We start from the raw sequence: 113,814 nt of genomic DNA on the forward strand, positions 1-113,814 counted from the left end.
ATCCTGCGCGTGCGCGGCTTCACCCAGGACGACGGCCACATCTTCTGCACCGAGGAACAGATCGAAGCCGAGGTCACCGCCTTCCACCGCCAGGCGCTGAAGGTCTACGGGGATTTCGGTTTCGAAGACGTCCAGATCAAGATCGCCCTGCGCCCGGAAAAGCGCCTGGGCGACGACGCCACCTGGGACAAGGCCGAGGCTGCCCTGCGCGCTGCGTTGAGCGCGTGCGGCGTGGAATGGGACGAATTGGCGGGTGAGGGCGCCTTCTACGGCCCCAAGATCGAGTACCACCTCAAGGACGCCATCGGCCGGACCTGGCAGCTGGGCACGATGCAGGTGGATTTCATGATGCCCGCCCGCCTGGGCGCCGAGTACGTGGACGAAAACAGCCAGAAAAAGCACCCGGTCATGCTGCACCGGGCCATCGTCGGCTCGATGGAGCGGTTCATCGGGATCCTGATCGAGCACCATGCCGGCGCCTTCCCGGCCTGGCTGGCCCCGGTCCAGGCGGTGGTGGCCAACATCACCGACGCCCAGGCCGACTATGCCGATAGGGTCCAGAAAACCCTTGCGAATCAAGGCTTCCGCGTGGTTTCGGATTTGCGCAACGAGAAGATCGGCTATAAGATCCGCGAGCACACCCTGCAGCGGGTGCCCTATCTGCTGGTGATCGGCGACCGCGAGAAGGAAAATGGCGCCCTCGCCGTGCGTACGCGCTCGGGCGAGGATTTGGGCACAATGAGCATCCAGGCTTTCGCCGAGCGCCTTGGCGCTGAGCAACTGGCCTGACATCGGAACCGGCACCGGAGGGATGCCGGCCCACCCCATCACGGAGACTGCAACATCAGCACCCCTGACAACAAGCAAAACCGCAAGAACCAGGAAATCCGCGTCCCGCGGGTCCGCGTGATCGGCAGCGACGGCGAGATGATCGGCGTGCTTTCGCGCGACGAAGCGCTGGCCAAGGCCGAGGAAGAAGGCCTGGACCTGGTCGAGATCCAGCCACAGGCCGACCCGCCGGTGTGCAAGATCATGGACTTCGGCAAGTTCAAGTTCGAGGCCCAGAAAAAGGCCAACGAGGCCAAGAAGAAGACCAAGCAGGTCGAGATCAAGGAACTCAAGTTCCGCCCGGTCACCGACGAAGGCGACTACCAGATCAAGCTGCGCAACATGCGCCGTTTCCTGGAAGAGGGCGACAAGGTCAAGGTCAACATCCGCTTCCGTGGCCGCGAGATGAGCCACCAGGAGCTGGGCCGGGAGATGGCCGCACGCATCGAGAATGACCTGGGCGAGGAGATCGTCATCGAATCACGGCCGCGGCTGGAAGGCCGGCAGATGGTCATGATGATCGCGCCCAAGAAGAAGCAGTAAGCCTTCGCCGGCACCGGGAGCGGGAGCGGGTCGCTGCGCAACGTGGGGCCAGCCAGGTCCGGCTTTTTGCGTCTACCACTGCGCCGGCCGGCGTAAAGCTGCTGATTTGCAAGGGAAAGCGCAGGCGTGCATAATGCGCGGCCCGGTTGACGCCGGGGCGGCTGCAAAGCCAGAGGGAACCCGTCTTGATCCTTTTGGATCAACGACTTACAAGCCGGTTCGGGCAGGACGGAAAGCGTGGCGCAAGCCACCGCCCAGGCCAGTTATCGAAATTCCACAAGGATCTCAAGCAATGCCCAAGATCAAGACCCACCGGGCGGCGGCGAAGCGTTTTCGCAAGACCGCATCCGGCAAGTTCAAGGCTGGCCACGCCAACCGTAGCCACATCCTCACCAAGAAGGCGACCAAGCGGAAGCGTGGTCTTCGTGCGACGAACATCATTCGTGCCGAAGATTCCGGCCGTCTGAACCGCATGTTGCCTTACCTCTGAGGAGATAGACCATGGCACGAGTCAAGCGTGGCGTGACCGCACGTCGCCGTCACAAGAAGGTCCTGAGCCGTGCGAAGGGGTATTACAACGCCCGTCGCAAGGTCTTCCGCGTCGCCAAGCAGGCGGTCATCAAGGCCGGCCAGTACGCCTACATCGGCCGCAAGCAGAAGAAGCGCAACTTCCGCTCGCTGTGGATCACCCGGATCAACGCCGCCGCGCGTTTGAACGGGATGAGCTACAGCCGCTTCATGAACGGCCTGCTGAAGGCGAACATCACCCTGGACCGCAAGGTGCTGGCCGATATCGCCGTGCACGATGCCGCCAGCTTTACGGCCCTTGCCGAAAAGGCCAAGAGCGCGCTCGCGGCATAAGTGTGGATCCATCGCAGGCCTCGCCGTCGGCGGCGCCTGGCTGGAGACAACATTGCATGCATGGGGAAGGGCGCCAGTCCTTCCCCATTTTTTTGGGATTCATTCCCGTAGGAGCGCCCCCATGGGCGCGAGCTGTTGGGAGTCCTGCAGTTGCGCCAAGCGCTCGCGCCCATGCCCCAGGAAGGGGACAAAGGGCGCTCCTACAGAGGATCGGACATCGTGGGAGCCGCTTCAGCGGCGATGGGCTTTGCCGGCAAGGCCACATCGCCGCTGAAGCGGCTCCCACCCAAGACGGTTGCTCCTACGAGGAGCTCGTTACACATTCGAGGTTGACCGCCCATGAGTGAAATCGAATCCCTCACCACCCAGGCGCTTGCCGATATCGCATCGGCGCAGACGCCCGATGCGGTCGAAGCCCTGCGCGTGGCGTTGCTGGGCAAGAGCGGCCAGGTCACCGCCCAGCTCAAGACGCTGGGCACCTTGCCCGCCGACCAGCGCAAGGCGGCCGGCGAATCCATCAACCGCGCGCGCGATGTGATCTCCCAGGCACTGACGCAGCGCAAGGCCGTACTGGAAGACGCCGCCCTGGACGCGCGCCTGGCCGGCGAGGCGATCGATGTGACCTTGCCGGGCCGCAACGCCGCCCGCGGCGGCCTGCATCCGATCACCCGCACCCTGGAGCGGATCGCCGACCTGTTCGGCCGGCTGGGCTACGAGCTGGCCGATGGTCCGGAGATCGAGGACGACTGGCACAACTTCCAGGCGCTGAATTTCCCCCCGCACCACCCGGCGCGGGCGATGCACGACACCTTCTACTTCGGTGATGGCCGCCTGCTGCGCACCCACACCTCCGGCGTGCAGGTGCGCTACATGGGGCAGCACGCGCCGCCGCTGCGCATGATCGCCGCGGGCAAGGTGTATCGCTCCGACAGCGACCAGACCCATTCGCCGATGTTCCACCAGGTCGAAGGCCTGCTGGTCGACGAGCATTCCACCTTCGCCGATCTGAAGGGCACGCTGGCCGAGTTCGTGCGCGCGTTCTTCGAACGTGACTTCCAGATGCGCTTCCGTCCCAGCTACTTCCCCTTCGTCGAACCCGGCGCGGAAGTGGACATCGCCTGGCAGCAGCCCGATGGCAGCACCCGCTGGCTGGAAGTGCTCGGCTGCGGCATGGTTCATCCGAACGTGCTGCGCAGCGTGAACATCGATCCGCAGCGCTACACCGGCTTTGCCTTCGGCATGGGCGTGGAGCGCCTGGCGATGCTGCGTTATGGGGTGAGCGACCTGCGTGCGTTCTTCGAGAACGACGTCAGGTTCCTCAGGCAGTTTGCGTAGGGCGGGTCTCGACCCGCCACCCAGGCAATTCATGTAGGGCGGGTCTCGACCCGCCACCTCAAGGCATTTAGGGCGAGTCTCGACCCGCCACCCCGGTTCCCATACATGCAATGGCGGGTCAAGACCCGCCCTACGATGACCAACGATGAAATTCTCTGAAAACTGGCTGCGCAGCCACGTCCCCACCAGCGCCACGCGCGATGAACTCACGGCCACGTTGACCGCGATCGGCCTGGAGGTCGAAGAGGTCACCGCGCTGGGCGAGGGTCTGGACAAGGTGGTCGTCGCGCGCATCGTCGACTGCGCCAGACATCCGCAGGCCGACCGCCTGCAGGTCTGCCAGGTCGATGCCGGACTTGGCGAGCACCTGCAGATCGTGTGCGGCGCGCCCAATGCGCGTGCGGGGCTGGTCGCGCCGCTGGCGATGGTCGGGGCCAACGTCGGCGGGATCGCGATCAAGGCGGCCGGGCTGCGCGGCGTGGACTCCAACGGCATGCTGTGTTCGGCCAGGGAGCTGGGCGTGGACGCCGATGCGTCTGGTCTGCTGGAACTGCCAAGCGATGCACCACTGGGCACCCCGATCGCCGATTTCCTGGGCCTGCCCGATGCGAGCATCGAGATCAAGCTCACGCCCAACCGGGCCGACTGCTTCAGCGTGCGCGGCATCGCCTTCGACGTGGCCGCCGCATTCGGCAGCCAAGTGGTGCCGTTCGATGCCACGCCGATTGCCGCACGGCATGAGCGCGCGCTTGAAGTCAGGCTCGACGCCGGCGCCGATGCGCCGCGCTACTGCGGTCGCATCATCGAAGGCGTCGACGCCACTGCGCAGACACCGGCCTGGCTGGCCGAGCGCCTGCGCCGCAGCGGCGTGCGCCCGGTCTCTTTGCTGGTGGACATCACCCAGTACGTGATGCTGGAGCTGGGCCAGCCGATGCACGCCTTCGATCGCGACCTGCTCACCGGGCCGATCGGCGTGCGCAAGGGCCGCGCTGGCGAATCGCTGCAGCTGCTCGACGGCCGCACCGCGGCGCTGGACGATGGCTTCCTGGTGATCACCGACGCCGACCGTCCGGTCGCCCTGGCCGGCATCATGGGCGGGCAGGACACCAAGGTGACCGACGCCACCGGCAACGTGTTCCTGGAATCGGCGTACTTCGCGCCGTCGGCGATCATCGGCCGCGGCCGTCGCCTGGGCCTGCACACCGATGCCTCCCATCGCTACGAACGCGGCGTCGATCCGGCGCTGGCGCCGCAGGCGATCGAAGTGGCAACGCGCCTGATCGTCGAGCTGGCCGGCGGTTCGCCAGGCCCGGTCGTGCACGCTGCGCTGCACGAACATCTGCGCGCTCCGGCGCCGATCGCCCTGCGCCGCGCGCGCGTGTCCCGGGTGCTGGGCATGCAGATCGCCGATGCCGATGTCGTGCGCATCCTGCGTGCGCTGGGCATGGAGCTGACCGAAACGGCCGAAGGCTGGTCGGTGGTGGCACCCAGCCGCCGCTTCGACATCGCCATCGAGGAGGACCTGATCGAGGAACTGGCCCGCATCCACGGCTACGACCGGATTCCAGCCACGGTGCCGGGGGGAGCGACCCGCATCGCCGCCGGGACCGAGACGCGACTGGACGCGGCCACCGTGCGCCGCCAGCTGGCCGCGCGCGAGCTGCTGGAGACGATCAATTTCGCCTTCGTCGATGCGCAGCTGCTGGACAGCTGGGGCCTGAGCGAAGGCGCCGTGCCACTGGCCAACCCGCTCAGCGGCGAACTGGGCGTGATGCGCACCAGCCTGCTGCCAGGGCTGGTCGCCACACTGCAGCGCAACGCCGCGCGCCAGGCCGGGCGGATCCGCCTGTTCGAGCTGGGCAACGTGTTTGCCGCTGCTGGCGGGCAGGGCGCAGCGCCGGTGGAAACCCTGCGCGTGGCCGCCGCGGTCAGTGGTGATGCCGCGGCCGAGCAGTGGGGCGTGCCGGCCCGTCCGGTGGATTTCTACGATCTCAAGGGCGACCTGCAGAGCCTGGCGGCTGCATCCGCGGCCCAGTTGACCTTCCAGCAGTCCGCGCGCGGCTACGGCCATCCGGGCCGCTCGGCCGAGGTCTTCCGCGATGGACGGTGGATCGGCTGGATCGGCCAGCTGCATCCGCGACTGCACAGGGCGCTGGACCTGGACGGGCCGGTGCTCGGCTTCGAAATCGACTTGGATCCACTGACCCAGCGCGCGCTGCCGCAGGCGGCCGAGCTGTCGCGCTTCCCCTCGGTGCGCCGCGACCTGGCCTTCACCGTGGCCGAATCGGTGCCGTTCGCCGCGATCGAACAGAGCGTACGCGAGGCCGCCGGACCGCTGTTGCGGCAGGTGCTGCTGTTCGACCGCTACCTCGGCCCGGGGGTCGAAACGGGGCAAAAGAGCCTGGCTATAGGCTTGATTTTGCAGGACAACACGCGCACATTGAACGACCGCGATGTGGAAACGGTGGTGGCCGAAACGGTCGCTGCCCTGGCACGCGAACACGGCGCCCGCATCCGCGGTTGAGGCTCAGGGGACATCGATGGCATTGACCAAAGCGGAAATGGCCGAGCGGCTGTTCGACGAAGTCGGTCTGAACAAGCGCGAAGCCAAGGAGTTCGTCGACGCGTATTTCGACGTGCTGCGTGACGCCCTGGAACAGGGGCGCCAGGTCAAGCTGTCCGGGTTTGGCAACTTCGACCTGCGGCGCAAGAACCAGCGCCCGGGCCGCAACCCGAAGACCGGCGAGGAAATCCCGATCTCTGCCCGCACCGTGGTGACCTTCCGCCCCGGCCAGAAGCTCAAGGAACGCGTCGAAGCCTATGCCGGAGGCGACCGCAATGCTTGACCCCGGCAGCAACCGCGAACTTCCGCCGATCCCGGCCAAGCGCTACTTCACCATCGGCGAAGTCAGCGAGCTGTGCGACGTCAAGCCGCACGTGCTGCGCTACTGGGAGACCGAATTTCCCAGCCTGGAGCCGGTCAAGCGCCGCGGCAACCGCCGTTACTACCAGCGCCACGACGTGCTGATGGTCCGCCAGATCCGCGGGCTGCTCTACGAGCAGGGCTACACCATCGGTGGCGCCCGGCTACGCCTGGAAGGCGAGGGCGCCAAGCAGGAATCGGCCCTGAGCAACCAGATCGTCCGCCAAGTCCGCATGGAACTGGAAGAAGTCCTGCAGCTGCTGCGGCGCTGAAACGCACGGGCCTCAACTTCTTGCATCGCCACTGCGCTGGGCGGGAGGGAGGGAGGGGTGCGCGCCAACGGATGAATCCGGTATGATGCGCGGCCCGCTGCAAGGCGGGAGCGCTTTTGCGAAGTCGGGGCGTAGCGCAGCCTGGTAGCGCATCTGCCTGGGGGGCAGAGGGTCGTCGGTTCAAATCCGGCCGTCCCGACCAATCGCATATGACATGAAAAGCCCGGCTTGCCGGGCGTTTTTATTTTCGGTCACCAGGCGCGCAAGCGCTGCACAGCACGGGCTCATCTTCGTGCGATCGTGAATGGCCGTTGAGGTTGCTGAGTCGCGTATAACTGTTCTGTCAGGGTTAAATCGTGTTTCTCGTCACGAATTAATGTCCGGTCCCGCCCGGCTCCGGCGTTCTACAAGTGGTGCAAGGCAGCATCAAACAAGGCTTCTGCTGGAAGCCCGTCCGCGTCGTGCGTTTTTGCGGTGTCACTTGTTGTTGATATGAGCCACGGGTTTGGATCTGGGTTGTTGTCTGGAGCGCTCGGCACGGTTGTGCCATAGTCGATCCAGGGTCGCATTCACTTTTGTCGCCCCGAGGGCATCGCCCCCGGCAACGACAAGGTGGCTGGCACCATTCCAGATCCAATCGCCTGATCCGCGCGGTTCCACGGCTCGGCGCCCGCGGGCTCCCCCCAACCCAAAGGTAAAGACCACCGTTCATGGATCCCAACGCCTCGTCACCCCGAAGTCCGCTCCTCCTGTTCGCCCTGGCCTGCCTGGCCTTGCTGGCCGGCTGTAGCTCGGTCCCCGACATGGCCTCCTCGCTGCCCACGCCCGACCCGTTGGGTGAGGTGAAGGAAGCGCCCGAGTACCGGATCGGGGCAGGCGATCTGATCCAGATCCAGGTCTTCCAGATCGAGGATTTGGAGCGCCAGGTCCGCGTGGACAACGAAGGCATGATCTCGTTGCCGCTGATCGGCAACTTCAAGGCCGCCGGCCTGACCCGCTCGGAACTGGAGGCCGAGATCACCCGCGCCTACGGCGGCAAGTTCCTGCAGGATCCGCAGGTATCGGTGCTGATCGAGGAATTTACCAGCCAGCGCATCACGGTCTCTGGCGCGGTCTCCAAGCCAGGGAACTATCCGCTCGAGGGCGCCACCCAGCTCACCTTGCAGCAGGCATTGGCTGAGGCGCAAGGCGTCAGCGACCTGGCCAGTCGCCGGAACGTGGTGGTCTTCCGCACCATCGGCGGCCAGAAAATGATCGCCCGCTTCGACCTGACCCAGATCGAGACCGGTCAGTCACCCGACCCTGAAATCTACGGAGGCGACATCGTTGTGGTCTATCGCTCTGACGCACGCTTGCTCCTGAGAACGGTGTTGGAGCTGACCCCCTTCGTGATGGTCTTCAGGGCGTACCAATGAGTACGACCGAACGCCCTTCCGGGCACATCCACACCAGGCTGCCAGACGTGAGCTTGCTCGAATACTGGCAGGCGATCACCTCGCGCCGCTGGCTGATCGTCGGGGTCACGGTCCTGGTGGTCGCCATCGTGCTGGTCGGTACCCTGCTGACGACGCCCCAGTACCGGGCAACCACGACACTGCAGATCAATCGCGATGCGATGAACGTGGTCAACATCGAGAACCTGATGCCGGCCGAGTCGCCGATGGACCGCGACTTCTACGAAACCCAGTATGAGCTGCTGCGAAGTCGCTCGCTGGCGCAGGCGGTGATCCGCAAGACGCGTCTGGCCGAGCATCCGGCCTACAAGGAGCTGGCGGACAAGGCCGCCGCGCAGGCCGCGCAAGGTGCCGAAGGTGACCAGGCCACGATCCAGAAGCGCCAGCAGGAAGCGGCCGAACGTGCACTGACCGCAGTTGTGATCCAAGGGCTGGAGATCGAGCCGGTGCGCAACTCGCGCCTGGCCAAGATCCACTTCAGCTCTCCTGATCCGGCGCTGTCGGCGAGGGTGGCCAACGCCTACGCCAGTACGTTCATTTCCGACAACCTGCAGCGCCAGCTGGATGCGTCCACCTTTGCGGTGAAGTACCTGTCCGAACGTCTGGAGCAGCTGCGCGGCAAGGTCGAGGAATCCGAGCGCGCGCTGGTGGATTACTCGGGCGACCAGCAGATCGTATCGGTAGGCGAGGACGCACCGTCGCTGCCGGCGCAGAACCTGAGCGAGCTCAACGGATTGCTGGCTGCCGCCCAAAGCGCGAAGATCCAGGCCGAAGCGGCCTGGAATGAGGCGCGTGGCGGTGACGGCCTGAACCTGCCGCAGGTGGTGTCCAGCCCGCTGATCCAGAACTTGCGCGAAGCACAGTCGCAGATGGAGGCCGAGTACAACCAGAAACTGGCCACCTACAAGCCCGACTATCCGGAGATGCTGCGGTTGAAGAGCCGCATCGATGCTGGCAATGCACAGATCCGGCGCGAAGTGGGCGTCATCAGGGCGTCATTGAGGTCGCAGTACGACATGGCTGCGCAACAGGAACAGCTGACCGAGCAGCGCATCAGTTCGCTCAAGCATGACCAGCTGGACCTGGAAGAGCGAAGCATCCGCTACAACATGCTCAAGCGTGATGTGGATACCAATCGCCAACTGTATGACGCGCTGTTGCAGCGTTTCAAGGAGATCGGGGTGGCGGGCAATGTCGGCGCCAATAACGTCTCGGTCATCGACCCGGCGGAAGTGCCCGGCGCGCCTTACTCACCGCGCCTGCCGATCAATCTGGCGCTGGGCGCGGTGTTTGGAGTGTTCCTCGGCTTGGTGCTGGCTCTGATGCTGCACTTGGTTGGCTCGGTACGCCGCGCGCATCGGGTGTGAGCAGAGCGTTCACGCTTTGCACCAAGGCGTGAATCGCGACTGTGAACGTGCGTTGGTGCACAGAACAACAGGCTTTTTCGTGCGATTGTTGCATCGCAGCAGGCGCTTGTTCCAGACCGATTAGGGGACAGCGTGGTTGGATGCAGCTCAAGTTTGTATGTCACAACGGTGCCGCCGTCGACCACGGGGCCAATGCGCATGAGCGCATTGCGCAGCGGTCGGGCAGCGGACAATTTTTGGATTCTTCCGGCAAAACGATCCCCCGCGTTTTGCCAGTGATGAACCGGGACCGGAGGACACCATGCTCCTGGCTGATCTAAGTGGCGGTACGCAGACCACCTCATCGCCGCGACTGCTTTCAAAATATTCCGCTGCGGCTGACGTCGTCCTGCGCGTCTCGGATATCGTGGTGGTGGTCGCCGCGGCGATCGTGGCCTATCGCCTCAGGTTTGACACCTGGCTGCCGACGGCTGGCTATCGCGTGGTCATCGGCACCACGCTGCTCTACGCGGTGATCTGCTTCAGCGCGTTTCCCCTGTATCGCAGCTGGCGCGGACGTGGGCTGTTGCGCGAGTGCATGGTGCTGGGCCTGGCTTGGACCGGCGTGTTCGCGCTATTCGCGGTGCACGCGCTGATCGTGCAGATGGGCCAATATGTCTCACGGGCCTGGCTCGGGACGTGGTACGTCGGTGGTTTCGCCGCGCTGGTGTTATCGCGCACCCTGCTGCGCAACTGCCTGAACATGCTGCGCAGCACTGGCCTGGACGTGCAGCGCGTGGTGGTGATCGGTCTGCGCACGCCGGTGTTCAAGCTGCAGAAGTACCTCTTGCGCAACAGCTGGGTCGGGCTGCAGATCGTGGGTTATTTCCAGAGTCGCTACGACATGGTACCCAGTGCCGCGTCGAGCAGGTTGCCGTGTCTCGGGATCTCCGCGCCCGAAGAGCTGGAGCGCTACCTGCAGGAAAACACGGTCGAACAGGTGTGGATCTCCATGCCGCTTGGCGATCGTGACCGGATCAAGAGCCTGCTGCAGGTGCTGGATCGCTTCCCCATCACGGTCAAGCTGGTGCCTGATCTGTTCGATTTTGGCCTCCTCAACCAGCAGGGCGAGCAGATCGGCAATGTGCCGGTCATCAACCTGCGCCAGGGCGGCGTGGATCGTGACAACTACTTCGTGGTGGCCAAGGCCCTGCAGGACAAGCTGGTCGCGGTTGCGGCGCTGCTGGTGCTGTGGCCGCTGCTGCTGGCCATCGCCATCGGCGTGAAGCTCAGCTCGCCGGGCCCGGTGTTCTTCCGGCAGAAGCGCCATGGCCTGGGCGGGCGCGAGTTCCACATGCTCAAGTTCCGCTCGATGTATGTGCACCAGGAAGGCCAGGTCGAGGTCAAGCAGGCTACGCGCGGCGACGCGCGCATCACGCGGTTTGGCGCTTTTTTGCGCCGCACCAGCCTGGATGAGCTGCCCCAGATATTCAATGTCCTGGGCGGTAGCATGTCCATTGTCGGCCCGCGTCCGCATGCAGCTCAGCACAACAGCCATTACGAAAAGCTGATCAATCATTACATGCAGCGCCATTACGTGAAGCCGGGCATCACCGGCTGGGCGCAGGTCAATGGATTCCGTGGTGAGACCCCGGAGTTGCGGACGATGAAAAAGCGCGTGCAATACGATCTGGATTACATACGCCGCTGGTCGCTGTGGCTGGACTGCAAGATCATCGTGTTGACCGCGTTCCGCGTGCTCGGCCAGAAGACCGCGTACTGACTTATGGCCGCGGTTCCCCATGAGGCATTGGTCCAGCACGGGACGCGAGCCCAGGCCAGACACCGCCTGCGTGACGTCCTGATTGAATTGCTGTTGCTGTTCGCGATTGGCTACAACTTTCTGCTGGCGATCATCAACGCCCAGCTGTTCGCCGTGACTCCGGCCATGACCTACGCGGCAGAGCTGGTGATCTATGCGGGCTGCTTTGGCCTTGGGATCTGGACGCTGCAGCGCGAGAAGATCGCCGCGGTGCTGGTGGGCATTGGCCTGATTGCGGCGGTAATGCTGTTTCGCTACGTGGTGGAATGGCGGGTCGATGCCAAGTTCATCCGCGATGCGATCATCCCCTTTGCCTTCCTGGTGCTTGGCGCGGCCTATGGCGGCTCGCTGCCGCGGCTGTTCCTGCGCATGAGCGTGATCGTGGCGCTGGTCGCCGCGGTTGAACTCGCCGTGCCCGAGGTCTACGGAGACGTGGTCAATCCGAAAAGCTATTACGTCAACACCCGTGGCGTCGACGAGGGTGGCTTCTGGAACCAGGACAGCAACCTGTTCGTCAGCGCCACCCGTCCTGGCGAGCGCAACTTCCTGGCCGGCAGTAACCTGCCGCGTGCTTCGTCCATCTTCGTCGAGCCGGTCACTACGGGCAATTACCTGGTGTTCTTCTGCGCGATCCTGCTGGTGTTCTGGCGATCGTTCGGGCCAAAACGGATCATCTTTTCGGTTGGCTTGCTGTTGTTCCTGATCGTGGCCTCCGACGGCCGGCTTGCGGCCGGGACAAGCTTTCTGTTGCTGTTGGGCGCGCCTTTTTTAAGGAAGCTCGACCAGCGCCTGTCCTTCCTGATCATGCCCCTGGTGATCCTGGCGGCGGCTGCATTGATCTGGGTGATGGGCGTGGAAGCCTATGACGACACCACCCTGGGCCGTGTCTATCTGACGGTGGCCGCGCTGCGTGACATGACAGCCGAGGCCTGGCTGGGCCTGGATTTCGACGTGCCGTACAGGTACGCCGACAGCGGTATCGCGTACTTCATCGCCTCGCAGTCGATCATGGTGGTGGGCGCTTTCCTGCTGGCGTACTCGTTCGGGCTGGAGATGCCCACCGAGGATGGCCAGGCCTTCAAGAATTTCTTCATGCTGGCCTTTGCCACGGGTCTGCTAGTCTCCAACAGCCTGTTCTCGGTGAAGTCGGCGGCGCTCTGGTACTTCGTGCTGGGCGCGATGTGGCAATTGCCCAAGGGCGCATGGTTCTCGCATCCCTCGCTGTTGGCTGGGCGTTCTTTTGATGAGGCGGCATTGCCCGTTGGCCGCGCCACCCGCGCGGAAACAACGACGGCCGGAACTCCTTGAACCATGAGCAGCGATCTGGCTGCGCGCGATCTACGAATCGATGCAGCCAAGGCACTTGCGATCATGCTGGTCGTGATGGGGCACGCGCGCGGCATCCCGCACCTGTTCACCATCCTGGTCTACAGCTTCCACGTGCCGCTGTTCTTCGTGCTGTCCGGCTGGGTGTCGCGCGCGCATGGCACCGCGCGCGGCCTGGGCGAGACGGCGCTTCGACTGGCGCGCACGCTGCTGCTGCCGTACGTGGTGTTCTATCTGCTGGGCTATGGGTACTGGCTGGTGACCCGCCACGTTGGCGAAAAGGCTGCGCGTTGGGGCGCACTGCCCTGGTGGGATCCGTTGAAGGGGTTGGTCAGCGGCATAGGACCGGATCTGTACGTCAATCCGGTGCTGTGGTTCCTGCCGGTGCTGTTCGTCACCACCTTGGCGGCCATCATGCTCCGGCGCGTGCCGGCCGGCTTGCTGGTCCTGCTGTCGATGCCGGTGGCTGCACTGTGGATTCTGGTGTTCCCTCCGCTTGGCGTACGCCTGCCATTCGGCCTGGACGTGATGCCGATCGCGCTGGCGTTCTACGCACTGGGCGCCTGGATGGCCTCGCGGAGCCTGCTCCCGAAGGAGGCCTGGCTCAACGTCATTTTCACGCTGGTGCTGGTCGTGCCGTGGATGGTGCTGGCATTGCGCAACGGGCGGGTGGATGTCAATGCGCTGGAGTTCGGCCAGTCGGTGGGGCTGTTCTTCGTCAACGCCATCCTGGGGACCTTGCTGACGTTGTTCGTCGCCAGGCTGGTGGCGCAGGCTTCGGTCCTGCAGTGGATCGGGCGCAATACGCTGTTGATCCTGTGCACGCATATCCTGGTGTTCTTCGTGCTTTCCGGTGTGGCGTCGCTGGCGGGGCTGTATTCGGAACAGAACAAGCCCGGCCCGGGATGGGCGCTGCTGGTCTCCCTGGTGGCCATGGGCCTGGCCTTGCCGATGCGTTGGGTGTTCGTGCGCATCGCGCCCTGGGCCATCGGCCTGTCACGTGCAGGTGGCCGATAAGCCGGCTGGCGATGTCCTGCAACAAGGTGTCTGTATGAAAGTGGTCCACGTGGTGCGTCAGTTCCATCCTTCGGTCGGCGGCATGGAGGAGGTCGTGCTGAACGTGGCGCGCCATCATCAAGCCAGCAGCACCGACGAGGTGGAAGTGGTGACGCTGGACCGGGTCTTCTCCCAGCCCGAACTGCGGCTGGCGCCTTCAGCACAGCACGGCGGGCTGCCGGTCAGGCGCCTGCCCTGGCACGGTTCGTCGCGTTATCCATTGACGCCGGGCGTGCTGAAGGCCATCAACGGTGCCGACGTGGTACATGTGCATGGCATCGACTTCTTCTACGACTACCTGGCCATGACCGCTGCGGTGCATCGCAAGCCGATGATCGTGTCCACGCACGGCGGGTTCTTCCACACCGCTTATGCATCCAGGCTCAAGCGGCTGTGGTTCAACACGCTCACCCGCACCTCCGCGCTGGCCTACAAACGCGTGGTGGCCACCAGCGAAAACGATGGCGATCTGTTTTCCCGGGTGGTCTCGGCGCAGCGCCTGCGGGTGATAGAGAACGGCGTGGATGTCACCAAGTTTGCCGGGCGCGGCAGTGCGGCCAATGGCCGGACGTTGATCTATTTCGGGCGCTGGTCGGTCAACAAGGGGTTGCTGGAAACCCTGGACCTGTTCGCCGCCCTGCGCCGCCGCGACTTGCGGTGGTCGCTGATCGTCGCCGGGCGCGAGTACGATCTCACCCGCCAAGACCTGACGCGCGAGATCGCCACGCGTGGACTGCAGGGCCAGGTCGAGATCGTGGTTTCGCCTACGCAGTCTGAACTGGCCACTCTGCTGGGCAAGGCGCAGTATTTCGTGTGTCTGTCTCGGCACGAGGGCTTCGGCATCGCGCCGGTCGAGGCGATGAGCGCCGGCCTGCTGCCGGTGTTGAGCAACATCCCGCCCTTCGCGCGGCTGCATCAGGAGTCCGGACTGGGCGTGGTGGTCGAGGCGGCCCATGCCGAGGCGGCCGCCGACGCCGCCCAGGCACAGGCCGCGGTATCCGACGAGGTCTATGCCGCTCGCCGGGCTGCCGCGATGGCCTATGTGGAGCGCTATGACTGGAAGCACGTGGTGGGCCGCTACGTGGATGAATATCACGCTGCGCTGGTGCGCCCGTGCTGACCGTGCTGCAACAAGTCGATCGGCCCACGCCCACGACCAATCCCTATCTGGTGCAGTTGTTCCGCGCGCTGGAGCCGATGGTGCACCTTCGTTACTGGTCGCTGCGCAATGCCCTGTTGACCCGCTATGACGTGGTGCACCTGCACTGGCCCGAATACATGATGCGGCACCCGAGCGCGTTGGGGCGGCTGCTGCGTCAGTGCGCGGTGGCCTTGCTGTTGCTGCGCTGGCAGGTGCTGCGCACGCCGGTGGTCAGGACCATGCACAACCTGGAGCCACATGAAGGCGGCGGCCGGTTCGAGACGCTGCTGCTGCGGTGGATGGATCGGCTGACCACGCGCTGGATCCGCATCAACGCCACCACCGAACTGCGCGCACCGGGCACCGACACCGCGCTGCATGGCCACTATCGCCACTGGTACGCCGGCTTCGCCAAGCCCGTGCAAGTGCCCGGGCGCCTGTTGCATTTCGGCCTGATCCGCCCGTACAAGGGCGTCGAAGTCCTGATCAAGGCGATGGCCGAGGTGCGTGAACCCGGCTGCACCTTGCGCATCGCCGGCAACCCGGCCGATGCGCAGATGCGTACGCTGGTCGAGCAGGCGTGCGCGGCCGATCCGCGCATCAGTGCGCTGCTTCAGTACGTGCAGGATCCCACCCTGGCGGCCGAGATTTCCGAAGCCGAACTGATCGTGCTGCCGTACCGGGAAATGCACAACTCCGGCACACTGTTGCTGAGCCTGTCGCTGTCGCGCCCGGTGCTGGTGCCGCGCACGCCCAACAACGTGGCCCTCGCCGATGAGGTTGGCCCGGGCTGGGTCTTCATGTACGAAGGCCAGTTGACCGCGCAGGTGGTTGAAGAGGGCCTGCGCCGCGCGCGCGCCGCGCACCGCCAGGCCGATCCGGACCTGTCGCTGCGCGACTGGGACCGGGTTGGCGAACAGCACTACCGCAGCTATATGGCAGCCATCGATCAGCGGCGCGGGCGAGGCCGTGGCCAAGGTCAGGAAGATCGCGCCGCGCCCGTTGGCAGGGACCGGTGAGGCCGTGTCCGTGACCACGCCACCCGGTTCGACCTCCGGGTTGGGTTCGCGTGCTGCAACCGGTGCTGCCAAGACCATGGCCGGGCAGGGCGTGCGCATGGTGGTGCAGTTCGGCGGCATCATCCTGCTGGCACGGCTGCTCAGCCCGGAAGATTACGGCCTGATGGCCATGGTCACCGCGCTGGTGGGAATCTGCGAGATCCTGCGCGATTTTGGCCTGTCCTCGGCCGCGATCCAGGCCAGGACGCTCTCGCGTGAGCAGCGCGACAACCTGTTCTGGATCAACAGCGGTATCGGCCTGGCGCTGGGCCTGTGCGTGTTCGCGGGTGCCGGGCTGATTGCCGATTTCTACCAGGAGCCGCGCCTGCGGGCGGTCGCGCAGGTGATGTCGGTCACCTTCCTGCTCAGTGGCATGAACACCCAGTACCGGGCAACCCTGAGCCGCGGGCTGCAGTTTGGCCGGCTGGCGATGAGCGATGTCGGCGGCCAGACGCTGGGGTTGATTTGCGGCGTGCTTGCAGCGCTGGGTGGCCTGGGCTATTGGTCGCTGGTGATCCAGCAGGTGGTGGGTTCCAGCGTGGGCCTGGTGATCTCGGCCATGGCGTCACGCTGGCTGCCCGGGCGCCCGCGTCGTGGCGTGCCGATGCGCAATTTCCTGATGTTCGGCGGCAACCTGATGGCCGCGCAGATGCTGGGCTATGTCAGCCAGAACATCGGTCAGGTGGTGATCGGTTATCGCACCGGCGCCGAGGCGCTGGGTCTGTACAACCGCGCCTTCCAGCTGCTGATGATGCCGTTGAACCAGATCAACGCGCCGGCCACCACCGTGGCCCTGCCGGTGCTGTCCAAGCTGCAGGACGAACCGCCACGCTATGCCGCCTTCCTGCTGCGCGGGCAGACGGTGATGGTGCATATCGTGACGGCGATCTTCGCCTTTGCCTGCGCGCAGGCGCATCCGCTGATCGTGCTGTTCCTGGGGGAAAAGTGGCAGCCTGCGGTGCCCATCTTCCAGATCCTGAGCGTGGGTGGCATCTTCCAGGTGGTCGCTTACGCCTCGTACTGGGTGTTCCTGTCACAAGGCCTGGCGCGCGCCCAGCTGACCTACTCGGTGGTGGCGCGCGTGCTGATCATTGCCTGCATCTTCGGCGGCTCGCAGTGGGGTGCCCTGGGCGTGGCCGCAGGCTACGCATCAGGCCTGGCGCTGATCTGGCCGCTGTCGACGGTATGGGTTTCGCGTGTCGGCAAGGCGCCGGGCGCGGCGATGTTCAACAACGGCCTGCGCGCCATTCTCGGCTATGGCGTGTGTGCGCTGGTGTCCTGGGCGGCAGCGCGCCAGTGGGCACACACGCCGGTCATGGAGCTGGTCATCGGCGCGCCCGCCATCCTGCTGGCCTTCGGCGTGGTGTGCCTGTTGTGGCCGGCTTTTCGCCGTGACGTGCAGACCATCATGCACAGCAGGGAATTGTTGCGTCGGCGCGGTTGATGCGAGTGGATGATGTTGCTGAACAGCGGCATGCATCGATTCACGCGCAGATTCATATCAGTGCGCGCGGTCACGCTCTGGATACCGGGAAAACAGCATCCTGCCAAGGCGATTCCTGCCTTCATCGAAGGGGGGCATCGTTGGCGCCATCCCCCCGCGTTTTCTGGCTCCACGCTCATGCGATCGATCATGCAATCGATTCTGTCCTGGGTCACCCAACGCACGCGTGGTGATGGTCATATCCGCGTGCGCTTTGCCATGTCCGCCCCCACGACCTGCTCCTGACGAGGACACGCTTTATGTCGGTTTCTGAATCCCCCGCAGTTACCGAAATGCCGGTTGCACCACCGGGCGCGGCTTCGCGCCCGTTCCCACGCAGCAAGTTGCGCTACCTGGTGCTGTCGGCCCACGACTACCGCACGCCGCGCCGGGCCAATATCCACTTCATCACCGATGAGTTGGTCAAGCGCGGCACCACGCGGTTCTTCTCGCTGCGCTACAGTCGCCTGTCGCGATGGAAGCAAGACATGCGCCTGCCGCTGGACGGCACGGCCAACACCGTGGTCAAGCACAAGGGCGTGGAGTGCTACCTGTGGCGCACGCTGGTCCATCCGTTCAACACCCGCCGCCGCTGGTTGCGGCCGGTGGAGAACGCGATGTTCCGCATGTATGCCAAGCATCCGCCCGAGCTGCTGAAACGCTGGATCCGCGAGTCCGACGTGATCGTGGTGGAAAGCGGCGCGGCGGTGGCCTTCATCCGCCTGGCCAAGCGTCTGAATCCCGATGCTCGGCTGGTGTACCGGGCATCGGACGGGCTGAGCACGATCGAGGTGGCCGAGTTCATCGCGCGCGAGTTCGACGATGTCTGCGGCTGCCTGGATGCCATTGCGCTGGTCTCGCCGGTGATGGCCGATGAGATCAACAGTAGGCACAACGTCTACCACGTCGGCCACGGTGTCGATCCGGGCCTGCAGGACATGGGTGATCCGTCGCCTTATCCGGGCACCGGCATCCACGCGGTCTCGGTGGGGTCGATGCTGTTCGATCCGGAGTTCATCGTGCTGGCCAGCCGGGCCTTCCCGGAGGTGACCTTTCATGTGATCGGCTCGGGCCGCGGCGCGATGCCCGGCTATGGCGAGAACGTCAAGGTCTACGGCGAAATGAAGCATGCCGACGTGATCGGCTACATCAAGCACGCGCGCTTCGGCATCGCGCCGTACTCGTCCGAGCAGGTGCCGGCCTACCTGGCCGACAGTTCGATGAAGCTGCTGCAGTACGACTTCTTCGGCCTGCCGGCGGTGTGCCCGCATGCGGTGGTCGGCAGCTACGCCTCGCGCTTTGGCTATACGCCCGGTGACGCCGAATCGATCCGCGTGGCCATCCAGAGGGCGCTGGATGCACCGCATGTGCGCTCTCGACAGTGCCTGGACTGGCCGCAGACCACCGATCGCCTGCTGGAGCCGGAACGCTATCCGGAAACGCATCTGGAACGGTAACGGCAACTGTCATCGCCGCCTTGTCGGGAAACTTCCGTTTTTTTTCATTTTCTACGTACGCCTTGGGTAGGCCAGGACGCGAGGAGCTGTCAGTTATGCCGTTGATCGAAGGTATCGTGGAGCGCCAGGAACGCAAGTCGCTGTTCTGGTGGAAGCCAAAGGATGGTTCAGTCAACGTGGGTGACCACCTGTCCAAGGTGCTGGTGTCCTCGATTCTGGCGCTGCAGGACACCAACCTGTTGCGCAAACGGCCCGGGACGCCGCGCCTGCTGTGCATCGGTTCGGTCCTGCATTTCGCCACCGGTGGCGAAGTGGTGTGGGGCACGGGCATCAACGGAAAGATCCCTGCGAGCGCGCACCGGTTCACGGCCCTGGACGTGCGCGCGGTGCGCGGACCCAGGACGCGCGAGGTCCTGGGCAGCATGGGCATTCCTGCACCGCCGGTGTACGGCGACCCGGCGCTGCTGATGCCACGGCTGTTCAATGCCGATCTGCTGCGCAGCGGCGCACCCAGGAAGCCCTACGTGGTGGTGCCACACTTCAACGAGCCGCCGGACAAGTACCGCGGCTACGAAGATCGTTTGGTATCGCCGCGGATCGAGCCGGCCGCTTTCGTCAGTCAGCTGCTGGAGGCCGAGTACGTGGTCAGCAGCTCGCTGCACGGCGTGATCCTGGCCGAGGCCTATGGCATTCCCGCGGTGTACCTGGACTGGGGCAACGGCGAAGATCGTTTCAAGTACGACGACTACTATGCCGGCACCGGGCGGATGCAGTGGCGCTCGGGAAATTCGGTGGAAGAATGTCTGGACATTGGCGGCAATGGCCGTTTCGACCTGGCGTCGATCCAGCGCGGCTTGATGGATACTTTCCCTTACGACCTGTGGTGAGCTGATGCTTGTTTTCTCCGGACATTCCCAGGACATCACCCTGCAGGGCGATCCGATCTGGCTGGGGGGTTACCCAATCGCCAGCACCGAGCTTGCGCCCTTCACCGATGCACTGCTCAAGACGGTCGCGCTGCGCGAGCGGCGCAACGTGTTCTTCGCCAATACCAATTTCGTGGTCCAGTGCCGGCCATTGCGCCAGGCGCTGCAGGATCCATCGGTGACCATCGTCAACGACGGCATCGGCCTGGACCTGGCGGCGATGCTGATCCATCGCAAGCGGTTCGCGGCCAACCTCAACGGCACCGACCTCATCCCCAGCCTGTGCGAGCGCAGCGTGCGCCCGCTGCGGTTCTTCCTGCTGGGCGCCAAGCCCGGTGTGGCGGCCGCGGCGGCGGCAAAGCTGGAAGGCAGCTACGGCCAGGACGTGGTTGGCATCTGCGACGGTTATGGCCAGATGCGCAGTGAAGGGGACGACCTGGTGCGCAGCATCAATCGCGCGCAGCCCGACGTGCTGCTGGTGGCGCTGGGCAATCCGGTGCAGGAACGCTGGATCCTGGAACACAGCGCCCAGCTGCAGGTGCCACTGGCCTTTGGTGTCGGTGCGCTGTTTGATTTCCTGTCCGGCAATGCCCGTCGCGCGCCGGCATGGGTCCAGCACATGCACATGGAATGGGCGTTCCGCCTGCTGCACGAGCCGCGCCGGTTGCTCAAGCGCTATTCGGTGGACCTGCTGACGTTCTTCGGCGTGTGCCTGCGCAATCGGCAGCAGGGCGCTGCGCCGCAACGCGCCGGCTAGCCCGCGCCGCAGCCGTGCGTCGCACAGGCTGCGCAATGCCGGCGGCCACCACCCAGTGCCCGGCCCCGGCGATACGCATGGTTCGCCAACGAATCGACGACACCATGGAGCCGCCCGATAGCGCGCTGCCGTATGGCCAGATGTGGCGCTCGAGGCCTGGCAGGGCTGCCGCGTTTTTCACGCCCGCATCCTGCGACCGGGTAATTCAGCGTTTGCAGTGGATTGGTACGATGCCGCCATGACGGAGTTCGCCGATCAGCTCATTGACTCGCTCGCCCTGGCCCCGCACCCGGAAGGCGGCCATTACCGCCGCATCCATGCATCGGATGTGGTCGTGCAGCATCGCGGCGCCTGGCGCCCGGCAATGACGGCCATCCAGTTTCTGTTGCGCTACGGCGAATGCAGCCGCTGGCATCGGGTGGACGCCGATGAAGCCTGGCATTGGCAAGACGGCGGTGCGCTGCGCTTGCAGACCTACGATCCGGCCACGGGTGAACTGGCCCTGGTCACGCTGGGCGAAGCGGCGCACCAGCCGGGCATGATGCTGCACGTGGTGCGCGCCGAGCTGTGGCAGCGCGCCTGGACCGACGCGCCGTTTGCGCTGGTGGCGTGCACAGTGGCGCCGGGATTCGTGTGGGAAGGCTTCGCCCTGCTCGGTGCCGCGCCGCAGGTGGCCGGGCAGCTGGCTGCGCTGGGCGCGGGCGAGGCAGGATGAACGCCCGGACGCGGGGCTGTTTGGGTGGTGCAGCCGGACCGCCGAGCCCGGGCGCTTGGAATCTGCAGGGCAAAAAAACCATGCGTGCATGGATTGTGGCGATGGCATGGAGCCTGGTCTGCCTGGCAGGGCCCGCCCTGGCCCAGCAGCAGGCCCCCGGCACGCCGCCGCCGATCACCGAGCTGGCGCCGATGACGGTCTCGGGCACCCAGCCCGGGCCCGGGCTTTGGAAGGTCAGCCGCGATGGTCACGTGCTGTGGGTGCTGGGCACGCTCTCGCCGCTGCCCAGGAAGATGGAGTGGCACTCGCAGGAGGTGGAGCAGGCCATCGCCGGCTCGCAGGAACTGCTGTTGCCGCCGACGCTGTCGGTGGATACCGGGCGCGGCCTGTTCCGCAACCTGTTCCTGATCCCGGCGCTGCTGAAGGCGCGCAGGAATCCCGACGGCAAGACGCTGCAGGAGCTGGTGCCGGCCGATGCGTACGCGCGCTGGACCGTGCTCAAGGCGCGCTACATCGGCGGCGACCGCAGCGTGGAGCAATGGCGCCCGATCTTTGCCGCGCTCGAGCTCTACACCGCGGCGATCAAGCGTTCCGGGCTGACCCTGGACAACCCGGTGCGCGAGCGGGTCGAAAAGCTGGCCAAGCGCGCCAGGCTCACCATCACCCCGGCCACCAGCACCGTGCGGCTTGAGGATCCCAAGGCGGCGATCAAGGAATTCCAGCGCACCAGCCTGGAGGACCAGACCTGCTTTGTGCGCACGCTGGAGGTGATCGAGCGCGAGATCGGCACCATGCGCGAACAGGCCAACGCCTGGTCGGTGGGCGACGTGGAGCTGCTGCGCCACAGCCCGCAGACCAGCCAGTACGCGGCCTGCCAGGCCGCGCTCAGCGAAAGCACCCTGGCGCGCAACTTGGGCATGGGCAACCTGCGCCAGCAGTCGCTGGACCTGTGGCTGGACAAGGCCGAGGCCGCGCTGGCCAGCAACGCCAGCAGCTTTGGCCTGCTGCCCATCGGTCTGGTCCTGGGGCCCGGCAACCTGATGGAGGCGCTCAGGGCGCGCGGCTACACCGTCCAGGCACCGGGCGAGGATTGAATCGCCGGCAGGCGCAGGCCTGCGCCTGACTTGATGGCGCTCAGCCCGCGGCGGTCAGCGGGACGTGGCCGACCTGCAGTTGCGGCCAGCGCGCCAGCACCGCGGCGCGGATGCCAGGCGCATCCAGGCCGGCTTCGGCCAGCAGTTGTTCGCGGCTGGCGTGATGCTGGAAGGCATCGGGCAGGCCCAGGTGCAGGATCGGCACGGCCAGGCCTTCGGCGCTGAGCAGTTCGGCCACGCCCGCGCCGGCGCCGCCGGCCACCACGTTGTCTTCCAGGGTCACAAGTCCAGCGTGGCTGCGGGCCAGTTCCAGCACCAGCTCGCGGTCCAGCGGCTTGACGAAGCGCATGTTGACCACGGTCAGGCCCAGCTCGCAGGCGACCTGCTCGGCCGCCGGCACGATCGCACCGAATGCCAGCAGTGCGACCTGCTTGCCACGCTGGCGCAGCTGCGCCCTGCCGATCGGCAGCGCCTCCAGCGACGGATCGATCGCCACCCCGGGGCCGGTGCCGCGCGGGTAGCGCACTGCGGCCGGGCCGCGGTGGCCAAAGCCGGTGGAGAGCATCTGCCGGCATTCGTTTTCGTCGGCAGGGGCCATCACCAGCATGTTGGGCACGCAACGCAGGAAGCTCAGATCCAGGTTGCCTGCGTGGGTGGCGCCGTCGGGCCCGACCACCCCGCCGCGATCGATCGCGAACAGCACGTCCAGGTCCTGGATCGCCACATCGTGCACCAGCTGGTCGTAGGCGCGCTGCAGGAAGGTCGAATAGATCGCCACCACCGGCTTGGCACCCTCGCAGGCCATGCCGGCGGCCAGGGTCACCGCATGCTGCTCGGCGATCGCCACATCGAAGTAGCGCCTGGGGAATTCCCTGGAAAAGCGCACCAGGCCCGAGCCTTCGCGCATGGCCGGGGTGATGCCCATCAGCAGCGGATCGGCCGCGGCCATGTCGCACAGCCAGTCGCTGAAGACCTCGGTGTAGGTGGGTTTTCTGGTTGCCGTGACAGCCTTGACGGGCAGGCCCTTGAGCGGATCGAACGGCCCCACCGCGTGATAGCCGATCTGGTCGCCTTCGGCCAGCTGGTAGCCCTTGCCCTTGGTGGTGATCACGTGCAGCAGCTGCGGGCCCTTCAGGCCCTTGAGGGTCTTGAGCGCGCCGACCAGGGCCGGCACGTCGTGGCCGTCGATCGGGCCGGTGTAGTGGAAGCCCATCTGCTCGAACAGCGTGGACGGCACGAACATGCCCTTCCAGTGTTCTTCCCAGCGACGCATGAAGCGTGCCGGCGGCTTGCGCTTGTCACCCAGCAGCTTCTTGCCGCCTTCGCGCAGCGCGTTGAGGGTCCGGGAGGAGCTCATCCGGCCCAGCATCTGGGTCAATGCGCCGACGTTCTCGGAGATCGACATCTGGTTGTCGTTGAGCACCACCAGCAGGTCCGGCTCGTCTTCCATGCCACCGGCGTGGTTGAGCGCCTCGAAGGCCATGCCGGCGGTCATCGCGCCGTCGCCGATCACCGCCACCGTGCGCCGCCCGTTGCCCAGCTGCGCGTTGGCAATGGCCATGCCCAGCGCGGCCGAGATCGAGGTGGACGAATGGCCCACCCCGAAGGTGTCGTATTCGGATTCCTCGCGCTTGGGGAACGGCGCCACGCCGCCGGCCTGCTTGACCGTGTGGATCGCATCGCGGCGGCCGGTGAGGATCTTGTGCGGATAGGTCTGGTGACCCACGTCCCAGACCAGGCGGTCATTGGGCGTGTCGTAAAGGTAGTGCAGGGCGACGGTGAGCTCGATCACCCCCAGGCCGGCGGCGAAATGCCCGCCGCTGCGGCCGACCGATTCGATCAGGTAGGCGCGCAGTTCGTCGGCGATGGCGGTCAGCTCGGCCTCTTCGAAACGGCGCAGGTCGGCCGGGTTTTCGATCCTTGAAAGACGGGGATAGCGGGAGGAGTCGATCATCGTGGCGGTCGGCAATGCAGTTGCGCATTTTCCTCCCGTGGACAAGGAGGGGCAAGCAAGGGGATTCAGTCTGGGATCACCCAAGGTCGGGGTGATGTGAAACCCGCCGGGTCAGGTAGGGCGGGTCTTGACCCGCCATGGAGCACCGTGGGGTGTGGATGGCCGGTCGAAACTCGCGATGGGGCATGGTGGTGGGTGGCGGGTGGCGGGTCGAGACCCGCCCTACGCTTTGAACGGGGCTTACGCCGACAGCCGCGAGCGCTTGGGCAGGTGGGTCTTCAGGAAGGCCATCTGGTCGGCCAGGATGTTGCGGTTGGACAGGATCAGGTGCTCGATCCAGCTCGGCCGGTAGGGCACGGCCAGCAGCGGCATGTGCGCCTGTTGCGGGGTGCGGTTGGCCTTGCGCGAGTTGCAGTGGAAACAGGCGCTGACCACGTTTTCCCAGGTGTCGCGCCCGCCCTTGGACACCGGCAGCACGTGGTCACGGGTCAGCAGCTGGCGCGAGAACTGCTGGCCGCAGTACAGGCACAGGTGGTCATCGCGGGCGAACAGCGCCTGGTTGGTCAGCGACGGCGTCGGTGACAGCCCGGCCGCGCGCGCATGTCCGCGCGAGGCCACGATCGGATGCAGCTCGATGAAACTCTGCTGGCCGGTCAGGCGGTTAGTGCCGCCGCGCACGGTCAGGCAGGGATCACCCAGGGTCCAGGCGACCGCATCGCGCGCATACAGGCAGGTCGCGTCCTGCCAGTTGATCCAGTCCAGCACGCGGCCATGCGCGTCCAGCGACAAAAAGCGCACGCTGCCAGGACGAATCAGAGGCGAAATTGAACTGACGACAGAATCGGGGAGCAACTGTGCGTCCGGAGTGGCACTGTCGAACAGTGCCGGGTTTCCGGAGTCATCCGAATGAAGCTGAGCAGGGTCTGCTTCCATCGGGGGAACAGGGTATACCTGATGGGTGACCAATTGTGTACTGGGTTGCACGGTCTCGGCAAAGGCTCGAAGTTCAAGGCTTCTGCTGCCGCGGCCGGTGCGCCTGTGACCAGCGACGGCGACGCAACTGCGCAGGACCGGCCGGCACAGTAGCCAGCCCTGCGCGTGCCTCATGCGTCGAAGCGGTCGGCGTCCATGGCCATCAGCGGTTCGGCGCCGGAGCGGATCGCCGCGGCATGGGCCAGCGTGCGCGGCAGGATCCGGGCGAAGTAGAACCGGGCCGTTTCCAGCTTGGCCTGCTTGAACGCCGCCTCGTGACCGGAGGCCTGCGCGGCGACCACGCTGCGTGCCCACCAATAGGCCAGTACCACGTAGCCGGAATAGAACAGGTAATCGGTGCTGGCCGCGCCCAGTTCCTCCGGATTGCTCGCCGCCTGTTGCAGCACGGTCTTGGTCAGCTCGCTCCATTCTGCGGCTTTTTCGCGCAGCGGGGCGATGAATTCGGCCGCCGTGGCATCGCCTTGATGGGCGCTGGCGAACTGCTCGATCAGGCCCAGGAACAGCTTCAGCCCGGCCGCACCGCTGGCCGCGGTCTTGCGGCCGATCAGGTCCAGCGATTGGATGCCGGTGGTGCCTTCGTAAAGGGTGGTGATGCGCGCGTCGCGGGCCAGCTGCTCCATGCCGTGCTCGTGGATGTAGCCGTGGCCACCGAAGCACTGCAGCGCGTTGTAGGTGTTCTCGATGCTCCATTCGGTCTGACAGGCCTTGGAAATCGGGGTGAGGAAGCTCACCAGGGTGTCGGCCTGCTCGCGCTCGGCAGCGTCATCGGCGTGGTGGGCGATATCGATCAGGGTGCCGGCGTGCAGGGCCAGCAGGCGCGCGCCTTCGGTCAAAGACTTGATCGACAGCAGCATGCGCCGCACGTCGGGGTGGACGATGATCGGATCGGCCGGCTTGTCGGGGAACTTGGCGCCGGACAGGGAACGGGACTGCAGGCGCTCGCGTGCATAGACCAGCGCGTTCTGGTAGGCGCGCTCGGACAGGCCGATGCCCTGCAGGCCCACGCCCAGGCGCGCGGTGTTCATCATCGTGAACATGGCCTGCAGGCCCTTGTGCGGCTGGCCGACCAGGTAACCCTGGGCGCCGTCGAAGTTCATCACGCAGGTGACCGAGCCCTTGATGCCCATCTTGTGTTCGATCGAGCCGCAGCGCAGGGCGTTGCGCGCACCGACGCTGCCATCGCGGGCGACCTGGAACTTGGGCACGACGAACAGCGAGATGCCCTTGGGTCCCGGCGGTGCGTCGGGCAGCTTGGCCAGCACCAGGTGGACGATGTTGTCGACCAGGTCGTGCTCGCCGGCGGTGATGAAGATCTTGGTACCGGTGATGGTGTAGGTGTCCTCGCCGACCGGCTCGGCGCGGGTCCGCAGCAGGCCCAGGTCGGTGCCGCAATGCGGCTCGGTCAGGCACATGGTGCCGGTCCAGCGGCCTTCCACCAGCGGCTTGAGGAACACCTCCTGCTGCCACGGCTGGCCGTGGAACTTCAGTGCCTCGATCGCCCCGTGCGAGAGCAGCGGGAAGTTGCCCCAGGCCAGGTTGGCGGCATTGACCATCTCGCCCAGCGGCACGCCGACGGTGTGCGGCAGGCCCTGGCCGCCGAACTCGGTCGGCGCGGTCAGCCCGGTCCAGCCGCCTTCGGCGAACTGGGCGTAGGCCTGCTTGAAGCCGGGCGGGGTGGTGACCTCACCGGTGGCGGTGTCCAGCGTGCAGCCGATCTCGTCGCCAACCCGGTTGAGCGGGGCCAGGACGGTGGTGGTGAAGCGGCCAGCCTCCTCCAGGACCGCATCGACCAGGTCCGGCGTGGCATCGGCGAAGCCCAGGCGGGCAAACAGGGGTGCGACGTTCAGCACGTCGTTCAGGGCGAAGCGGAGGTCTTTCAAAGGGGCGCGGTAGCTGCTCATGCGGATGCTCTTGTCACCTTGCAGGCCGCCTGCCGGCCCGCCGAACGGGCGAGGATACTACGGCGTATGGAAACGATGAGGACACCGCCGTGGCGCCCGGGTCCGATGCGCGCATCCTAGGAGCCTGTCGGACTTTGGCCGGCCGGGCTGCAAATCCGGCTGTGCGGTCCATATTTCCGTCGCTTCTTGCCCCATAGAACCACTATGGGGCGGCGAATCGCCGAAAATCTGTCCTCGCGCAGCCGAATTTTCGCCTCGACCGCCAAAGCCCGACAGACTCCTAGGCAGATGGAAAAAGGCCCGGCCGCCGCTGCGCTCAGCCTCTCAGCGCAGGACCCCGGTCAGCCCCGGCGCTGGACTCAGGGTGCTGTGCATGTCGATCTCGAAGCTGCGTTGCGCGCCCTCCACCGGCGTCACCGTGACCTTGCCCTTGAGGGCGTAGCCGAGCATGCCGCTGCCCGCCAGGGCATTGGCCACGGCCATGCGCGCGGTTGGCGTGGGCGTCAGGTCAAGCGTTACCACATCGGCAGCGCCGGGACCGATCGAGAAGCCCGGCCTGCCGGCCAGGGTGCCGGCAGGCTGCCCTTCGACCGTGACCTGCAGGTCGACCGCGTCGTACACCATCGACACGGTGCTGTAGTTCTGCAGGCGCAGCTCCACCTTCCAGCGGCCGTCGCTGGCCACGCTGATCTGCTGCAGGCTCACGGCAGGTTCGGACACCCGCTTGATGTTGCCGTGGCTGCAGGCGACCAGCAGCACGGTGCACGACAGGAGCAACAGCAACAGGCGAGGCGGCATGGCTTGAAGTCCAGCAAGGCCCAAGGACGGGCGAGGATACAACGGCCGGCCAGGCCTTCAGCGCAGTGGCGCGGTCACCACCAGGCCAGAGAGCTCGTAGCCCATCTGGGTGGCGCGCAGCTTGAGGCCTTCGAACAACGCCCGATCCATGGATGGCTCGCGCGCCAGGATCCAGAAATAGTCGCGGCCCGGTTCGCCCACCACCGCCCAGGTGTAATCCGGGTCCAGGTCGATCACCCAGTAGTCGGCCCACACCAGCGGCAGCCACGCCAGCCAGCGCGGGGCGAAGCGCACCTCCAGCTGCCCCGGGTGGCCCTTGACCGGCCGCGCCTCGCCGTCGGCCACGATCGCTTGGCCGTCCTTGTCAATGCAGGCGTTGCGCACGCCCAGGTGGCCGTCCCGGCGCAGTGTGTAGCTGGCGGTGATGTCGCGCGCGCAGTCTTTCTGGAAACGATTGGGCAGGCGCGCGATTTCGTGCCATTGCCCGGCGTAGCGCGACACGTCCAGCGCCGGTACCGAGCTCACCGGCTGGGCGGCCAAGGACGGGGTGCAAGGGGCAACCAGCAGCAGGACCAGCAGGCCAACGGGCAGGCGCATCGATGAATCCGGCGTTTCCGAACCAGCGACCAGCTTAATGGAAATGGACTGCGAGCCGGCCAGGGCTTGGCCAGTCGATCCATGCATGAGGCGTTTTTTTGCCTGGGGCTGGGCGCCCTGGTCAACGGTTTGAGCTTTGGCAGGTTCTTCTGTTTGTCGCCGTGATGAAAAAAGCCCTGCATCTCTGCAAGGCCTTGGTTCATAACGCTTTAGATCGCCACCAGGATGGTGGCCGGGGAGGGAATCGAACCCCCGACACAGGGATTTTCAATCCCTTGCTCTACCGACTGAGCTACCCGGCCGTTGCCGCACTTGCGGCCGAGCCGAAGCGAGGGCGGCATGATACGGACGCAGACCCAATCCGGCAAGCCTAAGTCCTGACTGAATGCTCGCTTGGGCGCGCCGGGCGATCGCCTCCCTTCAGGGGCATGATCGGCCTGCCGGGGTGGTCTCGGCTTTCATAAGGAAGTGCCATGCCAATCACACGTCAACCTCATGTCTTGGCCATTGTTGCTGCCTTGGCGGTTGCCGGATGTGCAAGCAATGCACCGCGACTGACCAACCAGCAGGATCAGGCGCTGTACCGCGCCCATGCGGGCGAGCCAGTCAAGAGCTTTCGTTACTTTGGCTGGATCCGCCAGTGGGAAACCGTCGGTGACTCCGGGGTTGCCGTCTGGACCAAGCCGGATACGGCATTCCTGCTTGATGTCTCTCAAGGATGCCTGGATCTGGAATGGTCGCCTTCGCTGTCAATGACCACCGAGCGCGACCGCGTGCAGGTGGGTTTCAACGACGTCCTGGTTCAGCGCACGGGAGACAAGGCGGTCAAGCGATGCCGTATCCAGGCCATCAGGCCGCTGGATGTCAAGGGTCTGCGCAACGCGCAGAAGCAGCTCGCCGATCTGGGGTGAATCCCGTGCGGATCACCGTGCAAGCGGCGCTGCATCGCCGACTTCCCCGCGGTGGCGCCTTGCCCGAGGCCACGCCCATGCAGCGCAAGGCCCGCCTCTGCTTCGCTGCCGCCGCGACCTTGCTGGCCCTGCTCGCGGGTGGTTGCGCAACCACCGGGCTGAGCGATGCCCAGGAACTGGCCCTGTACCGGTCTCACGCTGGCGAGCCGGTCAAGAGTTTCACGCTGTTCGGTCAGCTCAGCGGCTGGGTGCCGCTGGGCGACACTGCGCTGGCGGTGTGGACCAGGCCGAGCGAGGCGTTCCTGCTGGAGCTGCCGGGCCGCTGCCTGGACCTTGACGTGGCACCGGCCATCACCTTGACCAGCCAGGGCAGCCGGGTCTATGCCAAGTTCGACCAGGTCCTGGTGCTGGGCGGGCCGCCCAGCCGCTTCCGCATGCCCTGTCGGATCGACACGATCCGGCCATTGGACGTCAAGGCGCTGCGCCAGGCGCAGAAGCAGCTGCGCGAGGCCAGGTCCACCGAGCGCGCGGCACAGCCGGCGCCGGACATGGAAAACTGAAGGCGCGTCCTCACGAGCGCTTGCCTCACACGCGCGTTTGATGGCTTGCCCGGCGCCCAGATGCACAGGAGTCTTCGCCATGCCTGGTTCGATCCCATTGACCTTTGCCGCCGCGGTCTGTGCGGCGGCGCTGGCCAGCTGTGCCACCACCGGCCTGAGCGATCAGCAGCGCCTGGCGCTGTATCGCGAGCACGCCGGCCAGCCGCAGCGCGATTTCCGCTATTCGCGCCAGCTCACCGGCTGGACGGCGCTGGGTGATGAGGCGCTGGCGGTGTGGACCAAGCCCAATGAGGCTTACCTGCTCGAATTTGGCGGTGGCGGCTGCAACGGGCTGGACAGCGCCTCCACGATCCTGATCACCAACCTGCTGGGCCAGGTGTCGGCCGGGCTGGACCGGGTGAAGATCCTCGACCGGCCGCCCGGGTTCAACCTCACCTGCCGGATCGAGACGATCCGCCCGCTCGACACCAAGGCGATCCGTGCGTCCGAGAAGGCCTTGCGCCAAGCGCGCACGGCCGAGCGCGACGCGGTGCCCCCCGGTAGCTGAAATCAGCGCTGCTCGGACGGAGCGACGTAGCCAGCCGGCTTGTCGGCGCCTTCGCCAAACAGGAACTTGCGCAGTTCGCTTTCCAGGAAAGCGCGGTCCTTGGGCGTGCGCGGGGACAGGCGGTTTTCGTTGATCAGCATGGTCTGGTGCGCCAGCCAGGCGGTCCAGCCGGCCTTGCCGACATGCTGGAAGATCTGCTGTCCCAGCTCGCCCGGGTAGGGCACGTAGTCCAGGCCTTGGGCTTCTTTTTTCTCGTACTGGCAGAACACGGTGCGGGGCATGTCAGGCATCCAGGAGTTTGCGGATCGGCGCAGGCAGGCCCAGGGTCGCCAGCTCGCCGGGTGCGACCCAGCGCAGGTCGGTATTGTCGCCTACCGCCGCGCGCGGCGTCAGGCGCCGCCAGCGCAGCGGCTGCATGTGCAGGCGGTAATGGGTGAAGGTGTGCGGGATCTGCGCCAGCGCGTCGGCCTGGTCGAAATCACCTGTGAGGTGTGCCTCGAACCAGAGCCGTGCTGCGGACCTGTCATCGGCCTGTGGCAATGACCACAGTCCCGACCAGATGCCCACCGGCGGGCGCCGCTGCAGCAGTACCCGGCCCTGCCCGTCGAAGGCCATCAGCATCACCGCGCCGCGTTCGGGCAGTGGCTTGCCGGGCTTGGGTGTGGGCAGCGTCTCGGTGAGGCCTTGGCCGAAGGCCACGCAGCTGCCCGACAGCGGGCACAGCAGGCAAGTCGGATTGGCGCGCGTGCACAGGGTGGCGCCAAAATCCATCTGCGCCTGGGTGTAGTCGGCCAGGCGCCCGTCGGGCACGTGCCGCAGGTGGTCGATCGCCCGTGTCCACAGCTGCCTTTCGATGGCCGGCAGGCCGGGCCAGCCGGGGATGCCGTGCACGCGCGACAGCACGCGCTTGACGTTGCCATCCATGATTGCCACGCGCGCATTCCAGGCCTGCGAGAGGATCGCCCCGGCGGTGCTGCGGCCGATCCCGGGCAGTGCGTGCAGCGCATCGAAGTCACGCGGCAGCTCGCCGTGGTGCAGTTCGACGCAGCGCCTGGCGGCGGCATGCAGGTGGCGGGCACGGGCGTAGTAGCCCAGCCCGGCCCACTGCGCCATCACCTCGTCCAAACTGGCCGCGGCCAGATCCGGCAGGGTCGGGAAGGCCTGCACGAAGCGCTCGAAGTAGCCAATGACCACCCGCACCTGGGTCTGCTGCAGCATGATTTCCGACAGCCACACCCGGTAGGGCGTGCGCGGATGCTGCCAGGGCAGGTCGTGGCGGCCATGCTGGTCGAACCAGGTCAGCAGGTTGGTGGCGAAGGTGTCGATGGGCTGGCGGGCTCGTGCTGGCTTTATTGCGTCTGCGCGCGGGAGAAGCCGGCGCGAAGTGCTGGAAGAGGGTTCGGGCGAAGCTGCGCGCAGCTGTGGTATTGCGATGTACTGCACCCTCACCCCAACCCCTCTCCCAGCGGGAGAGGGGCTCAAGCATCAAGCGCTGCCCAGCGGGAGAGGGGCTCAAGCATCAGGCGCTGCCCAGCGCCTCCGGCAGCAGTGCATCGACGAAGGCTTCGGCGTCGAACACGCGCAGGTCTTCCGGGCGTTCGCCGATGCCGGCGTAGCGGATCGGGATGCCGAACTCGCGGGCCAGCGCGAACACCACGCCGCCCTTGGCGGTGCCGTCCAGCTTGGTCACCACCAGGCCGGTCACCCCGACTGCGGCATGGAACTGGCGCAGCTGCGAGAGCGCGTTCTGGCCGGTAGTGCCGTCGATCACCATCAGCACTTCGTGCGGAGCGGCAGGATCGAGCTTGCCCAGCACCCGGCGGATCTTGCCCAGCTCGTTCATCAGCCCGGTCTGGGTATGCAGGCGCCCGGCGGTGTCGGCGATCAGGACCTGGGTGCCGCGCGCCTTGCCGGCCTGCAGCGCATCGAAGGCGACCGAGGCCGCGTCGGCGTTCTGTCCCTGGGCGACCACGGTCACCCCGTTGCGCTCGCCCCAGGCCTGCAGCTGGGCCACTGCCGCGGCGCGGAAGGTGTCGCCGGCGGCCAGCATCAGGCTGTAGCCCTCGTCCTTGAAGCGCTTGGCCAGCTTGCCGATGGTGGTGGTCTTGCCGACCCCGTTGACGCCCACGGTCAGGACCACGAACGGCTTGGCCTGCGGGTCGATCACCAGCGGCACCGCGACCGGCCTGAGGATCGCGATCAGCTCGGCGCGCAGCGCGGCCAGCAGCGCGTTGGCATCGGCGAATTCGCGCGCCTTCATGCGCTTGCGCAAGGCCTCGACCAGGGCGGTGGTGGCGCCCACGCCGACATCGGCGGTGATCAGCGCGGTCTCGATTTCATCCAGCAGGTCCTCGTCAAGCTTGGGGTTGCGCGAGAACAGGCCACCAAAGCTGCGTGCGAACACGCTGCCGCGCAGGCGTTCGCGCCAGCCGGCCTTGCCTGCCGGCGCGGCCGGGCGCTCGGCGGTGCCCAGGCTGCCGCTGGCGATCGGCTCGGCGGTCGGGGTTGGCGCAGGGGCAGGGGCGGGGGTGGGCGCGACCGGCTGCGGGAGCACCTCCGGCGCGAGGGCCACGGTCGGTGGCACAACCGGTTCGGCCGGGGCCGGCGCGGGCGCGACTGGAGCGGGCGCCGGCTCGGCCGCCACCGGTGAGACTGGCAGCGGCGCGGGTTCTGCGCGCAGTGGCGAAGGCGCCGGCACCACGAACTCCGGCTGGCCACCATCGGCCGGCGCGAAGGTCTGGGTGTCCGGCGTCCGCGGCGGCGTTGCCGGCGCCTGCTCGGGCGCGCCGTGTCTGGCCTGTTCGATCGCGGCGGCCGCATCGACCTGCTTCGGCGCGGCCGGCCGGGGTTCGGGGAAGGCCGCAGCCAGCTCCTCCACGCTGTAGCGCCGGGTGTTGCCGTCCTGACCGGACGGCGCGTCCCCGGGCTTCTTGCGGCGGAAGAAACTGACCATGTGCAACCTTGGAATGGGGGGGAATCGGGGCCGAAATGCTAACACCGGGGTTGGAAACGGCCGGCGCCCGGCATGCACGCCAACCTGCAACAACGATAGGCGACCCGATCCTGCTCGCCTCGCCTCCAGCGCCCGCCCCACGCCGGGACTGCTGTCCCGGCGGGAGCGCTTTCAAGCGTCAGCGCGCCAGGTCCAGCAGCAGCTTGTTGAGCCGGCGCACGTAGCCGGCCGGATCCTTGAGGCTGTCGCCGGCGGCCAGGGCGGCCTGGTCGAACAGCACCCGCGACAGGTCGCCGAAGCGGTCCTCGTCGGTTTCCGCATCCAGCCGCTCGATCAGCGGATGGGTCGGGTTGAACTCGAACACCGGCTTGGCCTCGGGCACCTTCTGGCCGCTGGCTTCCAGCAGTTGGCGCATCTGCAGGCCCATGTCGCCTTCGCCGATGGCCAGGATCGCCGGCGAATCGGTCAGGCGGTGCGAGATGCGCACTTCGGACACATCCTCCCCGAGCGCCTGCTTCAGGCGGTTGATGAGATTTTCCTTGTCCTTGGCCGCAGCTTCCTGCGCCTTTTTGTCCTCCTCGCTTTCCAGCGCGCCCAGGTCCAGGTCGCCACGGGCGACATCGACGAAGGCCTTGCCGTCGAACTCGGTCAGGTACTGCATCAGCCATTCGTCGATGCGGTCGGTCAGCAGCAGCACCTCGATGCCCTTCTTGCGGAACACCTCCAGGTGCGGGCTGTCCTTGACCTGGGCGTAGCTCTCGCCGGTCAGGTAGTAAATCTTGTCCTGGCCTTGGACCATGCGCGCCACGTAATCGGCCAGGGCCACCTCCTGCGCATCGGTACCGGATTTGGTGGAGGCAAAGCGCAGCAGGCCGGCGATCTTCTCGCGGTTGGCGTAGTCCTCCGAGGGGCCTTCCTTGAGCACCTGGCCGAATTCCTTCCAGAACGTGGCGTACTGATCAGGCTTGTCCTTGGCCAGCTTCTCCAGCATGTCCAGGGCGCGCTTGGTCAGCGCCGACTTCATCGAATCGATCACCGGGCCCTTCTGCAGGATCTCGCGCGAGACGTTGAGCGGCAGGTCCGATGAATCGACCACGCCCTTGATGAAGCGCAGGTACAGCGGCAGGAACTGGTCGGCCTGGTCCATGATGTAGACCCGCTGCACGTACAGCTTCAGGCCCTTGGCCGCGTCGCGGTGGTACAGGTCGAACGGCGCGTGCGCCGGCACGTACAGCAGCGAGGTGTATTCCAGCTTGCCTTCGACCTTGTTGTGGCTCCAGGCCAGCGGGTCGCTGAAGTCATGCGAGATGTGCTTGTAGAACTCGCGGTATTCCTCGTCCTGGATCTCGCTCTTGGGCCGGGTCCACAGCGCGCTGGCGCGGTTGACCGTTTCCCACTCCGGTTCGGCGGGCTTGTCGGCATCGGCGCCGGTGGCTTGCTGCCTGGGCAGTTCCACCGGCAGGGCGATGTGGTCGGAGTACTTCTTGACGATGCCGCGCAGGCGCCAGGGGTCGGCGAAGCCGGCTTCGTCCTCCTTCAGGTGCAGCACGATGGTGGTGCCGCGCTGCGGCTTGTCGATGGTGGCCACCTCGAAGTCGCCTTGGCCCGCCGAAGACCAGTGCACGCCTTCGCTGGCCGGCAGGCCGGCGCGGCGGCTGTAGACATCGACCCGGTCGGCGACGATGAAGGCGCTGTAGAAGCCCACCCCGAACTGGCCGATCAGGTTGGCGTCCTTCTTCTGGTCGCCGGACAGGTGGGCAAGGAAATCGGCGGTGCCGGACTTGGCGATCGTACCCAGGTGGGCGATGGCTTCCTCGCGGCTCATGCCGATGCCGTTGTCGTCGATGGTGATGGTCCGGGCCTGGGCATCGCAGGAAATGCGCACGCGCAGGTCGCTGCCGTCGCCCTCGAGCAGGCCGGGATTGGTCAGCGCCTCGAAGCGCAGCTTGTCGGCGGCGTCGGCGGCGTTGGACACCAGCTCGCGCAGGAAGATCTCCTTGTTGGAGTACAGCGAATGGATCATCAGCTGCAGCAGCTGTTTGACCTCGGTCTGGAAGCCCAATGTTTCCTTGTGGGTTTCGGTGGCAGTGGTCATGAGGGGCTCGTGCTCCGTGGGTTGGCCGGGCCGCAGGGCGGCCGATGGCTCTTCGGGGTGTGGGTGGAAGCGCAATTTTCAAGGGCAGCGCCGTGCCCGGCCGCGTTTGCAACAGCCGCCGGGCCCGCTCACGGCGCAGGCTGCAGGGCGCCCGGATCGTTATCATCGGCGGCCCGATCCAGCCTGCGCCGCGATGCCCCGTCCGCCGTCAAAGCCAGCCGCGCAACCGCCCCGCGCCATGGACATCGGCCAGGTCCGCATCGTCGGCGGCCGCTGGCGCAACACCCGTCTGGCCGTGCCCAACCTGCCGGGCCTGCGCCCCAGCAGCGATCGGGTGCGCGAGACGCTGTTCAACTGGCTGACCGGGCAGCTGGCCGGCGCCCGGGTCCTGGACCTGTTCGCAGGCACCGGTGCGCTGGGGCTGGAGGCGCTCTCGCGCGGCGCCGGCAGCGCGGTGCTGGTCGAGCGCGACCCCGGCCTGGCCGGCCAGCTGGACCAGGTGGTGGCAAGACTGAAGGCCGCCGACCAGGCCAGGATCGTCAACGCCGACGCCCTGGCCTGGCTGGAGCAACAGAGCGCTGCGGCCTTCGACATCGCCTTCGTCGATCCGCCCTTTGCCGCCGGCCTGTGGGACACGGTGCTGGCCCGGCTGCCCCGGCTGCTGGCCCCCGGCGCCTGGCTCTACATCGAGTCCCCGCACGAGCAGGCACCGGCGCTGCCGCCGGGCTATCTGCTCCATCGCCAGGGCAGCACCCGACAGGTGCGCTACACCTTGGCCCGCGCGCCCGGCTGACTGGCCGCTGCTACACTGAACGGCGAACTTTCCGACGGTACATCCCTCAATGAGCGTTTCGCCCATCCGGACCGCGGTCTATCCGGGCACCTTCGACCCGATCACCAACGGCCACATCGACCTGATCGACCGTGCCGCGCCGCTGTTCGAGCGCATCGTGATCGGGGTGGCCGCCAGTCAGAAGAAGGGCCCGGCGCTGGGGCTTGAAAAACGCGTGGCCCTGGCCCGCGAGGCAGTGGCCCATCACCGGCACGTGGAAGTCACCGGGTTTGACAGTCTGCTGGCCGATTTCGTGCACAAGGTCGGCGGCGGGGTGCTGCTGCGCGGACTGCGCGCGGTGTCCGATTTCGAATACGAATTCCAGATGGCCAGCATGAACCGGCACCTGATTCCCGACGTGGAAACGCTGTTCATGACCCCGGCCGAGCAGTTCGGCTTCATCTCCTCGACCCTGGTGCGCGAGGTCGCGCGCCTGGGCGGCGATGTGTCCAGCTTCGTGCCGGCCTCGGTGGCCCGGGCGCTGTCCGAGGCGCGCGAAAACGCCGACTGAGCGACCCGCGTTTCCTGCCAGAACATCCCTGAAAGATCCCAACCGGAGGCTGTACCCATGAAGTCCACCAACCGCCTGATGCTGGCCGCCTGCCTGGGCATGTCGGTCGTGTCCCTGGCCGCGTGCAAAAAGGAAGAGGCGCCCGCGCAGCAGGCCGAAGCCGCGCCGATGACCGCCCCGACCGGCACCGAAGACGCGGCCTGGAAGCCTTACCTGCAGGACGTGGTCGGCCGCAACATGGGCACCATCAGCAACTCGCCGATCATGTACTACCTGCCGGCCGAGACCGACAGTGATTTCCAGGGCAAGTACGACCGCCTGGCCGAGCAGGTCGGCAATGCCGTCCAGCGCGGGGTGACCGCCGGCAACATGGTGGCCTTTGGCTCGCCGGCCAGCGCCAAAATGGCTGATCTGATCGTGGCCTCCTTCGCCAAGGCCGAACCCGGCTCGTTCAACGGCGCACGCGTATTGTTCGTTGGCGCCGCGGTCGACAACGACCGGGTCAAGGCCGCCGTGGCCCCAAGCGGCGCCGAATACGTCTTCATCGAAGCCAAGTGACGAAGTGGCGCGTGGCCGCACCGCGGCCACGCCTTTGCCACTTCGTCACCCCCGCGCAGGCGGGGGTCCAGCGGTTGCCAGTAGCGTGGCCGCACCGCGGCCACGCCTTTGCCACTTCGTCATCCCCGCGCAGGCGGGGGTCCAGCGGTTGCCAGTAGCGTGGCCGCACCGCGGCCACGCCTTTGCCACTCCCGGAGGAGGCATGCCTCCTCCGCCCCCGCGAAAGCGGGGGTCCAGCGCTTTTGCCTTCCCGCAGCAGGCAGCCTGCTCCGCTCCCGGCGGAAGGGGGTCCAGTGGGAGCCGCCATGGCGGCGATCAGCCGTTCCCGGCCATCCATCGCCGCCATGGCCACTGCTGCGGCCAAGGGCTTGGGCCTTGCCCCCATCACCCCCACCAAGACGGTAGCCCCGGCGCAACGAGTGCCCGCATGTCCCTCAAGATCAATTCCCTGTGCGTGAACTGCGACGTGTGCGAACCGGCCTGTCCCAACCAGGCCATTTCGATGGGCCAGGACATCTATGTCATCGATCCGGCGCGTTGCACCGAATGCGTCGGCCACCATGACGAACCACAATGCGTGGTGGTCTGCCCGGTCGAGTGCATCGACCCGGACCCGGCGTATCCTGAGACCTGGGAGGACCTGCTGGCCAAATTCCAGCGCCTGCGGGACGGTTGACGCCGTCCGGCCCTTATCTTGGAGCGTGCGTGAAACTTTCGAGACTGATTGCCGTCGCCCTGACGGTTTTGCTTGCGGTCGCTGCCAGTGCGCAGCAGGCCTCCACCGCGGCCCCGGCCGCGCATCCGCCTGGCACGGCCATCGCCTCCGGGCACAGGCTGGCCACCGAGGCCGGCCTGGAGATCATCGCCCAGGGCGGCAACGCCTTCGATGCGGCGGTGGCGGTGTCTTCCACCCTGGGCGTGGTCGAGCCGATCAGTTCGGGCCTGGGCGGCGGCGGGTTCTTTTTGTTGCACCAGGCCAGCACCGGCAGGGACGTGATGATCGATGCGCGCGAAACCGCGCCCGAGTCGGCCTCGCCGGACAAGTTCCTGGACAAGGCCGGCAAGCTGGACCCGTCCAGGTCGATCAACGGCCCGTGGTCGGCCGGGATTCCCGGCCTGCCGGCGGCACTGGTGGAATTGGCGGGCAAGTACGGCAGGCTGCCGCTCAAGCAGTCGCTGGCCCCGGCCATCCGCATCGCCAGCGAGGGCTTCCCGGTCTACGAGCGCATGGCCAAGGGCTATGCCCTGCGCCGCGAGGAGATGGAGAAGTATCCCGGTACGCGTGAGGTCTACCTGCGCAACGGCAGGCCGATCCAGACCGGGGATATCTTCAGGCAGCCCGAGCTGGCGCACACCCTGACCCTGCTGGCCGAACACGGCCGCGACGGCTTCTACAAGGGCGAAACCGCCCGGAAGCTGCTGGCCGGCGTCAAGCAGTCCGGCGGCAAGTGGACCGCCGCCGAGCTGGCCAGCTACCAGGTCAAGGAACGTGCGCCGATCCAGTTCGACTACAAGGGCTGGAAGATCACCACCGCGCCGCCGCCGTCCTCCGGTGGCATTGCACTGGCCGAGATGCTGCAGATCCTGGAAGGCTACGACCTGAAGGGCATGGACCCGGTGCAGCGCACGCACCTGACGGTCGAAGCCATGCGCCGCGCCTATCGCGACCGTACCTTTTTCCTGGGCGATCCGGACTTCACCACCATTCCGCAGAAGGTGCTGGTGAGCAAGGATTACGCGCTGGGCCTGCGTTCGACCATCAATCCTGAAAAGGCCACGCCCAGCGACCTGCTCTCGGGCAATCCGACGCCGCTGGAAGACGAGGAGACCACGCATTTTTCGATCATCGACGCCGAGGGCAACCGCGTGGGCGCCACCCAGACGGTCAACCTGCTGTATGGCTCGGGGCTGATCCCCAAGGGCACCGGGGTCCTGCTCAACGACGAGATGGACGACTTCGCCCTGAAACCTGGCACGCCCAATGCCTTTGGGGTGATGGGCTACGAGGCCAATGCGCCCAAGCCCGGCAAGCGCCCGCTGAGCTCGATGACCCCGACCTTCATGGAAAATGCCGACAAGTCCGCGGTGCTCGGCACGCCCGGTGGCAGCCGCATCATCACCATGGTCCTGCTGGGCATCCTGGGCTATGACGACGGCCTGACCGCGCAGCAGGTGGCCGCGCTGCCGCGCTACCACCACCAATGGCTGCCGGACCTGATCGAGGCCGAAAGCGGCACCTTCGATCAGGCCACGGTCAGGGGCCTGGAAGCGATGGGGCACAAGCTCAAGCTGCCCGGCGACACTGCCGCCGGCGGGCGCGGTTCCAGCCACGTGTGGGGCAATCTGCAGACCGTGGAGTGGGACAGGAAGACCAACACCCTCAGCGGCGGCAGCGACCCGCGCAACCCGGTCGGCGCGGCCCTGGTGCGGCCGGGCACGCCGTAGGGCGCAGGCGCACGCATCATCCGGGCCAGCGGCGCCTGCGCGCATCGGGCAGGCGCCACATTTTCGGGAGCGATCGCATGAAACTGTGGTCCATCATCGGCAATTCGCAAAAGCTCGACGGCGGGGCGATGTTCGGCAATGCGCCGCGCGCGCTGTGGGCCAGGTGGGCGCCGCCGGACGAGCACAACCGCATCGACCTGGCCTGCCGCGCCCTGCTGGCCACACCGATCAACGGCAAGACGGTACTGTTCGAGACCGGCATCGGCGCGTTCTTCGAACCGAACCTGCGCCAGCGCTACGGCGTGGTCGAACCCGAACACGTGCTGCTGCAGTCGCTGGCGCAAGCCGGCTTCTCGCACCAGGACATCGAGGTGGTGGTGCTGAGCCACCTGCACTTCGACCATGCCGGCGGGCTGCTGGCGCCGTGGGCGCAGGGCCAGGGGCCGCGGCTGCTGTTTCCCAATGCGACCTTCCTGGTCGGTGCGCGACATTGGCAGCGGGCCAGGGCGCCACACCCGCGCGACCGGGCCAGCTTCATCCCCGAACTGCCCGGTCTGCTGGAAGCCAGCGGCCGGCTGGAGCTGGTCGAGGGCGCCCATGCCCGGGCGCTGGGCCAGGCGGTGCGGTTTTCCTACAGCGATGGCCACACCCCGGGCCTGATGCTGGCCGAGATCGTCGGTGCCGACACCGACAACGATGGGATGGCGCACGGCGGGGTGGCGTTCTGCGCCGACCTGATTCCGGGGCGCTTCTGGGTGCACGTGCCGATCACGATGGGCTACGACCGCAACCCCGAACTGCTGATCGATGAGAAGCGCGCGTTCCTGGAGGATGCGCTGGCACGCGATGTGCGGCTGTTCTTCACCCACGACACCGACTGCGCCCTGGCCCAGGTCACGCGCGATGAAAAGGGGCGCTTCGGCACCGCGCAGGAAGTGGCCGAGCTGCGCGCGCAGCCGCTGGCGCAGTAACAAGCCCGTGGGAGCCGCTACAGCGGCGATGGGGTTTCACTGCGAAGTTCCATCGCCGCTGTAGCGGCTCCCACGCGGCCTTCAGCCCAGCCGCGTGCCGAAGATCCGATCGCCGGCATCGCCCAGTCCGGGCAGGATGTAGCCCTTCTCGTTGAGGCGCTCGTCGATGGCCGCGGTGTAGACCACCACGTCCGGGTGCGCTGCTTCCAGTGCCTTCAGGCCCTCCGGCGCTGCGACCAGAAAGATGCCCTTGATCCGCCGCGCGCCGGCCCGCTTGAGCATGTCGATGGTGGCGATCAGGGTGCCGCCGGTGGCCAGCATCGGGTCCAGGATCAGTGCATCGCGCTCCTCCAGGCGGCCGGTCAGGCGTTCGAAGTAGGGCACCGGCTGCAGGGTTTGCTCGTCGCGCTGCAGGCCGACCACGCTGACCCGCGCGGCCGGGATCAGCGCCAGCACGCCGGGCAGCATGCCCAAGCCCGCGCGCAGGATCGGCACCAGGGTGATCTTGGCGCCGGCGATCTTCTGGACCTGCACATCGCCGGCCCAGCCCTGCACGATCCCGGCCTCGGTGTGCAGGTCGGCGGTGGCCTCGTAGGCCAGCAGCGTGCCCAGCTCGGTGACCAGTTCGCGGAAGCCCTTGGTGCTCAGGCTCGCATCGCGCAGCAGGCCGAGCTTGTGGCGGACCAGGGGGTGGCGGACTTGGACGTGCTTCATGCAGGGTTACCAGGGCTCGACCCGGCAAGTCTGCACCAAAGTCCCGTGCCTTGCTAAGGCTGGCCCCGCGCCGCCGCGCCGTTGCGTGCCATGCGGCCACCCGTGCATGTCCGCCTGCACGGCAGCGCGGCCCGGCTTGCGAAAACGCCGACGCTCGGTCGGCCTCTTCGTGCCGCAGGCAGGACGCGATCAGAACGCCCAGCGCATGACCACCTGGTACCGTGGCCCGGCCTCTTCGGTTTCCAGTTCGTATTCGTCGTAATCGCGCTCTTGCTGGTCGGCCTGGTTGTCGAACTTGTGGATGAACTCGTCCTTCGAGGCATCCAGCAGGTTGGCGGCGCTCAAGCGGATCGAGAAGCTGTCGCCGAAACGTTTTTCGGCGAACAGTTCCAGGTCTTCGCCGTAGCTGGTGGTCACTTCCTCGGCCAGGATGCGGCTGTAGGCGTCGCCCTGCTTGCGGTAGGTCACGCCGAAGCTGGCGGCCAGATCCGGCAGGTCATGGATGAAGCCGATGTTGTAGACCGACTTGGCCTGGTTGTTGAAGCGGCGCTCGCCCAGGAAGTCGTCGACCTTGCTGTCCAGGTACGAGTAATTCAGGAACACGCCGGTGTTCGGCAGACCCAACGCGGTCAGCGGGGTGGAAAGGTCGAATTCGACGCCATAGACCTTGCCGTCGCCGACGTTGGCCGAGGTGAACACCCAGCTTTCCGGGTCGAATGGATTGGCAGCGATGGCGTCTTCCTCGCTGACCCCGTTTTCCTCCACGTAGTCCTCGATGTCATCGGCGTAGCCGTCCAGCGCGTCCTCGCTCGGCTCGCCGGTGTTGACCAGTTCGATCAGATCCTTCACATCGCGGTAGAAGAAGTTGATGCCGATGACACCGTGCTTGCCGAGGCGATGCTCGAAGCCCAGATCGATGCCGACGGCGGTCTCTGGCTCGAGCAGCGGATTGCCGAGGTAGTCGTTGTCGCCGTACTCGCCGTCCAGCAGGGCCGGAATCAGCTCGTTGAAGTTCGGGCGCTTGACGCTCCTGGCCAGGGACAGGCTGACCCGGTCGGTGTCGGTCAGATCCCACTTCAGGTGCAGCGACGGCAGCAGTTCGTTGTAGTCCTTGCTGGCAGCGCCTTGCGCTTCGCCGTCCTCGCTGTAGGTGATGTCCGACTGGGTGGTTTCATAGCGCAGGCCCGCTTCCCACGAGAAGCGCTGGCCCCTGCCCGAGAACATGATGTACGGGTCCAGGCGATCTTCCTCGATCACGCTGGCGAGGCGGCCATCCAGTTCGTAGACCACCGAGTCGCCTTCCTCCTCGGCTTCCCACGCATAGTTGGTGTAGGCGATGTCGCGCTCCTTGGTGCGGTAGTCCACGCCCAATTCCAGTTCGGTGGCGGCGCCGATCGCGCGCCTGTGCGCAACCTTGAGGCTGGTTTCGGTATCCCTGGCATCGACCGACTGGGCCTCGGCTTCGGAGGCGTCCCATTGGCCATTGACGTATTCGTGCTTTTCCTCGATCACCGAGCTGTCGTCTTCGAAGCGGGCATGGTCGAGGTCAAATTCGGTCGTGCCGCCGGCCATGTCGAACTTGTAACCGGCGCCGATGCCCCAGTTTTTCTGGTTGATGGGATTCAGGCCAGGCACGTCGGATTCGATCACGTCTTGGTCGTCGTATTCCACCTCGTGCGAAACCTCGGTCACGTCGCGATCGGTCTTGACGTAGAAGCCGTTGATGTTGACGCGTCCGGTTTGCCCGACATCGGCGGTATAGGAAATGTTGCCCGAGTAGTCGCGGCCATCCTTGACTTCGGTCTGGTCTTCCCAGCTGACCCGCTCTTCCATCGACGGGTCGTTGAAACGGTCGGAACGCTTGATCTTGGCGTTGTAGCGGTCCTGCACATTGACGCCGGCAAGGATGCGCCCACCCAGGGCCTGGCCGCTGGTCACGGCGCCGAAGGTGGGGTTGATTTCGTCGTCGTAGTAGCGGTTCGCGCCCAGGCGGACGTAGCTGCCTTCGAACAGGTAGGCATCGCGCAGGACGATGTTGATCGCGCCGGCGACGGCGTCGCCGCTGCGGTTGGCGCTGTTGCTGCGCAGGATTTCGATGTGGTCGACCATTTCTGCCGGGATGCGGTCTACCCAGAACGAGCGGTCGTCGCCGGCGCCCGGTACTTTCTTGCCGTTGATCAGGACCTGGGTGTAGCCCGGATCCAGGCCGCGCATCCGCACCCCGTCGTATTCCATGATGTCCGAAATGAACACCGCGCTGGGCAGGCGCTTGACCATGTCGCCGACGGTGTTCGGTTCGAAACGCTGGAAGTATTCCAGGTCGTAGCTCAGCACCGGTTCGATGTCATCGGTGCGGTTGCGGTAGGCGATTTCGCCCTGCACGACGAGCGTGTCGAGCTGTTTCGCCTGGGCCTGGGTCGATCCGTCCGGCATGGTGGTCTGCGACCAGGCGGCGCTGGCGGGAAACAGTGCGGCGCAAGCGAGCGCACGCCTGAGGCCGATGGCCAGTGCGTGATGTTTCATGTGTGAGCCCCGTCGAAAAAAAGTTAAGCGGGCTTTTTTCTACGTGGGGGACATGGCGGAAACATGACGATGTCGGCAGCAATGGCGAGCCCGGCAATGGCAACCAAACCGTCATGCGTCGTGCATAGATTGGCCGGTTTCACTCAGGCAGGACGGGAATGCTCCACGTGACCAACCGCAGGGTTCCTTTTGCCGCACTGCTGCTGCTCGCAGCCTGTTCGACCACGGCGCCCTCGGCGGCGCCCGTCATGCAGGCCGGGCACGGCAAGGAAGGCGACGAGCAGGGCAAGGCGGCCCTGCTTTTCAGCCAGCACCGGGCCGACATTCCGCACGTGGTGGTGAAGGAAGCCTGGGTCAGCGTGGCGGCGCCCGAAGACAACGTCGATTCGCCGGCCAGCTGGCTGCAGGATGGCAGGCTGATGGTCGCGGCCACGGCCAAGTCCACCGACCAGCTGATCATCTACGATGGCGATACCGGCCAGCGCCTGCGCACCGTCGGCAGTTCCGGCACGCGACCGGGGCAGCTGAACCGTCCCAACGGCATCGCCACGGTGGACGACCAATATGTCTTCGTGGTCGAACGCGATAACCATCGCGTGCAGATGCTCGCCTTGCCGGACTTCAAGCCACTGCTGGCCTTTGGCGACGCCGAACTCCTTCAGCCCTATGGGCTGTGGGTACGCAGGCATGGCCAAGGCTACCAGGTGATCGTCAGCGACAACTACACCCTGGGCGAAAACGCCAACGGTGAGGAGATCATTCCGCCGCTGGCCGAGCTGGACCGGCGCTTGCATCGCTACCAGGTACGCCGGGAGGGCGGCCGGTGGACGGCCGGCGCGGACGGCCACTTCGGCGATACCAGCGAAGCCGGCGCGATCCGGGTGGCCGAATCGGTGTTTGGCGACGCGGCCAACAACCGCCTCCTGATCGCCGAGGAGCACATCCCGACAGGCACTCGCCTGCGCGAATACACGCTGGACGGCAGGTACGCAGGCCGCGATGTCGGTGCGGCCAACTACAAGGCCCAGGCCGAGGGCATCGCGCTGATGCGTTGCCGGGACGGCAGCGGCTGGTGGCTGGCCAGCGATCAGTTCGACGACCGCACGGTGTTCCACCTGTTCGACCGAAGGACCCTGGAACACGCCGGCTCCTTCGTCGGCAACGTCACCGGCCTGACCGACGGCGTCTGGCTGGACGAGCGCGGCGATGCACGTTTTCCGCAGGGCGTGTTCTACGCCTCGCACCTGGACGTGGCCGTGTCCGCGTTTGACTGGCGCGACATTGCGGCCGCGCTGAAACTGCCGGCATGCGAGCGCTGAACATGAAAGCCCTGGCGATGAACAAGTCGCCTGCCGTTTTCGCCATTGCACTGGTCACCGCTGGCAACATGCTTGGTAGAGTTGCCCCGAAGGGAGAAGGTGCAGAGATCACGCCGCCTGCGCCTCCTGCTTACGCGGGCCCTCGCGCAGGGCCCGGCCGACCAGGTCGATCATCAGGTCCAGCTCGGCCTGGTCCAGGTTGAAGTGCGGGGTGAAGCGCAGCGAGTTGGCGCCGCCGTGGATCACGTTGAGCCCGTGCTGGCGCAGCCATTGCTCGGTCGAACCTGCGCCATAGCACTTGAACTGCGGTGCCAGTTCGCATGAAAACAACAGGCCGGTGCCCTGTACGTTGGTGATCAGTCCGCCCAGTTCGGCCTTGAGCTGTTCCAGCCTGGCCACCGCCTGCGCGCCGCGGCTGCGGATGTTGGCACGCACCTGCGGGGTCAGCATGGCCAGGCTTGCGCAGGCCACCTCCAGCGCCCGCGGGTTGCTGGTCATGGTGTTGCCGTAGAGGCCCTTGCGGTACAGCCCGGCGGCGTGTTCGGTCAGGGCCAGCACCGACAGCGGGTACTGGGCGGCGTTGAGTGCCTTGGAGTAGGTCTCCATGTCCGGCGCGTCCAGGTCTTCGAAACCCGGGTAGTCCACCACCGAGAGCACCCCGTGGGCACGCAGGCCGGCCTGGATGGAATCGACCAGCAGCAGGCTGCCGTGCTCGCCGGTCAGTTCGCGCGCGAGCGCATAGAAGGCGGCGGGCAGGGCCCGGCCCGGGTCGCCTTCGCCCATCACCGGCTCCAGCAACACCGCCTCGATGAACCAGCCGTGGGCTTGCGCATCGGCAAACACCTTGCGCAGCGCGGCCTGGTCGTACGGGGCCACCGCGATGACCGAGGTCTCGTTGCGATAGCTGGCCAGGTGCTGCTGGTAGGCCTTGCGCGAGGAATCCGAATACAGCCCCGGCCGGTCGGTGCGGCCGTGGAAACTGCCCTTGACCACCACGCGCTTGATCGTGCGGCCGGCATGGCGCGCGCCGGGGTCGGTCATCAGCTTGCTGTTGACATCGGCGATGCGCGTGGCCAGGCCGACCGCCTCCGAGCCCGAATTCAGGCACATGAACTTGGCGAACGGGCAGCCGCCACGGGTATGCCCGATCTCGGCGCGCAGGGCGCGTTCCAGGCGCAGCTGCGACAGGCTGGGGGTCATGATGTTGGCCATCGCCTGCGGCCGCGCCATCGCCTCCAGCACCGGCTGCGGGGTGTGGCCGAAACCGATCATCCCGTAACCGCCGGCATCGAACAGCACCGCGCCCTTGAGGCTGACCACCCACGGACCGCACGCGGCCAGGGCCACATACGGGTTGACTGCATCGTCGGGGTAGAAATTGACATAGCCGGCCTGCACCGCGGCCACCTGGTCGGCTTCGTCCAGGTCCAGGAGTTCGTCAAACTCATCTTCCAGCGCGGCAAATTGCGCGGCGGCCGCGTCGATGGCCCGGCCCAGGTCCGGATGGCCGGCGGCCAGTCGCTCCAGGGTCGCCTGGTCCAGGCCGGGGGTCTGGACGGCGCCGGCACGGCTGCGCAGCGGGGCGAGCGGGGCGGTCACGGACATGGTGGTCTCCTCAGGAAACGGCAGGCAGGGCGGGCGGCTGCGACGACCGCCGCGGACGGGGCAGTCGCAGCGGCGCCAGGCTCGCCCCCATTATCGGGAAAGCAGCTCGTCGTTCGGCAGGGCCGATCCGCGCAAATGGGTGGTAGATTTCGGCGCAATGACGAGCGGATTGGTGGAAATGAAGGTTTCGGCGGCCGACCAGTTGTTGCTCTGCGTGCTGCGCGAGAACGCACGCGCCTCGGTGGCCGAGATCGCCCGGCGCCTGGCCCTGTCGCGCACCACGGTGCAGAGCCGGATCGAACGCCTGGAGCGCCAGGGCGTGATCAGCGGCTACACCGTGCGCCTGGCCGACGAGGTCGAGCACGGCCACATCCGTGCCCACATCATGATCACCGTGCGCCCCAAGCAGATGCCGGCGGTGACCCGGGCCCTGCGCGCCATGCCGCAGGTGCGGGTGCTGCATTCGGTCAGCGGCCCCTACGACCTGATCGCCCTGGGGACCACGCCGACCGTGGGCGAAATGGACGTGCTGACCGACCAGATCGGCCAGATCGAAGGGGTGGAGCGGACCACTTCCTCGATCGTGCTGTCGACCAAGTTCGAGCGCTGAGGATTTGGACCGCCATCTTGTCCTCGTCCGCAAGCGCCATGGGCGAGGCGGCGATGGTGGGCGCGCTCAGGAAGGGAGCTGCTCGCGCAACTGGTCGAGCAGGCGCCGGCGATCGGGAATACCGGGAGCGCGTTGAACCAATCCGCAGAGCGCCAGCACGTCCTGGCGCCGGCCGAGGTGGTCGCTGCGCCGGCGCAGCGAGCGCAGGTCCTTGCCGGTGATGGCCGGGTCCTTGGCCAGGTTGGGGGCCAGCGAGCGGAGGGCTTCCTGCTGCATGCGCAGCCGACGCAGGCGGCGGCGGAACCGGTGCAGGTTCTCGGCCGAAGGTTCCTTGCGTGCGCGCCGTTCGGCACGGGCCAGGCGTGCCAGGCTCCGCTCCAGGCCAGCACGCAGATCCTTGTTGCGCAGCCGGCGCCATTCCACAGCGTCCAGCGCTGCCATCTGGCGGCTGACGATGGCGCGGCGACGACCGAATCCCGGGTCGCGTGCCAGCAGTCGGGCGGCCAGCCGGTCCCGCCTTTGCACCAGGTAGGAGATCATCGGTTGCCATCGGTCGGTGTTGTCCCCTGCGGCGAAGGCATGGGCGAGTTCGACTGCAACGTGGGCATCGCGCAATGCGGACAGGCCATCGCCGAGTTTGCGCAGGGCGCGATCAATGGCCACCACTTGCTCGAACCGGCCATCCACCAGCGCCAGCAGTGCCCGCAGCCGACGGATGGCCTTGCGTGCCAGGTGGACGCCGCGGTGCAGATCCGGTTGTCCGGACAAGCCGCGTTGAATGGCGCGGCCCTGGCGTTGTGCCAGCGCACGCGCCTTGGCGCCCACCTTCGGGGTATCGCGAGAATCCATGGGTGCCGTTCCTGTCCTGTTTTTCGCCAACAGAATTGATCAATAACAACAAAACTTGGGCTCGTCGGCGAAATCCGTGGTGATCTTCAGTGGATTGTCGGGGGTTGTGTGGTGAAGAAGGCACGGAGCTTTCGGCAAGTGGCGTCGACGCTGCGCTGGTCTTGCCCCGGTGGCTGGCCGATGGAGCAGGGGGGCGCGTCTTCGTCGTCGCTCTCATCGAGCGAAGGGAGCGAGGACGCACCGACCAGCGCCTCGGGATCGACGTGCGACGCACCGCCGATCGCGCCCCGGATACCCGGGCTGCGGCTGGCGCTGGCGTGGCGACGATCAGCTGCCGGTGCGCCTACAATACCCGGCTCGCTTTCACGCCCCGCTGCCTTGAAAAAATCCGATTTCCGCTACGACCTGCCGCCCGAGCTGATTGCCCAGGCGCCCTTGCCCGAGCGTTCGGCCAGCCGCCTGCTGGTGGTGCCGCCGGGCCAGGCGGCGTTGCTCGACCTGTACATGCGCGAGCTGCCCAGCCAGCTGCGCGCCGGCGACCTGCTGGTGTTCAACGATACCCGGGTGATCCCGGCGCGGCTGTTCGGCCAGAAGGACACCGGCGGGCGGGTCGAGATCCTGATCGAGCGGCTGCTGCCGGACAACCGGGCACAGGCGCAGATCGGCGCCAGCAAGTCGCCCAAACCCGGCGGCCACATCGCCCTGGATGCCGGCGGCAGCTGCGAGGTGCTCAGCCGCGAAGGCGAGTTCTACCAGCTGCGCTTCGATGTGGAAGATGCGCTGGACAGCTGGCTGCTCAAGGCTGGGCGCATGCCGCTGCCGCCGTACATCACCCGTGAGCCTGGCCAGGACGACGACGAGCGCTACCAGACCGTGTTCGCGCGCGAGCCCGGGGCGGTGGCTGCGCCGACTGCCGGGCTGCACTTCGACCAGCCGCTGCTGGACACGCTGAAGGCGCAGGGCGTGCAGTTTGGCCACGTGACCCTGCACGTGGGCGCCGGCACCTTCCAGGCGATGCGCGTGGAGGACGTGCGCGAACACCGAATGCACAGCGAGTGGCTCAACGTCGGGGCGAAACTGGTGCAGCAGATCCGCCGCATCCGCGCCGCCGGCGGCCGAGTGATCGCGGTGGGCACCACGGTCGTGCGTGCGCTCGAAAGCGCGATGCGCGATGGTGAGCTGCAGCCTTTCGCCGGCGAGACCTGCATCTTCATTTTCCCTGGCTACCGCATCGCCAGCGTCGATGCGCTGATCACCAATTTCCACCTGCCTGAAAGCACGCTGCTGATGCTGGTGTCGGCCTTTGCCGGCAGGCAGCGCATCCTGGAGGCCTACGCGCATGCGGTGGCGCAGCGCTACCGGTTCTTTTCCTATGGCGATGCGATGCTGCTGTTCCCGCAGGCCGATCCCCGGCGCTGCGCATGAGCCGCATGACCTTTGCCCTGGCCCGGGCCGATGGCCGCGCCCGCCGCGGCCAGTTGCACTTTCCGCGCGGCACGATCCAGACCCCGGCGTTCATGCCGGTGGGCACCTATGGATCGGTCAAGGGGATCCTGCCCGAACACATCGCCGAACTCGGCGCCGAGATCATCCTGGGTAACACCTTTCATCTGTATTTGCGCCCGGGCCTGGAGGTGATCCGGGCGCACGGCGGCCTGCATGGCTTCGCCCGCTGGAACAAGCCGATCCTGACCGATTCGGGGGGTTTCCAGGTGTTCTCGCTGGCCCATCGCCGCAAGATCACCGAGGCCGGGGTGACCTTTGCCTCGCCCACCGATGGTGCCAGGGTGTTCCTGGGGCCGGAGGAAAGCATGCAGATCCAGAAGACCCTGGATTCGGACATCGTGATGATCTTCGACGAGTGCCCGCCGGTGAACGTCGATGGCCAGCCGGTGGACAAGGACGTGGTGCACAAATCCATGGCGCTGTCGCTGCGCTGGGCGCAGCGCTCGCGCGATGCGCACGACGGCCTGGGCAACGACGCGGCGCTGTTCGGCATCGTCCAGGGCGGCGTGCATCCGGACCTGCGCACGCAGTCGTCCGACGGCCTGCAGGCGATCGGCTTCGACGGCTACGCCATCGGCGGGCTGGCGGTGGGCGAGACCGAGGCCCAGCGCAACGCGATGCTCGAACACCTGGATCCGCAGCTGCCGGCCGACCGGCCGCGCTACCTGATGGGCGTGGGCCGCCCGGAGGACCTGGTCGAAGGCGTGGCCCGCGGGGTGGACATGTTCGACTGCGTCATGCCCACCCGCAACGCGCGCAATGGCCACTTCTTCACCTCCACCGGCACCGTGCGCATCCGCAACGCCAGATACGAAAAGGACCTGGACCCGATCGAGCCGGGCTGCGGCTGCCATGCCTGCCGCAACGGCTTCACCCGCAGCTATCTGCGTCACCTGGATCGCTGCAACGAGATGCTGGCGCCGATGTTGGGCACCCTGCACAACCTCTGGTACTACCAGCAGCTGATGGCCGGCATGCGCGCGGCGATCGAGCAGGGCAGGTTCCAGGCCTTCCGAGCCGAGTTCTACGAGGCCCGCGGGATGCCCGTCCCGGCGTGACTGGATTGTCATCGGGGACGTGGGCGTGGCGCCGACGGCGCAACGTTCGGCCCCCTCTCACCCGCTTGCAGGGGAGAGGGCCGGGGTGAGGAGGAAGGCCGCAGGAAACATGCTGACGATGCCTATCGACGTTCCGGGGCCGGCGACGGTGCGTTGGGCCGCGAACGAAAACACCCCCTCATCTGCCCTGCGGGCATCTTCTCCCCGAACGCGGGGAGAAGGGGCAATACTGCATCCACATCGGCACATGGGCTGCAGGCCTGCTCGAAAGACACGACAAAGAGACAGCGCTTGCGAAGAGGAGCAAAGCCGACATGGCCATGGGACATACAAGCGTCCCCGGCGCTGCCTGCGGAACCTTTGCCGCCGGCCGGGGTCGCAAGGTGACGCAGGATCCGGAGAGACGCGCGTTTTACCTGCGGCGCGACCCCGGACCACGCCCGTGCGAGCGCGTGGCATAATCCCCGGCTGCTTTCGGCCCACCAATGGACCCACGATAGATGAACGTGCTCGATTTGCTGATTCCCGCCGCCCAGGCCCAGGCTGCCGGCGCCGCACCCGCCCAGGGTGGCGGGTTGTCCATGCTGATCTTCCCGGTCGTGTTGATCGCGGTGATGTACTTCGTGATGATCCGCCCGCAGATGAAGCGCCAGAAGGAGCACAAGTCGCTCCTGGACAAGCTTTCCCGCGGCGACGAGATCATCACCTCCGGCGGCATCGCCGGCACCGTGGCCGAGATCGGCGACAACTTCGTCACCGTCGAGATCGCCGACGGGGTCAAGGTTCGCGTGCAGAAGGCCGCCGTGGGCAACGTGCTGCCCAAGGGCACGCTGAAGTCCGCGGTCTAAGCGTTTGGCTGTATCCGACGGACCGCCTGCCGCGGTCCGTCTGCGTTTCATGCCGTGCCACATGGCCATCGGGCCAGGCGGCGTTTTCGGTTTCATCACGTAGAGCGCGCCTGGGGATGCAGGTGCGCGGGTGCTGAGCAATGCTTGAGTTTCCCCGCTGGAAGTATGTCCTGATCGTGCTGGTGCTGGTGTTCAGCACGGTCTACGCGCTGCCCAACATCTATCCGCAGGATCCTTCGGTCCAGATCACCGCCAGCCGCGGCGCGGCCATCGATGAGGCGCTGCGGCAGAAGGTCGCCGCGGCGCTGGCGACCGTGCAGATCACGCCCAAGCAGCTGGAGACCCGCGACGGCGACCTGCTGGTGCGCCTGGCGTCGCCCGAGGCGCAGGCCAAGGCCAACGACGTGCTGCGCCAGTCGCTGGGCGATGACTACACCGTGGCGCTGAACCTGGCGCCCACCGTGCCGCGCTGGCTCTCCAGCCTGGGCGCCAAGCCCATGGTGCGTGGCCTGGACCTGCAGGGCGGCGTGCACTTCACCTTGCAGGTGGACCAGAAGGCGGCGCTGGACAAGCGCGTGGAGGCCTATGTCGAGGACGCCCGGGTGACACTGCGTGACGCCAGGATCCGCGTCGATTCGGTCACCCGCGGCCCTGACAACACCATCGTGGTCAACGTGGCCCAGGGCCAGGACGTGGCTGCGGCGCGCAAGGCGCTGGCCACCACGCTCAGCGCCAGCAGCAGTGCCAGCGGGGCGCTGGTGGGTGCCTCGCCACTGAGCTACCAGGTGCAGGGCAACCGCATCACCATCGGTCTGCCGGAAAGCGAGCTGGCCCGCATCTCCGGCGACGCCATCGCCCAGAACATCGCCACCCTGCGCAACCGGGTCAACGCGCTGGGCGTGGCCGAACCGGTGATCCAGCAACAGGGCAGCGACCGGATCGTGGTCGAACTGCCCGGCGTGCAGGACACCGCGGCGGCCAAGCGCCTGATCGGCGCCACCGCCACGATCGAGTTCCGCGCGGTGGTCGATGGTGATGCGCTCGAGGCCCAGCGCACCGGCAACATTCCGCCGGAAGCCAAGCTCTACCCGTTGCGCGATGCGCCCGGTGTCCCGGTGCTGCTGAACAAGCGCGTGCTGGCCTCGGGCGAGCAGATGGTCAATGCCGTGGCCACGGTGGACCAGAACGGCCAGCCCGCGGTGGACATCACCCTGAACAACGTGGCCGGCCAGCGCATGTTCGATTTCACCAGCGCCAATGTCGGCAAGAAGATGGCGGTGGTCTACATCGAGCGCATTCCGGAAGTGAAGGTGGTTGACGGCAAGGAAGTGCGCAGCGTGCGGGTGAGCGAGCAGGCGCTGGCGCCGTCCACCATCCAGGGCGTCTTCAGCAAGAACTTCCAGACCACCGGCCTGAGCAAGGACGAAGCCGACAACCTGGCCAAGCTGCTGCGCGCCGGTTCGCTGGCCGCGCCCATGAGCTTTGTCGAGGAGTACGTGATCGGCCCCAGCCTGGGCGCGGAGAACGTCGAGCGCGGCATCAAGGCGGTGGTGTATTCGTTCCTGTTCACCCTGGTGTTCTTCACCATCTACTACCGCGTGTTCGGCGCGATCACCTCGCTGGCGCTGCTGTTCAACCTGCTGATCGTGGTGGCGGTGATGTCGCTGTTCGGCGCGACCATGACCCTGCCCGGTTTCGCCGGCCTGGCGCTGTCGGTGGGCCTGTCGGTGGATGCCAACGTGCTGATCAACGAGCGCATCCGCGAGGAACTGCGCAACGGCATGCCGCCCAAGTCAGCGATCAACGCCGGCTACGACAAGGCCGGCGGCACGATCCTGGACGCCAACCTCACTGGCCTGATCGTGGGCATCGCGCTGTTCGCCTTCGGCACCGGACCGCTGCGCGGCTTCGCCCTGACCATGATCATCGGCATCTTCGCCTCGATGTTCACCGCGATCACCGTTTCGCGTGCGCTGGCGGTGCTGATCTACGGCCGCCGCAAGAAGCTCACTTCCGTTGCCATTTGATGCCAGGCCCTCGCAAGAGCCCGCACATTGATGCGAGTCCCTCGCAGAAGCCCGCACATCCATGTGCGGACTTTTAAAAAGGAAGAACATTCCATGAAACTGTTCCCGCTGCATCTCATCCCGAACGACACCAGGATCGACTTCATGCGCCACCGCCGCCCGGTGCTGGCGGTGATGCTGGTGCTGCTGGTGGCCTCGTTGGCGATCATCGGCCTGAAGGGCTTCGACTATGCGCTGGAATTCACCGGCGGCACCGTGGTGCGCGCGCACTTCGAAAAGCCGGTCGACGTGGACCAGCTGCGCACGCGCCTGGACCAGGCCGGCTTTCAGAACGCCCAGGTGCAGAACGTCGGCAGCGCCAACGAGGTGATGGTGCGGCTGCAGCCGCATGGCGAGCACAACAACGACGAGAACGCCGGCCGCACCGTGGCCGAGGCCGTGCGCAAGGTGGTGACCAGCGATGCCAACCCCGCCACCGTGCAGCCGGGCGAATTCGTCGGCCCGCAGGTCGGCAGGGACCTGGCCATGAACGGCGTGTACGCGACGATCTTCATGCTGGTGGGCTTTTTGATCTACATCGCGGTCCGCTTCGAATGGAAGTTCGCGGTGGTGGCCTCGCTGACCGCGTTCTTCGACCTGATCCTCACCGTGGCCTACATGTCGCTGCTGGGCCGCGAGTTCGACCTGACCGTGCTGGCCGGGCTGCTGTCGGTGATGGGCTTTGCGATCAACGACATCATCGTGGTGTTCGACCGGGTGCGCGAGAACTTCCGGTCCCTGCGCGTGGAGCCGCTGGAAGTGCTCAACCGTTCGATCAACCAGACCCTGTCGCGCACCATCATCACCGCGGTGATGTTCTTCCTCTCGGCGCTGGCGCTGTACCTGTTCGGCGGCCGCTCGATGGAAGGCCTGGCCGAGACCCACATGGTCGGTGCAGTGATCGTGGTGGTTTCCTCGGTGATCGTGGCCGTGCCGATGCTGAGCATCGGCCCATTCAAGGTGACCAAGCAGGACCTGTTGCCCAAGGCCAGGGACATCGAGGCGCTGGCGCGTCGTCCCTGAGCCCGCCGAGCCTTTCGTCGGAGCCGCTTCGACGGCGATGGGGCTCTACCAGCAAAATCCCCATCGCCGCTGACGCCTGACCCGTGCCATTTGGTCAGTGCTGGCGCTGGACCGCGTAGCGGGCCAGCCCGCGCAGGGCGGCGATGGCCTCGTTTTCGGGCAATCCTTCCAGCGTGGCTTCGGCGGCACGCGCGTACTCGGCTGCGCGCTGCTGGCTGTAGGCGATGCTGCCGGCGGCATGGATCGCGGCCAGCACCTCCGGCATCGCATCACCATCGCCATCCTGGACGATCTGGCGCAGGCGTGCGGCGGTGGCCGGATCGGAATGGGCGATGGCATGGATCAGCGGCAGGGTCGCCTTGCCCTCGGCCAGGTCGTCGCCCAGGTTCTTGCCCAGCTCGGTCGCGTCGGCGGTGTAGTCCAGCACGTCGTCGGCAATCTGGAAGGCATGACCCAGCTGCAGGCCATAGTCGTACAGGCACTGCCGGGTGGCCGGATCGGCGCCCGAAGCCAGCGCGCCCAGCTCGGTGCCGGCGGCGAACAACACCGCGGTCTTGCGCTCGATCACGCGCAGGTAGGCCGCTTCGTCGGTATCGGGGTTGTGCACGTGCAGCAGCTGCAGGACCTCGCCTTCGGCGATGCGGTTGGTGGTATCGGCCAGGATGCGCATGACCGCCATGCGCTCCAGTTCGACCATCAGCTGGAAGCTGCGCGAATACAGGAAGTCGCCGACCAGCACGCTGGGGGCGTTGCCCCACAGCGCGTTGGCGGTGCTGCGGCCGCGGCGCAGGTCCGACTGGTCCACCACGTCGTCGTGGAGCAGGGTCGAGGTGTGGATGAACTCGATGATCGCCGCCAGCTGGTGGTGTTCGGCCGTCGCATCGACCCCGCAGGCGCGTCCGGCCAGGGCCACCAGCATCGGCCGCAGGCGCTTGCCGCCGGCGGAGATGATGTGGTCGGCGATCTGGTTGATCAGGACCACCTCCGAGGCCAGGCGGCGACGGATCAGGGCATCGATGGCCGCCATGTCCGGGGCGGCCAGGGACTGGATCTGGGCCAGCGCCAGGGCGGGGCGGGGAAGCTGGACGGCGGACATGCGCTCTGGGCTGTTCCAAGGAGAATTGCGATTATAGGTTCAGCCAGCGCCGGGCGTTGGGGAATTCTCCTACCCGTGGGCGGGTCGTTGCCCGATGGCGCGGACCGGGGCGGCTATAATCGAATGTCAATGCCCGCAATCGGCGGGCCAAGCTAGAGCGGATACTCATATGGCACGCGGCATCAACAAGGTCATCCTGGTCGGCAATCTGGGCAATGACCCGGACACCAAGTACACGCAGGGCGGCATGGCCGTGACCCGCATCAGCCTGGCCACCACCAGCGTGCGCAAGGACAAGGAAGGCAACAACCAGGAGCGCACCGAATGGCACCGGGTGGTGTTCTTCGGCAAGCTCGGCGAGATCGCCGGCGAGTACCTGCGCAAGGGCTCGCAGGTCTATGTCGAAGGCGAACTGCGCTACGACAAGTACACCGGCCAGGACGGGGTGGAGAAGTTCAGCACCGACATCGTCGCCAACGAGATGCAGATGCTTGGCGGCCGCGGTGAGGGCGGTGGTGGCATGGGCGGCGGCGAGCGGCCGCAACGTTCGGCTGCGCCGCGCCAGGAATACGGCGGCGCGGGCGGTCAGCGCGGTGGCGCAGACGGCAACTACGGTGGCGGCCAGCAACAGGGCCCGCGCGGCCAGGCCCCGGCCACGCAGCCGGCCCCAAGCGACGACTTCGCCGACGACGACATTCCGTTCTGATCGGACCGGCTGGCGGTTGCACTGACCAGAGCCCCGCACGCGCGGGGCTTTGTTGTTTTCGCAGCGGCAAGGCCCTGCTTGGCGGTGCGGCCGCAGTGCCCGCGCCACTTTGCCGGCCGGGCCAGTTCAGGTAGCGTTGCCGGCTTGCGTCTTTCCCAAGGTCCTTGTCATGCAGCAGCCCGTTGCCCAACCGCGGCAGCTCACTTTTCGCGCGATCGTGCTGGCCGTCTTCCTGGCGGTGGTGCTGGCCGCGGCCAACGCGTACCTGGGGCTGTTTGCCGGGCTGACCATCGCCACCGCGATTCCGGCGGCGGTGGTCTCGATGGGCGTGCTGCGCCTGCTGGGCGGCGGCACGATCCTGGAGAACAACATCGTCCAGACCGGCGCCTCGGCCGGCTCGTCGATCGCCGCCGGGGTGATCTTCACCATCCCGGCGCTGGTGATCATGGGCTACTGGCCGGACTTCAAGTACTGGTGGGTGCTGGGCATCGCCGGCATGGGCGGCCTGCTGGGCGTGCTGTTCTCGGTGCCGCTACGGCGCTCGATGATCGTCGAGGAGCCGCTGCCCTTTCCCGAAGGCAAGGCCGCGGCCGAAGTGCTCAAGGCCGGTGACCGTGCCGGTGAAGGCGCGCCCGGCCCGGGCCTGAGAATCCTGGCCGCCGCCGGCGCGATCGGCGCCCTGGTCAAGCTGGCTGCGGCCAGTGGCCTGCGTGTGATCCCCGACACCTGGACCCAGGCGGCCTATCTGGGCAGTTCCAGGATCACCGCCTTCATCGGCACCAACCTGTCGCCGGCGCTGCTGGGCGTGGGCTACATCGTGGGCCTGAACGTGGGCATCGTGGTGCTGTCCGGCTCGGTCCTGTCCTGGCACATCGCCATCCCGCTGTACCAGGCGTTGTTCATGCACACCGATCCGGCGCTGGCCGCCTCGATTGCCGGTGCGCCCCCGGCCGATGCCGCCTTCGCCATCTGGGGCGCCAAGCTGCGTTACCTGGGCGTGGGCGCGATGCTGATCGGTGGCATCTGGACGCTGTTTTCGCTGCGCAAGTCTTTGCTGGGCGGGATCAAGTCCGGCCTGGCCGCCGCACGCAGGAACACCGCCGGGGTGGCGGTGGCCGAGACCGAGCGCGACCTGCCGATGAAGTGGATGCTGGTGGCGCTGGTGCTGTGCACGCTGCCGTTGCTGGGCCTGTATCAGGCCATCGTCGGCCAGTGGCATGTCTCGATCCCGATGACCATCATCATGATCGTGGCCGGCTTCCTGTTCGTCTCGGTGTCCGGTTATCTGGCCGGGTTGATCGGTTCGTCCAACAACCCGGTGTCGGGCATCACCATCTCCACCATCCTGTTCGCCTCGGTGGTGCTGGTGCTGCTGCTGGGCAAGAGCGGCCTGACCCCGGTCGGCAGTGGCGGGGCGCCGCTGGGCGCGGTGGCGGCGATCATGATCGGCGCGGTGGTGTGCTGCGCAGCGGCGGTGGGCGGGGACAACCTGCAGGACCTCAAGGCCGGTTATCTGGTCGGGGCCACGCCATGGAAGCAGCAGCTGATGCTGGGGATCGGCGCGTTCTCGTGCGCACTGATCATGGCCCCGGTGCTGAACCTGCTGGCCCAGGCCTACGGCATCGGCGCGCCGACGCCCGCGCATCCCCAGTCGCTGGCCGCACCGCAGGCCAACCTGATGGCCTCGGTGGCGCGTGGGTTGTTCGGCGGCCAGCTGCCGTGGAGCTTCATTGCGCTGGGCGCAGTGGTCGGTGCGCTGGTGATCGCCCTGGACCAATGGCTCAAGCGCACTGGCAGGCGCTTTCGCGTCCCGGTGCTGGCCGCGGCCATCGGCATCTATCTGCCACTGGAACTGATGGTGCCGATCTTCCTGGGCGGCCTGCTGGCGCATCTGGTCGAACGCTTCCACAGGATCGGTGCCGATGACGAGGACGGCCGCGACCGCGTGCATCGCCCGGGCGTGCTGTTTGCCGCCGGTCTGATCACCGGCGAGGCGCTGATGGGCATTGCCATCGCCGTGCCGATCGTGGTCTCGGCCCGGGCCGACGTGCTGGCCCTGCCCGAGGCCCTGCAGCTCAACCAGTGGGTCGGCCTGGCGATCCTGGCGCTGGTCGGCTGGCTGCTGTACCGGGTCGGCAGGAAGGCCGAGCAGGTCGCCTGAGCAGCCGCATGCGTGTCAAGGAAAGGCGGCCACTGGCCGCCTTTCTTCTTGCCCGGTGGGAGCGGCCATGGCGGCGAAAGGGCCTTGCCGCCGATGCCCCTTCGCCGCCATGGCGGCTCACGGTTGCCTGGATGACAGCTCGGCCAGGCCATGACCGCATTCCTTTGCGCCGGCTGACGTGCCCGGCCTACCATCGAGCACTTTTTTACCTTTTTCGGAGTTCGAGCCAATGAAGTTTCGCCCCGTCTGGTTGGCCCTGTCCCTGATCGCCGTGCTGCCGGCCGCCGCTGCCGAGCGCGGCTTCGATGTGCGCGACCTGGTCAAGCTGGATCGGTATTCCTCGCCCACGCTCTCGCCGGACGGCGCGCGCCTGGTGTTCGCCAGGCGCGTGATGAACGCCGAGCTGACCAAGGCCAGCACCGCGCTGTACCTGCGCGATCTGCGCACCGGCGATCTGGCCGCGCCCAGGCAGATCACGCCCGAGGGCTGGAATGTCAGCGCGCCGGCGTTCTCGCCCGACGGCCAGACCGTGTATTTCCTGTCGGACACATCCGGCAGCCAGCAGCTCCATGCGGTGCCGGCCACCGGCGGGCAGCCGCGCCAGCTGACCGATTTTGCCGTGGGCGTGGATGGCTTCAGGCTTTCACCGTCGGGCGATCGCATCGTCTTCAGCGTCGGCGTGTTCCAGGACTGCGGCTCGGATCTGGCCTGCACCAGGCAAAGACTCGACGCCGCTGAAAACGCCAAGGCCACCGGCAAGGTCTTTGACAGTCTGTTCGTGCGCCACTGGGATACCTGGAACGACGGCCGTCGCAACACCTTGTTCGTCGCGCCGCTGCCGGCGGCCGGCGCCGGGCCGGTGGTCGGTGCCTCGGCCATCAGCGCGACCATCGCCGGTGACGCGCCGTCCAAGCCGTTTGGCGGCATGGAGGACATCGCCTGGTCGCCGGACGGCAAGTCGGTGGTGGCCAGCATCCGCGTGGCCGGCAACAGGGAGCCGTGGTCGACCAACTTCGACCTGTACATGCTCGATGCCGCCGGCCGTGCCGCGCCGAAGAACCTGACCGCGGCCAACCCCGCCTGGGATGCCGGCCCGGTCTTCAGTGCCGACGGCAAGACCCTGTACTACCGTGCGATGAAGCGCCCGGGCTTCGAGGCCGACCGTTTCGGCCTGATGGCGATGGACCTGGCCAGCGGCAAGCTCAGCGAAATCGCTGTCGACTGGGACCGCTCGGCCGGCGAGATCGTGCTCGCCGATGACGGCAAGGCGATCTACACCACGGCCGACGACATGGGCGAACACCCGCTGTTCCGCATCGAGGTGGCCAGCGGCAAGGTCGACAAGCTGGTGGGCCAGGGCAGCATCGGCTCGCCGACCCTGGCCGGCCCGACCCTGGCCTTCACCCGCAACTCGCTCAACAGCGGCGATCAGGTGTTCGTGGCGCAGGCCGATGGCCAGCGGCCGCGTGCGATCACGCCCAGCGCACAGCAGATGCTGCCGGAGGTGAAGTTCGGCGATTACCAGCAGTTTTCCTTCAAGGGCTGGAACCAGGAAACCGTGCACGGCTATGTGGTCAAGCCGTACGACTACCAGGAAGGCAAGCAGTACCCGGTGGCATTCCTGATCCACGGCGGGCCGCAGGGCAGCTTCGGCAACGGCTGGAGCTACCGCTGGAACCCGCAGACCTATGCCGGCCAGGGCTACGCGGTGGTGATGATCGACTTCCACGGCTCCACCGGCTACGGCCAGGCCTTTACCGATGCGATCAGCCAGCACTGGGGCGACCGCCCGCTGGAAGACCTGCAGAAGGGCTGGGCCGCCGCGCAGCAGAAATACGCCTTCCTCAACGGCGACAAGGCCTGCGCGCTCGGCGCCAGCTACGGCGGCTACATGGTGTACTGGGCCGCCGGCAACTGGTTCAAGTCCGATGGAAGCGCGCCGTGGAAGTGCCTGGTCGACCACGACGGCGTGTTCGACAACCGGATGATGGCCTACAGCACCGAGGAGCTGTGGTTTTCCGAGTGGGAAAACGGCGGCACCCCGTGGGCCAATCCGGAGAAGTTCGAGCGGTTCAATCCGGTCAACCACGTCAAGGACTGGAAGACGCCGATCCTGGTGATCCACGGCCAGCAGGACTTCCGCATCCCGGTCGAGCAGGGCCTGGCCGCGTTCACCGCCGCCCAGGGCCTGGGGCTTGAGTCGAAGTTCCTGTACTTTCCCGACGAGAACCACTGGGTGCTCAAGCCGCAGAACTCGATCCAGTGGCACGACACGGTCAACGCCTGGCTCAGGCAGCACATCGGCGACTGAGTAGGCACGTCGGTGGGTCATGCCTGTCGCAGGGCGCCTTCGGGCGCCCTGTTTGTCTGAGGGTCACGCTGAGGCCTCTGATGAGCGGGAAATGTGCGTTCCGATGCGCGATCGGCTCCTATGGCCGCATGCCGCGCCGCCCGATGCGGGACTTGGGCTGGCCCACGACGGGCCTCGCCGCCAGCGCGCTTCAGGCCATCGTCGGGCGCGGTGCCTGCCGTTGCTGTTGTTCCTGATCCTGCTGCGTGGCGAGCACCTGCGATTGCGCGCGCAGTTGCTGGGCGCTCTGGTCTGCAGGTACCTGTGCGGCCTGGTTGGCATCGACATGGCTGCGCCGGTGTGCGGGATCGTCCAGTCGCCCCTGCACCGCGAACACGCCGCCGCGCGCATCGGGCACCAGGTGATCGATGCGTGACATGCCATCGGCACCGGCCTGAGCCGCCACTCGCGCCGCCGCGTTGAGGAATCGCACATCGTCCTGCAGGCCCAGGCGCTCGCGCTGTTCGCCGAGACTGCCGACCGCATCGCGCAGCAGCGTGTTGGCGGTGTCATCGGCAGCTCGCGCGCTGGCCGGATGGGCCGGTGCTGCCTCCCGGGCGCGCAGCTGCTGCAGGCTCTGCGACTGCATCACCGCCTCGATGCCATGCAGGTCGAGTCGATGCCCCAGCATCTTGCCGGGCACCAGGCGTTCCAGCACCGACAGCGGATCGGGATCGGGCAGCTCGATCTGATGCCCCGCCGCATCGGGCATCGCGTACCTGATCGGGAAACTGTCTTCCTGCAGATGGGTCAGAATCTCGTTGTCAACGTGGTAGCCGCGGATCAGGCCTTCCTTGGCGTAGTCCTTGGCGGCCTGTGCGTCGAGGCCGTGACGCTCAAGCGTGTGATCATGTACCCCTGCAGCGTTGTAGGTGACTGCAGGTACGTCATTGATCATGGAGGCAGCGGCCGCCAAGCCTCCGCCCAATGAGTGGCCGGTCATCACCAGGTTTTTCCCGAACACCTGCTTGGCCTGGTCAGCCAAGGCGATGGCAGATTCGTACTGCGGATCTTCGAGCCCAAGGCCTTGCCGAACGTTGGGGTTCCAGTCCCTTCCTTCATCGGTGCCACAAAACGCCAGTGCCACATGGCCGTTCGCATCTTGATAGAACGCTGCATCGAAGCCGCTTTTCTCATCATGTAAAAGTGCAGGATCGATGCCCGCATTGCGAACAGTGGCATCGTCCATGCGTCGCCAGGTACCAGAAAGCGTGCTTATGGCGGGCGATGCACTGGCTTTGCGGTCGTTGGCCACCGCGTAGAGATCACTCAACAGGCTCGGAAGCTGAAGGTCTTCGGCGTGCGGGGACCTGCCTCTCATTGCGTCGGAGAAGGGGAACGAATTTCCGGTCGCTGTCGCCGCTGTGTCGGCAGGCATGTCGTTGGAGATATTCATTGCGCTGTCCTTGCAAGGCGGGGGATTTTTCAGCCCGCCTCTTCGACAGGGATGCCATGATCAGCCAGCCAGGCTTTGACAGCGGCGCGCGCGCGCTTCCCATCTGCGTTGAGCAGCTTGTCAGGGGTGGTGAAGAAGTAAGGCTGGAATGTCGCGTGCTGGGCATTCCTTAGCCTCGGATCTACGCCCAGCTCAAGCAACTTCAGCACAAGGTCGCCGCCGGACGTTTGCGCGGCGACGTGCAATAGCGAGTTGTTCATGCTGTCGACCCGTTTCAGGTCCGCGCCCGCTTGAACCAGCAGATTGAATTGTTCGATGCGTTTGCTTTCCACCGCGCGAAAAATGGGTGTTCGCCCTCCGCGCGGGCTGACGACATCAATCGGGGCGTTCTTGTCGACCAGGACTTTCAGGTACTTCGGATCGTTCACCATCGCTGCCATGTGAACGACGGTCTCTTGGTCAATGCCAAACTCGGTCGGGTCCGCACCTGCATCCAGCAGCGCGGCCAGCGCCTCGGTGCTGCGGCTGTAGATGGCCCATTCCAGCAGGGTGACGTTCTTGTCGCCGTGGCCGGAAAGGTCAGTGGTGGGAGCAAGCGCGAGGATTTTTGCGCGGTCGCCGTCGGCGATGGCGCGAGCCATCTTTTCCAGCGACGGGTCGGGGAAGATCGCTTTTATATCAGTGGACTTCATCGCGGGTTGCTCCTGGGCGCCGGCGTCGTGGGTGCTGCAGCCGGCCAGGAAAAGGGTGACGGCAACGGCGATGGCGGCGGGGGCGTGCTGCATGGGGAGAGGGATTCCGGTAAGGGCGGCGTTGGTCTGGGACGTCGATAGGCGAGGGCAGTGCGCAGGCCGGCTTCGCCCGCACCATCGTATCGTGCTCGCGCGACTGTTGAGCCTTCAGCGCCAATGCTGTCTTCGATGCAGGTTGGGGCAGGCACATCGGGGCCCGGTGTCGGTGTAGATGCCGGCGCTGAAACCGCGCTTGTCGCTGTGCAGTTGCGGCTCGATACCGGCGCAGCGGACCTGGTCGGCAAAGCAAGACGCTGCGGCGTCGCTGGCAGGGGCGGTCTGAAACAGACGTGCGGCGCCGCTGATCAGCGAATCGAACTGCAGGCTCATGTTCTACCCGATGGCCATCGCACGGGCCGAGCGTAGTGGCTGACGGCGAAGCGGGCGACCCTGGTCATGTCCATCCGGATGTATCGAGGCCTGTTCCAGGACCTGTGTCGCAGATCAGCCCGACCGGAAACTGGAAAGGGCCAAGCGCCGGCCTAGCGCTCGACCTGCCCGGTCTTGGCTTGAGCTGCCCTGGAGAATTCTTCGAATGCTTCCAGTGCGTGCGCGGCATACATCAATGACGGACCGCCGCCCATGTAGACGGCGACGCCGAGCATTTCGCGCACCTCTTCTTCGGTGGCCCCCACGCGTACCAGCGCCTTGCCATGGAAGCCCAGGCAGTCTTCGCAGCGGACCGCAACGCCGATGGCCATCGCGATCAGCTCCTTGGTCTTCTCGTCGAGCACGCCGGGCGCCATCGCACTGCGGGCCAACGCCCCGAAGCCTTGCATCACCCCGGGTAACCCGTTGCGAAGCGATATCAGATGCTGGTTGGTGTTGGCGGTTAGGTCCTGATAGCGGTTGCTGGACATAAATCCTCCTCTTGGCCAAGGGTTGTATGGAGCATGGTCGTCACCACGCCATGTTGGGCCAGCAGAATGGCTGCAAGCAGATCTTCCGTTCACCAGTGAAAGTCAGCAGCGATTTCAGGAACCCGATCAAGAGTCGACTTTCCTTTTCGTCCGTGCCGGCGCGCAACAGATGCCGTAAAGCGCCTGGATCACCTGGAGCGCCGGCCCCGGCGCCAGCGAATAATAGACGGTCTACCCCTCGCGCCGCGTGTCGGCCAGGCCTTGGCCTTGGCTGACGGGGACGCGGGCAACTCTGGTCATGTCCATCCGGATGTATGGAGGCCTGTTCCAGGACTTGCGTCCCAGATCAGCCCGACCGGAAACTGGAAAGGGCCAAGCGCCGGCCTGGCCCTGCTGCGCAGGTCAACCAACTTTGGTCAGCAGCAGCGGAACCCGTTCCCACCGCCGAAGCGCGCCTGCTGGCGTTCGCGGAAGAAGGTCTTGTAGTCCATCGGCGTGCGGTCCGGGTGCTTGTCCAGCACGTGGCGCACGTAGTTGTCGTAGTCGGGAATGCCGCAGCACAGCCGCGCGGTCTGGACCAGGCGCCGCCACAGGCGGCGGTGCGCCTGGTACTGCCCGACCGGAACCAGTTCGGTGCCCATTACACGTCCACCATCTGGTGCGGCTCGAGCTTCACGTACGCCGTTTCCTTGTCGCTGCGTTGCGGATTGCGGCGTGCAGCCAGGATCGTCTTGACCGAATAGACCAGGACCGCGGCCACCACGAACAGGAACAGCACCGTCAGGCCGGTATTGACGTAGGCATTGACCACGATCTGGTGCATCTGGTCCATGGTCGTGGCCGGGGCGGTGACGGTGCCCTCGGCGATGGCCTGCTGGAACTTGCGCGCCTGGGCCAGGAAGCCCTGGCCCGGACTGGGGTCGAAGACCTTGATCAGGCCGGCGCTGGTCGTGCACAGCAGCAGCCATACCGCCGGCACGATGGTCACCCACGCGTAGCGGTCGCGCTTGAGCTTGAACAGCACCACCGTGGCCAGCATCAGCGCGATCCCGGCCAGCATCTGGTTGGAGATGCCGAACAGCGGCCACAGGGTCTTGATCCCGCCGAACGGATCGGTCACGCCGGTGTACAGCAGGTAGCCCCACAACGCCACGCAACCGGCGGTGGCGATGACGTTGGCCACCCACGATTCGGTCCGCTTCATCGCCGGGATGAAGTTGCCCAGCAGGTCCTGCAGCATGAACCGGCCCGCGCGCGTGCCGGCATCGACCGCAGTCAGGATGAACAGCGCTTCGAACAGGATCGCGAAGTGGTACCAGAAGCCCATGGAGTTCTCACTGGGCAGCACCTGGTGCAGGATCTGGGCGATGCCCACGGCCAGGGTCGGGGCGCCGCCGGCGCGGTTGAGGATGGTGGTCTCGCCGATGTCCGTGGCGGTGGCGGTGAGGACCTCGGGACTGATGGCAAAGCCCCATTCGCTGACCTTGGCGGCCACGGCCACCACCTCGGTGCCGACCGCGGCCGGCGGGGCGTTCATGGCGAAATACACGCCCGGCTCGATGATCGAGGCCGCCACCAGCGCCATGACCGCCACGAAGGATTCCATCAGCATGGCGCCGTAGCCGATGTAGGGCATGTGGCGCTCGTTGGCCAGCAGCTTGGGCGTGGTGCCCGAGCTGATCAGCGCGTGGAAACCGGAGACCGCGCCACAGGCGATGGTGATGAACAGAAACGGGAACAGGCCGCCGGTCCATACCGGCCCCAGGCCGTTGTGCGCGTACTCGGTCAGCGCCGGCATCTTCAGGTCGGGCCTGACCAGCAGGATGCCGATGGCCAGCGCGACGATGGTGCCGATCTTGAGGAACGTGGACAGATAGTCGCGCGGGGCCAGCAGCAGCCACACCGGCAGCACCGAGGCGATGAAGCCGTAGCCCACCATCATCCAGGTGATCGACTCCTTGGTGAAGGTGAACGCCGGGCCCCAGGTCGGGTCCACCGCCACCTTGCCGCCCAGCCAGATCGCCCCGAGCAGCAGGATCAGCCCCACCACCGAGATTTCACCGATCTTGCCGGGGCGGATGTAGCGCATGTACACGCCCATGCCGATTGCGATCGGCATCGTCGCCACCACGGTGAACATGCCCCACGGACTTTCGGCCAGGGCGTTGACCACCACCATCGCCAGCACCGCCAGGATGATGATCATGATCAGGAAGGCGCCGAACAGCGCGATGGTGCCGGGCACCTGGCCCATCTCCTCGCGCACCAGGTCGCCGAGCGAGCGCGCGTCGCGCCGGGTGGAGATGAACAGGATCATGAAATCCTGCACCGCCCCGGCCAGCACGACACCAAAGACCAGCCACAGCAGGCCGGGCAGGTAGCCCATCTGCGCGGCCAGCACCGGGCCGACCAACGGACCTGCGCCGGCGATGGCGGCGAAGTGGTGGCCGAACAGCACGTGCTTGTTGGTCGGCACGAAATCCAGACCGTCGTTGCGCAGCACCGCCGGGGTGGCCCGGGTCGGATCCAGGCGCATCACCTTGTCGGCGATGAACAGCGCGTAGTAGCGGTAGGCCACCAGGTAGATCGAGACCGCGGCGACCACGATCCAGATGGCGTTGACCGTCTCGCCGCGCCGCAGCGCCACCGTGCCCAGGCAGAACGCGCCAAGCAGCGCAAGCAACGCCCAGGCAACTTTGGAAAACCATTTCATGGTCAAGATTCCCGCTGGAAGTGATGGCAAGGGTTCATGAAGCCAGGTTGGGGGTCAATTGAAAAGCACGATTGGCGCCTCGTACTTTGGTCTAGGAGTCTGTCGGGCTTTCGATGGGCGGACCGAAGATTGGTCAAAAAATCGCCAAAACCGTCCGCGTACGTGCATAAAGCGAGTTTGCAGGACGCGAAGTCTCTAGAATTCACGTACGTGGCCCATTTTTTGGAAAGCCCGACAGGCTCCTAGGGCACAGGGCCGGGGATCCGGTCCTGGCCCTGGCCGCGGTCACAGCCAGCGTGCGCGCTTGAACAGCGCGTACAGCCCCGTGCAGACCACCGCGACCGCGCCCATCAGCCCGACATAGCCGAAGCGGGCGTGAAGCTCGGGCATGTGCTCGAAATTCATGCCGTACCAGCTGGTCATCAGGGTCGGCGCAGCAAGCAGCGCGGCCCAGGCGCCCAGGCGCTTGACCGTTTCGCCTTGGCCCAGGGTCACCAGCGACAGGTTGACACTCAGCGCGGTGCCCAGCATCTCGCGCAGGGTGTCGATGCCGTCGTTGACCCGTAGCGCATGGTCGTGGACATCGCGCATGTACAGCCGGATTTCCTCTGGCACCAACGGGCTCTGGGTGCGCACCAGGTGGTTGAGCACGTCCTGCAGCGGGCCCACCGCCACGCGCATCAGGGTGAGTTCGCGCTTGAGGTCATACAGGCGCCGCACCACTGCGCCCTTGTAGGTCTCGGAAAAGATGTCGCGCTCCAGCGCGAACAGTGCGTTGCGCGCGCCCTCGATGATCGGCAGGTAGTTGTCGACGATGAAGTCCAGCACGGTGTACAGGCAATAAGTCGGGCCCATCGCCAGCAGCTCCGGCTCGCGCTCGATGCGCAGTCGCGCCGGGGTGTAGGACAGCGATGCGCCATGGCGCACGGTGATGAGATAGCGCTGACCGAGGAAGGCCTGGGTCTCGCCGTAGCGGATCTTCTCGTCGATCACCTGCACGGTATGCATGGCCAGGAACATCGACTGGCCATAGGCTTCCAGCTTCGGCCGCTGGTGCGCCTTGCTGGCGTCCTCGATGGCCAGGTCGTGCAGGCCGAATTCCTCCTGCAGCTTCAGCAGCACCTCGCGAGGCGGCTGGTACAGGCCGACCCAGACAAAGGAGCCGTCATCGGCGGCCAGCACGTCGCTGATCTCATCCAGGGTCAGGTCGTGGCGCTTGCCGGCGCGGTCGTAGGAGGCGCAGGTGATCACGCTGGCGGGATTGCCGGGCGAGGAGGGCGGTTGGGGGATCGGAGCGGCGTCGATGTCCGCGGGCAGCAGGCTCATGGCAGACATCGTGCGCCAGCGGCGGTGGATGCCACAAGCGCCGGTGCCCGCCCGTGGTGTTGGCCACCTGCATGGCTGGCTGGCCAGGCAGTTGCTGGTGCGCTTGCCGATGACCTGAGCAATACCTCGCCAAAACCAAAAAACCCGCCAGCGCTGGCGGGTTTTTTTGGGGGCGCTTCTAGTAGTGGGAGCCACCATGGCGGCGAGGGGGTTCCCTGATGAAGCTATCGCCGCCATGGCGGCTCCCACCACAAATCAGGGAAGGTCAGGCGTTGTACCTGGCGAAGAACGCCTTGACGTCCGGGTAGACCTGTTCGCGCCAACGACGGCCGCTGAAGATGCCGTAGTGGCCGGCCCCCTTGACCGTGAGGTGCTGGTGGCTGGCCTCCGGGATGCCGGTGCACAACGCATGCGCCGCCTCGGTCTGGCCCAGCCCGGCGATGTCGTCCAGCTCGCCTTCGATGGTCATCAGCGCCGTGTCGGTGATCGCGGCCGGATCGACCCGTTGGCCGTCGATCTCCCACTGCCCGCGCGGCAGCAGGAATTCCTGGAACACGATCCGGATGGTGTCCAGGTAGAACTCGGCCGGCATGTCCAATACGGCGTTGTATTCGTCGTAGAAGCGGCGATGCGCAGCGGCGTCCTCCAGGTCGCCCTTGACCAGGTCGGTGTAGAAATCCCAGTGCGACATGAAGTGCCGGTTGGGATTCATCGCGATGAATCCGGCATGCTGCAGGAAGCCCGGATAGACCGCGCGGCCGTGGCCGGGATAGTTGGACGGCACGCTGTGGATGACGTTGTTCTCGAACCACGACAGCGGGTTGCGGGTGGCCAGGTCATTGACCTGGGTCGGGCTGACCCGCGCATCGATCGGCCCGCCCATCATCACCAGCGAGCGCGGCGTGGGCTCGCCGGCCGCAGCCATCAGCGACACCGCCGCCAGCACCGGCACGGTCGGCTGGCACACGCTCATCACGTGCAGCTGCTCGGCGCCGATATGGCGGATGAACTCCTGGATGTAGCCGACGTAGTCCTCCAGCCCGAAGCCGCCCGCCTCGGTGGGCACCAGGCGCGCGTCGACCCAGTCGGTCACGTACACCTTGTGGTCGCGCAGCAGCGTGCGCACGGTGTCGCGCAGCAGGGTGGCGTGGTGGCCGGACAGTGGTGCGACCACCAGCACGGTCGGCTGTGCCTTGAGCTTGTCGATGTAGACCGGGTCGTCGGTGTAGCGCTTGAAGCGCAGCAGCCGGCAGAACGGCTTGGCCATGACCTCCAGCTCGATCACCGGCACGGTGCGGCCTTCGGTCTCGACCTCGGGGATGTCCCAGGCAGGCTTCTCGTAGCCCTTGCCCAGGCGGTGCATCAGCTCGTGGTAGGCCGAGATGCGCTGCGCGCCGGGCAGGTTGGACAGCCAGCTGCTGGGGTCGGAGAACGCCCGCGAACTGGCCCCGGCCAGATGCACCCACGGGGCCATCCACTGGCGGCCAAATTCATGCCACTGGTAAAGCATCATATGTAAAAGCCGTTACAAATCCGGCGGTTGCCGCGGTGCAGCATAGCCGAATGTGGCCAGGCCAACGTGAACCGGCGACCGTCCGGTGCGGCCCATCAGGCCGAGGTTTCCAGGGCGGCGGCCTCGCTGGCCAGCTCCGGGCCCAGCCAGCAGTGCGATCCGGCCGGGCGCAGGCCCACCCTGCCCAGCTGGCGCCGGTACCAGGCCGCCGGACGCGCCACGAAGCCGTCGTGGTCGCCCTCGAACGCGTCCTGCGCGGTGAAGGTCTCCAGGAAGGCGACCCCGCCGCACAGTTGCGCCAGGCCGGGCAGGCCACGCTTGAGTTCGGCATCGGGCAGGTAATGCAGGACATCGGCACAGACCAGCAGGTCCACCGGCGGGCACGGCCGCAGCCACTGGAAATCGCCGAACGCGGCAAGGTGCAGGTTGCGGCGCCGGCCATGACGCTGCACCGCATAGTGGCTGCTGTCAAACCCCAGGTAGCGCAGCTTCGGCCGCAGTTTCAGCAGCGGGCCACGCCAGGCACCCTCGCCGCAGCCGATGTCCAGCACCGTGCGCAGCGGCCGCTCCAGCCAGTATTCGGCGCAGGCCACGGCCAGGGCCACCTTGCGCGCCAGACGCGCCGGGCCGCCGATGTCGCCGTGGCGGTACCAGCGCTGGAAATATGCCTGGTCGTACTGTTTGTCCAAGGGGGGCCGCCGCTGCGAGGAAATGGGCGACAATCATCGCCCCACCCCCGCCGCGCGCGCCACGGAGTCGATGCATGCAGGCCTACTTGCTGGTCAAGACCTTCCACCTGCTGTTCGTGATCGGCTGGATGGCCGCGGCGTTCTACCTGCCGCGGATCCTGGTCAACATCGCCGAAAGCGCCGGCCAGGCCGAGGTGCAGGCGCGGCTGCAGCTGATGGGACGGCGCCTGTACGGTTTTGGTCACGGCATGTTCGGGCTGGCGCTGATCCTGGGAGTGGTGCTGTGGCTGGGGTATCGGGTGCTTCCCGACTTTCCGACCATGGTCGGCGGGCCGGCCGGCTGGCTGCACGCCAAGATCGCGCTGGTGCTGCTGCTGCTGGCGCACTACATCGTGGCCGGACGCTGGCTCAAGGGCGTGGCCAGCGGCAGGACCGTGCCTTCGGCCAGGGCCCTGCGCTGGTTCAACGAGGTGCCGGTGCTGCTGCTGGTGGTGATCGTGTACCTGGTGCTGGCCAAGCCGTTCTGAGGATGGGTTCCGGGCCAGCAGGGTCCGGTTGAAGTGGAACGGGAAAAGCCCTGGTGAAAAGCCGGGGCCACGGTGACGGGCCGGGCCGGCTGCACGGCCGGCCCGGTGCTTGGAGGGTCATGGAGCCGACCTGCGGCAACTCCGTTCCGACATGCCGCTGCCTTCGCATGGCCTGCGTGGCCCCGGGCACGATCGGCGCGGGGCCACGGCGCGGATGTTCCGGCGCGGCTTCCGACGGGTTTCCCACAGGAACTTGGCCATCCTTCCGGTGCCGTTGGACCCGACCCCGTTGGCCATGCCCGAGCGCAACCTCTCTCCCGCTGTCTTTGCCAGGCGCCGACCGCCGTGGGCCGCTGCAGCGCCGGCGGCTCGGTCAAGTTGCCGTGCCCGGCGTGATCAAGCGGCCACCGTGCCGCCAGGCGCTGGCCGGGGCACCGGGCTCGCAGACCCCCGCGCAGGTCGTGGAGGCTGGTGGAGGGTTGGGGCATGGCGGTGACCTGGCAGCTGCCGCCCCGGGTCGTAGGCGTTGCCACCAACCTGTTGCTGACCTGCGCCCTGGGCGCACTGCTGGCGTTCTCCTTTTTGGGTTCACGTGGCATCTGGGATCCGGACGAAGGGCGCTACAGCAACGTGGCGCTGACCATGCTCGATACCGGCGACTGGCTCACGCCCAGGCGCAACAGCACCATCGGCCACTGGACCAAGCCACCCGGCACCTACTGGATGGTGGCCGGCAGCGTGGCCCTGTTCGGCGAAACCCCCTGGGCCGCCCGGCTGCCCATTGCGCTGTCCTACCTGGCCTGCATGTTGCTGGCCGGCCTGTGCGCGGATCGGCTGTTCCCGGGCAGCGGGCCAGTGGCAGCCATCGCCTACGCCACGATGAGCACCCCGTCCGTGGCCGGACAGTTGATCACGACCGACTTTCCCCTGGCGGCCAGCCAGGCGCTGGCGATGTATGCCTGGCTCGGGCGCAGGGCGGGCGACGCGCTGTATCGGCATCGATGGCTGCTGCTGATGTGGGCGGCCTTCGGCATCGGCTTCATGATCAAGGGGCCTCCGGCGCTGCTGCCGCTGCTGGCGGTGGGGCTGGCGGGCATGCTCTGCCCGGCGCCCGGCCTGCGCTGGCGGTGGCATCTGTCCGGCATCGTGGTGTTCCTGGCGATCGCGCTGCCGTGGTACCTGATGGTGGCGGCGCGCAATCCCGGGCTGCTCGGGTATTTCCTCGGCGCCGAGGTCATTGACCGCGTCGCCACCGACCGCTTCGGCCGCAGCGGGCAATGGTATGGCTGGCTGCAGGTCTATGTGCCGGTCCTGACCCTGGGCACCTTGCCGTGGACCGGCGACCTGTGGCGCTGGCTGCGCCAGCTGCCGGGCCACCTGCGCAGCTGGCGTGCGCGGCGCCAAGGCAGCGTGGACCAACAGCTGCTGCTGGCGCTGTGGATCCTGGTGCCGCTGCTGGTGTTCTGCCTGGCCAGGTCGCGCATGCCGCTGTATCTGCTGCCGCTCTTCGTCCCGCTGGCCGTTGCCGTGGCCGGCCAGCGGCTTCAGGCGGGCAGGCGGTTCAACTGGAAATGGCTCGGCGCATGGATCGTGCTGCTGCTGGCGGCGCGTGCCGGCGGTGCGCTATGGCCCACCCACAAGGACGCCTCCACCTGGGCCGAGGCGATCAGGGCCCGGGTCCACGGCCCGATCCATGAAGTGGTGTTCGTCGAAGACATGGCCCGCTATGGACTTCACCTGCACCTGGGGACCGAAATCAGGAAGGTGTCGGTCATGCCTGTCCCCGCTGCGCGCTTCAATCCCACCTACGACGGCGCGCTGCAGGCCGAACTGAAGCAGGCCGAACGCGACCCGGGCCTGGTGTTCGTCGTCAAGCAGGCGCGATACCCAGAGGTCGAGCGGGTGATCCACGCCTACGGCTATGCGGTCCACCCGTGGGGCTCGCCGTTCCAGGGCCGGGTGCTGTTCGGCGTGGAACCTGCCGCGGATGCGGCCCGGTGACGGTCAGGTAAAGCGGGGGCGCGGCGGCAGCGTGGCCGCCGCGGTGCAGGGCGCAGCGCGCCCGGCCGGGGCGTCCATGTCTTGCCCTGGACGCGGCTATTTCGCCTCGAATGCCTTGGCCGGCGGCAGTTCCACCGGCACGCCCGCTGCATCGCACGTGCCTGCCGCGCACAGGCGCTGGCGCAGCTTCGGGGTGGCCTGCACGATCAGGTGGTAGAGCGTGTTCTGTTCGAGCGTGCCGTGGAAGGCCGCGCTGCCCGGGCCGGTGGCCCAGATGCCGACGTCATCGCCGCCATGGGTCTCGGCCTTGAGCGGGATCATGCTTTCCTGCAGGTAATCCGGTGCTTGGGTATCGACGTGGGTCAGGTCGGGGCGGCCGGTCGAGGGGTGCACGTTGGCCGGTTGGTGCGGATGGTGTTTGGATCCCTGCGGCTGGGCGTTGCTGGCCCCGGGGTAGCCGGGGCCGTTGGCATAGCTGAGCGTGGTGTAGGGCAGGCCGAGCTGGTCGCGGGCGTACTGGGTGCGGTCGCCCTCTTCGCCGCCCAGGCCGCGGACCTTGCCCAGGATCGGGTTGCCGCGCACCGGATAGCCGACGAAGTTCAGCGAATGGGAATGGTCGGCAGTGACGATGATCAGCGTCTCCGGCGGCGCGGCCTGCATGGCGGCGCGCACCGCATCGGACAGGGCCACGGTCTCGTCCAGCGCGCGGAAGGCGTTGCCGTTGTGGTGGGCGTGGTCGATGCGGCCGGCTTCAACCATCAGGGCAAAGCCCTGCGGCGTGCGCGCCAGCGCCTGGATCGCGGTGGTGGTCATCTCGGCCAGGCTGGGTTCGCCGCCGGGCGTGCGGTCGCGGTCATGGTCGAACTGCATGTGGTCCGGCTCGAACAGGCCCAGCAGCGCCGGTGCATCCTTGGCTGCCCGCAGTTGGCCGGTGTTCCAGACGTAGGCGCCGCCGGGGTGGGCCTGTTTCCACTCGGCCACCAGGTCGCGGCCGTCCAGGCGCAGGCCGACCTTGTCGGCGTATTCGGGGTCGCGCGCGGTGGCCGGCTGGAACTGGCCGCGCCCACCGCCCAGGGCCACCAGCGGACCGCGGCCAAAGCGCGCGTCGGTCAGCAGCTGCTGGGCGATGTCGGTGCAGCCGGCGGCCCTGGCTTTGGGCGGCAGGTCGGCGTCGCTTTCCCAGTTGCGCTCCGGGGAATGGGCGTAGGTGGCTGCGGGTGTGGCATGGGTCAGGCGCGTGGTGGTCACGATGCCGGTGGCCATGCCGGCGCTGTCGGCCAGCTGCAGCCAGCTCAACAGGCCCTTGTCCAGGCTGTCGGCACAGTCATTGCGGGTGCCGGCGCTGACGCCGATGGCGCCCATGTGCGACTTCACGCCGGTCATGATGGCGGTCATGGTCCCGGCCGAATCGGGCGTCTGCGAATCGGTGTTGTAGGTCTTGCTCAGCGCGGTGGCGGGGAAGCCCTCCCAGCTCAGGGCATTCTCCTCGCCCGGGCCGCCCTTGCGCTGGCCTTCCAGGATGCGCGCGGCGGCCACGGTGGTCAGGCTCATGCCATCGCCCAGGAACAGGATCACGTTGCGCGCCCGGCCGGTCATTGCGCCGTTGCCGGCCGCGCTGGCCGCACCGCTGCGATACCACCATTGCGGGGTTTCGCCTTGCGGATGGGTCACCCCGGGCACCTGCATCGGCGGTGCGGCCATGGCGGTGGCGGTGGACGAGGGCGGGGTCGCGCAGCCGGCCAGGACGGTCGCGGTCAGGACGGCGGCGATGCGGGTGGCGTGGCGCATGCGGGAGCGGCTTCTGTAGGGATCGGCCCTCGATTATGCGCAGCCTCCGCGGCACTGCTGTGACGCCTGCCCACGCTGTCGTGGACGCCAGTGCTGTCGGCGCTGTCCCGCCACTGGTCCGCCGGGTTCCAGCGCGGGCGTCGTCACCGCCCGGTGCCTGGGCTAAGGTGCGCCCCGAGACCAAAATGACGGCAAGGGTGTGGCAATGAAACTGATCCAGGCGTGGCTGAAGATCCCGTTCTGGCAACGCGTGGTGGCCGGTTTCGTGTTGGGTGCGCTGGCTGGCTGGGCGCTGGGGCCGCGTGCGGAAACCTGGTTCGGCCCGCTGGGCGAGCTGTACGTCACCCTGATCAAGATGATCGCCATCCCGCTGGTGTTCTTCGCGGTGATCAATGCGATCTCGGCGCTGAGCGGGCAGAAATCGATCGCCGCCCTGGGCGCACGCACCTTCGGCTGGTTCGTCATCACCGCCAGTCTGGCGGTGGGCGTGGGCCTGCTGGTCGGCACGATCCTGCAGCCGGGCAGTGGCGCGCCGAGCATCGCCATCGATCCGGCCTGGAAGCCACGCGATGTGCCCAGCCCGGTCAGGGTATTGCTGGACGTGGTGCCCGCCAACCCCTTTTTTGCCCTGGCCGGGATCGGGACCCGCACCAACGCCGCCGGTGAGACCGTGCTGGCCGCCGGCCGCGGCTCGATCCTGCCGGTGATCTTCTTCGCCGCGCTGCTGGGGTTTGCGATGGTCAAGCTGGGTGATCGGGTGAGCGAAGCGCGCAGGCTGACCGCGCAGCTGAGCGAGATCATGATCCAGGTGACCCGCTTCGTGCTGGAGGTCACTCCGATCGGCACCTTCGGCCTGATCGCCGCGCTGGTGGGGGCCTACGGGTTCGAGAAACTGTTGCCGCTGGGCAACTTCGTGCTGGCGCTTTACCTTGCCTGCGCGCTGCACATCGTCTTCGTCTACGGCGGCCTGCTGGTGGCCCACGGATTGAATCCGCTGAAGTTCTTCCGCGGTGCCGCGCCCGGCATGCAGGTGGCCTTCGTCAGCTCATCCAGCTTCGCGGCCATGCCGGTGGCGCTGCGTTCGATCACCCACAACCTGGGCGTCAACAGGGACTATGCGTCCTTTGCCGTGCCGCTGGGCGCCAGCATCAAGATGGATGGCTGCGGGGCGATCTACCCGGCGCTGTGCGCGGTGTTCATTTCGCAGTACACCGGCGTGCCGCTGACCGGCAACCAGTACCTCATCGTGCTGATCGCCTCGGTGCTGGGCAGCTTCGGCACCGCCGGGGTGCCGGGCACGGCGGTGGTGATGGCCACGGTGGTGCTGAGCGCCGCCGGCCTGCCGCTGGAGACCATCGGCTACCTCTACGCGATCGACCGCATCCTGGACATGATGCGCACCCTGACCAACGTCACCGGGCAGATGCTGGTGCCGGTGCTGGTCGCACGCGAGACCGGCCTGCTGGACAGGCAGACCTACGATGCGGCGCCGACCAACGTCGGGATCGAGTCGCCCACGCGCGGCTGAAACCCGGCAATGTGCAGGAAATGGCGCTGTCGCCGCGCGCGCCTTGTCCGTTTTCACCGCCAGCTGCGCATCGCGCGCAAAGTACGATGACCCGGCCAGGCAGTCGGTGATCGTGGTCGGCGACGGCAAGGCGGTGGGCGAGCAGCTCAAGGAGTTCGCGACCTTCAAGCTGCAAAGGTAGACCGCGTTGACAAGGCACTGAAGGGCCTCGGCCGTGCGCAGGGATCAGTGTTCCTGCACGGGGGGTGCTTTTTAGACTTCCAGCCGCGGGGTGGCCAGGCGCGTGGCCACCAAGGCCAGCGGGATGGGCAGCAGCAGGCTGGCCACCGTCACCCAGGCGGGGAAGGGAACCAGCGCCGCCAGCCCGATCGCCGCCAGCATCACCACTGCACCGACGGTGACCGCCGCACCGCCACGGTGGCTGCGTGCGATGAACGCCGCGCACAGGCCGCCCAGCAGGCCCGCCAGCGCGTAGCCGCCGATCACCCAGGCCAGGGCCTGGCGTGGCGCGGCCAGCGCATAGGCAGCCAGACTGGAAAAGGTGTAGAAGTCCGGGCCGGCCGGCAGCCGATACACACGCTGGTAGCCGTGATAGGCGCCGACCATGACCGCCGCGGCGACCAGGCTGCCAAGCACGACGGCGATGAGCGTGCGCATGAGACATGCATTCCATTGGGGGAGGGCAGAGGATCGCGCGAAACTCGGCGTTGCCGCAACCGGGCTATGCTGCGCCCAGTCACGGCCAGGCCGCACGCTCCGGCGGTGGCCACTGCCCCCAGGCACGACCCAGGAGTCCGCATGCGCGGCGAACAGCGTGAACTGACGTTTCGATTCCTTGCCGAGCCCAAGGACGTCAACTACGGCGGCAAGGTGCACGGCGGGGTGGTGATGCGCTGGATCGACCAGGTCGGCTATGCGGCGGCGGTCGGCTGGAGTGGCCACTACAGCGTGACCGTGGCGGTGGGCGGCATCCGCTTCGTCGCGCCGATCCGGATCGGTGATGTGGTGACCATCACCGCCAAGCTGGTGCACACCGGCACCAGCAGCATGCACTTTGCCGTCGACGTGCGCGCCCGCGGCCTGGGCCTGGAGGATGGCAGCTCCGCCAGCCGGCTGTGCACGCACTGCGTGATCGTGTTCGTGGCCATGGACCAGGCAGAAGGCCGACCGACTGCGGTGCCGGCCTGGACCCCGGTCAACGACCAGGACCATCGCCTGGCCGAATACGCGACCAAGGTGATGGAGCTGAGCAAGGGCATCGAGCAGACCGTGGCGGCCTTCCACGCCGACGCGCCTTGATGGCCCGGCCGCAGACCCCTGCAGGCATGAAAAAAGCCAGCGCATGCGCCGGCTTTTTTCATGATCCAAGTAAGGCGCCGCGTTACATCGTCACGCGACGGGCCTGCATGAAGCGGCCGCCCCAGTAGCCGGAGGTCAAGGTGTCCACGCGGACATCCTTGCCGGTGCTGGGCGAGTGCAGGAAGCGGCCTTCGCCGACGTAGATGCCGACATGGTTGACCCGGCCACGCACGCCGAAGAACACCAGGTCGCCCTGGCGCAGTTCGTCGCGGTTGCTGATGAGCTGGCCCTCGCCGCTGGCCGCCATGTCGCGCGACACGCGCGGCAGGTCCACGCCCAGCGCGGTACGGAACACGTAGCCGACCAGGCCGCTGCAGTCCAGGCCACTGTCCGGATCAGTTCCGCCCCAGCGGTACGGGGTGCCCAGCAGGGTCAGGGCCCGCTGCAGCACGCTCTGGACCTTGCCGACCTCGGTTTCGTTGGCGGCGGCCGCGCCGGTCAGGTCGTAGTTGCTCAGCAGGCGGCTCAGGTCGCCGGCCAGCATCGCCGAACGGTCCATCACCGGCACCGTGTCGGTGGCGGCCAGGCGCGGCAGCAGGGCGGTCAGGGTGGCGGCGGCGGCCTGGGTGGCCTTGTCGCGCAGGCTGCTGCCGGTGCTGGCCACGGCCGGCACCGCGGCGCCGGGCACCAGGGCCGAAGCGGGAAGGGTCACTGCCAGGGGTGTGGCGGCGAGGGACTGGCCTGCCGGTACGGCGGCCGGGCCGGCGGGGGTGATGGTGGTCGGAACGCCGGTGGCGACCGTGGTCGGGACCGGGCTGGTCACCGTGGCGACATCGCCGGAGAGGGTATGGATGGCCTGCGGCTGGGAGCCAGGGGCAGCATCCTGAGCGATCGCCAATGGCGAGGCCGACGTGCCCAGCAGGGCCAGGATCAGAAGGTGGAGCGAACCGCGACGGGGTCGGCGGGTGGTGAGCGGTGTGCCTGACGGCAGGTCATCGTTCGTCACGGGCAGATGAAGGTTTCGTGGCGGAGACAGGAGTGTGCCGTTAGATCCAAGTGAAAATGTTCAAAGTTCGTTAGGTTTCCGGGGTGTGACCTGATACTTCCATCACATTTTCAGCCATCACCTCTACTCAACAACGCGCCGGGCGCCGGTGTAGTGATCCCGCCAGTAGGGGCCGTCCAGATCATCCAGGCGCACGGTGCCACCGCTGCTGGGGGCGTGGACGAAGCGCCCCTGACCCAGGTAGATGCCAACATGGCTGACATTGCCGCGGCTGCCGAAAAACACCAGGTCGGCCGGCGCCAGACGGTCCTGGTCGATCTTCGGGCCCTGGACCTTGGCCAGTTCGCCCGAGCTGCGCGGCAGGCGCAGGTCGAGCATGTCGCGATAGACATAGCTGACCAGGCCGCTGCAGTCGAAGCCCGAATCGGGCGTGTTGCCGCCGTAGCGGTAGGGCGTGCCGACCAGGCCCAGCGCCCGCATCAGCACGCCGTTGACCGCGGCCGGGTCGGCGACCTGGACCGTCGGCCAGGCCTTGTCCGAGGGTGGCGCAGCGGGCCTGCGGACCAGCGCGCGCTCGCTGCCGCAACCGGCCAGCAGGCTGGCACCCAATGCCAGCCAGGCGGCGGCATGGGCGACTGGCAAGCGCTTGGGCGAGCCGGGATAATGGGCGGTCTTCATGGCGGCCCATGTTGACCGCATGCCCTGCGGCAGACAAGCCGCGCACCCGCCGCCCGCCGCGGCCCATCCAAGAGTGTTCAATGAAAATCGCCAAAGACAGCGTCGTGCGTTTCCACTACACCGTTTCCGAAATCGGCGCCGAGCCGCTGGAGAGTTCCGAAGGCCGCGAGCCGCTGGCGATCCTGGTCGGCCACGGCAACATCATCCCGGGCCTGGAGAAGGCGATGATGGACAGGGAAGCCGGCGAGCAGTTCGGCGTGGACGTCGAGGCGGCCCAGGCCTATGGCGACAAGCGCGACGGCCTGACCCAGCGCGTGCCCAAGAAGCACTTCGGGGCGCAGAAGCTGGCCCCGGGTCAGCAGGTCGTCCTGCAGACCAACTTCGGCCCGCGCGCGGTGACCGTGCAGAAGGTGGGCATGAGCGTGGTCGATGTGGATCTCAACCATCCGATGGCCGGCAAGGACCTGCATTTCGAGGTGGAAGTGGTCCAGGTGCGGCAAGCTACGCCCGAAGAGCTCGAGCATGGCCATGTCCATGGCGACGGTGGCCACGATCACTGATCGGCGTCCAACGCGATCGATCTGGCGGCTCGCTGGCGCGGGCCGTCTTCGTCTGCGCCGGTCGCGATGAGGGCGGACACGCGCGCGGGGCAGCCGGCCGCGCCGCTGCCGCCGATGGCACGCGTGGCGGCGCTGGACGTGCTGCGCGGGCTGGCCCTGCTGGGGATCTTGCTGATGAACCTGGAAGGCTTTGCCGGCCCGCCGGCGCAGATGGGCACCGGGATCGACCCGGCCTGGCGGGGCCTGGACCGCTGGGCCGATGCAGCAATCTACGTGCTGGTTCAGGGCAAGTTCGTCGCGCTGTTCTCTTTGCTGTTCGGCGCGGGCTTTGCGGCGATGGCTGCGCGCGCCGAGGGTGAAGGCTGGCCGCTGAGCCAGGTCTGGTTACGGCGCTGCATCGGACTGCTGCTGATCGGGTTGGCGCACGCGCTGCTGCTGTGGTCCGGCGACATCCTGGTGACCTACGCGCTGTGCGGACTGGTGCTGCTGGCCTTTCGCGAAGTGCTGGGCGGACTGCTGGCGTGGGTCGGGGCAGGGGTGTTCCTGATCCCGGCCGGTGTGTCGTTGCTGGCCGGACTGGCCGAACCGGCGCTGGCCGGCTCGGCGCAGTGGCAGCACGCACTGCAGGCACAGGCCGCGCACGTGGCCGAAGTGACCCGTGCGCAGGTGCTGGCCTACGGGCACGGCGACTTCGCGATGGCCACCGCCCAGCGCCTGCGCGACCTGGGCCAGAGCCTGAGCGTGTTGCCCATCACCGGTGCGCAGGTACTGGGGCTGTTCCTGATCGGACCGTGGCTGGGCCAGGTGCTGGCCCGGCCGCAGGCGCATGCGCGCGCGCTGGCGTGGATGCGCCAGGGCGCCTTGCCGCTCGGGCTTGGCATGACCCTGGTGTCGGTGTGGCTGGCGCCGTGGATCGCGCCCGGCCGTGCCGATCTGCGCGCCGGCCTGGCGGCGGCCCTGATGCTGGCGGCCAGCCTGCCGCTGTGCCTGGGTTATATCGGCTGGACCCTGCGCTGGCTGGCACATCCGGCCTCGGCGCGGCTGGCTGGTCTGCTGGCCGCGGCCGGGCGCCTGGCATTGAGCAACTACCTGCTGCAGTCGCTGGTGTGTGTGGGGGTGTTCTATGGCTATGGAATGGGGGCCTTCGGACTGGGGCGCGCCTGGCAGGTGGCGTTGGGCTTCGGCTTGTTTGCGCTGCAGCTGCTGGTGAGCCGCTGGTGGCTGGCACGTGCAGCGATGGGGCCGGCCGAATGGCTGCTGCGCGCCGCCGCCTATGCGCGTGCGCCGGGGCGCCGCGCCAGCTGACCTCCCGCGCGCCAGGCGCGGTCGGTCGGCGCGATCCTCACTTCCTTCGATCGCCCTGCACGGCATGCTGGAGCGACAACGGCGGGCCTCGGTTCGCTGCGGGTTTTCATTCGATGGAGTGGTGTAGATGCCTCAGCGCGACAACAGCCAGTACGACCTGATCGTCATCGGGGCTGGGTCGGGCGGCCTGGCCGGCGCCTTCCGTGCAGCCGAATATGGCGCCAGCGTCGCGATCCTGGACCCGGGTGAACTGGGCGGCACCTGCGTCAACGTCGGCTGCGTGCCGAAGAAGGCGATGTGGCTGGCGGCCGAGCTGGGCCGGCACGTCGAGATGGCCGCCGACCTGGGCTTCAGGGTGCATGGCGGGCCGCTGGACTGGCAGGAGTTCGTCGTCCACCGCCAGCGCTACATCGCCGGTATCCACGACAGCTACCGCAAGCGCCTGGCGAAGGCCGACATCATGCGCATCCCCTCGCGCGGCACCCTGGTGCCGGGCGGGGTGCGCTGCGAGGACGGCCTGGACCTGAAGGCCAGGCACGTGCTGCTTGCCACCGGTGGCCATCCGCTGCGACCGCAGATCCCGGGCGCGGAACTGGCGATCGATTCGGACGGCTTCTTCAACCTGTGTTCGGCGCCGCCGCGGGTGGCCATCATCGGCGGCGGCTACATTGCCGTGGAGCTGGCCGGTGTGTTGCAGGCGCTGGGCAGCCAGGTCGAACTGTTCGTGCGCGGGCCATGCCTGCTGCAGTCCTTCGACCGCGACCTGACCCTGCAGCTGGCCGAGAACCTGCGCCAGGGCGGCATTGGCCTGTTCTTCGACACCGAGGTCACTGCGCTGGAAAAAGCCGGCCAACAGACCTGCGTGGTCACCGATACCGGGCCGGTGCCGGGTGGCTATGACTGCGTGATCTTCGCCACCGGGCGCGCGCCCAACACGCGCGAGCTCGGGCTGGAGGCGGTTGGCGTGGCCACCGACACCCACGGCTCGGTGCAGGTGGACTGCTGGCAGGACACCACTGTCCAAGGCGTCCACGCGATCGGCGACGTCACCGACGTCGGCGTGGCGCTGACGCCGGTGGCCATTGCCGCGGCCCGCCGGCTGATGGATCGCCTCTTCGGCCACAAGCCGCAGGCCCGGCTCGACTACGCCAACATCCCCAGCGTGGTGTTCTCGCATCCGCCGATGGGCAGCGTCGGAATGACCGAAAAACAGGCCCGCGCCGAGCATGGCGATGACACGGTGCGGGTGTTCGCCACGACCTTCAGGCCGATGCTCCACGCGCTGGCCGACACGCCCCAGCACAGCCTGTTCAAGCTGGTCTGCGTCGGTGATGAAAAGCGCGTGGTCGGCGTGCACCTGATGGGCGAGAACGCCGACGAGATCCTGCAGGGGTTTGCGCTGGCGGTGAAGCTGGGCGCCACCCTGGACGACCTGCACGACACCGTGGCGATCCATCCCACCAGCGCCGAGGAATTGGTGCTGCTGCGCTGAAGCCAGGTGGCAGACCCTGCGGCAATCGGGAAGGGCCGTATCGCAGCGGCCCTCAGTCTGCGGACCAAGCAGATGTGGGAGCCGCTTCAGCGGCGAAAGGGCTCTCCCGGGAAAGCTCCATCGCCGCTGAAGCGGCTCCCATCGGAGCGGTGTTGATCCCTCGTGGCGACAGGCCATGGAGTCTGGCAGCAACCAGGGGTACGCACTGCAGCGCCCCGTTCCCGTTGTGCGTGCTGCAAATCCCGGAAGGTCAGTGCCCGGCCGCGGCCCCGGTGCCGGCCTTGGCCGCGAACGGCGGCCGGGCAAACCACACGAACACGATCACGCCCAGGAAGATCCAGCCCAGCAGGTAGAAGATCTCGTTGAAGCCGATCTGCAAGGCCTGCTGGCCGATCATCTGATTGAGCATCACTGCCCCGGCCTGGGGATCGCCGTGGCCGAGCTGGTACACGGTCTGCTGCATGGCCGGGTCGTAGGCGCTGATATGTTCGGTCAGCTCGGCGTGGTGGATGGTGGTGCGCCGGTTCCAGGCCCAGGTGGTCAGCGAGGCGGCGAAACTGCCGCCCAGGGTGCGCACGAAGGTGGCCAGGCCCGACCCTGCGGAGATCTCGTGCGGCTCCAGATCCGAGAGCAGGATGGTCAGCACCGGCATGAAGAACAGCGCCACGCCCAGGCCCTGGATCAGCTGGATTTCGGCCACCCGGCCGAAGTTCACCTCCAGGTTGAAGCCCGAACGCAGGAAGCTGGTCGCGGCCATCACCACGAACGCCACGCTGGCCAGCACGCGCAGGTCGAAGCGGTGGGCGTACTTGCCCACGAACGGGGTCAGGATCACCGGCAGCAGGCCGATCGGCGCGGTGGCAAGGCCAGCCCAGATCGGCGTGTAGCCCATGTTGCGCTGCAGCCACAGCGGGACCAGCAGGCTGATCGAAAAGAATGCCGAATAGGCCATCACCAGCGCCAGCGTGCCGGCGGCGAAGTTGCGGTGGCGGAACAGGCGCAGGTTGACGATCGGGTCCTTCTCGGTCAGTTCCCAGATCACGAACACGCTCAGCGCGATCGCCGCCACGATGGCCAGGATCACGATCCTGTGCGAGTTGAACCAGTCCTCGTCGTTGCCCAGGTCGAGCATGATCTGCAGCGCGCCCACGCCCAGCACCAGCGTGGCCAGGCCGATGTAGTCCATCTTCGGCGTTTCCAGCTTTTCCGGACGTCCCTTCATCTGCCGCCCGACCACGATGCTGGCGAAGATGCCGATGGGAATGTTGATGAAGAAGATCCATTCCCAGCTGTAGTTGTCGGTGATCCAGCCGCCCAGGATCGGCCCGGCGATCGGCGCCACCACCGTGACCATCGCCAGCAGGGCGATGGCCTGCCCGCGTTTCTGCGGTGGATAGATCGAGATCAGCAGCGCCTGGGTCACCGGGTACATCGGCCCGGCGACGAAGCCCTGCAGCGCCCGGGCCACCACCAGCAGGCCCATCGAGTTGGCGATGCCGCACAGGAACGAGGCGATCACGAAGGCCAGCGTGGCCCAGGTGAACAGCCTGACCTCGCCGAAGCGGCGGGTCAGGTAACCGGTCAGCGGCAGGGCGATGGCGTTGCTCACCGCAAAGGAGGTGATGACCCAGGTGGCCTGGTTGGCGCTGGCGCCCAGGTTGCCGGAGATGGTGGGCAGCGAGACGTTGGCGATGGTGGTGTCCAGCACCTGCATGAAGGATGCAAGCGCCAGGCCGACCGTGCACAGGGCCATGTTCGGCGGCCGGAACGGCGCGGCCGCCGGCTGTGGAGCGGCCCTGGGGCCGCCGGCGTCGTCGGCAATGGTGGACATCTGCGGCGTCCTCAGTGGCTCTGGGACGATGCGGGCAGGTTCTGCGCGATGATCGAGGCGATCAGCCGGTCGGCATCGGCCAGCTGCTGCGCGTAGGCCGCGGTGGTCATCAACGGCCTGGCATCGGCGCGGTCCTGGCGCGCCGGGGCCAGCACCGGGCCGCTCTGGTCCTTGAGGTTGACATTGACGTCCATGCTCAGGCCGATGCGCAGCGGATGCTCGCGCAGCTGCCCGGGGTCCAGGGTGATCTTCACCGGCAGACGCTGGACGATCTTGATCCAGTTGCCGCTGGCGTTCTGCGCCGGCAGCAGCGAGAACGCACTGCCGGTGCCCATGCCCAGGCTGTCCACCGTCCCTGCGTAGGTGACCTCATCGCCGTACAGATCGGCATGCACCTGTACCGGCTGGCCGATGCGCATCTTGCCCAGCTGGGTTTCCTTGAAGTTGGCTTCCACCCAGAGCTGGTCGATCGGCACGATGGTCATCAGCGTGGTGCCCGGCTGGACCTGCTGGCCCAGCTGCACGCTGCGCTGGGCCACATAGCCGGAGACCGGTGCCACGATCGCCACACGCTGCAGGTTCAGGTAGGCCTGGCGCAGCTGCGAGGCCGCAGCCTGCACCTGCGGGGCCTTGCCCACGGTGGTGGCATCGACCAGCGCGCGGCTGCGCTGCAGGCCGCCGCGCGCAGCGCCCAGGGCCGCCTCGGCCGAGGCCAGGACATCGCGGGCATGGGCCAGTTCCTCGCGCGAGACCGCACCGCTGGCCACCAGGCCTTGGCGGCGCTTGACGTCGGCCCGGGCCTGATCGACCGCGACCTGGCGCGCGCGCAGGTCCGACTCGCCGGACTGGACATCGCTGAACAGGCCGCGCACCTGGCGCACGGTCGCGCCCAGGTTGGCCACGGCCTGGTCGTAGCTGACCTGGGCATCATTGGGATCCAGGTGCACCAGCGCCTGGCCGGCCTCGACCTTCATGCCGTCGTCGGCATCGATGCTGACCACCGTGCCCATGGTCTGCGGCACGATCGAAACGATGTTGCCGTCCACATAGGCGTCGTCGGTGGACTGGTGCCAGCGGCCGTACAGCAGCGCGTAGGCCAGCCAGCCCAGGCCGGCCACGAGCACCACGGCCACCAGGATCAGCAGCGCGCGCCTGCGGTGGTTCTTCTGCGGTGGCGTGGCGGCCGCTGCGGGAGGTGGGGTCTGCGTGTTCATGGGCTGGTTTCGGCGGTGAGGTTGGAAGAAGGGACGGTCAGCGGCAGGCCGCCGCCGAGGGCCTGGTCGAGGTCGACCACGGCGGCGTAGCGCTGCGCATGCAGGCCAGCCAGCTGCTGTTCAAGCTGCAGCAGCGGGCGCTGCGCGGCCAGGACCTCCAGCTGGGTGCCAAGGCCGGCGTCGTAGCGGCTGCTGGCCAGGACAAAGGCCTTCTGCGCCGCGTCGCGGGCCTGGTCGATGGAGGCGATCTGCGTGTCCAGCGAACGGGCGGTCTGCACCGCATCGGCGACTTCGCGCATGGCCCCGACCAGGGACTGGTTGTAGTCGGCCACGGCCAGGTCGTACTGCGCCTGGGCGCTGTCCAGGTTGGCGCGCAGGCGGCCGCCGTCGAAGATCGGCAGACTGATCGCCGGCCCACCGAAGACCAGGGCCGAGTCGTTCTCGAACAGGTCCGACAGATGGGCCGAGGCCAGGCCGGCGATCACGCTGAGATTGACGCTGGGCTTGAACGCGGCCTGGCGCGCGTCGATCCCGCGGTTGGCCGCTTCCACCCGCCAGCGCGCGGCCACCACATCGGCGCGGTGGCCGAGCAGTTCGCTGGGCAGCACGCCGGGCACGGCCGGGGCCGGCGCCTGCAGCAGGCGCGGCTGGGTGATCGACTGGCCGCGGTCCGGGCCCTTGCCCAGCAGTGCGGCCAGGGCGTTGTGCAGCAGGGTGATCTGGTGCCCGGCGGCCTGTTCCTGCTGGCGCGCGGCGGCGATCGTGCTTTCGGCCTGGCGCAGCTGCAGGTCGTTGTCCAGGCCAGCGTCCACGCGCTGCTGGCTGAGCTCGCGCAGTTGGATGGAGCGGTCCATCTCGCGCCGGGCCACGTCCAATGCTTCATGGGCCTGTGAAAGCGAAATGTAGGTGCGGGCGATGTTGGCCGACAGGGCCAGGCGTGCGGCCTGCGCATCGACCTCGCTCGCCCGGGTCTGGCCGACGGCCGCTTCCCAGGCGGCGCGCTGGCCGCCCCACAGGTCCGGGGCCCAGCTGAAGTCGAGCCTGAGCACGTTGCTCCACCTCAGATCGCCGCCGAGATCTTCCCCGGCCAGGCCCTCGGGCAGCTGCACGCCGCTGTGCTGGGCCGAAGCATCCAGGGTGGGCCTGCGCTGGGCATCGGCCAGTCCGGCCTGGGCCCGGGCCTGGCGCAGGCGTGCGTCGGCAGCGGCCAGCGACGGGCTGCCGGCCAGGCCTTCGTTGATCAGGCTGTCCAGCTGCGGGTCGCCCAGCGTCTTCCACCAGTCCTGCTGCGGGAAGGCGGCGGCGCTGAAGGCGTCCTTGCCCAGGCTCTGGCGGGCGCTGAGGGTGTCGGCATCGAGCGCCTGGCCGGTGGCGGTCAGGCCATGGCTGCTCGCGCAGCCGACCAGGGCCAGGGCCCAGGCCAGCGACACGGTGAGCCTGCCGGGCAGGCGCGTGGAAACAGGCGTGGACATGGTCAATCGGTCTCGGAGGTGAGGTTGTCGCGGGCCAGCTGGAGCAGGCGCATGAGTTCGCTGGCTTCGGTTTCGGACATGCCGGCGGTGGCCCGCTGGAGGATGCGCTGGCCGCACAGGTGGATGTCCTGCCAGATGCCATGGCCGGCATCGGTCAGGTGGATGTGCAGGGCCCGGCGGTCGCCCGGATCAGCCTGGCGCACGACCAGGCCGCGTGCTTCCAGCCGGTCCAGCAGGCGGGTCATCGCGCCGGGGTGGACCTCGGCGGCACGGGCCAGGTCGGTGACGCTGGCCATGCCGCCGGCCAACCTCTTGAGGGTGATGAACTGGCTGAAGGTCAGATCGTGGCCGGTGGCGGCCAGCTCCTTCTCCAGGGCTTGCCAGACGGCTTCACGCACCTGGCGAATGAGCAGGCCAAGCGAGGCACCGCTGGCAGGCGCGGCGAGGGACGCGGGGGGTTTCATGGCGCGGCATGATCTGCGCCCACGAAATAACTGTCAATGCAATTATTGTCTCGGCAGCAGAATGACGCGTCGCATCATTCTGCTGACAGAACGGTCAGCTACAGGGTGCGATGCAGGATCAGTTCCAGCACCGCCTTGCTGCCGAAGAACGCCAACAGCAGCAGCGCCATCGCCACCAGGGTCCAGCGCACCGCCTTGGGCCCGCGCCAGCCACGCCGCCAGCGGCCCAGCAGCAGCCCGCCGAACACCAGCCACGACAGCACGCTCAGCACGGTCTTGTGGATCAGGTGCTGGGCGAACAGGTTCTCCACGAACAGCGTCCCGGTCAGCAGGGTCGCGGTCAGCAGCGTGAAGCCGACCCCGATCGTGCGGAACAGCAGGGTCTCCAGTTCGGTCATCGGCGGCATCGCGCGCAGCCAGCTGTGGAATTCGCGCCGGCGCAGGGCCCGTTCCTGGACCCACAGCATGATCGCCAGCAGCGCCGCCACGGCCAGGGCGGCATAGGCCAGCAGCGCCAGCCAGGCATGCAGCTGCAGGCGCCAGTCCAGGTGCGGTGAAGGCCGGTGCCCATAGCCGTGGTAGACCGCCAGCAGCAGCGCGGCCAGCGGAAAGGCGACCACGCCCACCGTGGCCATGCGCCCGCGCGCGCCCACCACCGCGGTCATTGCCGCCATCCCCAGGCTGACCAGCGACAGGGCCGAGAAGAAGTGCATGTCCGGCCCGCCCGGCGTGCGCCAGGCGATCCACAGGTGATAGCCGGCGTGCAGGACCAGCGCCGCCAGCGCCGGCCAGCGCCAGCTACGCGACGGGCCCGCGGCCTCGTGGCCGAGCGCGCGCACCAGTAGCACGGTCGCCAGCAGGTAGAAGACGATGGCAGCAAGGATGAAACCCATGCAAACAGTGTCGCACGCAGCCGCGCGCGGCGAGGATCATTGCCGATTGCCCATGCCGATGCGGCCCGGGCAAAACGCGCCGGATATACTGCGCGCCTGCCTTCGCCCCCCCGGTTCCTGCCATGTTCGAATCCCTGACCCAGCGCCTGTCCGGCACCATCGAGCGCCTGCGCGGCCGCGGCCGCCTGACCGAGGAAAACATCCGCGAGGCCACCCGCGAGGTGCGCATCGCGCTGCTGGAAGCCGACGTGGCCCTGCCGGTGGTCCAGGCCCTGGTCGAGCGCATCAAGGTGCGCGCGGTCGGCCAGGAAGTGCTCAAGTCGCTGACGCCGGGCCAGGCCCTGATCAAGATCGTGCGCGACGAGCTGGCCACGGTCATGGGCTCGGCCGCCTCCGACCTGAACCTCAACGTGCCGGCGCCGGCGGTGATCCTGATGGCCGGCCTGCAGGGCGCGGGCAAGACCACCACGGTGGCCAAGCTGGCCAAGCACCTGAAGGAAAAGCGCAGGAAGAAGGTGATGGTGGTGTCCGCCGACGTCTACCGCCCCGCTGCGATCGAGCAGCTCAGGACGCTGGCCCAGCAGGTCGACGTGCTGTTCTTCCCGTCCAGCGCCGAGCAGAAGCCGGTGGACATCGTCCGTGCCGCCATCGAGGACGCGCGCAGGTCCTATGCCGACGTGCTGATCGTCGATACCGCCGGCCGGCTGGCCATCGACGAAGCGATGATGGACGAGATCAAGGCGCTGCACGCAGCAGCCAGGCCGGTCGAAACCCTGTTCGTGGTCGACTCGATGACCGGCCAGGACGCGGCCACCACCGCCAAGGCCTTTTCCGAAGCGCTGCCGCTGACCGGCGTGGTCCTGACCAAGACCGACGGCGATGCCCGTGGCGGCGCGGCGCTGTCGGTGCGCTACATCACCGGCAAGCCGATCAAGTTCATCGGCGTGGGCGAAAAGCCCGACGGCCTGGACGTGTTCCACCCCGAGCGCGTGGCCAGCCGCATCCTGGACATGGGCGATGTGCTGTCGCTGGTGGAGCAGGTCGAAAGCCAGGTCGACAAGGACAAGGCCCAGAAGCTGGCCGAGAAGGTCGCCAAGGGCAAGAAGTTCGACCTCAACGACATGCGCGACCAGCTCGAGCAGATGCAGAACATGGGCGGCATCGGCGCGCTGATGGACAAGCTGCCCGGCCTGGGCCAGGTGCCCGAGCATCTGAAGCAGCAGGTTGCCGGCAACAAGGAAGTGCCACGCATGATCGCCATCATCGGTTCGATGACCAAGAAGGAGCGACGCAATCCGGCCCTGCTCAACGGCTCGCGCCGCGCCCGGATCGCCAAGGGCTCGGGCACCCAGCCTTCGGACGTGAACAAGCTGATGAAGCAGTTCACCCAGATGGAAAAGATGATGAGCAAGCTCGGCCGTGGCGGCATGAAAGGCATGATGCGCGGCATGAAGGGCATGATGGGGGCCATGGGCGGCCGCGGCGGCATGCCGCCGTTGCGTTGATGCGCTGATGGCATCGGCCGCGCGCCAGCGATCGCAGGCTTTCTGTGCGCGCTTGGGCGCACGGCTTCCGATCCTGCTGGCGCCAATGGCCGGCGCCTGTCCGGTGGCGTTGTCGGCTGCGGTGGCCAGCGCCGGCGGCATGGGCGCGATGGGTGCGGTGCTGTCCACCCCGCAGGACATCGGCGCCTGGATGGAGGATTTCCGGACCCGGTCGGATGGGCCCGCGCAGGTCAACCTGTGGCTGCCGGATCGGCCGCCGCAGCGCCACGCGCGGGCCGAGGCCGCGACGCGTGCCTTCCTGGCGCAGTGGGGGCCGGTGGTGTCCGAGCAGGCCGGCGATGCAGTGCCGGCCGATTTCCAGGAACAGTTCGACGCCACCCTGGCGGCGCGCCCGCAGGTGCTGTCCACCATCATGGGCGTGCTGCAGCCGGCCCAGGTGCAGGCGCTCAAGCGCGCCGGCATCGCCTGGTTTGCCTGTGCGACCACGCTGAAGGAGGCGCGCGCCGCGCAGGACGCTGGCGCCGATGCGGTCGTGGCCCAGGGATTCGAAGCAGGCGGGCATCGCGGTGCGTTCGATGCGGCGGCGGCCGAACGGCAGCTGGTTGGTCTGTTCGCGCTGGTGCCGCGCCTGGCCGATGCCCTGTCGGTGCCGGTGATCGCCGCTGGCGGCATCGCCGATGGGCGCGGCATCGCCGCGGCGCTGCTTCTGGGTGCCAGCGCGGTGCAGGTCGGCACTGGGTTCCTGCGCACGCCGGAAGCGGCCATCGCGCCGGCTTGGGCGCAGGCGCTGGCCGAGGCAGAACCGCAGGACACCTGGCTGACCCGGGCGTTTTCCGGACGCCTGGGGCGGGCGCTGGCCACGCCTTACGTACGCGCCGCTGCCGCGCCGGATGCGCCGGCACCGGCGCCCTATCCAGTGCAGCGTGCGCTGACCGCCGGCATGCGCAGGCAAGCCGTGCAGCAGGGTCGGATCGATGCGATGCAGGCCTGGGCCGGCCAGTCGGCGTGGATGGCGCAGGCCACGCCGGCGGCAACGCTGCTGAAGGACTGGTGGATCCAGGCCGAGGCGCTGCTGTGAGCACGCCGGCACTGTATTGCGGCAGCCGGCTGGCCGGCACCGACGAGCTGCGCGCGCTGGCGAGCGTCAACTATGGCCACTTCACCGTCATGCGCGTGCGCAACGGCGCGGTCCAGGGGCTGGATCTGCACCTGGCGCGGCTGCGGCAAGGCCATGCGGCGTTGTTCGATGCCGACTTCGACCAGGCACAGCTGCGCCATGACCTGCGCACGGTGCTGGCCGGGCAGGGCGAGGCGTCGGTGCGGATCACCGGCTTTGCGCGGGACTTCAACTACCGCGATCCCTTGCAGGCGGTGCAGCCGGCGTGGTTCATCTCGGTGGCCGCCGCGGCGCCGGTGGCCGGCGGGGCGCCGCTGTCGCTCAAGTGCTTTGCGTTCGTGCGCCCGCTACCGCAGGTCAAGCACCTGGCGACCCTGCCGCTGTTCCACTACCGGCGCCAGGCTCGCCTGGCCGGACATGACGATGCGCTCTTCATCGCAGGGCCCGGTAGCGATGCCCGGGTCGTCGAAGGCTCGCTGTGGAACATCGGCTTCTGGGACGGCACCGGTGTGCTGTGGCCGCAGGGGCCGGCCCTGCGCGGCACCTGCGAGGCCCTGCTGCAGCGCGGCCTGGACCAGCTCGGCGTGCCGCAGCGCCTGGCCGCGGTGAGCGTGGCCCAGGCCACGACCCTGGCCGCCTTTACCGCCAACGCCAGCGGGTGTGCCGGCGTGAGATCGATCGAAGGGGTGACGCTGCCTGCCGCGCCCGAGCTGCAGGACCTGCTGGCGCGCGCGCTGGCGACCCAGGCCTGGGACCTGATCTAAGGCGGGGCTGGCGTGAGGTTGGGCGGCTGAACCGCGCAAGTTTGCGTGTCGCGCGCAGCCGGCTATAATTGTCGGCTTACCGCGCCATTTCGGCGACTGGGCAACACCCGAGAAAGCACCATGGTCAAGATCCGCCTTAGCCGCGGCGGCGCCAAGAAGCGCCCCTTCTATCACATCATCGTCAGCGACGTGCGTGCTGCACGCGATGGCCGCAACATCGAGCGCGTGGGCTACTACAACCCGGTCGCCCAGGGCGCCGAGCCGCGCGTGGTGCTGGACATCGCCCGGGTCGACCATTGGCTCGGCCAGGGCGCCCAGCTGACCGACAAGGTCCGCAACCTGTACAAGGAAGCGGCCAGGCTCAACCCGCAGGCTTCGGCCTGATCGCGCCTCGGGCGCGGCTGCCAGCCGCGGCCGAAAGATCCCCATGACCGGGAACACGACGCGCCACATTCTGCTGGGCAGGGTGGTTGGCGCGTTTGGCGTGCGTGGCCAGGTCAAGATCGAATCCTGGACCGAGCCGCGCGAGGCCATCTTCCGCTACCAGCCCTGGACCCTGCGCGACGCCGCCGGCAACGCGCGTGAGCTGAGCGGTGCGCGCGGCAGGAACTCCGGCAAGCACCTGGTCGCCGATTTGCCCGGCGTGGAGGATCGCGATGCGGTCGATGCGCTGGTGGGCCTGGAAATCTCGGTGCCGCGCAGCGCGCTGCCGCCGCCCAGGCCCGACGAGTATTACTGGGTCGACTTGGAAGGCCTGCGTGTGATCAACGCCGACGGCCGCGATTTCGGCATCGTCTCGCACCTGTTTTCCACCGGCGCCAACGACGTGCTGGTGGCCAAGGGCGACAAGGAGCGGCTGATTCCGTTCGTGCAGCCCGAGTTCGTGACCGGGGTGGATTTCCAGGCCGGTGTCGTCGGCGTGGACTGGGATCCGGAGTTTTAGCGGCCAGGACCCGGGACGGCTTGCGGGACTGGGAAGAGCCGGGCTCCAGTCGGGGCATGCTTGCCTGCATGGAAAGGCGGAGGGCAGCTTCGGCTTTTCGGCCCGGAAAATAATGGACGCTTTTTCTCAAGAAGGACTTGACAGGATATCGAGGCCAAAGATCCTGCCTCCGAGTCCCGAGTCCCGAGTCCCGAGTCCCGAGTCCCGAGTCCCGAGTCCCGAGTCCCGAGTCCCGAGTCCCGAGTCCCGAGTCCCGAGCTTCCATGCGCATCGACGTCATCAGCCTGTTCCCTGAATTCATCGACCAGAGCACCGGCTTTGGCGTGGTCGGGCGCGCGCGCGAACGCGCCCTGCTGCAGCTGCAGGGCTGGAATCCGCGCGACTACGCCAGCGGCAACTATCGCCGCGTGGATGATCGTCCGTTCGGCGGCGGGCCGGGCATGGTGATGCTGATCGAGCCGCTGCGCGCCTGCCTGGAGGCCGCGCGCCAGGCCGATCCGACTCCTGCGCCGGTCCTCTACCTGAGCCCGCAGGGCCGCCCGCTGACCCAGGCGCGGGTGCGCGAACTGGCCCTGCTGCCGCGGATGATCCTGCTGTGCGGGCGCTATGAAGGCGTGGACGAGCGCTTGCTGGCGCACCAGGTCGACGAGGAGATCTCGATCGGCGACTACGTGCTGTCCGGCGGCGAACTGGCTGCCGCGGTCCTGATCGATGCGGTCACCCGGCTGCAGGAGGGCGTGCTCAACGACGCCGAATCGGCCGCCCAGGACAGCTTCGAGGGCGAGGGCGGGCTGCTGGACTGCCCGCATTTCACCCACCCGGCCAGCCACGCCTGGGGCGAGGTGCCCGAGGTGCTGCGTTCGGGCAACCACGCCGCCATCGCCCGCTGGCGGCGGCAGCAGTCGCTGGGCCGGACCTGGCTGCGGCGCCCGGAGCTGCTGGACGAGTCGGCCCTGTCACCGGCCGATCGCAAGCTGCTGGAGGCGTTCCGGCAGGAATGGGCGGCAGATGGATCGCCCGCCAAACCCTAGGAGCCTGTCGGACTTTGGCCGGCCGGGCTGCAAATCCGGCTGTGCGGTCCATATTTCCGTCGCTTCTTGCCCCATAGAACCACGATGGGGCGGCGAATCGCCGAAAATCTGTTCTCGCGCAGCCGAATTTTCGCCTCGACCGCCAAAGCCCGACAGACTCCTAGCCACGGCGGCCAATTTGTCTATAATGCGCAGTTCTCACGGCCAGCTCGGCTTGCGGGGAACCCCATAACAACAATCGTGCGGCGCAATCCTGCGAACGCATCAGTGCCTGCTGTCGAAACCCGACACGCCCACCTCAACAGATAACCGGTGCCACCATGAGCAAGTTGAACAAGTCCATCGTCGCGGAGTTCGAAGCCGCCCAGATCACCCGCGAGCTGCCGCAGTTCAGCCAGGGTGACACCATCGTGGTCAACGTGAAGGTGAAGGAAGGCAACCGCGAGCGCGTGCAGGCCTACGAAGGCGTGGTCATCGGCAAGAAGAACGCCGGCCTGAACTCGGCCTTCACCGTGCGCAAGATCTCGCACGGCTACGGCGTCGAGCGCGTGTTCCAGACCCACAGCGCGACCATCGACTCGGTCGAGGTCAAGCGCCGCGGCAAGGTCCGCGCCGGCAAGCTGTACTACCTGCGTGGCCTGCAGGGCAAGGCCGCACGCATCAAGGAAGACCTGGCTGCCGCGGCTCAGGCCAAGGTGGCCCGCCAGGCCGCTGCTTCGGCCAGCGCAGGCAAGTAAACCTGGCCACATGCGCCGCTGCGGCGGCGCTGCGCTATGCTCGAAACCCGGCGAAAGCCGGGTTTCCTGTTTTTGCTGGATCGCACAGGCGCATGCCTGCATGCAGGACGATTCCGCTCAAGGCTTGAGGTGATGGCGATGCAGCCCAATGCATTGAAGTTGCTGTGCGGCATGGCGATGCTGGCCCTGGCCGGCTGCGCCAGCACGATCGGCCAGGATGGCTCGACCGTTTCACTGGTCTGCCAGCAGCAGGCGCGCGAGGCGGCCAACCAGCCGCCGTTCCCAAAGTCGTTGCGAGACGGCAAGCATGGTCAGGAGTTTCAACAAGGCATCCGCGACGCGCAGATGTCGCGATCCTGCCAGCAGGAAGTCGATTCGCATGTCGAAGTCACCTTCAAACCCACGCACGGCAGTTGAACAGGCGCATCCGATCGTGGCATTGATGGCCTTCGGATATTCAGGAATTCATCCATGAAACTGCTGGCTTCGTCCTCCTCGGCCGCAACATTGGCCAGGTCGAGCGCCGGCACGATGGTCCGTGACCCCTGCCAGCCCAACGATTTGCCGGAATGGTCCAGCGGCAAGCGGGACACCATCAAACCCGACTTCTTCAGGAAAACATGACTGAACCGCTTGTCGCACGAACCGTCCGCCTGGATGTCTGGCTGTGGGCGGCGCGCTTCTACAAGACCCGTGTGCTGGCCAAGGATGCGGTGGCGCTGGGCAAGGTGGAGATCGGCGGCCAGCGGGCCAAGCCGGCGCGTGCGGTGCGAGTGGGCGATGTGTTGCAGGTCCAGCGCGGCGATGAACGCTTTGAGGTGACCGTGCTGGGCCTGTCCGATGTGCGCGGGCCGGCACCGGTGGCGCAGGCGCTCTACGGCGAAAGCCAGGCTTCGCAGCAGCGCCGCGCCGAGGTCCGCGCCACACGCGCTGCCGAGCGCAGCGGCTACCGCGCGCCACAGACCAAGCCGGACAAGCGCGCGCGGCGCCTGATCCAGGCGCTGGGCGACATCGACGCGTTCTGATCCGGCCTCTGGCGGCCGACGCTGCAGGGACTGGCCGGCTGCTCAGCCCGGCGCGGCAGGATCGGCCACCGGCAAGGAACAACGAAAACGTCCAGCGGTCCAGCAGGACCAGCGTCAGCATCGACGTGGTGACTGGCAGGTGCCGCCGGCTCCGCATGGTCGTGGGTCGAAGCCAGGAGCTGTTCTGCATTCGCGCCGGGCACCCCACCCCCCGCGCCGCTGGGGTTTTGCCCCCTCTCCCCCGCCTGCGGGGGAGAGGGCCGGGGTGAGGGGGATCGGGGTGATGGCCGTGCTGACGACGACACATCGCGTGCCGGAGCCGGCTGCGGTTTGCTGAGTTTCAAGCAACAAGCCCCCCCACCCAACCCTCTCCCCCGCCAGCGGGGGAGAGGGGCTTATGTGCCGCGTCGCTGGCCGGAGCCCAGGCTAGCAGCCTGTCGGGCTTTGGTGGTCGAGGCGAGAATTCGGCTGTGCGAGGTCAGATTTTCGACGGTTCGCCGGCCCATAGTGGTGCTATGGGCCAAGAAGCGGCGGAAAGATGGACCGCACAGGCGGATTCGCAGCCCGGCCGACCAAAGTCCGACAGGCTGCTAGGGGATTGACGAGGTGACAGAGAGACAGTGCAGGTGGGGGAAAGGGAGCCGAGCACCATGTCGTGAAGACCGCTGCGCCTATGCGCCGGTGGCCAGCGTGGGATCGCCGGCGCGGCGCCAATGACGCAGGCCGAGTATGGCCAGCCCGACGAAGCCCAGGTACAGCGCCGCGGTCACGTCCAGCGACTTGTACAGGTACAGCCCGGTGTAGATCACGTCCACCACGATCCACAGCCACCACGCCGCCACGTGGCGGCGTGCCTGCCACCACTGCGCCACCAGGCTGAAGGCAGTCAGTGCCGCGTCCAGCCAGGGCAGGGCGGCATCGGTGAAGGTGTGCATCACCATGCCCAGCGCCACGGCCAGGACCACGCCGCAGGCCAGGTCGCGCAGCATCGCGCGCCCCGCCAGCGGCGCAACCTGGACCAGGCCATCGCCATCCAGGTGCGCCTTCCAGCGCCACCAGCCGTAGCCGATGAAGCCGGCGAAGGCGCCCTGCAGCAGCGCATCCGAATACAGCCTGGCCTGGATGAACACCCCGGCATACAGCGCCACCGAGACCAGCCCGAGCGGCCAGCCCAGCAGGTGCCGGCGCGCGGCCAGCCAGACCGCGGCCACGCTCACCGCCGCGGCGATCCATTCCAGGGTCTGGGCGTTCACAGCGCGTAGCTCACCGACAGGCGCGCCATGCGCGGCGCGCCGGGGAACAGGTAATAGTCGCCGCCGCTGCTGCCGGTGTCGCGCCAGTAGCGGTGGTCGAACACGTTGTCCACCGACAGGCGCCAGGTCAGCGCATGGCCGCGCAGTTCGCTGCGCAGGCGCACGCCGGCGTCGAACACGCTGTAGGCCGGCGCGCGCACCGCGCCGTCGGCGGTGGCCACGTTCGGCGCGGCATAGCGCCAGCCGCCGCTGAGCGTCCAGGCCGGCGCGAACGGCAGCTGGTAGTCGGCATACACGCTGGCGCGCGCCTTGGGCACGTTGACCAGCTGGTGGCCTTGGTAGGCCGGCGTGCCGGCATCCTCGGCGCGCGCGCGCAGCACACTGGCGGTGGCGGTGACGCGCAGGTGCTCGGTGATGCGGCCGTTGGCGCTCAGTTCCAGGCCGGTATGCACCTGGTTGCCCTGCTGGACGAAGCTGTAGCCGGCGGCGCTGTCGTCGGGCCGTGCGTACTGGAACGGCTGGCTGATGCGGAACAACGCCGCGCCCAGGTCCAGGGTGTCGGTCGCGGAGAACTTGACCCCCAGCTCGAGCTGGCGCGAGACCATCGGCGGCAGGAAGCTGCCGGCATTGGAGGTCCAGTAAGGCGCTTGCTGGCCCAGCGACAGGCCCTTGCTGTAGCTCAGGTATGCGTTGAGCTGCGCGGTGGCCTGCCACAGCAGCGCGGTCTGCGGCAGGAACTTGCTCAGGCGCGTGTGCCGCTCGCGCACGCCTTCGCTGTCGTTGGCGTCTTCATCCAGGCGCACGTAGCGCCCCCCGGCCAGCCACTGCCAGCCGTTGCCCAGGCCGATGCGGTCCAGCGCGAAGACCGCGCGCTGCCTGTCGTCCAGGCGGCGCGCGGAGGGACCGGGCTGGTTGGGCGAGGGCGCGAACACCGGTACCTGCGGATCATCGATGTTGGCCGTGCCCACGTAGTCGTACACGTCCTGGCGCCGGTCCACCGTGCGCTGGAAACCGTCCACGCCAAAGGTCAGCTGATGGCTGAGCGCGCCGGTGTGGAAGCTGCCCTGCAGCTGCGCGCGCAGTTGATCGTTGACCCGGGTGTCGTCGGGGCTGCGGTAGTCGTAGATGTCGTAGTCGCCGTTGGGCGCGAAGAAGTTGCCCGGCACGCTGCCATCGGCGCACTGTGCGGCATAGAAACACCCGTAGGCGAAGGCCACGTTGTCATCGATCACGCTGCGGCTGTGGCCCAGCGCCACGCTGCCCTGCCAGGCATCGTTGAACCGGTAGCGATAGCGCGCGGTAAAGTTGCTCGAGGCGATGCCCACCGGCTGCTGCCAGGGCTGGTAGCCGAGCATCCGGGTGCGGCTGGGATGGTCGGGCAGGGCCTGGCCGCCCAGCAGCTGATAGCCGGAGACCGAGCGTTGCGCGCTGGTCTGGTAGTTGCCGTCCAGTTCGAGCCTGGCCTTGTCGCCGATCAACCAGTCGGCCGCCAGCGCATAGAAATTGCGCCGGCCATCGGCGTGCTCGACGTGGGAATGGGTGTCTTCCCAGGCCGCATTGAAGCGCAGGCCAAAGCGCGGGGTGATCCAGCGGCCCAGGTCCACCGCGGTGTAGCGCGAGCCATGCGAGTCGGTGCCAACGGTCAGCTCCTGCACCCGCGCCGGGCGCTTGGCCACGTAGTTGATGATGCCGCCAGGGGCCATGATGCCCGCGGTCAGGCCGGCTTCGCCCTTGAGGATCTCCACCTGCTGGATGTGCTCCAGGGCCAGGCGCTGCTCGCCGGCGATGGTCAGGTCGTTGAAGCGATAGCCGGTGGCTAGATCCAGCGCAAAGCCGCGGATGGCCACGTTCTGGTAATAGCCCACCGCCGCGTAGCTGTCGCCGAGCGAGGCGTCGCTGTAGACCAGCTCGCTCAACGTGCGCGGTTGGCGGTTGTCGAGCAACCCACGGCCCAGCACGTTGATCGAGGCGGGGATGTCCTTCCAGCTGCCGGGACCGAAGCTGCTCAGCTGCGGGGCGGGGGTGGTCTGTTGCTGGCCCTGCACCCGCACCGGTGCCAGCTCGGTGGCGGAAGTGTCGGTTGCCTGCGCATCGTCGGCCTGCTGGGCCTGGAGCGGCAGCGCGGTGCAAAGCAGGGAGGAAAGCAGCAGGGTGGAGCGAGAGCGGTTCATCGATTCGTCACCAGGGAGTGGCTCAGGGACGAAGCGACGGCCGCACGTGCGCACGCCTGCCACAGGCGGTGCTTGCGTGCTGCTCAAAGCTCCCTACGCCGGTACGAACCGGATCAGGTTCCAAGGGACTCTCTCAGCCTGGCAACGCCAGGCACCCCCGCTTCAGGGGTCATTTGACAACAAACCGCGGGCAATTGCACACCCGGCGTGTTCAGGCCGCCGCGCCGATCGCCTGCAGCAGGGCCTGGCCCGGCGCGGTGTGGAACCAGCGTGCATGCCCCAGCAGGAAGGTGTCGTAGGCCACCTGGGCATTGCCGGGCGAATGGGTCACGGCGTGGAAATACTCGACTTCGGACAGCGCGAACTCCACGTGCACCAGCGGCAACAGGTCGGCCAGCAGTTGCAGACGCGGTGGCTCCAGCGCCAGCACGCTGCGATAGCCCTCGATGAGTGCCAGGGCGGTGTCCAGGTGGAGCGCGTCCATGCCGCGTTCTGGCGTCAGCCAGGCGATCGCGTTGCGTTCGATCGCCGTGGCCAGGTCGAACAGCGCGCTGGTCGGCGAGGCCAGGCCGAAGTCGAGCACGCTGCTCACGCGCATGGCCGCGCCATCGTGTTGCCACAGCAGGTTGGAGACGTGCCAGTCGTTGTGCGCCCACAGGCGCGGCTCGGCGCGCAGGCGCGCGGCAAGACCGGCGTGCCAGGGCAATAGCGCATGGCGCAAGTCGGCCTGCCACTGGCGATGCTGCAGGTACGCCGCCAGGCCCGGGCGCTGGCCCAGCTGTGCGTGCAGCGCGGCAATCGGATCGTCGGCGCGCAGCAGGTCGTCGCGGGCGACCAGCAGGTGGGTGCTGCGCTGGGGCGCGCGGTAGTCGGCAGCGGCCCGGTGCAGGCGTGCCAGCATCGCCCCGGCTTCATGGGCCTGCCCAGGATCGGTCAGCGGCGTCCACGAGGCGCTCTGGCGATACAGGTCTTGGCCGATGCCGACACTGTGGACCTCATAGGTCCAATCGCCGATGGCCACCGCCGTGTGCGTGTCCCGGTCGGCAAACACCTGCACCACCGGCACGCCGTGCGCGGCCAGGTGCGCGATGAAGCGATGTTCCTCTTCCAGCTGGGCCGGGGTGCGCACGCGGGCATGGTGGCGCTTGATGAAGACCTGCCGCTGCGGCGTGCGCACCAGCGCCGCGGCCGACAGCGGGCGCGGGCTGTGCCACAGCACCGCTGCGTCGCCATGCAGGCCCGGATAGCGCCACAGCAGCTGGGCAATTTCCTGCGCGCGCAGCGGTGGCCAGTCCGGCGGCACCTCCTCGGCGCCGACGCCATGCACGCGATGGGTGGGAGCGGTCATGGCAAAACGCGCGGCGACATGGCCGGTATTGTGCGACAACGGCGCCAGAAGGCGCCGTTGTCGTGTTGCCGATGCCGTGGCGCGAAGGGCGCGCGCGGTGCGATCACTTCAGGTCGAAACGATCCAGCTCCATCACCTTGGTCCAGGCCGCGACGAAGTCCTGCACGAACTTGTCCTTCGCATCGCTGGCGGCATAGACCTCGGCCAGCGCACGCAGGACCGCGTTGGAGCCGAACACCAGGTCCACGCGCGTCGCGGTCCACCTGACCGCCCCGGTCTTGCGGTCACGCCCCTCGAAGGTGGTCGGCGAGGCCGGCTTCCAGTCGATGCCCATGTCCAGCAGGTTGACGAAGAAGTCGTTGCTCAGCGTGCCCGGCCTGTCGGTGAACACCCCATGGCCGGCGCCGTCCACGTTGGCGCCCAGCACGCGCAGGCCGCCGACCAGCACGGTCAGTTCCGGCGCGGTCAGGGTAAGCAGCTGCGCCTTGTCGATCAGCAGCGCCTCTGCCGGCACGCCGGGCTGGCCCTTGACGTAGTTGCGCAAGCCATCGGCCAGCGGTTCGAGCATGCCCACCGACTCGACATCGGTCTGTTCCTGGGTGGCGTCGCCGCGGCCAGGCGTGAACGGCACGGTGATGGCCTGGCCGGCGGCCCTGGCCGCCTGCTCCACCCCGACTGCGCCGCCCAGCACGATCAGATCCGCCAGCGACACCGGCTTGCCGAAGTCCTGGCCGATCTGTTGCAGCTTGCCCAGCACCTGGGCCAGTTGTGCCGGCTGGTTGACCTGCCAGTCCTTCATCGGCGAAAGCGCGATGCGTGCGCCGTTGGCACCGCCACGCTTGTCCGAGCCGCGGAAGGTCGACGCCGACGCCCAGGCCGTGCTGACCAGCTGCGCAACGCTCAGCCCGCAGGCGGCGATCCTGCCCTTGAGCGCGTCGATGTCGGCCGCCTCCAGCCGGGTCTGCGAGGCCGGGATCGGGTCCTGCCAGAGCAGGTCCTCGGCCGGTACTTCCGGCCCCAGGTAACGGGCCTTCGGGCCCAGGTCGCGGTGGGTCAGCTTGAACCAGGCGCGGGCGAAGGCATCGGCAAACTGGTCGGGGTTTTCCAGGAAGCGGCGCGAGATCTTCTCGTAGGCCGGGTCGAAACGCAGCGCCAGGTCGGTAGTGAGCATGGTCGGCAGGATTTTCCTGGACCCATCGTGTGCGTGCGGGATGATTGCCCCGGCATCGCGGGCCACCCACTGGTGCGCACCAGCCGGGCTTTTTGACAGCTCCCACTCGAAGCCGAACAGGTGCTCGAAGAAGTCATTGCTCCACCGGGTCGGGGTCTTGGTCCAGGTCACTTCCAGGCCGCTGGTGATGGTATCGGCGCCCTTGCCGGTGCCGAACCTGTTGGCCCAGCCCAGGCCCTGCTGTTCCAGATCGGCCGCTTCAGGCTCGGCGCCGACATTGTCGGCCGGGCCTGCCCCATGGGTCTTGCCGAAGCTGTGGCCACCGGCGATCAGCGCCACGGTCTCCTCGTCGTCCATGGCCATGCGCGCGAAGGTCTCGCGGATATCCAGGGCGGCCTTGAGCGGATCGGGATCGCCATCCGGGCCTTCCGGGTTGACATAGATCAGCCCCATCTGCACGGCGGCCAGCGGGTTTTCCAGCTTGCGCGAATGGGTGTGGCCGGCATCGTCGTCGGCCACCAGGACCGCCTCGTCGCCCGGCTTCTGCACCCCTTCCGAGCCGTGCGCATAGCGCACATCGCCGCCCAGCCAGGTGGTTTCGGCACCCCAGTACACGTCCTGGTCCGGCTCCCAGGTGTCCTGGCGGCCACCGGCAAAGCCGAAGGTCTTCAGGCCCATCGACTCCAGCGCGACGGTCCCGGTGAGGACCAGCAGGTCGGCCCAGGAAATGGCCTGGCCATACTTCTGCTTGATCGGCCACAACAGGCGCCGCGCCTTGTCCAGGTTGACGTTGTCCGGCCAGCTGTTGAGCGGGGCGAAACGCTGCTGGCCACGGCCGGCGCCGCCGCGGCCATCGGCGGTGCGATAGGTGCCGGCGCTGTGCCAGGCCATGCGCACGAACAGCGGGCCGTAATGGCCGAAGTCGGCCGGCCACCAGTCCTGCGAGTCGGTCATCAGCGCGTGCAGGTCGGCCTTCAGCGCGGCGTAGTCCAGCTTGTTGAAGGCTTGGGCATAGTCGAACGTGTCGCCCAGTGGGTCGGACCTGTTGGAATGCTGGGCAAGCAGGTCCACGCGCAGGCGCTTGGGCCACCATTGCGCGTTGGTCGTGCCGCTGCCGGCGGCGTGGTTGAACGGGCACTTGGCTTGGGTTGTCATCGTGGCTGTCTCGTGATGGGCGTGGCGGAGGGGCGGGTGCGGGTGAGCGGCCACCATAGGCAGGCACGATGGAAAATTAAAATCGATAGTTGTGGCCGTTTCGATAGTGAGGCGCTATTGCAAATCCAGCGCGGTGGCCGGCGCTCAGAGCAGCGCCTTGAGCCGATACAGCGCCTCCAGCGCCTGCTTGGGCGTGAGTTCGTCCGGGTCCAGTGCGGCCAGGGCCTCCTGCGCCGCGGACGGGGCCGCGGCGAACAGGCCGAACTGCTGCGGGGCGTCCAGCGCCCGCGGCGCCATCTTCGAGGCCTGGGTGTGGCGGCCGCGCTGTTCCAGCTCGGCCAGGCGGCGCCGGGCCTGGGCCAGCGTGCTGCGCGGCAGGCCGGCCAGCGCCGCCACCTGCAGGCCGAAGCTGCGGTTGGCCGCCCCGTCCTTGACCGCATGCATGAACACCAGCGTGTGGCCATGTTCGACCGCATCCAGGTGCACGTTGGCGATGCCGCTGGGACCGCCTTCGAAGCTCTCGCTGGCCAGCGCGGTCAGCTCGAAATAATGCGTGGCAAACAGCGTGTAGCAGCGATTGACCGAGGCCAGGTGGCGGGCGACCGCATCGGCCAGCGCCAGGCCGTCGTAGGTCGAGGTGCCGCGGCCGATCTCGTCCATCAGCACCAGCGACTGGTGGGTGGCGTGGTGCAGGATGTAGCTGGTCTCGGCCATTTCCACCATGAAGGTGGACTGGCCGCGGGCCAAATCGTCGCCGGCGCCGATGCGGGTCAGGATGCGGTCGATCGGCCCGATCTGCGCGCGTGCGGCCGGCACGAAGCTGCCGATCGCGCTGAGCAGCACGATCAGCGCGTTCTGGCGCATGTAGGTGGACTTGCCGCCCATGTTGGGGCCGGTGATGACCAGCATGCGCCGCGCCTGGAGCGTGTCGCTGCCGTCCAGGCGCAGGTCGTTGGGTTCGAACGGCTCGCTGCGCACCGCCTCGACCACCGGATGGCGGCCGCGTTCGATCACCAGGCACGGCGCGTCGGTCAGCTGCGGGCGGTTCCAGTCCAGGGTTTGGGCGCGCTCGGCAAAGGTGCACAGCACGTCCAGTTCGCTCAGGGCCAGGGCGCAGCGCTTGAGTGGTTCGATCACTTCGTTGAGCGCGTCCAGCAGCCGTTCGTACAGCACGCGCTCGCGCGACAGGGCGCGTTCGCGCGCGGACAGCACCTTGTCCTCGAAGGATTTCAGTTCCTCGGTGATGTAGCGCTCGGCATTGGCCAGGGTCTGGCGGCGGCTGTAGTGCACCGGCGCCCGGTCGGCCTGGCCCTTGCTGATCTCGATGTAATAGCCGTGGACGCGGTTGTAGCCGACCTTCAGGGTGGCGATGCCGCTGGCGGCGCGCTCGCGCGTTTCCAGCTCGATCAGGAACTGGTCGGCGTTGCTGGACAGCTGGCGCAGTTGGTCCAGCTCGACATCAAAGCCATCGGCCAGCACGCCACCATCGGTGAGCTTGAGCGGTGGCTGCTCGGCCACCGCGGCGACCAGCAGCTGCGCGGCGGCATCGTGTTCGCCCATCGAGGCGGCCAGCGCCTGCAGTCTTGGCGAATCCAGCGGGCCAAGCAATTGGCGCAGGCGCGGCAGCTGCGCCAGGCTGTTGCGCAGGGTGGAGATGTCGCGCGGGCGCGCCGAGCGCAGGGCCACGCGGGTGAGGATGCGTTCGACATCGCCGAAGGCGCGCAGCGCCTGGCGCAGCGCCTGGCCGGTACTTGTTGCGGGGTCGGCATCGGTGCCGTGCTCGATCAGGGTCTGGACCGCATGCTGGCGCTGGTTCAACACCGCGTGGTCGCGCAGCGGACGGTGCAGCCAGCGCCGCAGCAGCCGTCCGCCCATCGGGGTGATCGTGCTGTCCAGGATGCCCAGCAGGGTGTGGCGGGTGTCGCCGTCCACGCGCGTGTCCAGCTCCAGGTGGCGCCGGGTGGCCGCGTTCATCGCGATCGCCTCGCTGGATGACTCCAGCGCGATCGCGGTCAGGTGCGGCAACTGGGACTTCTGGGTTTCCTCGACATAGCCCAGCAGCGCGCCGGCGGCGGCAATGGCCAGCGGCTTGTCTTCGATGCCGAAGCCGGTCAGGTCATGCAGCCCGAAGAACTGCAGCAGCTGGCGCCGGCCGCTGTCGGCATCGAACAGCCACGGCGCGCGCCGGCGGGCGCCGCTGCGGGCGGCCAGAAACGCCGGCCAGCCTTCCTCATCGGGCACCAGCAGCTCGGCCGGTTCCAGGCGTGCGATTTCGGCTTCCAGCGCGTCTTCGGATTCGACCTGGTTGACCAGAAAACGTCCGCCGGCCAGGTCGGCCCAGGCCAGGCCGTAGCCGCGCTTGTCACGCGAGAGCGCCATCAGCAGCGTGTCGCGGCGTTCGTTGAGCAGCGCCTCGTCGGTGACCGTGCCCGGGGTGACGATGCGCACCACCTTGCGCTCGACCAGGCCCTTGGCCAGGGCCGGGTCGCCGATCTGCTCGCAGATCGCCACCGATTCGCCCAGCGCCACCAGCCGCGCCAGATAGCCTTCGTAGGCATGCACCGGCACACCGGCCATCGGGATCGGCGCGCCACCGGAGCTGCCGCGCTGGGTCAGGGTGATGTCCAGCAGCCGCGCCGCCTTGCGCGCATCGTCGTAGAACAGCTCGTAGAAATCGCCCATGCGGAAGAACAGCAGCAGGTCCGGGTACTCGGACTTGGCTGCGAAGAACTGCTTCATGAGCGGGGTGTGTTCCAACACAGTCTTGCTGGCTGGCGCATCGTCTTTTTTTGTCATTGACTTCAGAACGTATCGCTTCTTTGTGCGGACAACCACTTGACCCGTCCCGCGCGCCCCAACGCCGTTTGGCTTGAGTCATGCCGCCATGGGCAGCGCGGCCGGTTGCCGATGGTGGGCTGCTTCGGATTGCGCCTGCGGGGTGTGCCCGATCGGCCCCGTTCCTTGCGGCGCACCTGTTTCTTGGAAGTGGGCACGGGTGCGCATCGACGAACGCAGTCATGGCTTCAACCGGCAGCCCCGCTCGGACTGGACAGGATACGCCGATGCCTTGGCAGGATAGCGTTGGCCTGAACCGCCTGGGCTTTCGTGGAGGCCGGTTGAGAAGGTCCTGTTGTGGCAGTGGACCGCGCCGCTGGCTTAGCATCGGCGCGTCGACTGCGAGAAGGAGATTTGCATGTTGGGCCTGACTTCCCGTTCCAAGGATCCGTGGCCGTTGAAGTTCACGCGGCATAACTTCGAAGCGGCGTGCCACAACACGCAGCGTTGCAGCGTGGTCTATGACCGGGACCAGTTCACGCGCCGCTACGAGTTTGAAGCCTCTGGTCCTCCGCCCGCTGGGGATTGGAAGCAGCGGTGGACGGCGGGGACGGGCGTCGACAAGTGTTTCCCTCCGCCTGCGCAGGTGGACTGGATCTCGCTGGACGGCACCGAACACCATGCCCGGATCGACATCGGCGCCATGTTCAAGGACCGGCTGGTGCGGCACAACGTGCCCAGGGAGGACATTCCGGAGGGCTGGCTTGCGGCCAATGCAATCGATCCGGTCTCCATTCACGTCCTGATGGAGATCAATGACCGCACGATCACGGTCTATACCCGGGCGCATGTGGCCACCAAGTCGCTGCGCGTTCCGGGCAACGACTACAGCAATTATCGCAACGACCTGATCGAAGTCTGGACTCATACCTACTGACTCGGACAAGGAGCGTCGACATGAGCGACAAGGACCAACTGCGCATCATTCCGATGGACGATGACGTCACCTCGTTCCCTGCCGACGAAGCGCGGCTGCAAAGCTTCCGGGACGCCAGCGAGCAGCTGTCGCGTTTCGAGGTGCCGCGCCTGGCCGATGCGAGCAATGCCCATGAGAAGCTCTTTTATGCCTTCTTCGACGGGACCGGCAACGACGCGGACAAGGATCCCCTGCACGCGACCAATGTTGCACGGTTACGCGATCAGATCATCGATCTGAATAAAACCGATGCTCGGGTCGATTTTCACTATGTCGCAGGCGTCGGCACCCAGGACCAGGCACTTCCTCGGACGCTGGATGGCGCGCTGGGCCACACCTACGAAGCCCGCATGGAGGAGATGTACAAGCATTTTACCGAGCAGGCAAAAGCTTGGCGGGACGCAGATCCAGACGTCAAAATCAGCGTCTGCGCGGTCGGCTACAGCCGAGGCGCCACCCAGTGCGCGATCTTCACCAACCTGCTGGACCAGCGCGGCATCGTCGATCTGGATAGTCGCGTGACAGATGCGGATGGACGCATCTCCTACACTCGCCACATCGCGCCCCCCGGACAGACGCCGCAGTCGGTGGCCCTGTTCGATCCGGTCTCCACCGGCGTGCAGGAGCTGGCCGATCGCAGACTGGCGCCGTCAGTGGTGTCCGGTTTCCAGATCACCGCGCTGGACGAACAGCGGGTGAAGTTCATCTCCGACCGCGTCATGCCGTTGGGGCTGTCCGAGGACGGACGTTTCCTCAACGTGGCGGTGGCGGGCGCGCACTCGGACATTGGTGGAAGCTACCTGCGTGATGGGTTGTCCAATCGCAGCCTCAACCTGACGGTCGATTTTCTCAACGCGCAGCGGCCAGGCGCGCCCATGTTCGAGAAGGTGCATGAGCCGGACGATCCGCGCCTGAACCGGGTGCACAACTCACACGAGGGCATGCCGATCTACCAGCTGGACCGCAAGGTCAGCCGGTCCATGCCCGAAGGCGTCAATACACGCCTGGCCCCTGAGCTGCCCGTGGCGGCCGGCCAGGTCGCCATGCCGGAGTCCTTGCCGCATGGTCCCAAGCCGCTTGCGCGGGAGCTCGCGCGTGAGGCGATGACCCAGGTGCGCATCGGTCCGGTGCCAGACCGGCCTGGCGAGCGCGCCGTCGCCAACCTGGAACGCATCGCCGCAGCCGAGGCTGCAGGCATCGGGCCGCTGACCGGCGAGCAGAAGCTGGCCAACCTGGCCCGCGGGGTTGCCGACGGGGCTGGCGTCGCGTTGGGTGTGGGCGCGACAGCCTACGACGGCGTGCAGACAGCGCGCCGCGTCTCGGAGCTGATGGAGCAGGGCAATCACACGGCCGCCCAGTCCGAGATCAACCATGCGTGGGCCAGAAACGCAGGCGGCTGGGTGGGCGGAGCTGCGGCGACCTATGCCATGGGTGCATCCGGCTTCGTGCCTGCAGCCATCGTCGCCGGCGATGCATTGTTGATGAGCAAGGCCTTCGAACATGGTTCGGATCTGGTGGACAACCACAAGGTCTTCCGCCAGACCGACAAGGCCGGGGTGGACTGGCAGTTCACGGGGCGGGAATGGACACGCGAGGGCCAGCTCGACCACGGCAACGGTGACGATGCTGCCATCGACTCCTCTTTCGGCGCCAGCTACGAAAAGTCGCGCGAACTCAATGCCCATGCCAACGCGGCGGCCGTCGAACTGGCCCTGGGCAAGGTGCCGGCACCGCAAGACCCCTTCAGCGTGCCGGCCAGTGACGGCGAGCGCAGGCTGGACAATCCCGATTGGCGCTACGACGCCCGCTCCGATCAATGGTCGCGCTCGGTCAAGGTGGCATTGACGGGGGTCAATGACACGGGCGTCTACCAAACCCAGATCGCACTGCCCGAACGCAAGGTCGAACTGGACAGGCAAGCGCTGGGAATCATCCAGCACAACATCGCAAACAGCCGGGAAGCCATCGCCCAGTCATATCTGGAAAACGCCGCCGCGCAGCGGACACAGGATTTCATCGGCGTGCCTGCTGCGGTGGAAGCAGCCCGCGCCAAGCCCGATACGGTGACCGGTTCGGACAATCGCCTCTATCGCCGCGAGCAAGCCGAACAGACCGTGCAATGGGTCCGCAAGGACACTGGCGAAGCGGCAGAAGGCAACCGGGCATTGGAGCTGGAATTGACCTGGCAGGTGCGCCAGCCTGTTTTGGAGCAGGCGCAGCAGACCTTGGCCCAGTTGCAGGCCCGGCCCGCACCGACACCGGCGCAGGTGGAGCAGAACGAACTGCTGCACCGCTATCGGGTCGCAGGGACCGAGCTGAACCCTGACTTCCAGCAGGCCATCGAACTGGCCAGCCAGCGCACGCGCCAGGCGCACGGCATCACCGGTCAAGGATCGGTAAAGCTGTTGCGCAACGAGACCGGACAGTTCGCTGCCGACAGCCCGATCGCCCACTACCCGCGGGGCACCGACGGCGTGGACCGCCTGGTGGCGACCACCACCACGCAAGAGATCCGGCAGGCGCTGGCCGAGGTCCGCCAGCAGCACGTCGAAGCGGCAACGGCCACCTTGGCCACGGTCTCGGTGGTTGCACCCAGCACGGGTCATGGACAGTCCACTCGGCCGCCCGCGTTGACACGGGGCGAAGCGACGCCGGCGGACACGCCTACGCCATCGGCCAGCGTGCCCGGCCCGGCAATGTCCGATACCGCCGGCCAGCCCGCCCCTGCGCTGCCGCAGCAGCGCCAGCCCCAACCCGCACCACCACATTCGCAGGAGCAGGCGACACCGGCGCCGATGCCGGCACGCCCGGCCAGCTTTACCGATCCTGGCCATGCAGGCCATGCCACCTACCAGCGCATCCTGCGCGAAGTGCATTCCATGGAAGCCGGCCAGGGCATCGCCCCGGGCCCGCACAGCGAGAAGATCGCCGCTGCCCTGCTCAATGAAAGCGTGGCCAAGGGCTTGCACATCAGCCAGGTCAGGATGGGGGCCGATGGCACTGTGCGCGGCATCCAGCAGCTCAGCGCATTCGACACGCCACGCGAGGTCAGCATCGTCCCCAGGCAGGCGCAGGGGCTTTCGATGCAGGAATACGCCGACAGGCTGGAGGCCACGCTTTCATCGCACCTGGCCAGCAAGGCGCCTGCAGCCGCGCGTGAACCTGCACAGGCGCACGCCCTTTGGGCCATGTCGAAGGCCGACCAGGTCATGTTCGCCCATCTGCGGCGAGGCACGCCGGGCCACATTGGCGACGATCAGGTGGCCCAGTCCATGCTGGCTGCCAAGCAGAGCGGCATCGACGACGCCAGCAAGATCGCGGGCATGACCATGGCCGGTGATCGGCTGTGGATCATTGGCACCGGTGAAGGCCAACGCGTGGCGATCGATGTCGGTCAGCAGGCACCGCCGGTGCAGGACACCCTGCAGCAGCTGCAGGTGGTCAACCAGCAGCGCGAGCAGCAGCTGGCCATGGACCAGCAGCCAAGCCAGCAAGCTCCCGGGCGCGGCGCGCCAGTGATGGGTTGAGGGTTTTCAGCTGCGGCTTCGGGCAGCCGGGCTCATCGGTGCCGAACCGCGTCACTTGCCTGGCCGCGCGCCGGATGCTCGCTTGCCTTCTGGTCAACCACGATGCCGGCCAGGGAACAAGCAAGCAGTCCGCCGATGCACGGCGCGATCCTCCGGTGCCGCTATTGCACCGGATCCAGGCGCGCAAATCGCGCCGCACCCGTGCTGGGCTTGTCCGGTGAGGGCGGTGGTGGCTTGGGTGTTGACCGGCCTTCGGCACAGAGGTCGGCACAGAAAATCGTATACATCGCCGCCAGCAGCTGCTGCACGCGCGGGTCGGCGATCCGGTAGAAGATCGAACGCGACTGGCGCCGGGTGCTGACCAGCTTGTGCTGGCGCAGGTCGGCCAGTTGCTGGGACAGGGCCGGCTGACGGATGCCCACGGCCTGTTCGAGTTCGCCCACCGAAGCTTCTCCTTGCGACAGCTGGCAAAGCAGCAGCAGCCGCGAGGGGGTGGCCATCAGTCGCAGCAGTTCGGACACTTCCGGTGCCTTGGCCTTCATTTCCTCCAGCTCGGCGGCGCTGATGGCCCTCATGCCTGGCACCAGAGGTAGTACCAGGCCTCGCCTTGGCCAGGCTGGAGCGCCAGGGCGGTGCCGGAATCAACCGCGGCGGACTGCAATCGCCTGCCGCCCGGCTGCCAGCCCTCGGGGGTCCCGGTGTCGGTCTGGTCCACCGCCTGCAGCGCGGCGACCAGGCGCAGCAGTTCCTCGACCGAGCGGCCCACGTTCATCGGGTACCAGCTGATCGCGCGGATCACCCCCTGCGGGTCGATGACGTAGGTCGCCCGCACCGTGGCGCTGTCGCCAGCCTCGGCGCCGACCATGCCATAGCCGCGCGCAATGGCCATCGACGGGTCTTCGATCAGGGGGAAATTCACCGTCACCCCGAAGCGGTCGCGGATGTCACGGATCCAGGCCAGGTGGGAGAACAGCCCGTCCACCGACAGGGCAAGCAGGTCGCAGCCGATCGCTTCGAAGCGTGGCTGGGCCGCGGAAAAGGCCATGAACTCGCTGGTGCACACCGGGGTGAAGTCGGCCGGGTGCGAGAAAAACACCAGCCAGCGGCCGCGGTAGTCCGCAAGCGACACCTCGCCAAGGGTGGTGCGCGCGTGGAAACCCGGCGCCACATCGTGCAGGCGAAGCGGAGTGGACGCATTGGCGAAAGGTTCGGTTCGAGACATGCGGGAGCCGGTGTGGGAAAGGCGCGCAAACAAGTCTAAAGCGCCGCCTGTCGACACGCGCGCTTCCAGGGGCGTCCAATAGTTGCATACTTTATGAGTATGTATAACTATAGCGCCACTCTGATCTTCATCGGTGTACATGCGCATGACTGGCGACACTCGGGATTCCGCACTCCTGCTTGCCCAATCCACCGTCGATGACGCCCTGCACGGACGCTCGCCGCGTCCGCAGGTGACGACTTTCTTCGACGAGGCCACCTTCACCGCCAGCCATGTGGTGAAGGATCCGGACAGCGCTGCCTGCGCGATCATCGACAGCGTGCTGGACTTCGACATGGCCAGCGGGCGGACCTCGCATGCCTCGGCGATGCAACTGGTCGAGTTCGTGCGCGACCAGGGACTGAAGGTGCAATGGCTGCTGGAGACCCACGCCCACGCCGACCATCTCTCCGCCGCACCGCTGCTGCAGGAACACCTGGGCGGGCGACTGGCGATCGGCTCCCACATCACCGTGGTGCAGGAAGTCTTCGGCAAGATCTTCAACGCCGGCACCGGCTTTGCGCGCGACGGCAGCCAGTTCGATCACCTGATCGCCGAGGGCGAGCGCTTCAGCATCGGTGGCCTGCAGGCCACGGCCCTGCACGTGCCCGGCCACACCCCGGCGTGCATGGCCTACGTCATCGGCGATGCGGTGTTTCCGGGCGACACTCTGTTCATGCCCGACTACGGCACTGCCCGCTGCGATTTCCCTGGCGGCAGCGCGCGCACGCTGTACCGCTCGATCCAGCGCCTGCTGGCCCTGCCGGGGCAGGCGCGGGTGTTCCTGTGCCATGACTACAAGGCGCCCGGACGCGACCAGTACGCCTGGGAGACCAGCATCGAGGCCGAGCGCAGCGGCAATGTCCACGTGCACCAGGGGGTGGACGAGGACAGCTTTGTGCAGATGCGCGAGCAGCGAGACGCCACCCTGTCCATGCCGCGCCTGATCCTGCCTTCGGTGCAGGTGAACATGCGCGGCGGACGCCTTCCCGAGCCGGAGGACAACGGCGTGCGTTACCTCAAGCTGCCGCTGGACCTGCTGTGAGTACGGTACAGACGATCGCCTGGTACTGGCCGGTGGCCGGTGGCGCCCTGATCGGGCTGGCCGCCGGCGGCTACCTGATCCTGCTGGGCCGTATCGCCGGCATCTCCGGCCTGGTCGCCGCGGCCACCGGGCTGGCGCGCAACACCGCGCGCGGGCTGGCGGCGTGGTTCCTCATCGGGCTGCTCGGCGGCAGCGCCATTGCGATGCGGCTGCGCGGGATGCCGGACCTGCAGGTGACCGGCACCTGGCCGGTGCTGGTCATCGGCGGCCTGCTGGTCGGCTACGGCACCCGGCTGGGCTCGGGTTGCACCAGCGGACACGGCATCTGCGGAATCGCCCGGCTCTCGCCGCGCTCGCTGGTGGCCACCGGCGTGTTCATGGCCTGCGGGGTGGTCACGGTCTGGGTGGTGCGGCACCTGATCGGAGGTGCGCCATGAAGGCCCTGGCCGCTTTGGCCTGCGGGTTGCTGTTCGGCGCCGGCCTGATCATCTCGGACATGGCCAACCCGGCGCGGGTGCTGGCTTTCCTGGACATCTTCGGCGCGTGGGATCCGTCGCTGGCATTGGTGATGGCCGCCGGTCTGGTGCCTTCGACCCTGGCCTACCGCTGGCACCTGCGTCGCCAGGCGCCGGTGCTGGAGGACCGCGCCCAGGTGCCCAGCGGCGGACGCATCGACGCCCCGCTGGTCATCGGCGCGGCGCTGTTCGGCATCGGCTGGGGCCTGGTTGGCCTGTGCCCGGGCCCGGCCGTGGCCGCGCTGGTGACCGGGCGCTGGCCCTTCGTCGTGTTCGTCCTGGCCATGCTCGGTGGCATGGCCCTGTTTCGCCTTTTCCACGCGCGTCGCTGACGCAAAGGAACACCCTGCCATGACACCTCGCATGCTCGATGAGCGCCTCTCGGTGCTGCCGCAAATCCAGCCTGAGGATCTGCCCACCCTGGCCGCGATGGGCTTCCGCTCGATCATCAGCAATCGGCCCGATGGCGAAGCACCCGACCAGCCCGCCACTGCGGAGATTGCCAGCGCCGCCAGGGCGGCCGGCCTGCAGTTCGAACACGTGCCGGTGGTCGGCGGCGCCATCTCAGATGCGGACATCGCCCGTTTCGGCACGCTGCTGGACACCTTGCCCGGCCCGGTGCTCGGGTTCTGCAAGACCGGCACGCGCGCGGCCACCCTGTGGGCGTTGTCGCAGGCGCGACAGCAGCCGGT

102 protein-coding genes, 2 tRNA genes, 2 pseudogenes and 1 riboswitch (2 of these 107 running past the window's edge) are annotated in these 113,814 nt (G+C 67.3%); of the genes and pseudogenes, 66 read left to right on the forward strand and 40 right to left on the reverse strand.

Going from position 1 to position 113,814, the window contains the following annotated elements:
- The 23 genes from thrS to DSC_RS05175 form a co-directional block, all read left to right on the forward strand.
- On the forward strand, positions 1-789 hold the 3' portion of the coding sequence (thrS, locus tag DSC_RS05070; RefSeq protein WP_014160064.1) for a threonine--tRNA ligase. It extends 1,116 nt beyond the left edge of the window; only the last 789 of its 1,905 coding nucleotides appear in the window; its start codon lies off the left edge, out of view; it ends in the stop codon at positions 787-789.
- A gap of 54 nt (positions 790-843) precedes the next feature.
- Complete coding sequence (gene infC / locus DSC_RS05075; protein ID WP_083833476.1) at positions 844-1,371, forward strand: translation initiation factor IF-3; 528 nt, start codon at positions 844-846, stop codon at positions 1,369-1,371.
- Between the two features lie 292 nt (positions 1,372-1,663).
- The gene (gene rpmI / locus DSC_RS05080; protein WP_014160066.1) at positions 1,664-1,861 is read left to right on the forward strand and encodes a 50S ribosomal protein L35; all 198 of its coding nucleotides are present in this window, start codon (positions 1,664-1,666) and stop codon (positions 1,859-1,861) included.
- Between the two features lie 11 nt (positions 1,862-1,872).
- Entirely contained in the window at positions 1,873-2,232 is a 360-nt protein-coding gene (rplT, locus tag DSC_RS05085) for a 50S ribosomal protein L20 (protein WP_014160067.1), read from the forward strand.
- A 339-nt stretch (positions 2,233-2,571) separates the two neighbouring features.
- Positions 2,572-3,567, forward strand: coding sequence for a phenylalanine--tRNA ligase subunit alpha (pheS, locus tag DSC_RS05090; RefSeq protein WP_014160068.1), 996 nt, complete (start codon positions 2,572-2,574; stop codon positions 3,565-3,567).
- A gap of 145 nt (positions 3,568-3,712) precedes the next feature.
- Entirely contained in the window at positions 3,713-6,091 is a 2,379-nt protein-coding gene (gene pheT, locus DSC_RS05095; RefSeq protein ID WP_014160069.1) for a phenylalanine--tRNA ligase subunit beta, read from the forward strand.
- Between the two features lie 16 nt (positions 6,092-6,107).
- A complete protein-coding gene (locus DSC_RS05100) occupies positions 6,108-6,413 on the forward strand; it encodes an integration host factor subunit alpha (RefSeq protein ID WP_014160070.1) in 306 nt (101 codons plus the stop codon).
- Positions 6,406-6,762, forward strand: coding sequence for a MerR family transcriptional regulator (locus DSC_RS05105; RefSeq protein ID WP_014160071.1), 357 nt, complete (start codon positions 6,406-6,408; stop codon positions 6,760-6,762). The genes DSC_RS05100 and DSC_RS05105 overlap by 8 nt, the downstream gene beginning before the upstream one ends.
- 125 nt (positions 6,763-6,887) lie before the next feature.
- Positions 6,888-6,964, forward strand: a tRNA-Pro gene (locus DSC_RS05110).
- 508 nt (positions 6,965-7,472) lie between these two features.
- Complete coding sequence (locus DSC_RS05115) at positions 7,473-8,177, forward strand: polysaccharide biosynthesis/export family protein (RefSeq protein ID WP_014160072.1); 705 nt, start codon at positions 7,473-7,475, stop codon at positions 8,175-8,177.
- Positions 8,174-9,583: a GumC family protein gene (locus tag DSC_RS05120; RefSeq protein ID WP_043290418.1), complete on the forward strand. Its 1,410-nt coding sequence runs from the start codon at positions 8,174-8,176 to the stop codon at positions 9,581-9,583. Before DSC_RS05115 ends, DSC_RS05120 begins: the two co-directional genes overlap by 4 nt.
- 301 nt (positions 9,584-9,884) lie before the next feature.
- Positions 9,885-11,345 carry an undecaprenyl-phosphate glucose phosphotransferase gene (locus tag DSC_RS05125; protein ID WP_043290419.1) on the forward strand — a complete coding sequence of 487 codons (1,461 nt, stop codon included), beginning with the start codon at positions 9,885-9,887 and terminating at the stop codon, positions 11,343-11,345.
- A gap of 93 nt (positions 11,346-11,438) precedes the next feature.
- Positions 11,439-12,692 (forward strand): polysaccharide biosynthesis protein GumE, encoded by a 1,254-nt coding sequence (locus DSC_RS16520; protein ID WP_425476602.1) that lies wholly within the window; start codon positions 11,439-11,441, stop codon positions 12,690-12,692.
- A gap of 3 nt (positions 12,693-12,695) precedes the next feature.
- Positions 12,696-13,727, forward strand: a complete 1,032-nt coding sequence (locus DSC_RS16525; RefSeq protein ID WP_014160076.1) for an acyltransferase family protein — start codon at positions 12,696-12,698, stop codon at positions 13,725-13,727.
- Positions 13,728-13,761: 34 nt separating this feature from the next.
- On the forward strand, positions 13,762-14,886 hold the full coding sequence (locus tag DSC_RS05140) for a glycosyltransferase family 4 protein (RefSeq protein ID WP_014160077.1): 1,125 nt from the start codon (positions 13,762-13,764) through the stop codon (positions 14,884-14,886).
- On the forward strand, positions 14,856-15,926 hold the full coding sequence (locus DSC_RS05145) for a glycosyltransferase (protein ID WP_043290420.1): 1,071 nt from the start codon (positions 14,856-14,858) through the stop codon (positions 15,924-15,926). The genes DSC_RS05140 and DSC_RS05145 overlap by 31 nt, the downstream gene beginning before the upstream one ends.
- 4 nt (positions 15,927-15,930) lie before the next feature.
- Complete coding sequence (locus DSC_RS05150) at positions 15,931-17,409, forward strand: lipopolysaccharide biosynthesis protein (protein WP_043290985.1); 1,479 nt, start codon at positions 15,931-15,933, stop codon at positions 17,407-17,409.
- A gap of 12 nt (positions 17,410-17,421) precedes the next feature.
- A complete protein-coding gene (locus DSC_RS16530; protein WP_147475051.1) occupies positions 17,422-17,694 on the forward strand; it encodes a hypothetical protein in 273 nt (90 codons plus the stop codon).
- A 47-nt stretch (positions 17,695-17,741) separates the two neighbouring features.
- Complete coding sequence (locus tag DSC_RS05155) at positions 17,742-18,905, forward strand: GumK N-terminal domain-containing glycosyltransferase (RefSeq protein ID WP_014160080.1); 1,164 nt, start codon at positions 17,742-17,744, stop codon at positions 18,903-18,905.
- 95 nt (positions 18,906-19,000) lie between these two features.
- Positions 19,001-19,792, forward strand: coding sequence for a polysaccharide pyruvyl transferase family protein (locus DSC_RS05160; protein WP_014160081.1), 792 nt, complete (start codon positions 19,001-19,003; stop codon positions 19,790-19,792).
- A gap of 4 nt (positions 19,793-19,796) precedes the next feature.
- Entirely contained in the window at positions 19,797-20,588 is a 792-nt protein-coding gene (locus DSC_RS05165; protein WP_014160082.1) for a WecB/TagA/CpsF family glycosyltransferase, read from the forward strand.
- A gap of 238 nt (positions 20,589-20,826) precedes the next feature.
- Positions 20,827-21,303 (forward strand): cupin domain-containing protein, encoded by a 477-nt coding sequence (locus tag DSC_RS05170; RefSeq protein WP_043290986.1) that lies wholly within the window; start codon positions 20,827-20,829, stop codon positions 21,301-21,303.
- Between the two features lie 101 nt (positions 21,304-21,404).
- Positions 21,405-22,397 (forward strand): TraB/GumN family protein, encoded by a 993-nt coding sequence (locus tag DSC_RS05175; RefSeq protein ID WP_014160084.1) that lies wholly within the window; start codon positions 21,405-21,407, stop codon positions 22,395-22,397.
- Between the two features lie 40 nt (positions 22,398-22,437).
- Here DSC_RS05175 and dxs read toward each other — a convergent pair whose 3' ends face one another.
- From dxs to DSC_RS05205, 6 genes are all read right to left on the reverse strand, one after another.
- Positions 22,438-24,351, reverse strand: coding sequence for a 1-deoxy-D-xylulose-5-phosphate synthase (dxs, locus tag DSC_RS05180; protein ID WP_014160085.1), 1,914 nt, complete (start codon positions 24,349-24,351; stop codon positions 22,438-22,440).
- Between the two features lie 240 nt (positions 24,352-24,591).
- The gene (locus DSC_RS05185) at positions 24,592-25,284 is read right to left on the reverse strand and encodes an HNH endonuclease (protein WP_083833477.1); all 693 of its coding nucleotides are present in this window, start codon (positions 25,282-25,284) and stop codon (positions 24,592-24,594) included.
- Positions 25,285-25,454: 170 nt separating this feature from the next.
- On the reverse strand, positions 25,455-27,245 hold the full coding sequence (locus tag DSC_RS05190; RefSeq protein ID WP_014160087.1) for an acyl-CoA dehydrogenase C-terminal domain-containing protein: 1,791 nt from the start codon (positions 27,243-27,245) through the stop codon (positions 25,455-25,457).
- A 324-nt stretch (positions 27,246-27,569) separates the two neighbouring features.
- On the reverse strand, positions 27,570-28,043 hold the full coding sequence (locus DSC_RS05195) for an LEA/WHy family protein (protein ID WP_014160088.1): 474 nt from the start codon (positions 28,041-28,043) through the stop codon (positions 27,570-27,572).
- A 57-nt stretch (positions 28,044-28,100) separates the two neighbouring features.
- Complete coding sequence (locus tag DSC_RS05200) at positions 28,101-28,640, reverse strand: lipocalin family protein (RefSeq protein WP_043290422.1); 540 nt, start codon at positions 28,638-28,640, stop codon at positions 28,101-28,103.
- Between the two features lie 226 nt (positions 28,641-28,866).
- A tRNA-Phe gene (locus DSC_RS05205) sits at positions 28,867-28,942 on the reverse strand.
- 171 nt (positions 28,943-29,113) lie between these two features.
- Between DSC_RS05205 and DSC_RS05210 the strand changes: the two genes are divergently transcribed.
- The 3 genes from DSC_RS05210 to DSC_RS05220 all read left to right on the forward strand — a co-directional run bounded on the left by DSC_RS05210 (position 29,114) and on the right by DSC_RS05220 (position 30,658).
- Complete coding sequence (locus DSC_RS05210; RefSeq protein WP_148268091.1) at positions 29,114-29,551, forward strand: DUF6491 family protein; 438 nt, start codon at positions 29,114-29,116, stop codon at positions 29,549-29,551.
- A 77-nt stretch (positions 29,552-29,628) separates the two neighbouring features.
- The gene (locus DSC_RS05215; RefSeq protein ID WP_043290423.1) at positions 29,629-30,111 is read left to right on the forward strand and encodes a DUF6491 family protein; all 483 of its coding nucleotides are present in this window, start codon (positions 29,629-29,631) and stop codon (positions 30,109-30,111) included.
- 79 nt (positions 30,112-30,190) lie between these two features.
- The gene (locus DSC_RS05220) at positions 30,191-30,658 is read left to right on the forward strand and encodes a DUF6491 family protein (RefSeq protein ID WP_014160092.1); all 468 of its coding nucleotides are present in this window, start codon (positions 30,191-30,193) and stop codon (positions 30,656-30,658) included.
- A gap of 2 nt (positions 30,659-30,660) precedes the next feature.
- Here the strand turns inward: DSC_RS05220 and DSC_RS05225 are convergent, their stop codons facing one another.
- From DSC_RS05225 to htpG, 4 genes are all read right to left on the reverse strand, one after another.
- The gene (locus DSC_RS05225) at positions 30,661-30,939 is read right to left on the reverse strand and encodes an oxidative damage protection protein (protein WP_014160093.1); all 279 of its coding nucleotides are present in this window, start codon (positions 30,937-30,939) and stop codon (positions 30,661-30,663) included.
- 1 nt (position 30,940) lies between these two features.
- Entirely contained in the window at positions 30,941-32,011 is a 1,071-nt protein-coding gene (mutY, locus tag DSC_RS05230) for an A/G-specific adenine glycosylase (protein ID WP_043290988.1), read from the reverse strand.
- A gap of 166 nt (positions 32,012-32,177) precedes the next feature.
- A complete protein-coding gene (gene ftsY, locus DSC_RS05235) occupies positions 32,178-33,611 on the reverse strand; it encodes a signal recognition particle-docking protein FtsY (protein ID WP_014160095.1) in 1,434 nt (477 codons plus the stop codon).
- 178 nt (positions 33,612-33,789) lie between these two features.
- Positions 33,790-35,706, reverse strand: coding sequence for a molecular chaperone HtpG (htpG, locus tag DSC_RS05240; RefSeq protein ID WP_014160096.1), 1,917 nt, complete (start codon positions 35,704-35,706; stop codon positions 33,790-33,792).
- A gap of 193 nt (positions 35,707-35,899) precedes the next feature.
- Here htpG and rsmD point away from each other — a divergent pair, with 193 nt between their 5' ends.
- From rsmD to DSC_RS05270, 6 genes and pseudogenes are all read left to right on the forward strand, one after another.
- Positions 35,900-36,499, forward strand: a complete 600-nt coding sequence (gene rsmD, locus DSC_RS05245; RefSeq protein ID WP_043290424.1) for a 16S rRNA (guanine(966)-N(2))-methyltransferase RsmD — start codon at positions 35,900-35,902, stop codon at positions 36,497-36,499.
- Between the two features lie 49 nt (positions 36,500-36,548).
- The gene (gene coaD, locus DSC_RS05250; RefSeq protein WP_014160098.1) at positions 36,549-37,049 is read left to right on the forward strand and encodes a pantetheine-phosphate adenylyltransferase; all 501 of its coding nucleotides are present in this window, start codon (positions 36,549-36,551) and stop codon (positions 37,047-37,049) included.
- A gap of 57 nt (positions 37,050-37,106) precedes the next feature.
- On the forward strand, positions 37,107-37,607 hold the full coding sequence (locus tag DSC_RS05255) for a hypothetical protein (protein WP_014160099.1): 501 nt from the start codon (positions 37,107-37,109) through the stop codon (positions 37,605-37,607).
- Positions 37,608-38,034: 427 nt separating this feature from the next.
- Positions 38,035-38,283 (forward strand): YfhL family 4Fe-4S dicluster ferredoxin, encoded by a 249-nt coding sequence (locus DSC_RS05260; RefSeq protein ID WP_014160100.1) that lies wholly within the window; start codon positions 38,035-38,037, stop codon positions 38,281-38,283.
- Between the two features lie 98 nt (positions 38,284-38,381).
- Positions 38,382-40,052: pseudogene (gene ggt, locus DSC_RS05265) on the forward strand (gamma-glutamyltransferase); the annotation flags it as partial.
- A gap of 77 nt (positions 40,053-40,129) precedes the next feature.
- The gene (locus DSC_RS05270) at positions 40,130-41,023 is read left to right on the forward strand and encodes an MBL fold metallo-hydrolase (protein ID WP_014160102.1); all 894 of its coding nucleotides are present in this window, start codon (positions 40,130-40,132) and stop codon (positions 41,021-41,023) included.
- A gap of 81 nt (positions 41,024-41,104) precedes the next feature.
- On the opposite strand, the gene upp is transcribed toward DSC_RS05270, so the two are convergent.
- Both upp and DSC_RS05280 read right to left on the reverse strand, forming a co-directional pair.
- A complete protein-coding gene (gene upp / locus DSC_RS05275; protein WP_014160103.1) occupies positions 41,105-41,737 on the reverse strand; it encodes a uracil phosphoribosyltransferase in 633 nt (210 codons plus the stop codon).
- 189 nt (positions 41,738-41,926) lie between these two features.
- Positions 41,927-44,260, reverse strand: a complete 2,334-nt coding sequence (locus tag DSC_RS05280; RefSeq protein WP_014160104.1) for a TonB-dependent receptor plug domain-containing protein — start codon at positions 44,258-44,260, stop codon at positions 41,927-41,929.
- A gap of 158 nt (positions 44,261-44,418) precedes the next feature.
- On the opposite strand from DSC_RS05280, the gene DSC_RS05285 reads away from it, so the two are divergent.
- Positions 44,419-45,579: an NHL repeat-containing protein gene (locus DSC_RS05285; protein WP_014160105.1), complete on the forward strand. Its 1,161-nt coding sequence runs from the start codon at positions 44,419-44,421 to the stop codon at positions 45,577-45,579.
- Between the two features lie 108 nt (positions 45,580-45,687).
- On the opposite strand, the gene DSC_RS05290 is transcribed toward DSC_RS05285, so the two are convergent.
- The gene (locus DSC_RS05290) at positions 45,688-47,184 is read right to left on the reverse strand and encodes an aminotransferase class III-fold pyridoxal phosphate-dependent enzyme (RefSeq protein WP_014160106.1); all 1,497 of its coding nucleotides are present in this window, start codon (positions 47,182-47,184) and stop codon (positions 45,688-45,690) included.
- A 178-nt stretch (positions 47,185-47,362) separates the two neighbouring features.
- Here DSC_RS05290 and DSC_RS05295 point away from each other — a divergent pair, with 178 nt between their 5' ends.
- On the forward strand, positions 47,363-47,794 hold the full coding sequence (locus DSC_RS05295; RefSeq protein WP_014160107.1) for an Lrp/AsnC family transcriptional regulator: 432 nt from the start codon (positions 47,363-47,365) through the stop codon (positions 47,792-47,794).
- A gap of 66 nt (positions 47,795-47,860) precedes the next feature.
- Here the strand turns inward: DSC_RS05295 and DSC_RS05300 are convergent, their stop codons facing one another.
- Entirely contained in the window at positions 47,861-48,643 is a 783-nt protein-coding gene (locus DSC_RS05300; RefSeq protein WP_014160108.1) for a CHAD domain-containing protein, read from the reverse strand.
- Between the two features lie 378 nt (positions 48,644-49,021).
- Between DSC_RS05300 and queA the strand changes: the two genes are divergently transcribed.
- The 5 genes from queA (at position 49,022) to secF (ending at position 55,144) form a co-directional block, all read left to right on the forward strand.
- The gene (gene queA / locus DSC_RS05305) at positions 49,022-50,068 is read left to right on the forward strand and encodes a tRNA preQ1(34) S-adenosylmethionine ribosyltransferase-isomerase QueA (RefSeq protein ID WP_014160109.1); all 1,047 of its coding nucleotides are present in this window, start codon (positions 49,022-49,024) and stop codon (positions 50,066-50,068) included.
- On the forward strand, positions 50,065-51,207 hold the full coding sequence (gene tgt / locus DSC_RS05310) for a tRNA guanosine(34) transglycosylase Tgt (RefSeq protein ID WP_043290425.1): 1,143 nt from the start codon (positions 50,065-50,067) through the stop codon (positions 51,205-51,207). The genes queA and tgt overlap by 4 nt, the downstream gene beginning before the upstream one ends.
- Before the next feature lie 500 nt (positions 51,208-51,707).
- Positions 51,708-52,055 (forward strand): preprotein translocase subunit YajC, encoded by a 348-nt coding sequence (gene yajC, locus DSC_RS05315; protein WP_014160111.1) that lies wholly within the window; start codon positions 51,708-51,710, stop codon positions 52,053-52,055.
- A 140-nt stretch (positions 52,056-52,195) separates the two neighbouring features.
- Positions 52,196-54,082 carry a protein translocase subunit SecD gene (gene secD / locus DSC_RS05320; protein ID WP_014160112.1) on the forward strand — a complete coding sequence of 629 codons (1,887 nt, stop codon included), beginning with the start codon at positions 52,196-52,198 and terminating at the stop codon, positions 54,080-54,082.
- Positions 54,083-54,175: 93 nt separating this feature from the next.
- Positions 54,176-55,144: a protein translocase subunit SecF gene (secF, locus tag DSC_RS05325; RefSeq protein ID WP_014160113.1), complete on the forward strand. Its 969-nt coding sequence runs from the start codon at positions 54,176-54,178 to the stop codon at positions 55,142-55,144.
- A 94-nt stretch (positions 55,145-55,238) separates the two neighbouring features.
- Here the strand turns inward: secF and DSC_RS05330 are convergent, their stop codons facing one another.
- Positions 55,239-56,240 carry a polyprenyl synthetase family protein gene (locus DSC_RS05330; protein ID WP_014160114.1) on the reverse strand — a complete coding sequence of 334 codons (1,002 nt, stop codon included), beginning with the start codon at positions 56,238-56,240 and terminating at the stop codon, positions 55,239-55,241.
- A 169-nt stretch (positions 56,241-56,409) separates the two neighbouring features.
- On the opposite strand from DSC_RS05330, the gene DSC_RS05335 reads away from it, so the two are divergent.
- The 3 genes from DSC_RS05335 (at position 56,410) to DSC_RS05345 (ending at position 61,418) form a co-directional block, all read left to right on the forward strand.
- The gene (locus DSC_RS05335) at positions 56,410-56,946 is read left to right on the forward strand and encodes a single-stranded DNA-binding protein (RefSeq protein WP_014160115.1); all 537 of its coding nucleotides are present in this window, start codon (positions 56,410-56,412) and stop codon (positions 56,944-56,946) included.
- A gap of 169 nt (positions 56,947-57,115) precedes the next feature.
- Positions 57,116-59,107 (forward strand): OPT family oligopeptide transporter, encoded by a 1,992-nt coding sequence (locus DSC_RS05340; RefSeq protein WP_014160116.1) that lies wholly within the window; start codon positions 57,116-57,118, stop codon positions 59,105-59,107.
- Positions 59,108-59,336: 229 nt separating this feature from the next.
- Positions 59,337-61,418 (forward strand): S9 family peptidase, encoded by a 2,082-nt coding sequence (locus tag DSC_RS05345; protein ID WP_014160117.1) that lies wholly within the window; start codon positions 59,337-59,339, stop codon positions 61,416-61,418.
- A gap of 190 nt (positions 61,419-61,608) precedes the next feature.
- On the opposite strand, the gene DSC_RS05350 is transcribed toward DSC_RS05345, so the two are convergent.
- From DSC_RS05350 to DSC_RS05390, 9 genes are all read right to left on the reverse strand, one after another.
- Positions 61,609-62,835: a Tle-like phospholipase domain-containing protein gene (locus tag DSC_RS05350; protein WP_043290991.1), complete on the reverse strand. Its 1,227-nt coding sequence runs from the start codon at positions 62,833-62,835 to the stop codon at positions 61,609-61,611.
- A gap of 47 nt (positions 62,836-62,882) precedes the next feature.
- A complete protein-coding gene (locus DSC_RS05355) occupies positions 62,883-63,638 on the reverse strand; it encodes an ankyrin repeat domain-containing protein (protein ID WP_014160119.1) in 756 nt (251 codons plus the stop codon).
- 114 nt (positions 63,639-63,752) lie between these two features.
- The gene (locus tag DSC_RS05360) at positions 63,753-63,974 is read right to left on the reverse strand and encodes a hypothetical protein (RefSeq protein WP_014160120.1); all 222 of its coding nucleotides are present in this window, start codon (positions 63,972-63,974) and stop codon (positions 63,753-63,755) included.
- 152 nt (positions 63,975-64,126) lie between these two features.
- Complete coding sequence (locus DSC_RS05365; protein WP_014160121.1) at positions 64,127-64,504, reverse strand: carboxymuconolactone decarboxylase family protein; 378 nt, start codon at positions 64,502-64,504, stop codon at positions 64,127-64,129.
- Between the two features lie 416 nt (positions 64,505-64,920).
- The gene (locus DSC_RS05370) at positions 64,921-65,145 is read right to left on the reverse strand and encodes a YbdD/YjiX family protein (RefSeq protein WP_014160122.1); all 225 of its coding nucleotides are present in this window, start codon (positions 65,143-65,145) and stop codon (positions 64,921-64,923) included.
- Entirely contained in the window at positions 65,145-67,217 is a 2,073-nt protein-coding gene (locus tag DSC_RS05375) for a carbon starvation CstA family protein (RefSeq protein WP_014160123.1), read from the reverse strand. Before DSC_RS05375 ends, DSC_RS05370 begins: the two co-directional genes overlap by 1 nt.
- A 285-nt stretch (positions 67,218-67,502) precedes the next feature.
- Positions 67,503-68,543, reverse strand: coding sequence for a magnesium and cobalt transport protein CorA (locus DSC_RS05380; protein ID WP_014160124.1), 1,041 nt, complete (start codon positions 68,541-68,543; stop codon positions 67,503-67,505).
- Positions 68,544-68,808: 265 nt separating this feature from the next.
- Positions 68,809-70,053 carry a polyhydroxyalkanoate depolymerase gene (locus tag DSC_RS05385; protein WP_043290993.1) on the reverse strand — a complete coding sequence of 415 codons (1,245 nt, stop codon included), beginning with the start codon at positions 70,051-70,053 and terminating at the stop codon, positions 68,809-68,811.
- A gap of 98 nt (positions 70,054-70,151) precedes the next feature.
- Positions 70,152-70,745: a class I SAM-dependent DNA methyltransferase gene (locus DSC_RS05390; protein ID WP_014160127.1), complete on the reverse strand. Its 594-nt coding sequence runs from the start codon at positions 70,743-70,745 to the stop codon at positions 70,152-70,154.
- 74 nt (positions 70,746-70,819) lie between these two features.
- Here DSC_RS05390 and DSC_RS05395 point away from each other — a divergent pair, with 74 nt between their 5' ends.
- Together DSC_RS05395 and DSC_RS05400 are read left to right on the forward strand one after the other, a co-directional pair.
- On the forward strand, positions 70,820-71,272 hold the full coding sequence (locus DSC_RS05395; RefSeq protein WP_014160128.1) for a CopD family protein: 453 nt from the start codon (positions 70,820-70,822) through the stop codon (positions 71,270-71,272).
- A gap of 486 nt (positions 71,273-71,758) precedes the next feature.
- The gene (locus tag DSC_RS05400; protein ID WP_014160129.1) at positions 71,759-73,273 is read left to right on the forward strand and encodes an ArnT family glycosyltransferase; all 1,515 of its coding nucleotides are present in this window, start codon (positions 71,759-71,761) and stop codon (positions 73,271-73,273) included.
- A gap of 96 nt (positions 73,274-73,369) precedes the next feature.
- Here DSC_RS05400 and DSC_RS05405 read toward each other — a convergent pair whose 3' ends face one another.
- Entirely contained in the window at positions 73,370-75,061 is a 1,692-nt protein-coding gene (locus tag DSC_RS05405; RefSeq protein WP_014160130.1) for an alkaline phosphatase, read from the reverse strand.
- Positions 75,062-75,266: 205 nt separating this feature from the next.
- Here DSC_RS05405 and DSC_RS05410 point away from each other — a divergent pair, with 205 nt between their 5' ends.
- Positions 75,267-76,589, forward strand: coding sequence for a dicarboxylate/amino acid:cation symporter (locus DSC_RS05410; protein WP_014160131.1), 1,323 nt, complete (start codon positions 75,267-75,269; stop codon positions 76,587-76,589).
- A 43-nt stretch (positions 76,590-76,632) separates the two neighbouring features.
- Complete coding sequence (locus DSC_RS16840) at positions 76,633-76,770, forward strand: hypothetical protein (protein WP_014160132.1); 138 nt, start codon at positions 76,633-76,635, stop codon at positions 76,768-76,770.
- A 71-nt stretch (positions 76,771-76,841) separates the two neighbouring features.
- Here DSC_RS16840 and DSC_RS05415 read toward each other — a convergent pair whose 3' ends face one another.
- On the reverse strand, positions 76,842-77,246 hold the full coding sequence (locus DSC_RS05415) for a hypothetical protein (RefSeq protein WP_014160133.1): 405 nt from the start codon (positions 77,244-77,246) through the stop codon (positions 76,842-76,844).
- A gap of 141 nt (positions 77,247-77,387) precedes the next feature.
- On the opposite strand from DSC_RS05415, the gene DSC_RS05420 reads away from it, so the two are divergent.
- Positions 77,388-77,888 carry an acyl-CoA thioesterase gene (locus DSC_RS05420; RefSeq protein WP_014160134.1) on the forward strand — a complete coding sequence of 167 codons (501 nt, stop codon included), beginning with the start codon at positions 77,388-77,390 and terminating at the stop codon, positions 77,886-77,888.
- Between the two features lie 82 nt (positions 77,889-77,970).
- Here the strand turns inward: DSC_RS05420 and DSC_RS05425 are convergent, their stop codons facing one another.
- Both DSC_RS05425 and DSC_RS05430 read right to left on the reverse strand, forming a co-directional pair.
- The gene (locus DSC_RS05425; protein ID WP_052299837.1) at positions 77,971-78,663 is read right to left on the reverse strand and encodes a C40 family peptidase; all 693 of its coding nucleotides are present in this window, start codon (positions 78,661-78,663) and stop codon (positions 77,971-77,973) included.
- Between the two features lie 354 nt (positions 78,664-79,017).
- The gene (locus DSC_RS05430; RefSeq protein WP_014160136.1) at positions 79,018-79,572 is read right to left on the reverse strand and encodes a C40 family peptidase; all 555 of its coding nucleotides are present in this window, start codon (positions 79,570-79,572) and stop codon (positions 79,018-79,020) included.
- 80 nt (positions 79,573-79,652) lie between these two features.
- Between DSC_RS05430 and DSC_RS05435 the strand changes: the two genes are divergently transcribed.
- The 3 genes from DSC_RS05435 (at position 79,653) to gorA (ending at position 82,929) form a co-directional block, all read left to right on the forward strand.
- Complete coding sequence (locus DSC_RS05435) at positions 79,653-80,132, forward strand: FKBP-type peptidyl-prolyl cis-trans isomerase (protein WP_014160137.1); 480 nt, start codon at positions 79,653-79,655, stop codon at positions 80,130-80,132.
- Positions 80,133-80,198: 66 nt separating this feature from the next.
- Entirely contained in the window at positions 80,199-81,437 is a 1,239-nt protein-coding gene (locus DSC_RS05440; protein ID WP_014160138.1) for a DUF418 domain-containing protein, read from the forward strand.
- Positions 81,438-81,564: 127 nt separating this feature from the next.
- Positions 81,565-82,929, forward strand: coding sequence for a glutathione-disulfide reductase (gene gorA, locus DSC_RS05445; protein WP_014160139.1), 1,365 nt, complete (start codon positions 81,565-81,567; stop codon positions 82,927-82,929).
- 250 nt (positions 82,930-83,179) lie between these two features.
- Here gorA and DSC_RS05450 read toward each other — a convergent pair whose 3' ends face one another.
- The 5 genes from DSC_RS05450 to DSC_RS05470 all read right to left on the reverse strand — a co-directional run bounded on the left by DSC_RS05450 (position 83,180) and on the right by DSC_RS05470 (position 88,803).
- On the reverse strand, positions 83,180-84,760 hold the full coding sequence (locus tag DSC_RS05450) for a DHA2 family efflux MFS transporter permease subunit (RefSeq protein WP_014160140.1): 1,581 nt from the start codon (positions 84,758-84,760) through the stop codon (positions 83,180-83,182).
- Between the two features lie 11 nt (positions 84,761-84,771).
- Positions 84,772-85,974 carry an HlyD/EmrA/EmrK family protein gene (locus DSC_RS05455; protein WP_014160141.1) on the reverse strand — a complete coding sequence of 401 codons (1,203 nt, stop codon included), beginning with the start codon at positions 85,972-85,974 and terminating at the stop codon, positions 84,772-84,774.
- The gene (locus tag DSC_RS05460; RefSeq protein WP_014160142.1) at positions 85,971-87,446 is read right to left on the reverse strand and encodes an efflux transporter outer membrane subunit; all 1,476 of its coding nucleotides are present in this window, start codon (positions 87,444-87,446) and stop codon (positions 85,971-85,973) included. The genes DSC_RS05455 and DSC_RS05460 overlap by 4 nt, the downstream gene beginning before the upstream one ends.
- Before the next feature lie 2 nt (positions 87,447-87,448).
- Positions 87,449-87,910 (reverse strand): MarR family winged helix-turn-helix transcriptional regulator, encoded by a 462-nt coding sequence (locus tag DSC_RS05465; protein WP_014160143.1) that lies wholly within the window; start codon positions 87,908-87,910, stop codon positions 87,449-87,451.
- A 98-nt stretch (positions 87,911-88,008) separates the two neighbouring features.
- Complete coding sequence (locus DSC_RS05470; protein WP_014160144.1) at positions 88,009-88,803, reverse strand: cytochrome C assembly family protein; 795 nt, start codon at positions 88,801-88,803, stop codon at positions 88,009-88,011.
- Between the two features lie 122 nt (positions 88,804-88,925).
- Between DSC_RS05470 and ffh the strand changes: the two genes are divergently transcribed.
- The 10 genes from ffh to DSC_RS05515 all read left to right on the forward strand — a co-directional run bounded on the left by ffh (position 88,926) and on the right by DSC_RS05515 (position 95,925).
- Positions 88,926-90,308, forward strand: a complete 1,383-nt coding sequence (gene ffh, locus DSC_RS05475) for a signal recognition particle protein (RefSeq protein WP_014160145.1) — start codon at positions 88,926-88,928, stop codon at positions 90,306-90,308.
- A 7-nt stretch (positions 90,309-90,315) separates the two neighbouring features.
- Positions 90,316-91,386, forward strand: coding sequence for an NAD(P)H-dependent flavin oxidoreductase (locus DSC_RS05480; RefSeq protein ID WP_014160146.1), 1,071 nt, complete (start codon positions 90,316-90,318; stop codon positions 91,384-91,386).
- Positions 91,383-92,189: an aminotransferase class IV gene (locus DSC_RS05485; RefSeq protein ID WP_014160147.1), complete on the forward strand. Its 807-nt coding sequence runs from the start codon at positions 91,383-91,385 to the stop codon at positions 92,187-92,189. The genes DSC_RS05480 and DSC_RS05485 overlap by 4 nt, the downstream gene beginning before the upstream one ends.
- A gap of 120 nt (positions 92,190-92,309) precedes the next feature.
- Positions 92,310-92,573 carry a 30S ribosomal protein S16 gene (rpsP, locus tag DSC_RS05490; RefSeq protein WP_014160148.1) on the forward strand — a complete coding sequence of 88 codons (264 nt, stop codon included), beginning with the start codon at positions 92,310-92,312 and terminating at the stop codon, positions 92,571-92,573.
- Between the two features lie 43 nt (positions 92,574-92,616).
- Positions 92,617-93,132 carry a ribosome maturation factor RimM gene (gene rimM / locus DSC_RS05495; protein WP_014160149.1) on the forward strand — a complete coding sequence of 172 codons (516 nt, stop codon included), beginning with the start codon at positions 92,617-92,619 and terminating at the stop codon, positions 93,130-93,132.
- Positions 93,133-93,395: 263 nt separating this feature from the next.
- Positions 93,396-94,163: a tRNA (guanosine(37)-N1)-methyltransferase TrmD gene (trmD, locus tag DSC_RS05500; RefSeq protein WP_014160150.1), complete on the forward strand. Its 768-nt coding sequence runs from the start codon at positions 93,396-93,398 to the stop codon at positions 94,161-94,163.
- 320 nt (positions 94,164-94,483) lie between these two features.
- Entirely contained in the window at positions 94,484-94,900 is a 417-nt protein-coding gene (rplS, locus tag DSC_RS05505) for a 50S ribosomal protein L19 (protein WP_043290427.1), read from the forward strand.
- A gap of 36 nt (positions 94,901-94,936) precedes the next feature.
- Positions 94,937-95,317 (forward strand): hypothetical protein, encoded by a 381-nt coding sequence (locus DSC_RS05510; RefSeq protein ID WP_147475053.1) that lies wholly within the window; start codon positions 94,937-94,939, stop codon positions 95,315-95,317.
- A 54-nt stretch (positions 95,318-95,371) separates the two neighbouring features.
- Positions 95,372-95,524 carry a hypothetical protein gene (locus DSC_RS16845; protein ID WP_158308229.1) on the forward strand — a complete coding sequence of 51 codons (153 nt, stop codon included), beginning with the start codon at positions 95,372-95,374 and terminating at the stop codon, positions 95,522-95,524.
- Positions 95,521-95,925 (forward strand): RNA-binding S4 domain-containing protein, encoded by a 405-nt coding sequence (locus tag DSC_RS05515; RefSeq protein WP_014160153.1) that lies wholly within the window; start codon positions 95,521-95,523, stop codon positions 95,923-95,925. Before DSC_RS16845 ends, DSC_RS05515 begins: the two co-directional genes overlap by 4 nt.
- Positions 95,926-96,596: 671 nt before the next feature.
- Here DSC_RS05515 and pnuC read toward each other — a convergent pair.
- The 5 genes from pnuC to mutS all read right to left on the reverse strand — a co-directional run bounded on the left by pnuC (position 96,597) and on the right by mutS (position 105,819).
- A complete protein-coding gene (pnuC, locus tag DSC_RS05520) occupies positions 96,597-97,178 on the reverse strand; it encodes a nicotinamide riboside transporter PnuC (RefSeq protein WP_014160154.1) in 582 nt (193 codons plus the stop codon).
- Positions 97,175-99,349 (reverse strand): TonB-dependent siderophore receptor, encoded by a 2,175-nt coding sequence (locus tag DSC_RS05525; RefSeq protein WP_014160155.1) that lies wholly within the window; start codon positions 99,347-99,349, stop codon positions 97,175-97,177. Before DSC_RS05525 ends, pnuC begins: the two co-directional genes overlap by 4 nt.
- A 73-nt stretch (positions 99,350-99,422) precedes the next feature.
- A riboswitch (TPP riboswitch) is annotated at positions 99,423-99,518 on the reverse strand.
- A gap of 42 nt (positions 99,519-99,560) precedes the next feature.
- Positions 99,561-100,697, reverse strand: coding sequence for a phosphotransferase enzyme family protein (locus tag DSC_RS05530; protein ID WP_043291002.1), 1,137 nt, complete (start codon positions 100,695-100,697; stop codon positions 99,561-99,563).
- Between the two features lie 103 nt (positions 100,698-100,800).
- Positions 100,801-103,023: a catalase/peroxidase HPI gene (katG, locus tag DSC_RS05535; RefSeq protein ID WP_014160157.1), complete on the reverse strand. Its 2,223-nt coding sequence runs from the start codon at positions 103,021-103,023 to the stop codon at positions 100,801-100,803.
- Positions 103,024-103,167: 144 nt separating this feature from the next.
- Positions 103,168-105,819 carry a DNA mismatch repair protein MutS gene (gene mutS / locus DSC_RS05540; RefSeq protein ID WP_043290428.1) on the reverse strand — a complete coding sequence of 884 codons (2,652 nt, stop codon included), beginning with the start codon at positions 105,817-105,819 and terminating at the stop codon, positions 103,168-103,170.
- 397 nt (positions 105,820-106,216) lie between these two features.
- Between mutS and DSC_RS16535 the strand changes: the two genes are divergently transcribed.
- Both DSC_RS16535 and DSC_RS15660 read left to right on the forward strand, forming a co-directional pair.
- Entirely contained in the window at positions 106,217-106,735 is a 519-nt protein-coding gene (locus tag DSC_RS16535) for a hypothetical protein (RefSeq protein WP_014160159.1), read from the forward strand.
- 20 nt (positions 106,736-106,755) lie between these two features.
- Complete coding sequence (locus DSC_RS15660; protein ID WP_014160160.1) at positions 106,756-110,301, forward strand: T6SS phospholipase effector Tle1-like catalytic domain-containing protein; 3,546 nt, start codon at positions 106,756-106,758, stop codon at positions 110,299-110,301.
- Positions 110,302-110,564: 263 nt separating this feature from the next.
- Here DSC_RS15660 and DSC_RS05555 read toward each other — a convergent pair.
- Together DSC_RS05555 and DSC_RS05560 are read right to left on the reverse strand one after the other, a co-directional pair.
- Positions 110,565-110,843: pseudogene (locus tag DSC_RS05555) on the reverse strand (metalloregulator ArsR/SmtB family transcription factor); the annotation flags it as partial.
- Positions 110,844-110,872: 29 nt separating this feature from the next.
- Positions 110,873-111,523: a peroxiredoxin gene (locus DSC_RS05560; RefSeq protein ID WP_043290429.1), complete on the reverse strand. Its 651-nt coding sequence runs from the start codon at positions 111,521-111,523 to the stop codon at positions 110,873-110,875.
- Between the two features lie 145 nt (positions 111,524-111,668).
- Between DSC_RS05560 and DSC_RS05565 the strand changes: the two genes are divergently transcribed.
- The 4 genes in view from DSC_RS05565 to DSC_RS17210 are tightly spaced (at most 19 nt apart) and all read left to right on the forward strand, a layout consistent with a single transcriptional unit that may run on beyond the window.
- Complete coding sequence (locus tag DSC_RS05565; RefSeq protein WP_014160163.1) at positions 111,669-112,607, forward strand: MBL fold metallo-hydrolase; 939 nt, start codon at positions 111,669-111,671, stop codon at positions 112,605-112,607.
- Between the two features lie 14 nt (positions 112,608-112,621).
- Entirely contained in the window at positions 112,622-113,044 is a 423-nt protein-coding gene (locus tag DSC_RS05570; RefSeq protein ID WP_202944913.1) for a YeeE/YedE family protein, read from the forward strand.
- Positions 113,041-113,454, forward strand: a complete 414-nt coding sequence (locus tag DSC_RS05575) for a DUF6691 family protein (protein ID WP_014160165.1) — start codon at positions 113,041-113,043, stop codon at positions 113,452-113,454. The genes DSC_RS05570 and DSC_RS05575 overlap by 4 nt, the downstream gene beginning before the upstream one ends.
- A 19-nt stretch (positions 113,455-113,473) precedes the next feature.
- Positions 113,474-113,814 carry the 5' portion of a protein tyrosine phosphatase family protein gene (locus DSC_RS17210; RefSeq protein WP_043290430.1) on the forward strand. It continues 97 nt past the right edge of the window, so 341 of the gene's 438 nt are visible here — the first part of the coding sequence; the start codon lies at positions 113,474-113,476; its stop codon lies off the right edge, out of view.

Origin of the sequence: Pseudoxanthomonas spadix BD-a59 (genome assembly GCF_000233915.3) — a bacterium.
GTDB classification, from domain to species: domain Bacteria; phylum Pseudomonadota; class Gammaproteobacteria; order Xanthomonadales; family Xanthomonadaceae; genus Pseudoxanthomonas_A; species Pseudoxanthomonas_A spadix.

Coding starts and splice junctions, on each gene's coding strand:
- DSC_RS05300 (WP_014160108.1), bottom strand. CDS start 48,643: ATGGATTCTCGCGATACCCCGAAGGTGGGCGCCAAGGCGCGTGCGCTG.
- DSC_RS05255 (WP_014160099.1), top strand. CDS start 37,107: ATGAAGTCCACCAACCGCCTGATGCTGGCCGCCTGCCTGGGCATGTCG.
- DSC_RS05175 (WP_014160084.1), top strand. CDS start 21,405: ATGGCATGGAGCCTGGTCTGCCTGGCAGGGCCCGCCCTGGCCCAGCAG.
- DSC_RS05415 (WP_014160133.1), bottom strand. CDS start 77,246: ATGCGCACGCTCATCGCCGTCGTGCTTGGCAGCCTGGTCGCCGCGGCG.
- DSC_RS05335 (WP_014160115.1), top strand. CDS start 56,410: ATGGCACGCGGCATCAACAAGGTCATCCTGGTCGGCAATCTGGGCAAT.
- DSC_RS05560 (WP_043290429.1), bottom strand. CDS start 111,523: ATGTCTCGAACCGAACCTTTCGCCAATGCGTCCACTCCGCTTCGCCTG.
- yajC (WP_014160111.1), top strand. CDS start 51,708: ATGAACGTGCTCGATTTGCTGATTCCCGCCGCCCAGGCCCAGGCTGCC.
- trmD (WP_014160150.1), top strand. CDS start 93,396: ATGCGCATCGACGTCATCAGCCTGTTCCCTGAATTCATCGACCAGAGC.
- DSC_RS16530 (WP_147475051.1), top strand. CDS start 17,422: ATGTTGCTGAACAGCGGCATGCATCGATTCACGCGCAGATTCATATCA.
- pheT (WP_014160069.1), top strand. CDS start 3,713: ATGAAATTCTCTGAAAACTGGCTGCGCAGCCACGTCCCCACCAGCGCC.
- DSC_RS05155 (WP_014160080.1), top strand. CDS start 17,742: ATGCCGGTTGCACCACCGGGCGCGGCTTCGCGCCCGTTCCCACGCAGC.
- DSC_RS05380 (WP_014160124.1), bottom strand. CDS start 68,543: ATGAGCCTGCTGCCCGCGGACATCGACGCCGCTCCGATCCCCCAACCG.
- DSC_RS05435 (WP_014160137.1), top strand. CDS start 79,653: ATGAAAATCGCCAAAGACAGCGTCGTGCGTTTCCACTACACCGTTTCC.
- secF (WP_014160113.1), top strand. CDS start 54,176: ATGAAACTGTTCCCGCTGCATCTCATCCCGAACGACACCAGGATCGAC.
- DSC_RS05340 (WP_014160116.1), top strand. CDS start 57,116: ATGCAGCAGCCCGTTGCCCAACCGCGGCAGCTCACTTTTCGCGCGATC.
- secD (WP_014160112.1), top strand. CDS start 52,196: ATGCTTGAGTTTCCCCGCTGGAAGTATGTCCTGATCGTGCTGGTGCTG.
- DSC_RS05510 (WP_147475053.1), top strand. CDS start 94,937: ATGCTCGAAACCCGGCGAAAGCCGGGTTTCCTGTTTTTGCTGGATCGC.
- DSC_RS05365 (WP_014160121.1), bottom strand. CDS start 64,504: ATGTCCAGCAACCGCTATCAGGACCTAACCGCCAACACCAACCAGCAT.
- rimM (WP_014160149.1), top strand. CDS start 92,617: ATGACCGGGAACACGACGCGCCACATTCTGCTGGGCAGGGTGGTTGGC.
- DSC_RS05220 (WP_014160092.1), top strand. CDS start 30,191: ATGCCTGGTTCGATCCCATTGACCTTTGCCGCCGCGGTCTGTGCGGCG.
- dxs (WP_014160085.1), bottom strand. CDS start 24,351: ATGATCGACTCCTCCCGCTATCCCCGTCTTTCAAGGATCGAAAACCCG.
- DSC_RS05345 (WP_014160117.1), top strand. CDS start 59,337: ATGAAGTTTCGCCCCGTCTGGTTGGCCCTGTCCCTGATCGCCGTGCTG.
- DSC_RS05140 (WP_014160077.1), top strand. CDS start 13,762: ATGAAAGTGGTCCACGTGGTGCGTCAGTTCCATCCTTCGGTCGGCGGC.
- DSC_RS05565 (WP_014160163.1), top strand. CDS start 111,669: ATGACTGGCGACACTCGGGATTCCGCACTCCTGCTTGCCCAATCCACC.
- DSC_RS05515 (WP_014160153.1), top strand. CDS start 95,521: ATGACTGAACCGCTTGTCGCACGAACCGTCCGCCTGGATGTCTGGCTG.
- DSC_RS05225 (WP_014160093.1), bottom strand. CDS start 30,939: ATGCCCCGCACCGTGTTCTGCCAGTACGAGAAAAAAGAAGCCCAAGGC.
- DSC_RS05285 (WP_014160105.1), top strand. CDS start 44,419: ATGCTCCACGTGACCAACCGCAGGGTTCCTTTTGCCGCACTGCTGCTG.
- DSC_RS05400 (WP_014160129.1), top strand. CDS start 71,759: ATGGCGGTGACCTGGCAGCTGCCGCCCCGGGTCGTAGGCGTTGCCACC.
- DSC_RS05160 (WP_014160081.1), top strand. CDS start 19,001: ATGCCGTTGATCGAAGGTATCGTGGAGCGCCAGGAACGCAAGTCGCTG.
- rpmI (WP_014160066.1), top strand. CDS start 1,664: ATGCCCAAGATCAAGACCCACCGGGCGGCGGCGAAGCGTTTTCGCAAG.
- DSC_RS05290 (WP_014160106.1), bottom strand. CDS start 47,184: ATGTCCGTGACCGCCCCGCTCGCCCCGCTGCGCAGCCGTGCCGGCGCC.
- DSC_RS05460 (WP_014160142.1), bottom strand. CDS start 87,446: ATGTCCACGCCTGTTTCCACGCGCCTGCCCGGCAGGCTCACCGTGTCG.
- DSC_RS05575 (WP_014160165.1), top strand. CDS start 113,041: ATGAAGGCCCTGGCCGCTTTGGCCTGCGGGTTGCTGTTCGGCGCCGGC.
- DSC_RS05260 (WP_014160100.1), top strand. CDS start 38,035: ATGTCCCTCAAGATCAATTCCCTGTGCGTGAACTGCGACGTGTGCGAA.
- DSC_RS05350 (WP_043290991.1), bottom strand. CDS start 62,835: ATGCCTGCCGACACAGCGGCGACAGCGACCGGAAATTCGTTCCCCTTC.
- katG (WP_014160157.1), bottom strand. CDS start 103,023: ATGACAACCCAAGCCAAGTGCCCGTTCAACCACGCCGCCGGCAGCGGC.
- DSC_RS05105 (WP_014160071.1), top strand. CDS start 6,406: ATGCTTGACCCCGGCAGCAACCGCGAACTTCCGCCGATCCCGGCCAAG.
- DSC_RS05465 (WP_014160143.1), bottom strand. CDS start 87,910: ATGAAACCCCCCGCGTCCCTCGCCGCGCCTGCCAGCGGTGCCTCGCTT.
- DSC_RS05195 (WP_014160088.1), bottom strand. CDS start 28,043: ATGCCGCCTCGCCTGTTGCTGTTGCTCCTGTCGTGCACCGTGCTGCTG.
- rplT (WP_014160067.1), top strand. CDS start 1,873: ATGGCACGAGTCAAGCGTGGCGTGACCGCACGTCGCCGTCACAAGAAG.
- coaD (WP_014160098.1), top strand. CDS start 36,549: ATGAGCGTTTCGCCCATCCGGACCGCGGTCTATCCGGGCACCTTCGAC.
- DSC_RS05100 (WP_014160070.1), top strand. CDS start 6,108: ATGGCATTGACCAAAGCGGAAATGGCCGAGCGGCTGTTCGACGAAGTC.
- DSC_RS05480 (WP_014160146.1), top strand. CDS start 90,316: ATGGCATCGGCCGCGCGCCAGCGATCGCAGGCTTTCTGTGCGCGCTTG.
- ftsY (WP_014160095.1), bottom strand. CDS start 33,611: ATGGTCAGTTTCTTCCGCCGCAAGAAGCCCGGGGACGCGCCGTCCGGT.
- DSC_RS16525 (WP_014160076.1), top strand. CDS start 12,696: ATGAGCAGCGATCTGGCTGCGCGCGATCTACGAATCGATGCAGCCAAG.
- DSC_RS05330 (WP_014160114.1), bottom strand. CDS start 56,240: ATGTCCGCCGTCCAGCTTCCCCGCCCCGCCCTGGCGCTGGCCCAGATC.
- DSC_RS05440 (WP_014160138.1), top strand. CDS start 80,199: ATGAGGGCGGACACGCGCGCGGGGCAGCCGGCCGCGCCGCTGCCGCCG.
- rplS (WP_043290427.1), top strand. CDS start 94,484: ATGAGCAAGTTGAACAAGTCCATCGTCGCGGAGTTCGAAGCCGCCCAG.
- gorA (WP_014160139.1), top strand. CDS start 81,565: ATGCCTCAGCGCGACAACAGCCAGTACGACCTGATCGTCATCGGGGCT.
- DSC_RS05115 (WP_014160072.1), top strand. CDS start 7,473: ATGGATCCCAACGCCTCGTCACCCCGAAGTCCGCTCCTCCTGTTCGCC.
- DSC_RS05170 (WP_043290986.1), top strand. CDS start 20,827: ATGACGGAGTTCGCCGATCAGCTCATTGACTCGCTCGCCCTGGCCCCG.
- DSC_RS16845 (WP_158308229.1), top strand. CDS start 95,372: ATGAAACTGCTGGCTTCGTCCTCCTCGGCCGCAACATTGGCCAGGTCG.
- DSC_RS05125 (WP_043290419.1), top strand. CDS start 9,885: ATGCTCCTGGCTGATCTAAGTGGCGGTACGCAGACCACCTCATCGCCG.
- DSC_RS05355 (WP_014160119.1), bottom strand. CDS start 63,638: ATGCAGCACGCCCCCGCCGCCATCGCCGTTGCCGTCACCCTTTTCCTG.
- DSC_RS05210 (WP_148268091.1), top strand. CDS start 29,114: ATGCCAATCACACGTCAACCTCATGTCTTGGCCATTGTTGCTGCCTTG.
- htpG (WP_014160096.1), bottom strand. CDS start 35,706: ATGACCACTGCCACCGAAACCCACAAGGAAACATTGGGCTTCCAGACC.
- rsmD (WP_043290424.1), top strand. CDS start 35,900: ATGCCCCGTCCGCCGTCAAAGCCAGCCGCGCAACCGCCCCGCGCCATG.
- DSC_RS05525 (WP_014160155.1), bottom strand. CDS start 99,349: ATGAACCGCTCTCGCTCCACCCTGCTGCTTTCCTCCCTGCTTTGCACC.
- DSC_RS15660 (WP_014160160.1), top strand. CDS start 106,756: ATGAGCGACAAGGACCAACTGCGCATCATTCCGATGGACGATGACGTC.
- DSC_RS05430 (WP_014160136.1), bottom strand. CDS start 79,572: ATGAAGACCGCCCATTATCCCGGCTCGCCCAAGCGCTTGCCAGTCGCC.
- DSC_RS05405 (WP_014160130.1), bottom strand. CDS start 75,061: ATGCGCCACGCCACCCGCATCGCCGCCGTCCTGACCGCGACCGTCCTG.
- DSC_RS05370 (WP_014160122.1), bottom strand. CDS start 65,145: ATGGGCACCGAACTGGTTCCGGTCGGGCAGTACCAGGCGCACCGCCGC.
- pheS (WP_014160068.1), top strand. CDS start 2,572: ATGAGTGAAATCGAATCCCTCACCACCCAGGCGCTTGCCGATATCGCA.
- ffh (WP_014160145.1), top strand. CDS start 88,926: ATGTTCGAATCCCTGACCCAGCGCCTGTCCGGCACCATCGAGCGCCTG.
- rpsP (WP_014160148.1), top strand. CDS start 92,310: ATGGTCAAGATCCGCCTTAGCCGCGGCGGCGCCAAGAAGCGCCCCTTC.
- DSC_RS05215 (WP_043290423.1), top strand. CDS start 29,629: ATGCAGCGCAAGGCCCGCCTCTGCTTCGCTGCCGCCGCGACCTTGCTG.
- DSC_RS05280 (WP_014160104.1), bottom strand. CDS start 44,260: ATGAAACATCACGCACTGGCCATCGGCCTCAGGCGTGCGCTCGCTTGC.
- DSC_RS05200 (WP_043290422.1), bottom strand. CDS start 28,640: ATGCGCCTGCCCGTTGGCCTGCTGGTCCTGCTGCTGGTTGCCCCTTGC.
- DSC_RS05530 (WP_043291002.1), bottom strand. CDS start 100,697: ATGACCGCTCCCACCCATCGCGTGCATGGCGTCGGCGCCGAGGAGGTG.
- DSC_RS05410 (WP_014160131.1), top strand. CDS start 75,267: ATGAAACTGATCCAGGCGTGGCTGAAGATCCCGTTCTGGCAACGCGTG.
- upp (WP_014160103.1), bottom strand. CDS start 41,737: ATGAAGCACGTCCAAGTCCGCCACCCCCTGGTCCGCCACAAGCTCGGC.
- DSC_RS05375 (WP_014160123.1), bottom strand. CDS start 67,217: ATGAAATGGTTTTCCAAAGTTGCCTGGGCGTTGCTTGCGCTGCTTGGC.
- DSC_RS05455 (WP_014160141.1), bottom strand. CDS start 85,974: ATGAACACGCAGACCCCACCTCCCGCAGCGGCCGCCACGCCACCGCAG.
- DSC_RS05470 (WP_014160144.1), bottom strand. CDS start 88,803: ATGGGTTTCATCCTTGCTGCCATCGTCTTCTACCTGCTGGCGACCGTG.
- DSC_RS05360 (WP_014160120.1), bottom strand. CDS start 63,974: ATGAGCCTGCAGTTCGATTCGCTGATCAGCGGCGCCGCACGTCTGTTT.
- tgt (WP_043290425.1), top strand. CDS start 50,065: ATGAGCCGCATGACCTTTGCCCTGGCCCGGGCCGATGGCCGCGCCCGC.
- DSC_RS05385 (WP_043290993.1), bottom strand. CDS start 70,053: ATGCTTTACCAGTGGCATGAATTTGGCCGCCAGTGGATGGCCCCGTGG.
- DSC_RS05185 (WP_083833477.1), bottom strand. CDS start 25,284: ATGGAAGCAGACCCTGCTCAGCTTCATTCGGATGACTCCGGAAACCCG.
- DSC_RS05395 (WP_014160128.1), top strand. CDS start 70,820: ATGCAGGCCTACTTGCTGGTCAAGACCTTCCACCTGCTGTTCGTGATC.
- mutS (WP_043290428.1), bottom strand. CDS start 105,819: ATGACAAAAAAAGACGATGCGCCAGCCAGCAAGACTGTGTTGGAACAC.
- DSC_RS16535 (WP_014160159.1), top strand. CDS start 106,217: ATGTTGGGCCTGACTTCCCGTTCCAAGGATCCGTGGCCGTTGAAGTTC.
- DSC_RS05120 (WP_043290418.1), top strand. CDS start 8,174: ATGAGTACGACCGAACGCCCTTCCGGGCACATCCACACCAGGCTGCCA.
- DSC_RS05270 (WP_014160102.1), top strand. CDS start 40,130: ATGAAACTGTGGTCCATCATCGGCAATTCGCAAAAGCTCGACGGCGGG.
- DSC_RS05295 (WP_014160107.1), top strand. CDS start 47,363: ATGAAGGTTTCGGCGGCCGACCAGTTGTTGCTCTGCGTGCTGCGCGAG.
- DSC_RS05450 (WP_014160140.1), bottom strand. CDS start 84,760: ATGTCCACCATTGCCGACGACGCCGGCGGCCCCAGGGCCGCTCCACAG.
- DSC_RS05165 (WP_014160082.1), top strand. CDS start 19,797: ATGCTTGTTTTCTCCGGACATTCCCAGGACATCACCCTGCAGGGCGAT.
- DSC_RS05420 (WP_014160134.1), top strand. CDS start 77,388: ATGCGCGGCGAACAGCGTGAACTGACGTTTCGATTCCTTGCCGAGCCC.
- DSC_RS05190 (WP_014160087.1), bottom strand. CDS start 27,245: ATGAGCAGCTACCGCGCCCCTTTGAAAGACCTCCGCTTCGCCCTGAAC.